Annotated in this window: 85 protein-coding genes and 1 tRNA gene; 26 read left to right on the top strand and 60 right to left on the bottom strand. The window is 60.7% G+C overall.

All coding sequences use genetic code 11. The annotated features are described in order from the left end of the window. Positions 1-142: 142 nt before the first annotated feature. From HX817_RS24360 to HX817_RS24235, 26 genes are all read right to left on the bottom strand, one after another. Positions 143-490, bottom strand: a complete 348-nt coding sequence (locus tag HX817_RS24360; protein WP_003214564.1) for an Hpt domain-containing protein — start codon at positions 488-490, stop codon at positions 143-145. Between the two features lie 30 nt (positions 491-520). After that, complete coding sequence (locus HX817_RS24355; RefSeq protein WP_177041428.1) at positions 521-2,239, bottom strand: fused response regulator/phosphatase; 1,719 nt, start codon at positions 2,237-2,239, stop codon at positions 521-523. After that, the gene (locus tag HX817_RS24350) at positions 2,236-2,541 is read right to left on the bottom strand and encodes an STAS domain-containing protein (RefSeq protein ID WP_003214569.1); all 306 of its coding nucleotides are present in this window, start codon (positions 2,539-2,541) and stop codon (positions 2,236-2,238) included. The genes HX817_RS24355 and HX817_RS24350 overlap by 4 nt, the downstream gene beginning before the upstream one ends. 88 nt (positions 2,542-2,629) lie before the next feature. Continuing rightward, positions 2,630-3,079, bottom strand: coding sequence for a flagellar export protein FliJ (gene fliJ, locus HX817_RS24345; protein ID WP_008434833.1), 450 nt, complete (start codon positions 3,077-3,079; stop codon positions 2,630-2,632). A gap of 3 nt (positions 3,080-3,082) precedes the next feature. Then, entirely contained in the window at positions 3,083-4,441 is a 1,359-nt protein-coding gene (fliI, locus tag HX817_RS24340; RefSeq protein WP_087694334.1) for a flagellar protein export ATPase FliI, read from the bottom strand. Next, positions 4,431-5,195: a flagellar assembly protein FliH gene (gene fliH / locus HX817_RS24335; RefSeq protein ID WP_008434837.1), complete on the bottom strand. Its 765-nt coding sequence runs from the start codon at positions 5,193-5,195 to the stop codon at positions 4,431-4,433. The genes fliI and fliH overlap by 11 nt, the downstream gene beginning before the upstream one ends. Positions 5,196-5,205: 10 nt before the next feature. Continuing rightward, positions 5,206-6,225 carry a flagellar motor switch protein FliG gene (fliG, locus tag HX817_RS24330; RefSeq protein ID WP_003214577.1) on the bottom strand — a complete coding sequence of 340 codons (1,020 nt, stop codon included), beginning with the start codon at positions 6,223-6,225 and terminating at the stop codon, positions 5,206-5,208. Further along, a complete protein-coding gene (gene fliF, locus HX817_RS24325; RefSeq protein WP_008434839.1) occupies positions 6,218-7,993 on the bottom strand; it encodes a flagellar basal-body MS-ring/collar protein FliF in 1,776 nt (591 codons plus the stop codon). Before fliF ends, fliG begins: the two co-directional genes overlap by 8 nt. A 14-nt stretch (positions 7,994-8,007) precedes the next feature. Next, entirely contained in the window at positions 8,008-8,340 is a 333-nt protein-coding gene (fliE, locus tag HX817_RS24320) for a flagellar hook-basal body complex protein FliE (RefSeq protein WP_003214581.1), read from the bottom strand. 129 nt (positions 8,341-8,469) lie between these two features. Then, a complete protein-coding gene (locus HX817_RS24315) occupies positions 8,470-9,852 on the bottom strand; it encodes a sigma-54 dependent transcriptional regulator (RefSeq protein WP_087694335.1) in 1,383 nt (460 codons plus the stop codon). A gap of 6 nt (positions 9,853-9,858) precedes the next feature. Beyond that, positions 9,859-11,070 (bottom strand): PAS domain-containing sensor histidine kinase, encoded by a 1,212-nt coding sequence (locus tag HX817_RS24310; protein ID WP_102604700.1) that lies wholly within the window; start codon positions 11,068-11,070, stop codon positions 9,859-9,861. A 110-nt stretch (positions 11,071-11,180) separates the two neighbouring features. Beyond that, positions 11,181-12,656: a sigma-54 dependent transcriptional regulator gene (locus HX817_RS24305; protein ID WP_003214588.1), complete on the bottom strand. Its 1,476-nt coding sequence runs from the start codon at positions 12,654-12,656 to the stop codon at positions 11,181-11,183. 171 nt (positions 12,657-12,827) lie between these two features. Continuing rightward, positions 12,828-13,124, bottom strand: a complete 297-nt coding sequence (locus HX817_RS24300) for a hypothetical protein (RefSeq protein ID WP_003214590.1) — start codon at positions 13,122-13,124, stop codon at positions 12,828-12,830. Positions 13,125-13,148: 24 nt separating this feature from the next. Then, positions 13,149-13,544 carry a flagellar export chaperone FliS gene (gene fliS, locus HX817_RS24295; protein WP_003214591.1) on the bottom strand — a complete coding sequence of 132 codons (396 nt, stop codon included), beginning with the start codon at positions 13,542-13,544 and terminating at the stop codon, positions 13,149-13,151. A gap of 129 nt (positions 13,545-13,673) precedes the next feature. Next, the gene (fliD, locus tag HX817_RS24290; RefSeq protein ID WP_087694336.1) at positions 13,674-15,065 is read right to left on the bottom strand and encodes a flagellar filament capping protein FliD; all 1,392 of its coding nucleotides are present in this window, start codon (positions 15,063-15,065) and stop codon (positions 13,674-13,676) included. Between the two features lie 80 nt (positions 15,066-15,145). Beyond that, the gene (locus HX817_RS24285) at positions 15,146-15,502 is read right to left on the bottom strand and encodes a flagellar protein FlaG (RefSeq protein ID WP_177035126.1); all 357 of its coding nucleotides are present in this window, start codon (positions 15,500-15,502) and stop codon (positions 15,146-15,148) included. Between the two features lie 74 nt (positions 15,503-15,576). Continuing rightward, the gene (locus HX817_RS24280; RefSeq protein WP_087694338.1) at positions 15,577-17,010 is read right to left on the bottom strand and encodes a flagellin; all 1,434 of its coding nucleotides are present in this window, start codon (positions 17,008-17,010) and stop codon (positions 15,577-15,579) included. A 266-nt stretch (positions 17,011-17,276) separates the two neighbouring features. After that, complete coding sequence (locus HX817_RS24275; RefSeq protein ID WP_003214601.1) at positions 17,277-18,206, bottom strand: ketoacyl-ACP synthase III; 930 nt, start codon at positions 18,204-18,206, stop codon at positions 17,277-17,279. Between the two features lie 303 nt (positions 18,207-18,509). Next, positions 18,510-20,093: a flagellar hook-associated protein 3 gene (locus tag HX817_RS24270; protein ID WP_003214602.1), complete on the bottom strand. Its 1,584-nt coding sequence runs from the start codon at positions 20,091-20,093 to the stop codon at positions 18,510-18,512. 14 nt (positions 20,094-20,107) lie between these two features. Then, on the bottom strand, positions 20,108-22,144 hold the full coding sequence (gene flgK / locus HX817_RS24265; protein WP_087692740.1) for a flagellar hook-associated protein FlgK: 2,037 nt from the start codon (positions 22,142-22,144) through the stop codon (positions 20,108-20,110). 10 nt (positions 22,145-22,154) lie between these two features. After that, entirely contained in the window at positions 22,155-23,417 is a 1,263-nt protein-coding gene (flgJ, locus tag HX817_RS24260; protein ID WP_087692741.1) for a flagellar assembly peptidoglycan hydrolase FlgJ, read from the bottom strand. Positions 23,418-23,421: 4 nt separating this feature from the next. After that, the gene (locus tag HX817_RS24255; RefSeq protein ID WP_032899355.1) at positions 23,422-24,510 is read right to left on the bottom strand and encodes a flagellar basal body P-ring protein FlgI; all 1,089 of its coding nucleotides are present in this window, start codon (positions 24,508-24,510) and stop codon (positions 23,422-23,424) included. A gap of 27 nt (positions 24,511-24,537) precedes the next feature. Then, positions 24,538-25,233 carry a flagellar basal body L-ring protein FlgH gene (flgH, locus tag HX817_RS24250; protein WP_003214607.1) on the bottom strand — a complete coding sequence of 232 codons (696 nt, stop codon included), beginning with the start codon at positions 25,231-25,233 and terminating at the stop codon, positions 24,538-24,540. A gap of 53 nt (positions 25,234-25,286) precedes the next feature. Continuing rightward, the gene (gene flgG / locus HX817_RS24245) at positions 25,287-26,072 is read right to left on the bottom strand and encodes a flagellar basal-body rod protein FlgG (RefSeq protein WP_003214609.1); all 786 of its coding nucleotides are present in this window, start codon (positions 26,070-26,072) and stop codon (positions 25,287-25,289) included. A gap of 63 nt (positions 26,073-26,135) precedes the next feature. Next, positions 26,136-26,876 (bottom strand): flagellar basal body rod protein FlgF, encoded by a 741-nt coding sequence (locus tag HX817_RS24240; RefSeq protein WP_003214611.1) that lies wholly within the window; start codon positions 26,874-26,876, stop codon positions 26,136-26,138. 306 nt (positions 26,877-27,182) lie between these two features. Beyond that, entirely contained in the window at positions 27,183-28,748 is a 1,566-nt protein-coding gene (locus tag HX817_RS24235) for a sigma-54-dependent transcriptional regulator (RefSeq protein ID WP_177041426.1), read from the bottom strand. Between the two features lie 266 nt (positions 28,749-29,014). Between HX817_RS24235 and phhA the strand changes: the two genes are divergently transcribed. The 3 genes from phhA (at position 29,015) to HX817_RS24220 (ending at position 31,463) form a co-directional block, all read left to right on the top strand. Further along, positions 29,015-29,806, top strand: a complete 792-nt coding sequence (phhA, locus tag HX817_RS24230; protein ID WP_003214615.1) for a phenylalanine 4-monooxygenase — start codon at positions 29,015-29,017, stop codon at positions 29,804-29,806. A 104-nt stretch (positions 29,807-29,910) separates the two neighbouring features. After that, positions 29,911-30,267: a 4a-hydroxytetrahydrobiopterin dehydratase gene (locus tag HX817_RS24225; protein ID WP_003214616.1), complete on the top strand. Its 357-nt coding sequence runs from the start codon at positions 29,911-29,913 to the stop codon at positions 30,265-30,267. Continuing rightward, complete coding sequence (locus HX817_RS24220) at positions 30,267-31,463, top strand: amino acid aminotransferase (protein WP_177041424.1); 1,197 nt, start codon at positions 30,267-30,269, stop codon at positions 31,461-31,463. Before HX817_RS24225 ends, HX817_RS24220 begins: the two co-directional genes overlap by 1 nt. A 141-nt stretch (positions 31,464-31,604) precedes the next feature. Here the strand turns inward: HX817_RS24220 and HX817_RS24215 are convergent, their stop codons facing one another. After that, a complete protein-coding gene (locus tag HX817_RS24215; RefSeq protein WP_003214618.1) occupies positions 31,605-32,414 on the bottom strand; it encodes a UDP-2,3-diacylglucosamine diphosphatase in 810 nt (269 codons plus the stop codon). Positions 32,415-32,547: 133 nt separating this feature from the next. Here HX817_RS24215 and HX817_RS24210 point away from each other — a divergent pair, with 133 nt between their 5' ends. Then, positions 32,548-33,339: an AraC family transcriptional regulator gene (locus tag HX817_RS24210; RefSeq protein ID WP_177041422.1), complete on the top strand. Its 792-nt coding sequence runs from the start codon at positions 32,548-32,550 to the stop codon at positions 33,337-33,339. Positions 33,340-33,493: 154 nt separating this feature from the next. After that, positions 33,494-34,384, top strand: a complete 891-nt coding sequence (locus HX817_RS24205; RefSeq protein WP_177041420.1) for a DMT family transporter — start codon at positions 33,494-33,496, stop codon at positions 34,382-34,384. On the opposite strand, the gene HX817_RS24200 is transcribed toward HX817_RS24205, so the two are convergent. Next, complete coding sequence (locus HX817_RS24200) at positions 34,378-34,665, bottom strand: SelT/SelW/SelH family protein (RefSeq protein ID WP_003214624.1); 288 nt, start codon at positions 34,663-34,665, stop codon at positions 34,378-34,380. The two genes, HX817_RS24205 and HX817_RS24200, sit on opposite strands and share 7 nt — an antisense overlap. 83 nt (positions 34,666-34,748) lie before the next feature. On the opposite strand from HX817_RS24200, the gene HX817_RS24195 reads away from it, so the two are divergent. Then, on the top strand, positions 34,749-36,938 hold the full coding sequence (locus tag HX817_RS24195) for a patatin-like phospholipase family protein (RefSeq protein ID WP_177027712.1): 2,190 nt from the start codon (positions 34,749-34,751) through the stop codon (positions 36,936-36,938). A gap of 132 nt (positions 36,939-37,070) precedes the next feature. Here the strand turns inward: HX817_RS24195 and HX817_RS24190 are convergent, their stop codons facing one another. Together HX817_RS24190 and recQ are read right to left on the bottom strand one after the other, a co-directional pair. After that, positions 37,071-37,505, bottom strand: coding sequence for a MarR family transcriptional regulator (locus HX817_RS24190; protein ID WP_004371158.1), 435 nt, complete (start codon positions 37,503-37,505; stop codon positions 37,071-37,073). Between the two features lie 121 nt (positions 37,506-37,626). After that, on the bottom strand, positions 37,627-39,753 hold the full coding sequence (gene recQ, locus HX817_RS24185; RefSeq protein WP_004371161.1) for a DNA helicase RecQ: 2,127 nt from the start codon (positions 39,751-39,753) through the stop codon (positions 37,627-37,629). A 276-nt stretch (positions 39,754-40,029) separates the two neighbouring features. On the opposite strand from recQ, the gene HX817_RS24180 reads away from it, so the two are divergent. Both HX817_RS24180 and HX817_RS24175 read left to right on the top strand, forming a co-directional pair. Then, positions 40,030-40,617 carry a YecA family protein gene (locus HX817_RS24180; protein ID WP_004371163.1) on the top strand — a complete coding sequence of 196 codons (588 nt, stop codon included), beginning with the start codon at positions 40,030-40,032 and terminating at the stop codon, positions 40,615-40,617. 20 nt (positions 40,618-40,637) lie between these two features. Beyond that, complete coding sequence (locus HX817_RS24175) at positions 40,638-41,030, top strand: YbaN family protein (RefSeq protein WP_177041418.1); 393 nt, start codon at positions 40,638-40,640, stop codon at positions 41,028-41,030. 117 nt (positions 41,031-41,147) lie between these two features. On the opposite strand, the gene HX817_RS24170 is transcribed toward HX817_RS24175, so the two are convergent. Continuing rightward, a complete protein-coding gene (locus tag HX817_RS24170; RefSeq protein WP_004371166.1) occupies positions 41,148-41,834 on the bottom strand; it encodes an HAD-IA family hydrolase in 687 nt (228 codons plus the stop codon). A 104-nt stretch (positions 41,835-41,938) separates the two neighbouring features. Continuing rightward, positions 41,939-42,787: an oxidoreductase gene (locus HX817_RS24165; RefSeq protein ID WP_087692746.1), complete on the bottom strand. Its 849-nt coding sequence runs from the start codon at positions 42,785-42,787 to the stop codon at positions 41,939-41,941. A gap of 97 nt (positions 42,788-42,884) precedes the next feature. Here HX817_RS24165 and HX817_RS24160 point away from each other — a divergent pair, with 97 nt between their 5' ends. Both HX817_RS24160 and HX817_RS24155 read left to right on the top strand, forming a co-directional pair. Beyond that, positions 42,885-43,781, top strand: a complete 897-nt coding sequence (locus tag HX817_RS24160) for a LysR family transcriptional regulator (protein ID WP_004371170.1) — start codon at positions 42,885-42,887, stop codon at positions 43,779-43,781. Between the two features lie 24 nt (positions 43,782-43,805). Next, on the top strand, positions 43,806-44,162 hold the full coding sequence (locus tag HX817_RS24155) for a DUF2784 domain-containing protein (RefSeq protein WP_177008389.1): 357 nt from the start codon (positions 43,806-43,808) through the stop codon (positions 44,160-44,162). Here HX817_RS24155 and HX817_RS24150 read toward each other — a convergent pair. Then, a complete protein-coding gene (locus HX817_RS24150; RefSeq protein WP_177041416.1) occupies positions 44,149-45,117 on the bottom strand; it encodes an SDR family oxidoreductase in 969 nt (322 codons plus the stop codon). The genes HX817_RS24155 and HX817_RS24150 overlap by 14 nt on opposite strands. Before the next feature lie 96 nt (positions 45,118-45,213). Here HX817_RS24150 and HX817_RS24145 point away from each other — a divergent pair, with 96 nt between their 5' ends. From HX817_RS24145 to HX817_RS24125, 5 genes are all read left to right on the top strand, one after another. Further along, positions 45,214-46,098, top strand: a complete 885-nt coding sequence (locus tag HX817_RS24145) for a LysR family transcriptional regulator (RefSeq protein ID WP_087692749.1) — start codon at positions 45,214-45,216, stop codon at positions 46,096-46,098. A gap of 54 nt (positions 46,099-46,152) precedes the next feature. After that, on the top strand, positions 46,153-46,731 hold the full coding sequence (locus tag HX817_RS24140) for a DUF4337 domain-containing protein (protein ID WP_008434886.1): 579 nt from the start codon (positions 46,153-46,155) through the stop codon (positions 46,729-46,731). Between the two features lie 68 nt (positions 46,732-46,799). Beyond that, positions 46,800-47,462, top strand: a complete 663-nt coding sequence (locus HX817_RS24135) for a M24 family metallopeptidase (protein ID WP_177041414.1) — start codon at positions 46,800-46,802, stop codon at positions 47,460-47,462. Between the two features lie 17 nt (positions 47,463-47,479). Then, the gene (locus HX817_RS24130; protein ID WP_177041412.1) at positions 47,480-47,833 is read left to right on the top strand and encodes a gamma-glutamylcyclotransferase family protein; all 354 of its coding nucleotides are present in this window, start codon (positions 47,480-47,482) and stop codon (positions 47,831-47,833) included. 243 nt (positions 47,834-48,076) lie between these two features. Continuing rightward, the gene (locus HX817_RS24125) at positions 48,077-48,346 is read left to right on the top strand and encodes a short-chain dehydrogenase (RefSeq protein WP_087692753.1); all 270 of its coding nucleotides are present in this window, start codon (positions 48,077-48,079) and stop codon (positions 48,344-48,346) included. 75 nt (positions 48,347-48,421) lie between these two features. On the opposite strand, the gene HX817_RS24120 is transcribed toward HX817_RS24125, so the two are convergent. The 3 genes from HX817_RS24120 to HX817_RS24110 form a co-directional block, all read right to left on the bottom strand. Then, a complete protein-coding gene (locus HX817_RS24120; protein WP_087692754.1) occupies positions 48,422-48,880 on the bottom strand; it encodes a DUF2442 domain-containing protein in 459 nt (152 codons plus the stop codon). A gap of 3 nt (positions 48,881-48,883) precedes the next feature. Continuing rightward, entirely contained in the window at positions 48,884-49,117 is a 234-nt protein-coding gene (locus HX817_RS24115; protein WP_087692755.1) for a DUF4160 domain-containing protein, read from the bottom strand. A gap of 111 nt (positions 49,118-49,228) precedes the next feature. After that, positions 49,229-49,318: transfer RNA gene (locus HX817_RS24110), tRNA-Ser, on the bottom strand. A 333-nt stretch (positions 49,319-49,651) separates the two neighbouring features. Between HX817_RS24110 and HX817_RS24105 the strand changes: the two genes are divergently transcribed. From HX817_RS24105 to HX817_RS24095, 3 genes are all read left to right on the top strand, one after another. Then, on the top strand, positions 49,652-50,341 hold the full coding sequence (locus HX817_RS24105) for a crotonase/enoyl-CoA hydratase family protein (protein ID WP_102604813.1): 690 nt from the start codon (positions 49,652-49,654) through the stop codon (positions 50,339-50,341). Between the two features lie 215 nt (positions 50,342-50,556). Next, entirely contained in the window at positions 50,557-51,312 is a 756-nt protein-coding gene (locus HX817_RS24100) for a 1-acyl-sn-glycerol-3-phosphate acyltransferase (protein ID WP_177041410.1), read from the top strand. Between the two features lie 71 nt (positions 51,313-51,383). Next, positions 51,384-52,355: a magnesium and cobalt transport protein CorA gene (locus tag HX817_RS24095; RefSeq protein WP_004371189.1), complete on the top strand. Its 972-nt coding sequence runs from the start codon at positions 51,384-51,386 to the stop codon at positions 52,353-52,355. A gap of 165 nt (positions 52,356-52,520) precedes the next feature. On the opposite strand, the gene HX817_RS24090 is transcribed toward HX817_RS24095, so the two are convergent. The 3 genes from HX817_RS24090 to HX817_RS24080 form a co-directional block, all read right to left on the bottom strand. After that, positions 52,521-53,249: an amidotransferase gene (locus HX817_RS24090; RefSeq protein ID WP_177041408.1), complete on the bottom strand. Its 729-nt coding sequence runs from the start codon at positions 53,247-53,249 to the stop codon at positions 52,521-52,523. Between the two features lie 95 nt (positions 53,250-53,344). After that, positions 53,345-55,489 carry a 3-hydroxyacyl-CoA dehydrogenase NAD-binding domain-containing protein gene (locus HX817_RS24085; RefSeq protein WP_177041406.1) on the bottom strand — a complete coding sequence of 715 codons (2,145 nt, stop codon included), beginning with the start codon at positions 55,487-55,489 and terminating at the stop codon, positions 53,345-53,347. 16 nt (positions 55,490-55,505) lie between these two features. Continuing rightward, on the bottom strand, positions 55,506-56,711 hold the full coding sequence (locus tag HX817_RS24080; protein WP_008434901.1) for an acetyl-CoA C-acetyltransferase: 1,206 nt from the start codon (positions 56,709-56,711) through the stop codon (positions 55,506-55,508). Positions 56,712-57,392: 681 nt separating this feature from the next. Between HX817_RS24080 and HX817_RS24075 the strand changes: the two genes are divergently transcribed. Then, complete coding sequence (locus tag HX817_RS24075) at positions 57,393-58,196, top strand: cytochrome c (protein WP_177041404.1); 804 nt, start codon at positions 57,393-57,395, stop codon at positions 58,194-58,196. Between the two features lie 206 nt (positions 58,197-58,402). Here the strand turns inward: HX817_RS24075 and HX817_RS24070 are convergent, their stop codons facing one another. From HX817_RS24070 to HX817_RS24005, 14 genes are all read right to left on the bottom strand, one after another. Continuing rightward, entirely contained in the window at positions 58,403-59,206 is an 804-nt protein-coding gene (locus HX817_RS24070) for a transglutaminase family protein (protein WP_004371203.1), read from the bottom strand. Further along, positions 59,203-60,153 carry an alpha-E domain-containing protein gene (locus HX817_RS24065; RefSeq protein WP_004371204.1) on the bottom strand — a complete coding sequence of 317 codons (951 nt, stop codon included), beginning with the start codon at positions 60,151-60,153 and terminating at the stop codon, positions 59,203-59,205. The genes HX817_RS24070 and HX817_RS24065 overlap by 4 nt, the downstream gene beginning before the upstream one ends. A 3-nt stretch (positions 60,154-60,156) precedes the next feature. After that, entirely contained in the window at positions 60,157-61,566 is a 1,410-nt protein-coding gene (locus HX817_RS24060; RefSeq protein WP_004371206.1) for a circularly permuted type 2 ATP-grasp protein, read from the bottom strand. A 425-nt stretch (positions 61,567-61,991) separates the two neighbouring features. After that, on the bottom strand, positions 61,992-62,333 hold the full coding sequence (locus tag HX817_RS24055; protein ID WP_003193463.1) for a ribonuclease E inhibitor RraB: 342 nt from the start codon (positions 62,331-62,333) through the stop codon (positions 61,992-61,994). Positions 62,334-62,546: 213 nt separating this feature from the next. Then, positions 62,547-62,807, bottom strand: a complete 261-nt coding sequence (locus HX817_RS24050; RefSeq protein WP_008434908.1) for a hypothetical protein — start codon at positions 62,805-62,807, stop codon at positions 62,547-62,549. A 79-nt stretch (positions 62,808-62,886) separates the two neighbouring features. Further along, a complete protein-coding gene (locus HX817_RS24045) occupies positions 62,887-63,492 on the bottom strand; it encodes an START domain-containing protein (RefSeq protein WP_004371215.1) in 606 nt (201 codons plus the stop codon). A gap of 44 nt (positions 63,493-63,536) precedes the next feature. After that, entirely contained in the window at positions 63,537-63,791 is a 255-nt protein-coding gene (locus HX817_RS24040) for a YkgJ family cysteine cluster protein (RefSeq protein ID WP_004371217.1), read from the bottom strand. Positions 63,792-63,954: 163 nt separating this feature from the next. Further along, a complete protein-coding gene (locus HX817_RS24035; RefSeq protein WP_102369692.1) occupies positions 63,955-64,455 on the bottom strand; it encodes a translation initiation factor 2 in 501 nt (166 codons plus the stop codon). A gap of 104 nt (positions 64,456-64,559) precedes the next feature. Next, on the bottom strand, positions 64,560-65,999 hold the full coding sequence (locus HX817_RS24030) for a PLP-dependent aminotransferase family protein (RefSeq protein WP_008434911.1): 1,440 nt from the start codon (positions 65,997-65,999) through the stop codon (positions 64,560-64,562). Positions 66,000-66,311: 312 nt separating this feature from the next. Then, positions 66,312-67,124, bottom strand: a complete 813-nt coding sequence (locus tag HX817_RS24025) for an OmpA family protein (protein ID WP_004371220.1) — start codon at positions 67,122-67,124, stop codon at positions 66,312-66,314. Then, entirely contained in the window at positions 67,121-67,483 is a 363-nt protein-coding gene (locus HX817_RS24020) for a DUF4398 domain-containing protein (protein WP_177041402.1), read from the bottom strand. Before HX817_RS24020 ends, HX817_RS24025 begins: the two co-directional genes overlap by 4 nt. A gap of 9 nt (positions 67,484-67,492) precedes the next feature. Further along, positions 67,493-68,308: an ABC transporter substrate-binding protein gene (locus HX817_RS24015; protein ID WP_102369693.1), complete on the bottom strand. Its 816-nt coding sequence runs from the start codon at positions 68,306-68,308 to the stop codon at positions 67,493-67,495. Positions 68,309-68,391: 83 nt separating this feature from the next. Further along, positions 68,392-69,321: an electron transfer flavoprotein subunit alpha/FixB family protein gene (locus HX817_RS24010; protein ID WP_004371223.1), complete on the bottom strand. Its 930-nt coding sequence runs from the start codon at positions 69,319-69,321 to the stop codon at positions 68,392-68,394. 2 nt (positions 69,322-69,323) lie between these two features. Further along, positions 69,324-70,073, bottom strand: a complete 750-nt coding sequence (locus tag HX817_RS24005) for an electron transfer flavoprotein subunit beta/FixA family protein (protein WP_004371224.1) — start codon at positions 70,071-70,073, stop codon at positions 69,324-69,326. A 554-nt stretch (positions 70,074-70,627) separates the two neighbouring features. On the opposite strand from HX817_RS24005, the gene HX817_RS24000 reads away from it, so the two are divergent. Continuing rightward, the gene (locus tag HX817_RS24000) at positions 70,628-72,292 is read left to right on the top strand and encodes an electron transfer flavoprotein-ubiquinone oxidoreductase (RefSeq protein WP_008434918.1); all 1,665 of its coding nucleotides are present in this window, start codon (positions 70,628-70,630) and stop codon (positions 72,290-72,292) included. A gap of 194 nt (positions 72,293-72,486) precedes the next feature. Here HX817_RS24000 and HX817_RS23995 read toward each other — a convergent pair whose 3' ends face one another. Further along, positions 72,487-73,377: an AraC family transcriptional regulator gene (locus HX817_RS23995; protein ID WP_004371227.1), complete on the bottom strand. Its 891-nt coding sequence runs from the start codon at positions 73,375-73,377 to the stop codon at positions 72,487-72,489. A gap of 181 nt (positions 73,378-73,558) precedes the next feature. Here HX817_RS23995 and HX817_RS23990 point away from each other — a divergent pair, with 181 nt between their 5' ends. Continuing rightward, the gene (locus HX817_RS23990; protein WP_177019619.1) at positions 73,559-74,611 is read left to right on the top strand and encodes an NAD(P)-dependent alcohol dehydrogenase; all 1,053 of its coding nucleotides are present in this window, start codon (positions 73,559-73,561) and stop codon (positions 74,609-74,611) included. A 139-nt stretch (positions 74,612-74,750) separates the two neighbouring features. Here the strand turns inward: HX817_RS23990 and HX817_RS23985 are convergent, their stop codons facing one another. From HX817_RS23985 to HX817_RS23960, 6 genes are all read right to left on the bottom strand, one after another. Beyond that, positions 74,751-75,554 carry an IclR family transcriptional regulator gene (locus HX817_RS23985; RefSeq protein WP_004371229.1) on the bottom strand — a complete coding sequence of 268 codons (804 nt, stop codon included), beginning with the start codon at positions 75,552-75,554 and terminating at the stop codon, positions 74,751-74,753. Positions 75,555-75,739: 185 nt separating this feature from the next. Continuing rightward, positions 75,740-76,705, bottom strand: a complete 966-nt coding sequence (araH, locus tag HX817_RS23980; protein WP_004371231.1) for an L-arabinose ABC transporter permease AraH — start codon at positions 76,703-76,705, stop codon at positions 75,740-75,742. A 16-nt stretch (positions 76,706-76,721) separates the two neighbouring features. Continuing rightward, positions 76,722-78,230 (bottom strand): L-arabinose ABC transporter ATP-binding protein AraG, encoded by a 1,509-nt coding sequence (araG, locus tag HX817_RS23975; RefSeq protein WP_177041399.1) that lies wholly within the window; start codon positions 78,228-78,230, stop codon positions 76,722-76,724. Beyond that, the gene (locus HX817_RS23970) at positions 78,227-79,207 is read right to left on the bottom strand and encodes a substrate-binding domain-containing protein (protein WP_177041398.1); all 981 of its coding nucleotides are present in this window, start codon (positions 79,205-79,207) and stop codon (positions 78,227-78,229) included. The genes araG and HX817_RS23970 overlap by 4 nt, the downstream gene beginning before the upstream one ends. Before the next feature lie 31 nt (positions 79,208-79,238). Beyond that, a complete protein-coding gene (locus HX817_RS23965; protein ID WP_177022187.1) occupies positions 79,239-80,060 on the bottom strand; it encodes an SDR family oxidoreductase in 822 nt (273 codons plus the stop codon). Between the two features lie 149 nt (positions 80,061-80,209). Then, positions 80,210-80,689 (bottom strand): GNAT family N-acetyltransferase, encoded by a 480-nt coding sequence (locus tag HX817_RS23960; protein ID WP_004371239.1) that lies wholly within the window; start codon positions 80,687-80,689, stop codon positions 80,210-80,212. 112 nt (positions 80,690-80,801) lie between these two features. Between HX817_RS23960 and HX817_RS23955 the strand changes: the two genes are divergently transcribed. From HX817_RS23955 to HX817_RS23935, 5 genes are all read left to right on the top strand, one after another. Further along, entirely contained in the window at positions 80,802-81,461 is a 660-nt protein-coding gene (locus HX817_RS23955) for an HD domain-containing protein (RefSeq protein ID WP_177041395.1), read from the top strand. Positions 81,462-81,547: 86 nt separating this feature from the next. Next, the gene (locus HX817_RS23950; RefSeq protein WP_177041393.1) at positions 81,548-82,741 is read left to right on the top strand and encodes an MFS transporter; all 1,194 of its coding nucleotides are present in this window, start codon (positions 81,548-81,550) and stop codon (positions 82,739-82,741) included. Between the two features lie 85 nt (positions 82,742-82,826). Then, positions 82,827-83,174 carry a hypothetical protein gene (locus tag HX817_RS23945; protein ID WP_177035139.1) on the top strand — a complete coding sequence of 116 codons (348 nt, stop codon included), beginning with the start codon at positions 82,827-82,829 and terminating at the stop codon, positions 83,172-83,174. Positions 83,175-83,222: 48 nt separating this feature from the next. Beyond that, positions 83,223-83,489 (top strand): hypothetical protein, encoded by a 267-nt coding sequence (locus HX817_RS23940; protein ID WP_087692767.1) that lies wholly within the window; start codon positions 83,223-83,225, stop codon positions 83,487-83,489. A 57-nt stretch (positions 83,490-83,546) separates the two neighbouring features. Next, entirely contained in the window at positions 83,547-83,927 is a 381-nt protein-coding gene (locus HX817_RS23935) for a Rho termination factor N-terminal domain-containing protein (protein WP_177041392.1), read from the top strand. The last annotated feature ends 26 nt before the right edge of the window (positions 83,928-83,953 follow it).

Raw genomic sequence — 83,953 nt, 5'->3', positions numbered from 1 at the left:
ACAGAAAAGCAGCTCTGCTTTCGCTCTGGTTTTTGATGGGGCAGAGCGCTTTGGTTACTGTGCCGCTTTTGCAAAGTGACTCGCTGCAAGAGCGAAACCATAAGCCGCCGTTACCGAAGAAACGGATATACACACAAAAGCGTCAGAGCTGAAACCGCCCCCGCTCATGCTCATACAACGGCCGCACCAGCGCGAATTCATGGTCAATCTCATCCACCAACTGCGCCAAATCCGCAACCACAGGCTTGGCGGACTTATCCTCGAGCAACTGACAAAGCTCAGCCAACCGCACCGCCCCAAGATTACCGCTACTCCCCTTGAAGCTATGCGCAATCCGCCCAAGCGCCTTGGCATCATCCCGAGCCCGGCGCAACGCCTCTACCCGCTTTTGCGAGTCATCGAGAAAAGTGTCGAGCAGCTTCGGATACTCGCCCTCCATGACCTCCTGCAAGCCAGTCAGCACATCGGGGTCCAGATGAATCTCTGCCACTTGTTCGCTCCTTGATCAAGAATCGGCGGATTATGCCAGAGCCTTCCATGAAAACTCCACGCACACACACCGCCCGCCGTCAGACCAGCCTACATCGCTGCTCAACTGGCGCACCAGGCTCAATCCCCTACCAGACAGACGGTCAACATCCAGCGGCCTGGCCAGCACCTTATCCACATCAAACCCGGCCCCACTGTCCTCGATCCGCAGCGTCAGACACCCCCCCTCCCCGGTCGGCACCACATCCAGGTGCACCCGCACATACCCGCTATCCAACCGCGCCAGCCGCTCATTACGCTCGCGGTAATACGCAGCAAACCCCTGTGCATCCCGCTTGAGCCGCGAATCCAGCCCCAGCACACCATGTTCAAGCGCATTGGAATACAACTCTGCCATCACGCTGTACAACGCCCCGCTCTGCTCCCGCAGCCCATGAATCTCCAACAGCAACTGCAACAAATACGGCAAAGGGTTGTAGGACTTGAGCGTCTCGGCACGAAACTCAAAACTTACCGACCAATCCAGCGGCGACGACTGCCCACTGTCGGAATACACCACCGACGACGAACGCAACGGCTCATCCGCCTGCAGGCTGATCTCCACCATGCTGATGTCATCGCGCACCTCACCGCGAAAACCCGCCAGGGCCTGTTCGATCTCCTCGAACAACCGGTCCGGCTCGCGATTGGCCGCAAACACCTGCTGCAACCGCTCGGCGCCAAACAACTGTTCATGGGCATCGGCGGTATCCAGCACACCATCCGACAGCAAAAACACCCGGTCACCCAGCGCCATCGGCCAGACTTCAGTGCGGTCATCAAACGCATCGGCCGCCAGCACGCCCAATGGCAAATGCCGCGACACCAGCGGCGTGCGCTTGCCGGTGGTGACGTCATGCACGTAGCCGTCGGGCATGCCGCCGTTCCACACCTCTACCACCCGTCGCTGGGCGCTGAGGCACAGCAAGGTGGCACAACAGAACATGTCCACCGGCAGGATGCGCTTGAGCTTGGCGTTCATCTCCCGCAGGGTTTGTGCCAATCCGTAGCCCTTGGCAGTCATGCCGTAGAACACTTCCGCCAGGGGCATGGCGCCGACCGCCGCCGGTAAACCGTGGCCGGTAAAGTCCCCCAGCAGCACATGCATATCGCCCGACGGCGTGTAGGCGGCCAACAGCAAATCGCCGTTGAACAGCGCGTAGGGCGACTGCACATAACGAATATTCGGCGCGGCGTTGATGCAGCCCGAGTGGGCCACCTTGTCGAACACCGCCTTGGCCACTCGCTGCTCCTGCAGCAGGTAGTCGTGGTGCCGGGCGATCAGGTCGCGTTGCTGCAACACCGTGGCCTGCAAGCGACGCAGGCGATCCATGGCATTGATCTTTGCCGCCAGGATCACCTGGTTATAGGGTTTGGCCAGGAAGTCGTCGCCGCCGGCATCCAGGCACTGGGCCAGGGCTTCGCTCTCGCGCAGGGAGGTGAGGAAGATGATCGGCACCAGCGCCTCCCCCGCCAGTTGCTTGATCTGGCGGGCCGCCTCGAAGCCGTCCATCACCGGCATCAGGGCGTCCATCAACACCAACTGCGGCCGTTCACGGGTAAACACATCGACCGCTTCCTGGCCGTTGCTGGCGGTCAGCACCTGGTGGCCTTGGCGGCGCACGATGGTCGACAGCAACAACAGGTCGGCGGCGCTGTCTTCGGCGATCAACACCGTCAGCGCCTCGAGGACCGGGGCCAGGACGCTCAAGTGAGGTCGAACAGTTTGTCGAAGTTGGAAATGGCCAGGATCTTGCGCACATCGGAGTTGGCGTTGACCACCTGCACTTCGGCATTGTCGCCTCCGGCATGGTCACGCAACAGCAGGAGCATGCCCAGGGCCGAGCTGTCCATGTAGGTGGTTTCCTTCAAGTCCACCACGTAGATCTCGGGCACCTTGTAGAACCGCTCGTAGGCATCACGAAAGGCCTGGTGGCTACCGAAATCGAATCGCCCCCTGACGGTGATCGTCAACTTCGTCCCGTCCAGGGACACTTCTGATTCGACTGACATACGACTGCTTCCTTGTCATTGGCAATGTGCAACAAGGTGTAGCAGGTGATGGGGAAGTGGGCAAATCCATGTGGCGGCGAGGGCGTGGTTAATAGGGGTTTTGGCGGGGAAGACGCTGGGACAATTCATCCAGCAATTTCTGCTCGCGCTTGTCTTCCAGTGCACGGGCTTCGTCGATGTAGCGCTGCACCAGTTTGCGCAGGCCTTCGACCCGGGCATAGGCCTGTTGCCAGCTGTCGCGGGCCTTGTCGACGTTGGCCTGGTGCCAGGCCAGGCTCTGGCGCTGCTGGCCGACGGCGGTTTCCAACTGGTTGAGAAAGCCCTGGTAGCCCATCAGCCACTGCCCGGAGACGCCCTTGCTGCCACGCTCGATCCACTGCTGCTGATACTCGCCGCGAAAGCGCTCCAGGTCCCCCAGCTTGCTTTCCGCCAGGCGAACCTGGCCCTGGAAGTACCCCAGGCGCTGGACGGCGGTCTTTTCAGCTTTTTCGGCCATGTCCACTACCGGGGCAAGGCGCGCGGCGCGAGTGTTGGCCATGGTTTATCCGCCCGGCGCCGGCGCGAAGATGGTGCCCAGGTGTGCTTCGCTCTCACCCATGCTGATCTTGTCGTTGAGGCCCTGGCGCAGGTACGTCACCAGTTGCGGTTGCAGGGCAATCGCCAGGTCGGTCTCGCGATCGCCGCCGGCCACATAGGCGCCGACGCTGATCAGGTCGCGGCTCTGTTGATAACGCGACCACAGTTGCTTGAACTGCTGCGCGCGCATCATGTGCTCCGGGGTGACCACCGACGGCATCACCCGGCTGATGGAGGCTTCGATGTCGATGGCCGGGTAGTGCCCTTCTTCGGCCAGGCGCCGGGACAGCACGATGTGCCCGTCGAGCACGCCCCGCGCCGAGTCGGCAATCGGGTCCTGCTGGTCATCGCCCTCGGAGAGTACGGTGTAGAACGCAGTGATCGAACCACCACCGGCTTCGGCGTTACCGGCACGCTCCACCAGCTTGGGCAGCTTGGCGAACACTGACGGCGGATAGCCCTTGGTGGCCGGCGGCTCGCCGATGGCCAGGGCGATTTCCCGCTGGGCCTGGGCGAAACGGGTCAGGGAGTCCATCAGCAGCAGGACGTTCTTGCCCTTGTCGCGAAAATATTCGGCGATGCGCGTGCAGTACATCGCGGCGCGCAGGCGCATCAGCGGCGCGTCATCCGCCGGTGAGGCCACCACGACCGAACGCTTGAGGCCTTCTTCGCCGAGGCTGTGCTCGATGAATTCCTTCACCTCCCGGCCCCGCTCGCCGATCAGCCCGACCACGATGATGTCGGCCTCGGTAAAGCGCGTCATCATCCCCAGCAACACCGACTTACCCACGCCGGTACCGGCAAACAGGCCCAGGCGCTGGCCGCGGCCCACCGTCAATAAACCGTTGATGCTGCGAATGCCCACGTCCAGCGGCACGCTGATGGGGTTGCGCTTGAGCGGGTTGATGGTCGGGCCGTCCATCGGCACCCAGTCTTCGGCCTTCATACCGCCCTTGCCGTCGAGGGCGCGCCCGGCGCCATCCAGCACGCGGCCGAGCATGCTCATGCCCATCGGCAGGCGGCCGGTGTCGGCCAGCGGCACCACGCGAGCGCCGGGGGCAATGCCGGCAACGCTGCCGACGGGCATCAGGAATACTTTGCTGCCGGAGAACCCCATCACTTCGGCTTCGACCTGCACCGGGTGGTAGCTGTCGTCGTTGATCACCATGCAGCGGCTGCCCATGGCGGCGCGCAGGCCTTCGGCTTCCAGGGTCAGGCCGACCATGCGCAGCAGGCGGCCCTCCAGGATCGGCTGGCCGGGCAACTCGGTGACTTCGGCATAGCCACCCAGGCGCTTGGCGAAGCTGGTGCGGTCAAGGCGCATCGGGGGTGTCCAGCTCGACGCTCAAGTCCGGCTCTGCCGGGTGCAGCGCCTGCTCGTGCAACTGATCGAACAGCTTGGCCATGATCTGCGTGATGCGCGTCTCCACCGTCGCATCGATGCGGCTGTGCTCGGTCTCGACCCGGCAACCACCGGGCAGCAGCGCGGCGTCTTCGACGATGCGCCAGGTTTCTTCATGGCGCTCGCGCAGGGCTTTGACCTGTTCGAAATCCTGCGGGTTGATGTACAGCCGCACGTTGCCGACGCCCAGGGGCAGCAGCTTGAGGGCTTCGCGCATCACGCTTTCGATTTGCGTGGAGTCCAGGGCCAATTCGCGCTGAATCACCTGGCGGGTGATGTGCTCCACCAGCCCGACCATGGCTTTTTCAATCTGCGAGTCCTGCTCGGCGATGGGCTCGAACAGGCTGCCCATCAGGGTTTCCAGGCTGGCCAGCTTGACGCTCAGCGCGGCCTCGGCTTCCTGGCGGACCTTGAGGGTGGTGCTGCGAAAACCGTCCTTCTCGCCGGTGGAGAAACCTTCGTTGTAGGCTTCCTGGCGAATGCTTTCGAGCTCTTCCAGGGTCAGTGGCTGGACTTCCTCCAGCGGCACTTCTTCCATCTCGGCCGGGGGTTCTTCTACCGGCTCCGGCTCAGGCTCCGGGCGATGCGGGTCGAAACTGGGCAGCGACCAGACGTCGAACCCTCCGACGTCCCGTGCGCGAATCAGATCGCTGGGCGTCTCATCTTTGTTCGACATGCGCGGCGCCTTAAATCATTTCTTCGCCGCCCTTCCCACCGAGAACGATTTCTCCGGCTTCGGCCATACGGCGGGCAATGGTGAGGATTTCCTTCTGTGCAGTTTCCACGTCGCTGACGCGCACCGGGCCCTTGGCCTCGAGGTCGTCGCGCAACAGTTCGGAAGCCCGCTTGGACATGTTCTTGAAGATCTTTTCCTTGACGCCTTCGTCCGAGCCCTTGAGCGCCAGCACCAGCACGTCGGAGGACACTTCCCGCAGCAACGCCTGGATGCCACGGTCGTCGACGTCGGAGAGGTTGTTGAACACGAACATGAGGTCTTCGATCTGCACCGACAGGCTGTCGTCGATCTCGCGGATCGAGTCCATCAGCTGGCCTTCCACCGAGCTGTCGAGGAAGTTCATGATGTCGGCCGCACGCTTGATGCCGCCCAGGGTGGTGCGCGAAGCGTTGGAATTGCCCGAGAACTGCTTCTCGAGAATCGTGTTCAGTTCTTTCAGCGCCGCCGGCTGCACGGTGTTCAACGACGAGACGCGCAGGATGATATCCAGGCGCACCTTATGGTCGAAGTGGCCGAGCACTTCACCGGCCTGGTCGGGGTCGAGATACGCCACCACGATCGCCTGGATCTGCGGGTGTTCGTAGCGGATCACATCGGCCACGGCCCGCGGTTCCATCCACTTCAGGCTGTCGAGGCCGCTGGTGTTGCCACCCAGCAGGATGCGGTCGATCAGGCCGTTGGCCTTGTCTTCGCCCAGGGCCGAGGTGAGCATCTTGCGAATGTAGCTGTCGGAGCCGACGCCCAGGCTGGTCTGGTCGCCGACGATCTCGACGAACTCGCTCATCACCTGCTCGACTTGCTCGCGGTGCACATTGCGCATTTGCGCCATGGCCACGCCGACACGCTGAACCTCTTTGGGCCCCATGTGGCGCAGCACTTGGGCGGCGTCGGTTTCTCCGAGGGACAGCAACAGCACGGCGGCTTTGTCGACCCGGGAGAGTTTGGCTACTGCAGCTCGGCTATCACTCATCTGCGTTAATCCACTCTTTCACGACCTGGGCCACACGACCCGGGTCTTCGGCCACCAGGCTCTTGATTGCGTTCAACTGAGCGTCATAACCCTCGCTCGGGCTCGGCAACAGAATGCTTTGCGGGCCACCGAGGCTCACGCGGTCGTTGGCCAGTTCGCCATCGAGGCCGCCCATGCCACCCAGCTCGACGTCGCCGCCGGCCAGGGCCAGTTGCTTCTTGCCGTGGCCGGTGATGTTGTTGAGCACCGGGCGCAGCACGCCGAACACCAGCAACAGGATGAACAACACCCCCAGCACTTGCTTGACGATGTCCCAGAACCACGGCTGAGTATAGAACGCTGCCTCGGCGATGACTTCGCCACGCTCGGCGGAGAACGGCATGTTGATCACGCTGACGCTGTCGCCACGGCTGGCATCGAAGCCCACCGCGTCCTGCACCAGGCGAGTGAAGCGCGCCAATTCATCGGCGCTCCATGGGGCGCGGGTGATGGCGCCGTCTGCGGCATTGACCTTGACCTGGTCATCCACCACCACCGACACCGACAGGCGATTGATCCGACCCTGTTGCTGCTTGGTGTGGCTGATGGAACGATCAAGCTCGAAGTTCTTGGTGGACTGGTTGCGCTTGTCGGCCGGGTACGGCGCGAGCATGGGCTGGCCGGTGGCCGGGTCCATGATCTGCTGGCCGTTGGCGTCCAGCAGCGGCTGGCCAGGCTGCACCGCGCCTGCGGTAGCGGCAGCGCCACCGGTGGTTTGCGGGGCAGTGGCCGGGGTGGGTGGCTGGTTGCTCAGGGCACCCGGCACGCCTTGCGGGCCATTGCTGGCGGTACGTTGTTCGGTGGTCGATTGCTCGCTGCGCAGGGCCGGCTGGTCCGGATTGAACTGCTCGGAGGTCGATTCGACGGCGCTGAAGTCGACGTCGGCCGACACTTCAGCCTTGTAGCGATCATTGCCCAACACCGGTTGCAGGATGTTGTGCACCCGCTGGGTCAGCATGCTTTCCATGCGACGGCTGTAGTCGAACTGCTTGCCGGCCATGGTCAGCGAAGAGTTTTCCGCGAGGTCCGACAGCAGGTTGCCCTTCTGGTCGACTACGGTGATCTGCGACTTGCTCAATTCAGGAACGCTGGTGGCCACCAGGTTGATGATCGCCAATACCTGGCCAGGCTCAAGGGAGCGGCCGGCAAAGAGTTCGACCAGGACCGAGGCGCTGGGCTTGCGTTCATCGCGCACAAACACCGAGCTTTTCGGAATCGCCAGGTGCACGCGGGCGCCCTTGACGTTGTTCAGGGCAGAGATGGTGCGCGCCAGTTCGCCTTCCAGGCCGCGACGGTAGCGGGTGGCTTCCATGAACTGGCTGGTCCCCAGGCCCTGGTCCTTGTCGAGGATTTCAAAGCCGATATTCGCGTCGGACGGGGTTACGCCGGCAGCCGCCAGTTTCATCCGCGCACGGGCCACATCGTCGGCCTTGACCAACAGGGCGCCGGAATTCGGTTCGACGGTGTAGCTGATGTCTGCCGCCGCCAGGGTTTCCATGATTTGCTTGGAATCCATGCCGGCCAGGCTGCCGTACAACGGACGGTAATCCGGTTGCTGGGACCACAGCACCACGGCAAAACCAATCGCCACGCTGGCAGCCAGGCCGACCATCAGGCCCACTTGACGCAACATGGTCATCTCGGAGAGGTTTTCCAGGAACGACAGGCCAAACAGCGGCGGCTTGCCGTCTGCCTTGGCGGGTGCGTTATCCACGAGTGCTTCTGCCATGACTCAAATCGTCCTTAAACCGGCATCTGCATGATGTCTTGATAGGCTTGAACCAGTTTGTTGCGCACCTGGGTCAAGGCCTGGAATGAAACGCTGGCTTTTTGCGAGGCGACCATCACGTCGGTGAGGTCCACGCCGCTCTTGCCGATCTCGAAGGCGGTCGCCAACTGATTGGATGCCTGCTGGGTGTCGCTGACTTTGTTGATGGCCTGGCCGAGCATGTCGGCAAAGCTGCTCTGGCCCAATTCCGGTACGGCTTGCGCGGCGGATTTCGGTTGAGCCATGGCATCCATTTGCATGGACCGCATATCCAACATCAACCGATTGAACTCAACACCTTGGCTCATGAACTTTCTCTCCGACGACCCGCAATTTTTTGACACTACACAGCGATTACAGGGGTGGTAGCAACAAGGGTGCCAGCTCCGTGGCATTCTGTAAGAAAAGGCGACTGGCCCTGTCGGCTTTGAGAATTTTCAGGTGGCGTAGAGATAGGCTTCCACGTCCATCCCGGCGTCACGCATCTGCGCCAGCTTGTAGCGCAGGGTGCGCGGGCTGATGCCCAGGCGCTCGGCGGCTTCTTTGCGGCGCCCGCGCTCGGAGCGCAGGGTGTCGATGATCATCTGGAATTCCCGGCGACGCAGGTCGTCACCCAGGGCGCCGGCGGATTCGGCAGGCACGGCTTCGACCTGTGGCGCGGCAGCCAGGCTCGGCTGCGGCGCTGCGCCCGCGCCCATGGCCAGGCAGAAATCCTGGGGCTGGATCAGGCCGCCCTGCTGCAAAATCAACGCACGCTGGATCGCATTGTCCAGTTCCCGCACGTTGCCGGGCCAAGGGTAACTGATCAGACAGGCCTGGGCCTCGGCCGACAGGCGCGCCTGGGCATGCTTCATTTTATTGACGTGCTTGCCCAGCAGGCGCTCGGCCAGCGGGATGATGTCGGCCGGGCGCTCGCGCAACGGGCGCCAGGCCAACGGGAACACCGAGAGCCGGTAGAACAGGTCCTCACGGAAGCGCCCCGCCGCCACTTCGCCCGCCAGGTCGCGGTTGGTGGTGGCGACCACACGGATGTCCAGCTGGATCGGCTTGCGTGCGCCCACCCGCTCCACTTCGCGCTCCTGCAACACCCGCAGCAACTTCGCTTGCAGGCCCAGGGGCATTTCGGAGATTTCGTCGAGCAGGATGGTGCCGCCGTCAGCCTGTTCGAACTTGCCGGCCTGCGCCGCGATGGCGCCGGTGAACGAGCCCTTCTCATGGCCGAACAAGGTGGCTTCGAGCATGTTGTCGGGAATGGCCGCGCAGTTGATCGCAATGAACGGCTGGCTGGCACGATGGGATTGCTGGTGGATGTAGCGCGCCAGTACTTCCTTGCCGGTACCGGACTCGCCGGAGATCAATACGGTGGAGTCGCTGCGGGCAACACGGGCCGCCAGTTCCAGCAATTGCGCGCTGGCCGGTTCGAAGGCAATCGGACCTTCACCCTCGGCAGCGCCCAGGGTGCCAAGGGCATGCCGGGCGACCAGTTCGATCAAGGCTTTGGGTTCGAAGGGCTTGACCAGGTAATCCGCAGCGCCCTGACGCATGGCGTCGACGGCACGCTCGACGGCGCCGTGGGCGGTCATCAGCAGCACCGGCAGTTGCGGCTGGCGCGCACGCAACAGGCCGAGCAACTGGTGTCCGTCCATACCCGGCATGTTGACGTCGCTGACCACCAGGCTAAAGGACTCCTGCTCCACCGCGTCCAGGGCTTCTTCGGCAGAACCGACCGCCCGATAGTCATGGCCCGCCAGCAACAGCGTGTCAGCCAATGCTTCACGCAGGGCGCGATCGTCTTCAACCAATAAAACCTTGATAGCCATGACCTTTTACTCCGCGCTGACGGCGCATGAAAACAGCGGCAGCGTGATCAACGCGCACGTGCCACGACCCAACCGGGAATGCAGCTGCAATTCTCCCTGATGCGCACGGGCGACTGCCTTGACCACGGTCAGGCCCAGGCCGGTCCCGTTGGTCTTGGTGGTAAAAAAAGGCTCGCCGAGGCGCTGCAGCACCGCCGGGTCAATCCCGCTGCCGCTGTCGCTGATGCTCAGGCGCAGGGTCTCGCCACGGTTGTACAGGTGCACCTTGAGCCGCGCCCCGGGGCCGCTGGCCTGGGTCGCGTTTTCGATCAGGTTGAGCAGCGCGCCCACCAGGGTGTCGCGGTTGCACAGCAACTCGCCGTAATGGCTGTCGCACTGCCAACGGACTGACGCTTCCTGGATATGAGTGGCGGCCGCCGCTTGCAGGGACTGCATCAAGGCGGCCGGGGTGACGCGATCGGTCAGCGGCAATTCGCCGCGGGCAAACACCAGCATGTCGCGCACCTGATGCTCCAGTTCGTGCAGGCGCTCCTTGAGGCGCCCGGCAAAACGCTGGTGAGTGGCGGCGGGCAATTGCTCATCAGTCAAATGACTGGCGTAAATCAGCGCGGCCGACAATGGCGTACGAATCTGGTGGGCCAGGGAAGCGACCATTCGCCCCAAAGACGACAGGCGCTCATGACGGGCCAACTGGTCTTGCAGGTGCCGGGTTTCAGTCAGGTCGTTGAGCAACACCAACTGGCCGGGCTCGGCATCCAGGGAACGCGTGGCGATGGACAGGCGGCGCCCATCCTTGAGGGAAATTTCGTGGCCGTCGTCTTCCCGCGGGGCAAAGCAGCGGGTGATGACCTCACGCCACAGCTCGCCCTCCAGCGGCAGGCCAAGCATGTTGCAGGCCGCCGGGTTGGCTTCGCGCACACGGCCCTGCTCGTCGATGACGATCACGCCACCGGGCAACAGGTCGAGGAGGTTTTGCAGACGGTTGGCCAGTCGCTCTTTCTCGGCCAGCTCTTCCATGCGCTGGGCACTGACCACGGCCAACTCGCCCTTAAGCTCGGAAACCCGGGCTTCCAGCAGGCTGTAGGAGTCAGTCAACTGGCTCGACATCTGGTTGAACAGGGAAAAAGCCTGTTCAAGCCCGAGGCGGCTGATCTGCTCTACGGAGGGGGCCGGCCCCTGAGTGTCAGGGACCGAAGATAGTTGGGCGGCGTGGGGCATCATGCTCTCTCGCTTGGCTGACCGTCAGTTAAACGGAACGTTGCGAGTGCTGTAGCAATACCCGTGCCTAAAAAAATAGGCTTAGTTTTCAGTCAGTTGAAAAACAGGCGTCAATCATCCGCCTGTTCATCACCTTCCTTGCGGCTCATGCCGTACTTGCGCATCTTCTCCACCAGGGTGGTACGTCGGATGCGCAGGCGCTCGGCGGCACGGGCGACGATACCGTTGGCGTCGTCGAGTGCCTGCTGGATCAGGCCCTGTTCGAGGCTGCCGAGGTAGTCCTTCAAGTCCAGGCCTTCCGGCGGCAGCATGGCGGTGGAGCCGAAGTCCGGCGTGTGGCCGTTGATGGCCACGCGCTCTTCCAGGTCGCTGCGCAGGCTGTCCACCAATTGCTCGTCTTCGTCGTCGACGTAGCGGAATTTCTTCGGCAGCTCGACCACGCCGATCACCCCGTATGGGTGCATGATCGCCATGCGCTCCACCAGGTTGGCCAGCTCGCGGACGTTGCCCGGCCAGCCGTGGCGACACAGGGACATGATCGCCGCCGAGTTGAAGCGAATCGAACCACGCTTTTCGTGTTCCATGCGCGAGATCAGCTCGTTCATCAGCAACGGGATGTCTTCGACGCGCTCGCGCAGGGGCGCCATTTCGATCGGGAATACGTTGAGGCGGTAGTACAGGTCTTCGCGGAAGCTGCCGACCTCGATCATGCTTTCGAGGTTCTTGTGGGTGGCCGCGATGATGCGTACGTCGACGCTCTGGGTCTTGTTGCTGCCCACGCGCTCGAAGGTGCGCTCCTGCAATACCCGCAGCAGCTTGACCTGCATCGGCAGCGGCATGTCGCCGATTTCGTCGAGGAACAGGGTGCCGCCGTTGGCCAGTTCAAAACGCCCGGCACGGCTGGTGATCGCCCCGGTAAAGGCGCCCTTCTCGTGGCCGAACAGTTCGCTTTCCAGCAGTTCTGCCGGGATCGCCCCGCAGTTGACCGGCACGAACGGCCCGTCACGACGCTTGGAATGGTAGTGCAGGTTGCGTGCGACCACTTCCTTGCCGGTGCCCGACTCGCCGAGGATCAGCACACTGGCGTCGGTGTCGGCTACTTGCTGCATCATCTGGCGCACGTGCTGGATCGCACGACTGGTGCCGACGAGGCTGCGGAACAGGTTGGGTTCGCGGTGACGGCCGCGCTCGCGGGCCTGGTCGTACATCTCGCGGTAGACCTGGGCACGGTGCAGGGAGTCGAGCAATTTGCTGTAGCTGGGGGGCATTTCGAGGGTGGAAAGCACGCGGCGGCGCTGGTCTTCCGGAAGGTCCACGGAAGAAATATCGCCCATCAGCAACACCGGAAGGAACTCATCCCAGGTCGACAGTGTCTTTAACAAGCCCAGCACTGCACCAGGAGCGTTTACCGTCCCGATCAGCACACAAATGACTTCGCGGCTCGACGACAAAGAGCTGACCGCCTGCTGCCAGTCGTGGCTGCCGCAGGGTAGATTTTCTTCGCCAAGAAAATTCAGGATCACCGCCAGATCGCGGCGCCGAACGCTATCGTCATCGATCAGCAGAATTTTGGTTTCACGCCACATGCAATAGCAACTTCCCTAGTAAAACTCTAATGCCCTCGAGTTGGGGCAATCTAGATTGCTGTAGGCATTTTCTGCGCTACGGCTTTCTGACGTCTGAAAATAGCACTAGTTAAGTCAAAAAATCGTGCACAGTCAAATTTATGACACGCGGTGTTCGGATTAACTGAGCCTTCAGCCGAACATATGGTAAACCTTTGACGCATGTTTAGCTCGGTTGAACTGCGACATCTCTTCGAAAATAGCCTGTCGCTCCCCTGTCGTCGCCTCAAGCAACTGCTGGTAGACCGAAAGCAAGTCTTCCAGTTTTGCCCGAATGGCTGCCTCATCCGCCGATTCCTCGTTGAGCGCAGCATCGATCAACGCGCGGCAGCCCAAATCCAGTTCGCCGATCGCCCCCCAGTTGCGTTCAGCCAACGCCTCGGACAGCGCCTCACGGGTCTCGTCGATTTTTTGCAATGCTTGGCTCATGACATCGTCCTCAGGCCTTACGGCCTACTGTACCTCTGTGGCAATACCGTCCCAGCCTTCCTTGAGCGTAATCATCAGACCTGCGACCTCATCGATCATCGCAGCGTCATTCTGACGGTTGGCTTCCAGCAGGCGCATGGTCATGAAGGCATACAGGTTATCCAACTGCTGCAGTGCAATCGGGTCCGGGGTCTTCTCGGGGTTCAGGCCGTCACGCAACCCGACGAGGATGTCCACCGCCTTGCCCAGCATCAACCCCTTCTGCGCGATATCACCGCGAGCCATCGCACCCTTGGCCTGCGCCATACGATCCAGTGCGCCTTCCATCAGCAACTGCACCAGGCGGTGCGGGCTGGCTTCGGAGATCTGGGCGTGGGTGTTGACCTTCTGGTATTGGCGAAGGGCTCTCATGGGATTCATGTTTCTACCTCGTGACAGGCGACAGCTAAAAGGGTGGACGCTGATTATTATGTCGACGGCGTTACACAAAACTTTAGCCCGCCTGGCGCTTTGACTCAGCGCCTTCGGCGGGCTTTATCCATCCGCCAATCAGGTGGACTTCGGATTGTTCAGCGAGTTGAGGGTGGTCATGACGCTGTCGCCCTGAGCCTTGAGCTGCGCAACCAGGGAGTCCATGGCGTTGTATTTCAGGGTCAGGGACGCCGTCAGGGCATCAGAACGCGTGTTCAGGGCGGTCTGTTGGTTGGTCAGGTCCTTGAGGTTGTCCTGCAGGGTCGTGGACTTTTGGGCGAACACCCCGGTCTTGCTCAGCGCATAGTTGGCTGTGGCATTCGTCAGGCTCGTCAACAGCCCATTGGGGCCGGTGAAGATGCTGTTGATGTCGGAGCCGTTAGTGAGGGCGGCCTTGTCAAACGCCACATCACTGACGCTCAGCGTGCCCGCTGTCTGGTCCGTGGTCACGCCAAACTGCGCCAGGGATGAAAACGTGCCGCTACCGGTCACCGAGTTCATCACGTTGCGGATCGACGCCATCATGGTACGCACAGAGCTGTCCCCGGTCAGCGCGCCTGGCGTGACGGAACCGTCGGCATTGGTGGTGACCTGAGTCTCGGCATTCACAGCCTTGACCAACGCTGTGTAAGTGTCCGTGAAACCCTTGACTGCCGACTTCAGGGTGGCGGCGTTCGCAGACACCTTGATCGTCGAATCGCCGTTAGGGCCGTCGGCAGCTGCCGAAACCCCCGTCAAGGTGATGCTCACACCACTGATTGCGTCGGGCAGGGTATTACTCGTGGACTCTTGAGGACTGCCGTCCAGGGTATACACGGCGTTCACCGGTGCCGCGCCCACGACAGTCGCGCCCGTATCCAGGCCCGAGGAGCCCTTGAAGGTGATGTCACTACCTTTACCGGTAGTCGAGGACGTGACCACCAACCGGGAACCGTTGGAGTCAGTCAGGATGTTGGCACTCAAGCCCGAATTGCCGTACTGCGTGTTGAGCGAGTCACGCACCTGCTGCAGGGTCCCGCCCGGCGGCACACTGACGCTGTAATCCTTGCCGGACTGGGAGACCGTAAACACCGTCGCCGAAGCCCCGGAATTGACGACGGCCGTCGGCCCGCCAGGAATCACTGCCGTGGAGACTTTGGACGCCGTGGCCAACTTGGTAACGTTCAACGTAAAGTTACCGGCCGCGGCACCCGGGCCCAACGTGACCGTCGCGAGCTTATCGTTCGAAACCGTCGAACTCAGGCCGCTGAAGTTGACGGTCTTGGTCATATTGTCCAGCGCGCCCCGGAACGCGTCCAAGGCCGCCTGGATTTTACCGATCGAGGTCAGTTGCGCAGTGGATATTTTGGTCTGGCTGTCGATCTGCGCTTGCTTGGGTGCGGTTTGCGAACCCACCAATGACTTAACAAGACCTTGAACGTCGATACCCGTACCCGGGCCGTTGACCGTTAGACCTGCTACGACTGTCATCGTCTTTCTCCTAATCCGGGGCTGATGCTTTATTGACGAATCACGCTCTAGGCAGTTTTCGCAACAAAGTTCATGCCAGTTTAGACCTTGGCGTCAAACAGCAAGCTGCTGGCGTCATGAAGGCTCTGGGCGAGTTTCAGGGCCAATTCCGAAGGAATCTGGCGAATGACTTCACCGCTCTCGGTTGCGATGACCTTAACCACAACCTGGTGGGTGGAGTCATCAATGGAAAAATCCAGTTTGCGCTGGGCAGCCTGGATGAATTCGTTTATGTCGTTGACGGCTTTTTTCAAGTCGGTGTGGCTCGGCTGCTGGGCATCTTTCGCGCCAGCAACGGAGTCCACCTTGGGTTTCTGCGGATCGGCACTGACAGGAGCTGGAGCATTCTGTGGCGCTGCCGCAGGGTAAGACAGGTTCAGTTTGACGCTCATGTCCATGACCAATCACCTCATTAGACAAAAGACAAAAGGGCACGTAAACGCGCCCTTCCGTCAGTTACCAAGCGCCGTTATTACTGAAGCAGCTTCAGTACAGCGGATGGCAGTTGGTTCGCCTGGGACAGGATCGCAGTCGAAGCCTGTTGCAGGGTTTGTTGCTTGGTCAGCTGAGCGGTTTCAGCGGCGAAGTCAACGTCCTGGATCACGCCACGGGCAGAAGTGGAGTTGTCCGAGATGCTCTGCAGGTTGGCGATGGTGTTGTCGAAACGGTTTTGTACAGCACCGAGGTCAGCACGCTGGGAGTCGATGGTGGACAGTGCCTGGGTCAGCACGTCAACAGCGCTCTGTGCGTTGGCAGCGGTGGTCACGTCAGTGTTGCTGACAACGACTTTGCCCGAGTTGACAGCAGTAGCACCCGCTGCGCCGAACACGCCGGTAACGCCGTCGCCAGCCAGCGAGTAGCTGGAGCTGGAGTTCAACGAGACTTGGCCAGTAGCAACCAGGTTTGCAGCGGTCAGGGTTGCGGCAGTGCCGAACTGACCGTTGCCGCCCTTGGTTTGCACGCCGATGGTCTGGCCGCCAGCGTCAGCACCGGAGAAGGTGAAGTTCTCACCCGAGTCGGATTTGATCGACAGGGAGTCGGTCGACTGGTCGAAGTTAACGCTGATGCCCAGTTTGGCAGCGTTGGAGTTCAGTTGGTCAGCCAGGTCAGAAGCTTTGGTGATACCGGTGAAGCTAACCGAAGCGCTGCCTACGGCCAGAGTGAAGCTGCCACTTGGGTTAGGAGCCGCGAAGGCTGGAACAGTGAACTTGGCTTCGTTGCTGGCAGAGGCCTGCAGGCCGCCGACCGCGCCGTTCAGTTGAGCAGCGATAGCCTTGGCAGAGGCGCCGGCAGCAATGGTCAGTGCAGCAGAGGTCTGGCCGCCACCGGTAACAGTGATAGTGCCGCCTGCAACGCCGGCGCCTGGAGTCTGAGCACTGGACAGCAGCTGCTGCGAACCAATGTTGTTAGCCGATACGTTGCCCAGGCTCATGTTGATGGTCTGGTTGGCGTTGGCGCCCACTTGGAAAGCGGTAGTACCGAAAGAACCGTCCAGCAGGTTACGACCACCGAAAGTGGTGGTAGAAGCGATACGGGTCAATTCAGAAGTCAGAGCCGCGTACTGAGCCTGGTTCGACTTACGGTCGTCAGCGCTGAGGGAGCCGTTAGCGGACGACAGAGCCAGGGAACGCATGGTCTGCAGGATGTTGGTGGATTGCTGCATCGCGCCTTCAGCAGTTTGCGCGATGGAGTTACCGTCACCGGCGTTCTTGATGGCAACGCCCAGGCCGTTGATCTGGCTGGTCAGACGACCAGCGATTTGCAGGCCGGCCGCATCGTCTTTGGCGCTGTTGATACGCAGGCCGGAGGACAGGCGCTGCATGGAAGTTTGCAGGGCGCTGGAAGCCTTGTTCAGGTTGTTCTGAACGGTCAACGAAGCAAGGTTGGTGTTTACTGTTAATGCCATGACGAAATCCTCGTGGGTGGTGTACTGCGGCTTCCGGCCCTGGCAACCGCCGGGTGTGGCCTAGAGAACCTTCGTAATAGTTATCGTCGTGAAAGCAGGTTGCTTGAGGACTTTTTTGATTTTTTTTACTGGCGCCGTGCCACCCCTTTTAATTCAAGCATTTACGATAGCCCAAACCCCAGCAATTGTTGGCTTTCTGGCGCCAAATAAAAAACGCCCATGATCTTTCGATCATGGGCGTTTTTTTGTGCAGCGCCTTTAAGTCGTCAAGGGCGGTGCAAAATCGCCGAGCCCCAGGACAGCCCCACACCAAAACCACTGATGGCGACGCGCTTCCAGGTGGAGTCGAGCATGTGCTTTTCCAGCAGCAGCGGAATGCTCGAGGACACGGTGTTGCCGGTCTCGACCATGTCCTTGATGAACTTGTCCACCGGCGCGTCTTCGAAACGCCGGGCCACGGCGTCGACAATCGCCGCACTGCCCTGGTGGATGCAGAACGCATCGATCTCGTCAGCCTTGAGGTCCGATTCGTTGAGCAGCTCGTGCAAATGCGCCGGCACCTTGAGCAAGGCGAAGTTGAACACCTGGCGGCCGTTCATGAAGAACACGCCATCGCTGACCTTCAAGTGCGGCGCACCGGAGCCGTCAGTGCCGAACTTGGACTTGCCCAACTGCCACGGCGCGTCTTCACCCATCCAGGTGGCGGTAGCGGCATCGCCGAACAGCATGGTGGTGTTGCGGTCTTCCGGGTCGACGATCTTCGAGTACGGATCGGCGGTCACCAGCAGGCCGTTCTTCAGGCCGGTGGCTTCCATGAAGCCCTTCATCGCATAGATGCCGTAGACGTAGCCCGAGCAGCCCAGGGAAATATCGAAGGCCGCCACGTGCGTCGGCAGGCCCAGCTTGTCCTGGACGATGGCGGCGGTGTGAGGCAAGCCCTCTTCGTCGCCGTTCTGGGTAACGACGATCAGCGCATCGATGGACTCGCGCTTCAAATCGGGGTTGTTGGCAAACAAGGCGTTGACCGCCTCGACGCACAGATCGGAGGTTTCCTGCGCGGCATCCTTGCGCGGCAGGAACGCCGAACCGATCTTGCCAATGATGAATTCTTCATCCTTGGCGAATTTGGCACCCTGGGCGTAGTTATCAATCCCGTCTGCCGGCACGTAACTGGCGATGCTTTTTATGCCAATCATTGTGGCTTCCCAATACTAAATAGCTGGAGAACACCCCGCGAGACACGTCGCCGGGTGCTGACAATAATGGGGATGACCCCGCAAAAAACTCGCCGAAAACCGCCTTTGTACCCTGGCGGCAGGCCCTCGCAGAGACCTGGCGACGACCTATCCTTTTCACACGATACAGTGAAGATGCGCTTTATGACTCACAGGTCACTCAATTTTCTGCGCTTTGTGCGAAACACGGGGACATACAAACGCCAAAAACCACAACGGCCCACCCCGTTTCCAGGGTGAGCCGCCGGTTTGCAGCTGCGGACATCACATTTTGTTGAACAGGCTCAACTGAGAGATTTTCACAAAGGCCAACTGAGAGGCCTGCAGCATGGTTTGCTGAAGCTGCAGGTTGATCGCCGCCTGACCCATGTCAACGTTGCCCAGGGAACTCATGGTGTTGGTATTGGCAGTCCCCAGGCTGGTGTTTTCATCCGTTTGAAGATCCAGGGCATTCTGGCGAGCACCGATGGAGCCGCGCACCTGGTCAATCTGTGAACTGGCGTTGTTCAGGTTGCCGATGGTTTTGGCCACCACATCCTTGAGGTTGTTCTGCGCGACCAGATTGCCGTCAGCCGGCGTTTCCAGGGCTTTGCGCAATTGGCTCAACGTGTCCAGGGCGTTTTCGTTCTTGTTGCTGACGGCGCTGACCGCAAACTGGTCGCCCGCCCCTGGCGCACCACTGATGTCGAACGTCACGCCGGCCGCGTTGATCGAGGTGGCACCGGCAGCCATGGTGCCGGTCGCGATGGTCTTGCTGTTCGGACTGTAGGGCTGCGCATACACCTCATACGTGGTGCCGCTGGTGAATTTGATCACCGCACCGGTATCAGGGAAGGTGCTGGCGTAGGCCGCCTGATCCGTCACCTGGCCACCGGTCACTTGTGCAGTCGACGCGTTGCCTGGCGAACGCGAAGCACTGAAGGTGTCCGGCTTGGATTGCAGGGTGAACGCCTTGCCCGCCACCAGTGCGTCGGAGTCAGCGCCGGGCGCAACGTCCGCGCCGAGCGTCAGGCTGATATCGAACTTGACGCCGCGCAGGTTGACGCTGGATGCGCCCTCTTTGGTCGCATCGAAAGTGCCGTTGCCGGGAATCTCCGAGGTAACGTCGTTACCGTCCTTGTCGGTCACGGAATACTGCGTGCTGCTGCTGAAGGTCAGCTTGTAGGGCTGGCCGTCGGTAAAACTCTTGGTGTAGGTGACACCGGAGGTCACCGTGCCCGCCGATACCGCGACCTTGCCGTCATTGACCGCAGGCGGCAACAACGTAGCCTGGGTGCGACCGGTGTTGGTCGAACTTTCCATCATCGACTTACCGGTGTCGCCCCCCGCCATCGACAGATTGTCCGAGATCTGCAAGCTCAGCGGCGTCTCGTCACCCTGATACGTGTAGGTGCCGTCGTTATTGCGGATGTAAGGCGGCGTGTCGGTTTTCGACCCGGAAAACATGTAGTTGCCGTTGGCATCCTTGGAGTTGAGCAAGCCCAGCACCTGGTCCTCAAGCGCGCCCACTTCGCTGGCGATGGATTTACGATCGTCATCGCTCAGGGACTGGTTGGCCGCACGCAGCGCCAGTTCATTACCGCGCTGCAAGGCGGTGTTGATGCTCTTTAACACCGATTCTTCGTTGGTCAGCGAGTTCTGCAGGGTGTTGATGTTGCCGTTGAACTGGCCAAGCATGTCTTTCTGTTGCTGCAATTGCAGCAAGCGCGCGGCGGCGACGGGGTCATCGGAGGCGGTCTGCACCCGGATACCGCTGCTCGCCTGGTCCTGGGCTTTCACCACACCGGAATAGTTCGTCTGGTACTTGCTGGCGCTGGTGTCGAAATACTGCTGTGTAGAAATACGCATCGTCCCAGACTCCTTTAAAGGGCATTAATCAGTGTGCTGAAAGTTTCTTGCGCAGCCTTGATGATCTGCGACGACGCGGTGTAGTACTGCTGGAACTTGATCATGTCACCCGCCTCTTCATCCAGGTTGACCTGGGACACCGAGTTGCTGGCCGCCTTGTTCGCTGCCAACAGCGCACCCGTCGCGGTGGAGTCGGTAGCGGCCTGGCTGGCTTTGGAGCCCACCTGCGACACGAGTCGAGCGTTGGCGCTGACCAGGCTCACACCCGGGCTGCCGTCGCTGGCGCCCACGGTGGCCTTGGTCTGCAAGTCCAGCAATTGCTGGGCGTTGCGGTTGTCGGAGGTGCCCGAAGCGTTGAACGAGAAAGTCGTGCTGTCACCATTGGCAGGCGAGCCGCCGACCGTGGTGTCGAAGTTGAAGCTTTTGCCCGGGATCAACGCACCGGAGGCATCGCGCATCGGTACGTTGATGCTGATCTTGTTGCCCTGGCCCGGGATGATGGTGCCACTGCCGATCGGATTGCCTTGCGCGTCGCTCACCGTATACGACTGGGTTCCGTCGGCGGCCGGCTTGCCAAAGAGCATTTTTACCGGCATGGAGTTTTCGATGCCGGCGCGCAACTGGGCGGTATCAGCGCCGCCATGAATATCCAGCGGCACAGTCAGCTGAGGCGGTGTGAACGTACCGGTGCCGGTGTTGGTCTTGCTTGCGTTCCCCGCCAAGGGGCCCGCGAAGGCGAGCTTGTTGACGTCCTTCAGATCGACACCGATGCCCGTGGCCCCGTTGGCCGTGGGGCTGACCTTGAAGCTGTCACCGGCAGCCATGGGCCCTTTGCCGTCCAGTGCCAGGGTAAAGCCATCAATCACCGGCGGCGGCGTGGTGGTGGTGTCGAACGAACCCATGGCCTTGCCGTCGGAGCGGACGACGTTGTACTGGTTACCGCTGGTAAACGTGACTTTGTAGTCGTAGGTCGTCAGTTGGCTGCTGTCCTTGATCGTGACATTCAGGTTGCCAGACCCCGCGCTGTTGCCGGCGGCCCCTTGGCTGCGCTGGGAAATCGCCGCCGCGCTGTTGATATCGGTGAACAGCGACGAACCGAATTCGCCGTTGAGGTCCAGGCCCTGGCCCAACTGGTTGTTGATCGTGTCTGCCGTGGCAATCGCGATGCGCCCCAGATCATTGATGGCCGGCATCAGCACGTCACTGCGATAGCGAAGCAAGCCACCGATACTGCCGCCGGTGACTACATTGCCAAGGTCAATGGACGAGTCGCCCATCGAGAGTTGGATGGTGTACTGGCTATTGTCGGTGCTACTCGGTACCGCAGAGATATTATTGGATATCCCGCCTTCCACCAGCGACTGCCCCGTACCGGTCGTAATACTGTACTGTCCGTTTTTTTCCGTGGCCGTAACGCCGATCAGCTCGTTGAGCGAGCGCACCGCTTCGTCACGCGAGTCCAGCAGGTTGGCCGGCGCACTGCTGGAAGTCCCCTGGGCCTGGGCAATCTGCTTGTTGAGCGAGGCGATCGAGGACGTCAGCTTGTTGACCTGGTCCGTCATGGTGCTCAACTGACTGTTGATCGTTTGTTTCTGCTGGTTCAACTGGCCGGAAATGGAGTTGAAGCGGTTGCTCAGGGTCTGGGCGCTGGTCAGCAGCAATTGGCGCGCGGACACGTCGCCCGGGGTGGCTGAAGCCGTCTGCGCCGCCGCGAAGAAGGCACTGAGCACCGAAGACATGCCGGTGTTGGAATCCGACAAGGTCTTGTCGATGGCACTGGCCTGGTCCAGGTAGGCGTTGGCATCGCTGTCGAGTGCCGTGCTGTTCTGGTAAGCCGTGGTGAGAAACTGGTTGTACACCCGACGCACGTCCGCCAGGGTCGTACCGGTGCCGATAAATACGCCGCCGTAGGCGTTCGACGCATTCGCGGTCTGAGCGCTCTGTTGACGCGAGTATCCCGGGGTGTTGACGTTGGCGATGTTGTTACTTAAGACCGACAACGATCCCTGGGCGGCATTGAGCCCCGACATCCCGATATTGAGCAAACTCATGATTCAGACCTTATAAATGAGTGGAAGCGCCCGCGGCAGCGTAGTTCTGGTAGCTGTTCATCGTTTTTGCGATCTGCGAAATCTTGCTGGCGTAATCCGGGTCGGTTGCATAACCGGCTTTTTGCAACTCGCGCACAAACTGTTCCGGGTTGTCGGCTGATTTCACAACTTCTTTATAGCGATCATTGCTTTGCAGCAACGTGACCAGGTCATGGAAGCTGTCCTGGTAGGAATTGTAGGAACGGAACTGCGCCGTCTCCTTGACCATCGCGCCATTGCGAAACTCGCTGGTGATCGCCCGGGCCTGTTCGCCCTGCCAACTCTGGCCGGCCTTGATGCCGAACAGGTTGTGGCTGCTGGTGCCATCCTCGGCACGCATCACCGATTTACCCCAACCGGTTTCCAGGGCGGCCTGGGCCACCAGGTAGCGTGGGTCGACGCCAATCCGCGCGGCGGCCTGCTTGGCCATCGGCAACATGGTGGCGACAAATTCATCCTGCGAGCTGAAGGCTTTCTTCGCCGGTGCCAGCGGTGGCTGGGCGACGGCGCGACCGTAAACCTGCATCTGCCCGCGAGGCGGTATGGCGGCAAGGCTGCGGGCGGTGCTGTTGACCACGCCATCATCGGCAGCGCTGTTGCGCAGCGGCGCGGCCTTGGCGGCAGTGGTAGCCTCGGCACCCGGCACGATGCCGGCCAGCAGGCGATCCGTCAGCTTGCTCGGCAACGAGATGCGTCGCTGGTTCATCAGCGCCATGTCGTTGGCGTGGGAGTTGGTGCCTTCAGGCACCGCCACGCGGTACGCCCACAATGGTCGCTGACCATTGCTGCGGCCCAGCGGGCCATCGGCCTTGGTACCGGCGGCAATTTCAGTCGGCACATCCACCTTCTTCGCGGGCGCAGCCGGGCCTTGCAAGGTGGCCGCCTGGGCGTCCACCGGTTTGTTCTTCTGCATCTGGCGCAGCAGCACGTCCGCCAGGCCGATACCACCGCCCTCGCGAGACAGGGAAACCGCCAACTGCTGGTCGTACATTTCCTGGTACTGCTTGGCCGCCGGGGTATTCAGCGGGTTGTCCTTGCCCAGGGCTTCGGTGGCCGAACGCATGGACTTGAGCATCTCGCCGAGAAACAGCGACTCGAATTCCTGCGCGACCTTGCGCATGTTGCCGTCGCTGTTCTTGTCGCCGACCTTCAACTGGTTAAGCCGGTTGAGGTCGGAATAGGAACCCGAATCCGCCGTGCTGGTCAGGCCGCTCTTGCGCATGTCCATGGCCATGGCGTCAGATCACGATCAGGTCGGCTTGCAAGGCGCCGGCCTGTTTCAATGCTTCGAGGATCGCCATCAAGTCGCCGGGCGCTGCGCCCACCTGGTTCACCGCACGGACAATCTCGTCCAGGGTGGTGCCGGGGCCGAACTTGAACATCGGCTTGGCTTCTTGCTGGGCATTCACCCGCGAACGGGGTACCACGGCAGTCTGGCCGTTGGACAACGGGCCAGGCTGGCTGACGATCGGGTCTTCGGTGATGGTCACGGTCAGGCTGCCGTGGGTCACGGCCGCTGGCGAAACCTTGACGTTCTGGCCGATCACGATGGTGCCGGTCCGCGAGTTGATGATGACTTTCGCCACCGCCTGGCCCGGGTCAACCTCAAGGTTTTCCAGCAGGGACAGGTAGTCCACACGCTGGCTTGGGTCCAGCGGTGCCGTCACACGAACCGAGCCGCCATCGATGGCCTGGGCCACGCCCGGGCCGAGCAGCTCATTGATCTTGTCGACCACGCGCTTGGCGGTGGTGAAGTCAGAGCGGTTGAGGTTCAGGGTCAGGCTGTTGCCCTGGTTGAAGCCGCTGGGCACGGTGCGCTCCACCGAGGCACCACCGGGAATCCGCCCGGCCGACGGCACGTTGACGGTGATCTTCGAACCGTCGCGACCTTCGGCATCAAAGCCACCCACCACCAGGTTGCCCTGGGCAATGGCGTAGACGTTGCCGTCGATACCTTTGAGCGGGGTCATCAGCAAGGTGCCGCCGCGCAGGCTTTTCGAGTTACCCATGGACGAGACGGTGATATCGACCACCTGCCCCGGCTTGGCGAACGGCGGCAAGTCAGCGCTGATGGACACCGCAGCGACGTTCTTCAACTGCACGTTGCCCGAGCCCGGCGGTACCTTGATGCCGAACTGCGAGAGCATGTTGTTGAAGGTCTGCAGGGTGAACGGGGTCTGGGTGGTCTGGTCACCCGTGCCGTTAAGCCCCACCACCAGGCCGTAGCCGATCAGTTGGTTGGACCGCACGCCGGAAATGCTCGCGATGTCTTTCAAGCGCTCGGCCTGGGCGCCTGCGCTCAGGGCCAGCAGCAACATCGCAGCCATCAGCTGTTTGAAGTTCAAAGTGATCACCTAGAAAGGGAACAGCGGGCTAAGGAAGAAACGGTCAAACCAGCCCGGCTGACTGGCGTCAGCAAACGAACCCGTACCCGAGTAGGTGATGCGTGCATCGGCAATCCGTGTCGACGGCACGGTGTTGTCGGTGGAGATATCGTCGGCGCGAACCATGCCCGCAATGCGCACCAGTTCGTCACCGGTGTTGAGGGTCATCCACTTCTCGCCGCGTACCGCAATGATGCCGTTGGGCAGCACGTCGGCCACGGTCACGGTGATCGAGCCGGTCAGGCTGTTGCCCTGCCCTGCCGCACTCTTGCCGTTGGTGGCGCGGTCGCCGCTGTAGCCGGCGTCCAGGCTCAGGTCACCGCTGCCCAGCGGGTTGTTGGTGTTCGGTACACCGCCAAACAATGAAGTCAGGCCGATGCTGGTCTTGCTGGTCTTGCCGATCTGCGAGTTGGCGTTCTTGCTCGCCTGGGTCTTCTCGTTCAGCGTGATGGTGATGATGTCACCGACCCGGAAGGCCTTGCGGTCGCTGTACAGGTTCTGTTCGAACCCGGCCTGGTAGATCGAGCCATTGTTGGCGGCCGCCGGCAACGGCGTGCGCGGCAACACCGGCGCATAGTACGGGTCATTGGGCTTAGGCGTCGGGGCGACACAGCCCGCGAGCACAGCAATCCCACTCAATGCCAGAACAGAAACATAGCGATTCATGACCCATACCTCACGGTGTTGCAGGCGCCTTCAAGGGCGCCCCATAGACTTGATTACAGATTCTGCGTTACGAACGAAAGCATCTGGTCGGCGGTGGAAATCACCTTGGAGTTCATCTCGTAGGCGCGCTGAGTGGTGATCATGTTGACCATCTCTTCAACGGTGCTGACGTTGGACGTTTCCAGGGTGCTTTGCAGGGTGGTACCAAAACCGTTGAGGCCCGGGGTGCCGATTTGCGGCGCGCCGCTGGACGCGGTTTCCAGGAACAGGTTGTTACCGATCGCCTGCAGGCCGGCCGGGTTGATGAAGTCGGCGGTTTGCAGGTTGCCGATCACCTGGGACGCCGGGTTGCCGGCCACGGTGATCGACACGGTGCCGTCGTTGCCGACGGTGAAGGTCTGGGCGTTGTTCGGCACGACAATCGCCGGCTCCAGCGCGAAGCCATTGGCGGTCACGACCTGGCCGTTGGAGTCCAGGTGGAACGTACCGTCACGGGTGTAGGTGGTGGTGCCGTCCGGCTGCAGGATCTGGAAGAAACCCTTGCCGTTGACTGCCAGGTCCAGCGGCTGGCCGGTCTGCTGCAAGTTACCAGCGCTGAAGTTCTTCTGGGTGCCAACGATTGCCACACCGGTACCCAGTTGCAGGCCCGACGGCAATTCGCTGTCCTGGGTCGACTGGGCGCCAGGCTGCTTCTTGATCTGATAGAGCAAGTCCTGGAACTCGGCGCGGTCACGTTTGAAACCCGTGGTCGACACGTTGGCCAGGTTGTTGGAAATGGTGGTCAGGTTGGTGTCCTGGGCGGACAGGCCTGTCTTGGCAACGTATAGAGCCGGAAGCATGTTCTTCTCCTTCGTGCGCCTGTTTTATGGCGCCGCGCTACAAAAATTAGTGTGTGGCTGCTATCAGCTCATCGCCAGGACGCGGGTCATGGCCTGGTCGTCTTCTTTGGCGCTGTTCATCATCTTGATGTGCAATTCGAACTGCTTGGACAGGGCCAGGACTGCCGTCATTTCTTCGACGGCGTTCACGTTGCTCGCCTGCAGGAAGCCCGACGTCAGCTTGACGTTGGCATCGGCCTGGGCCGGCTGGCCATCCTTGGTGTGGATGGTGCCGTCGAGGCCCTTGGTCATGTTCTTGAGGTCGGGCTGCACCAGCTTGATCCGGTCCACTTCAGCCATCACCCGCGGGCCTTCGCCCATGGCGCGGATGCTGATGGTGCCGTCCTGGCCGACTTCGATCTGCTGCTGGGGCGGCACGGCAATCGGGCCGCCGTTGCCCATGATCGGCATACCGTTGCCGGCCCGCAGCACGCCCAGCGCATCGACGTTCATGCTGGCGCTGCGCACGTAGGACTCGCCGCCATCCGGGTTTTGCACGGCCATCCAGCCGTCACCGCTGACGGCCACATCGAGGTCACGGCCGGTTTCAATCATCGCGCCAGGGGAAAAGTCCGTGCCTGGGCGCTCGGTCAAGGCAAAGGCTCGCGCCGGAAAGCTGTCACCGAACACCGGCATCGAGCGCGCCTGTTCCAGGTCACGCTGGAAACCATTGGTGGAAACGTTCGCCAAGTTGTTGGCGTGGGCCTTCTGCGCCAGTGCATTCTGGCTGGCGCCGGTCATTGCCACGTAAAGGTACTTATCCACGCTCTTTCCTCTTTCTGACGGACGCTTGCCGCCCACCGCTGTACTGATGAGGCTTAAGCAATTTGCGAACCAACTTTTTGAAATGAGGGAAAGTCCAGGCGGGGCGGGGGTTTGCCGGCAGGTGGCAGCTGAGGGCAGCAGGAAGAGAGTCGAAAAAACGGCGGACTTATGCCGCTAACGGCAAGTGCAGGTATCAAGACCGACAAAGATCAACTGTAGGAGCTGGCTTGCCTGCGATGGCGGTGTATCAGCTACCACTTGTTTTGCTGACCCGCCGCTATCGCAGGCAAGCCAGCTCCCACAGGTTTAACCGCGTTCGGCTTTGACGACTTCGTAGTCACGCAATTTGTTGGCAATAGTGGTGTGGGACACGCCCAGCCGCTTGCCCAACAGACGGCTGCTGGGATGTTCGGCATACAACTGCGCCAGCACGGCCTTTTCAAAGCGCCCGACGATCTCCTCCAACCCGCCTTCCAGGGAAAAATCCCCCAGCGGCTGGCGCACGCCATAGTCCGGCAGGCGAATGTGCTCGGTCTTGACGGTGCCGCCCTCACACAGCGAAACCGCCTGGAACAGCACGTTCTCCAACTGCCGCACATTCCCCGGCCAGTGGTAATGGCTGAGGCGTTCCATCGCCGCCGGTGCGAGCTTGGGCAGCGGGCAGCCGATCTGCCGGCTGGCCTGATCCAGAAAGTGCTCCACCAGCGGCGGCAAACCGTCGAGGCACTCGCGTAGCGGCGGGATATGCAGCGAGAGCACATTGAGACGATGGTAAAGGTCCTGGCGGAATTCGCCCCGGGCACACAGTTCGGAAAGGTCCACCTGGGTCGCGCAGATAACCCGCACATCCAGGTACACCTCTTCATCACTGCCTACACGGCGAAAGCAGCCGTCCTGCAGAAAGCGCAGCAACTTCACCTGCAACCGCGCGCTCATTTCGCCGACGCCGTCGAGAAACAACGTACCGCCCGCCGTCAGCTCCAGCAGTCCCAACTTGCCCTCCGCCCTCGCCCCTTCAAAGGCGCCGGGACCATAGCCGAACAACTCGGTCTCGGCCATGGACTCGGGCAAACCGGCGCAGTTGAGCGCCATCAACGGCGACTGGCCGCGCGGGCTGGCCAGGTGGCAGGCGCGGGCCAGCAACTCTTTGCCGGTGCCGGTTTCGCCTTCTATTAATAGAGGCGCATCCAACGGCGCCATGCGCCGAGCCTCACGCACCACGGCGGCCATGACCCTGGAGCTTTGGAAAATGCTGTCGAAGCCGCGCAGCTCCTGCTTGCGCACATTGTAGATACGCTCACCCACCCGGTCGGCGCGGTGCAGGGTCAGTACGGCGCCGGCCATGGCTTCGCTGTCGTCATGCTCGGAGGATTGCAGCGGCGCAATATCGGCCAGGAATACATCGCCCTTGACCTTGACCCGCAGGCCGTTGATTCGCGATTTGCTGGCCCGTACCAGTTCCGGCAAATCGAAATCTTCGGCGTAGCGCGACAACGGAATGCCCGGCACCTCATCCACCCGTACTCCGAGCAACTGCGCCGCCGCGCGGTTGGCCGCGACGATGGAGCCGCCCATGTCGATGGACAGCACCGGAAACTCCAGCGCCCCCAGCAGCGCGTTGAGCTCCATATGCCGACGCTCGCTGGGCATCAGCCCTACCCGCTTGACGCCAAATACCCCGGCAATCGCCTCGAACTGCGGGCGCAATGCCTGGAACTGCAGGTTCACCAGGTTCGGGCAATAGAGGTAAATGGCGTTGCCGTGCTCGCCACCGACCTCGCCCTTGGCAACGTTCACGCCGTACTCCACCAGCAGGTTGAGGATGTCCCGCAGGATGCCGATGCGGTTCTGGCAATGCACTTTGATACGCATGAGAAGGCCCGAAGAGGTGGAGTCGCTGCGTCTTTTTGCCGCCGGCCGCAGATAATCGTCAAGATTATGTGACAGCTGCATGGCGATTCACACCCAAAATACGCCACAGGGAGAACGAATTGCCTCAACCGTAACGAAAACTTTACGAATCTCAGTAACTTTTCCTACAAAAGCATGGCGCAGGAGGATGGCTTCCTGGCCCAGGCGGCGTATCAATAGGCTCATCCCAGGACATAACAAGAACGAATGCCTAGCAGGAGAGCAGTATGAAGCAGACGCAGTACGTGGCCCGCGAGCCCGACGCGAACGGTTTTATCGACTACCCGCCCGAAGAACACGCGGTGTGGAACACCCTGATCACGCGCCAACTGAAAGTGATCGAGGGCCGCGCCTGCCAGGAATACCTGGACGGCATCGACAAGCTCGGCCTGCCCCACGACCGCATTCCACAGCTGGCGGAAGTCAACAAAGTGCTGGCCGAGACCACGGGCTGGCAAGTCGCCCGGGTGCCGGCGCTGATCCCCTTCCAGACTTTTTTCGAATTGCTCGCCAACAAGCAGTTTCCGGTGGCGACGTTTATTCGTACCCGTGAAGAGCTGGATTACCTGCAGGAACCGGACATTTTTCACGAGATCTTCGGCCATTGCCCACTGCTGACCAACCCCTGGTTCGCGGAATTCACCCACACCTACGGCAAGCTCGGCCTGGCCGCCACCAAGGAACAGCGCGTGTACCTGGCGCGCCTGTACTGGATGACCATCGAGTTCGGCCTGGTGGACACGCCCGAAGGCCGGCGCATCTACGGTGGCGGCATCCTGTCTTCGCCCAAGGAGACCGTGTACTGCCTCTCGGACGTGCCCGAGCATCAAGCCTTCGACCCGCTCGAAGCGATGCGCACGCCGTATCGCATCGACATTCTGCAACCCGTGTACTTCGCCCTGCCCAACCTCAAGCGCCTGTTCGAAGTGGCGCAGGAAGACATCATGGGTATGGTCGAACGCGGGATGCAGCTGGGGCTGCACGCACCGAAGTTCCCGCCCAAGCCAAAAGCGGCTTGAACTGCGGCTTTTAGGGCCAGGTGAGTCTGTTCCCTGGCCCCGCGTTGCTTTAGGGTGACGCTACTGACGACCGTTTCCAAATACTCGATTTCAGGAATACCCACATGACCACGTTGAACCAAGCCCACTGCGAAGCCTGCCGCGCCGACGCCCCGCAAGTCAGCGACGAAGAGTTGCCGGTGCTGATCAAGCAGATCCCCGACTGGAACATCGAAGTACGCGATGGCGTGATGCAGCTGGAAAAGGTCTTCCTGTTCAAGAATTTCAAATTCGCCCTGGCCTTCACCAACGCCGTGGGCGTGATCTCCGAAGCTGAAGGCCATCACCCGGGCCTGCTCACCGAGTGGGGCAAAGTCACCGTGACCTGGTGGAGCCACTCCATCAAGGGCCTGCACCGCAACGACTTCATCATGGCCGCGCGCACCGACGAAGTGGCCAAGGATGCCGAGGGCCGCAAGTAATGCATTTCGACGCAATTGGCCGGGTGCCCGGAGACCCGATCCTCGGGCTGATGGAGTTGTACGCCCAGGATCCAAACCCGAACAAGTTCGACCTCGGCGTGGGCGTGTACAAGGACGACCAGGGCCTGACGCCGATCCCCCATTCGGTAAAACTGGCCGAGCAGCGCCTGGTGGAACAACAAACCACCAAGACCTACATCGGCGGCCATGGCAATGCCGCGTTCGGCACACTGATCAGTGAGTTGGTGCTGGGCGCTGGTTCGCCGCTGCTGAGTGAACGCCGCGCCGGCGCCACCCAGACGCCTGGCGGCACCGGCGCGCTGCGCCTGAGCGCCGACTTTATCGCCCACAGCCTGCCCGGCCGTGGCGTATGGCTGAGCAACCCGACCTGGCCGATCCACGAAACCATCTTCGCCAAGGCCGGGCTCAAGGTCAGCCATTACCCGTACGTGGGCAGCGACAATCGTCTGGACGTAGCGGCAATGCTGGCCACCCTGTCGACGGTGCCTGAGGGCGATGTGGTGCTGCTGCACGCCTGCTGCCACAACCCGACCGGTTTCGACCTGTCCCACGATGACTGGCGCCAGGTGCTGAAGATCGTCCAGGAACGTCAGTTGCTGCCGCTGATCGACTTTGCGTATCAGGGTTTTGGCGATGGCCTGGAACAGGATGCATGGGCCGTGCGGCTGTTCGCGGCTGAGCTGCCCGAAGTGCTGATCACCAGTTCCTGCTCGAAGAACTTCGGCTTGTACAGCGACCGTGTCGGCGCGTTGATTGTGTGCGCGGCGGACGCCGAGAAACTGACGGATGTGCGCAGCCAGCTGGCGTTTATTGCGCGTAACTTGTGGTCGACGCCGCCGGACCATGGTGCTGCTGTGGTGGCGACGATTCTCGGTGACGCCGGGCTGAAAAAGCAGTGGGCCGAGGAAGTGGAAGCGATGCGGGCGCGGATTGCGCAGCTGCGTTCCGGGCTGGTGGAGGCGTTGGCGCCCCATGGGTTGTCGGAGCGGTTTGCGCACATCGCGGCGCAACGCGGGATGTTTTCCTATACCGGGTTGAGTGCGGACCAGGTGAAGCAACTGCGGGACAAGCACAGCGTGTATATGGTCAATTCCGGGCGTGCGAACGTGGCGGGGATTGATGCGACGCGGTTGACGTTGTTGGCAGAAGCGATCGCAGATGTTTCCCACACCTGACTGAACAAACCGGATCCAAATGTGGGAGCGGGCTTGCTCGCGAATGCGGTGGGTCAGTCGAATTATCTGGTGACTGACCCACCGCATTCGCGAGCAAGCCCGCTCCCACATTTAGACCGAGTGAGTCTGTGGGTTTGAGGCTTAGCCCGCGACCATCTCGGCTTTGAGCTGTGCCTCTTTCGCCTGGGCATCCGCCAATCGATACAGCTCGATATGCCCGTCCCAGTGCTCGATCAGCGCCGTGCACGACTCCACCCAATCCCCGCAATTGAGGTAGTCCACCTCGCCCACCTTGCGAATCTCCGCATGGTGGATGTGCCCGCACACCACGCCGTGCAATTCGCGCTTGGTCACTTCATGGGCAATCGCTTCTTCAAAATCACTGATAAAGCTCACGGCCGTCTTGACCTTGTGCTTGAGGTACGCCGACAACGACCAATAGCCGTAGCCATAGCGCGCCCGCCAGTGGTTCAACCAGCGGTTGAGCGTGAGGGTGAATTCGTAGGCCGAATCGCCGAGGAACGCCAGCCAGCGGTGATACCGGGTGATCACGTCGAACTGGTCGCCATGGATCACCAGCAAATGCCGGCCATCGGCAGTCACGTGCACCGCTTCGTCCACCAACTGGATATTGCCAAGGATCAGCTTCGAATAACGCCGCAGGAATTCATCGTGGTTGCCGGTGACGTAGATCACCTCGGTGCCGCGCTTGCTCATGGTCAGCAGGCGGCGGATCACGTTGGTGTGGGCCTGGGGCCAATACATGCCGCTGCGCAGCTTCCAGCCGTCGATGATATCGCCCACCAGGTAGACCTTGTCGGCGTGGTAGCCCTTGAGGAAATGCGAGAGGTGTTCGGCCTGGCAATCCCGGGTGCCCAAATGCACGTCGGAAATCCACAGGGTACGCACGCGCTGCTTGCGGCTGGGTTTGGCGAGTTCGGCGCTGGTCATGGGCATGCCTCACGGTGTTTTCGCGAGCTTGCGCCCATGGGATTAATAGCCCATGACAGTGTTGCGTCAGTCTGATGACAGCGCCCACAGGCGGCGAAGCGATGTAAACTGCAGGCCTGCCCAGGAGACTGCGATGAGACCCAACCTCACGCTACGCCACTACCCCGATGCGCCTATCGCCCATAGCCACGACCATGCACAGCTGGTGTTTGGCCTGTCCGGGCACCTGGACTTCGAGGTGGATGGCCGGGGCGGCCAGGTGCAGCACAGCAGTGTGATGGTGCTGCCCTACTCCGCCCATCACGCATGCCGCAGTCGCGATGGCAGCCGCTGCCTGGTGCTGGACGTACCCGATGAGCAATGGCTGGCGCAGTCCCTGGGCGAGCATGCCGACGCCAGCCGCCGCTTGCTCGACCGGTGCGCACACCTGACCCTCGACAATCGCCAAAGCCAACTGGTGCAATGGCTGGCGAGCAGCCCGGTGGACGATCCGCTGATCGCCCAGCAAGGCGCCGTATTGCTGCTGGCCAGCCTTAACCTTGCGCAGCCGCCGGTGGGCAAGCGCCTGCCCTATGCCGCATTCGATGCGCATATCCAGCGGCACGCCGCGTACCCATTGCAAGTGGCGGACCTGGCGAAGCTCGCCGACCTGTCCGTCGCCCGCCTGCATGCACGGTTTATCGCGGAAAGCGGGCAGACGCCGATGGACTACATCCGCACCCGGCGCTTGCAGATGGCCCGTGGCCTGTTGCGCGACAGCCAGCTGCCGATCGGCGAGATTGCCGCGCGGGTGGGCTATGGTTCGCAAAGTGCATTTGCTGCGGCGATGCTGCGCGAGTTTGGCCTCTCGCCCCGAGCCTTCAGACGAGCACCGCCCGGTGCAGGAGCTGGCTTGCCTGCGATAGCATCACCGCGCGCTATCTGAACGACCGAGTTGCCTGCATCGCAGGCAAGCCAGCTCCCACAGGGATCTTCACCAAGCAAGAGTCCTGCGACAAAAGCCGCGAGCCCAACGACAGACGCGAACGCCTGCAACCCTCTAGACTGCGATCCTGTAAACCCGTCGTTTAAGGATCGCAATGACTCCCCGCACAGCCCTCGGCGCCCTGCATATCGGCGCATTGATGTTTGGCCTCACTGGTGTGTTCGGCAAACTGGCGGCCGCTGCGCCGGCGATTATCGTGTTCGGCCGCGCCGCGTTCGCGGTCATTGCCCTGGCGATCTTTGCGCGCTTTGCCAGCAACACGCCCTGGCAGAAGCTGCAAGCCCGCGACTGGCGCCGCCTGCTGGTCAGCGGCCTGCTGCTGGCCGGGCATTGGGTGAGTTTCTTTATTGCGGTAAAGGTCGCCGGTGTGGCCATCGCCACCCTGGGCTTCGCCACCTTCCCGGCGTTCACGGTGATTCTCGAAGGCTTGATTTTCCGCGAGCGGATTCGCGCCAACGAGATCCTGCTGGTGGTGCTGGTGAGCATCGGCCTGGTGCTGGTCACGCCGGATTTCAATCTCGCCAGCCAGGCCACCAGCGGCTTGCTGTGGGCGGTCGGCTCCGGGTTGTTGTTCTCGCTGCTGTCGCTGAACAACCGCGCCAGTGGGCGCATCCCGCCGGTGCAGGCCGCCTTGTGCCAGAACGTGGTGGTAGCGCTGTGCCTGTTGCCCGTCGCCGCGCCCGGGCTGGCCGAAGTGCGACCACTGGACTGGCTGTGGATCGGTCTGCTCGGGGTGTTCTGCACCGGCTTGGCCCATAGCCTGTTTGTCGCCAGCCTCGCGGTGCTCAAGGCGCGCACGGCGGCGGTGGTGTTCGCCATGGAGCCGGTGTACGGCATCACCGCGGCCTGGCTACTGTTTGCTGAAACACCAACCCTGCGCATGCTGATGGGCGGCGCGCTGATCATCGTGGCCATCGTGGTGTCCGGGCTGATGGGCGGCGCCAAACCGGCCAAGCAGCCGGCCACCACGGCCGAGGTTCACTGAGTACGGTCGTTATGCCCCAGGTCCCGTTGCGGGTCGATCTGGTCACGTACCCGTTGCTTGAGCACCTTGGCTTCCGGGAAGCCCCCGTCGGCCTTGCGTTCCCAGATCTGCACACCGTCGCAGGTAATCCGAAACGCACCGCCGGTGGCCGGCTCCAGGGCCACTTTGCCGAGGTCATCGGCGAACGTGCTCAGCAGTTCCTGGGCCAGCCAGGCGGCGCGCAGCAGCCACTGACACTGGGTGCAATAGGTGATGACAATCTCGGGCTTGGCCGCTGACATGAATTGACTGGCTCCTGCTTGGCGGGTTGAAAGGATCGAGTGGCTATAATACCGGCCTTTATCGTCCTGCCTTGAGATTGATGATGCGCCGCCTGTTGTCCTGTCTGTTGCTGTGCCTGTTCCCTGTCCTCGTCCAAGCCGTCGAAAATCCGCGCCCGAAGATCGGCCTGGTGCTCTCCGGCGGCGCCGCCCGTGGCCTGGCACACATTGGCGTGCTCAAGGCCCTGGAAGAACAGGGCATCCACATCGATGCGATTGCCGGCACCAGCATGGGTGCGGTGATCGGCGGGCTGTACGCCTCGGGCTACAAGATCGACGAGCTGGAAAAACTCGCGCTGAACATCGACTGGAAGCTCGCCCTGTCTGACGCGCCACCGCGGGAAGACGTGCCATTCCGGCGCAAGCAGGATGACCGGGATTTCCTGGTCAAACAGAAACTCAGCTTCCGCGACGACGGCAGCCTCGGCCTGCCACTGGGGGTGATCCAGGGTCAGAACCTGGCCTTGCTGCTGGAAAGCATGTTCGCTCACACCAGTAACGTGCGGGATTTCGACAAGCTGCCGATCCCCTTCCGCGCCGTGGCCACCGACATCACCAGTGGTGAAAAAGTGGTGTTCCGCAAAGGCCACCTGCCCCAGGTGATCCGCGCCAGCATGTCGATCCCGGCGGTATTTGCCCCGGTGGAACTGGATGGCCGGCTGCTGGTGGACGGCGGCATGACCGATAACATCCCGCTGGATGTGGCGCGGGAAATGGGGGTCGACATCGCCATCGTCGTCGACATCGGCACCCCGCTGCGCTCACGCAAGCAACTCAACACCGTGGTGGACGTGCTCAACCAGTCCATCACCCTGATGACCCGGCGCAATTCCGAAGAACAACTCAAGGCCTTGGCGCCCCGCGACGTGCTGATCCAGCCGCCCCTGGCCGCCTACGGGGTGACGGATTTCGGGCGCGCCAAGGACATGATCGACGCGGGCTACCGCGCCACCCGCGCACTCGACGTGCGCCTGGCGCACCTGCGCCCGGCCGAACCGGTGGACCCGTCGCTGGTGGCTGCGCGAACGGCCGGCGAGCGCAACCCGGTGATCACCGCAATCAAGGTAGAGAACGACTCCAAGGTGGGCGACGAGGTGATCCGCTACTACATCCGCCAGAACCTCGGCGAGCCCCTGGACCTGGCCCGCCTGCAAACCGACATGGGCACTCTGTACGGCCTGGATTACTTCGAACAGGTGCAATACCGCGTGGTGAAAAAGGGCAAGGACAACACCCTGGTCATCAGTGCCCGGGGCAAACGCAGCGGCACCGACTACCTGCGCCTGGGCCTGAACCTGTCGGATGACATGCGCGGCGACAGCGCCTTCAACCTCGGCGCCAGCTACCGCATGAACGGCATCAACCGCCTCGGCGCCGAATGGCTGACGCGGGTGCAGATCGGGGACAAGCAGGAGCTGTACAGCGAGTTCTATCAGCCGATGGACACCGGTTCACGCTACTTCGTCGCGCCCTATATCAGTGCCCAGGCGCAGAACGTCGAACTGATTGAAGACAATAACCCGATCTCGGAATACCGCCTGGAACGCTACGGCTTCGGCCTGAACGTGGGCCGGCAGATCGGCAACAGCGGCGAGATTCGTTTCGGCGTCGGCGAGGCCTGGGGCAAGGCGGATGTGCGCATTGGCGACCGGAATTCACCGAGCATCAACTTCAGCGAGGGTTTCTATGAGCTGAAGTACTCCTTCGACTCGTTCGACAACGTGTACTTCCCCCATACCGGCGAAGACATTGGCCTGGCCTTCCGGGAGTTCGAACCGGGGCTGGGTTCGGACCAGCGCTATCGCCAGTGGGAGTTCAAGCTGGACAAAGCCATGAGCAGCGGGCCGGACACACTGATCCTCGGCGGGCGCTATGGGCGCACCCTGGATAAGTCGGACGTGGTGATTTCCAGCTTCCTGCTGGGGGGCGCGCGGCAGCTGTCGGGCTTCCGGGAGGATGCGATTGCCGGGCAGAACATCAGCCTGATGCGCGCGGTCTACTATCGCCGGCTGACGCCGCGGTCTTATTTGCCGCTGGATTTCCCGTTGTACCTGGGCGCATCACTGGAGCGAGGGCGGGCTTGGAACAACGACAATGAATACGACAGCGGGTACATCAACGCCGCCAGTATTTTCCTGGGGTTTGATACGCCGCTGGGGCCGTTGAATTTCAGTTATGGGTTTAACGATGACAGTCAGCAGGCGGTGTACCTGAACCTGGGGCAAACCTTCTAACTACGCCGCAAAACCCATGTGGGAGCGGGCTTGCTCGCGAAGGCGGTGTGTCAGTCAGCACATGTATTCACTGACACTCCGCCTTCGCGAGCAAGCCCGCTCCCACATTTTTGATCTTCTGTGTACCTGGGGTCAGGACTTCTCGAGATTTCCGAGGATGTGTTCATGCACCCGCATGCACACCCGCAGATCCTCTTCATCGACACCCACAAACAGCTCATGGCGCAAGGCCGTGGCGATGGTCTCGATCTGCTCGATCAGCGGCTTCGCGGTGTCGCACAGCACAATGCGCTTGGCGCGGCGGTCTTCCACCACGGCCTGGCGTTGCACCAGGCCCTGGCTTTCCAAGCTGTCGAGCAAACGGGCCAAGGTGGGCCCCTCTACCCCGACACTCTGCGCCAGCTCACGCTGGGTAGGCGGTTCGGTAAAACGGGCCAGGTGCAGCAGCACCAGCCAGCGTGCCTGGGACAGTCCCAAACCTGCCAAGCGGCGATCCAGCTCGGCACGCCATCCTCGGGACATATGCGCCAACTGCATGCCAAAACGGTGTTGATCGGTTAACGGCATAAAAAACTCATGGATTAGACTGAAAATAAAGTGTGGCTAATTATTAGTCAGCTAAGCATGACCCATGCCAGTAGGCAAGACCCGGTATGTACTGATTCGTTACATTGTCGTAATTGGCACATCAAATCTCGAATTCCGACTGCAAAGCGGCCCTTACGCAGTACAAAACGCCCTCGGGAACGCGGCCGGTAAACAGCGGCGCAATCTCGGAAACGGGTGGCAATTCGCCTTCTCCATCCAGGAATGCATCCTGGATTTCACCGAGCAAATCTTCCGGCAGATCAAGGGCCTGCTCCAACGACAACTGCTGCTTGCCAATGGACTCGGCGAGCAAGGTGTAGACGTTCTTTTCCGAGCACTGCAGCTGCCCGGCAATCTGGATCGGGGTCATGCCGGCACGGGCGAGGCTGATCAACTCGTGGCGGATATCGGCGACCTCTTTCGGCGCCTCGACCTGGCCGCCGAGCACTTCGAGGAAGGCCTGGCCATAACGCTCCAGCTTGCGCGCACCGACGCCGCTGACCCTGGCCATCTCGCCGAGGGTAGTGGGATGGTCGCGGAGCATTTCCAGCAAGGTGGAGTCCGGGAAGATGACGTAAGGCGGCACGCTGTGTTCCTGCGCCAACTTCTTACGCAGCGCGCGCAGGGCTTCCCACTGTTCGCGCTCTTCGAAACGCACCAGTTGGCTGGCCTGGCTGGTGCTGCTCTTGGCGGTGGTTTGCGGCTTGAGGTCGCGGCGCAGCTCCAGGCTGACTTCGCCCTTGAGCAGCGGCCGGCAACTGTCGTTCAGGCGCAGGCCGCCGTAGCCTTCCAGGTCGATGTCCACCAGGCCACGGGCGACCATCTGCCGGAACAGCGAGCGCCACTCGCCTTCGGCGCGGGCCTTGCCCACACCGTAGACCGAGAGTTTTTCGTGGCCGAAGCTGCGAATCTTTTCATTGTCCTTGCCCAGCAACACGTCCACCAGGTGGCCGACGCCATAGCGCTGACCGGTGCGGTAGATCGCCGACAACGCCTGGCGCGCCGGCTCGGTGGCGTCCCAGGTCTGCACGCCGTCCACGCAGTTGTCGCAGTGGCCGCAGGGCTTGGGCATGTCTTCGTCGAAGTAGGCGAGCAAGGTCTGGCGACGGCAGCGGGTTTCTTCACACAGCGACAGCATCGCGTCGAGCTTGTGCTGTTCCAGGCGCTTGTGGCGCTCGTCGCCTTCGGAGTTCTGCAGCATCTGCTTGAGCATCACCACGTCTTGCAGGCCGTAGACCATCCAGGCATCCGCCGGCAGGCCGTCACGGCCGGCACGCCCGGTTTCCTGGTAGTACGCCTCAAGGGATTTGGGCAAATCCATGTGGGCCACGAAGCGCACGTTGGATTTGTCGATGCCCATGCCGAACGCGATGGTGGCGACCATGATCAGGCCTTCCTCGTTGAGGAAGCGCTTCTGGTGGTAGGCCCGCAGTTCGTTGGGCAAACCCGCGTGATATGGCAGTGCCGGGTAGCCTTGTTCACTGAGGAATGCGGCGACCTCATCGACCTTCTTGCGCGACAGGCAATAGACAATGCCGGCGTCGCTGCGCCGATCGGAGAGGAACGCCAGCAACTGCTTGCGCGGCTGTTCCTTGGGCACAATGCGGTAAAAGATATTCGGCCGGTCGAAGCTCGAGAGGAAGCGCTCGGCGTTCTGCAGGTGCAGGCGCTCGACGATTTCTTCGCGGGTCCGCTTGTCGGCGGTGGCGGTCAGGGCGATGCGCGGGACGTTGGGGAACAGTTCCGCCAGTTGGCCCAGTTGCAGGTATTCACGACGGAAATCGTGGCCCCATTGGGACACACAGTGGGCTTCGTCGATAGCGAACAGGGCGATTTCCAGGCTCTGCAGGAACGCCAGCATCCGTGGCTGCACCAGGCGCTCGGGGGCGAGGTAAAGCATCTTCACTTCGCCGCGCTTGATCCGGGCGGCGAGGTCACGCTGCTGTTCGGCGCTGAGGGTGGAGTTCAGCGAAGCGGCCGCCACGCCGAGCTCTTCAAGGGTGGCCACCTGGTCGTCCATCAGGGCGATCAACGGCGACACCACCACCGCAAGCCCTTCCCGCAGGAGTGCCGGTACCTGGAAGCACAGCGACTTGCCGCCGCCGGTAGGCATCAGCACCAGGGCGTCACCGCCGTTGGCCACGCGCTCAATGATCGCACCCTGGCGGCCACGAAAACTGTCGTAGCCGAAGATGTCCTTGAGGACGCGTTGAGCCTGCTCGAGCATGAAAAACTCCAAATATCGCCGAAATCCCTCTGTACAGGCTGGTCGAAAAAGCACGCTTGAGCGGGAAATAATCCGTAAGCGAACTTTTCCCGCGACTGGCGCTTGGCCTGCAGGGGCATCACAAAACGCGGCAGTATACCCGAGCGTTACCCGGCAAAGGGTGCCGTTGGTGAATTGCCGCCGGGCTCAAATACCTCTCAAATCTGTGCTGCGGCTGGCCTGGCAGCTCAAGAAAGCCTAGAATTGCCCATCGTTTATTCCCAAGGTAGTCCGTCAATGTCCTTCGCTGAGCAACTAACCCGCCTGCAAGCCTTCCTCGATGCCGATGAGCTGCACGACGAGGCGCTGGACTACGTGGCCGCCCACGGCTATCTGACCGCGCTGTCGATATGCTCCGATGTCGTTCCCGACCGTGAATGGATCGACGCCCTGTTCTCCGAAGAGCCTCACTACAGTGATGCCGCCCAGCGCGAAGAAATCGAATCGACCCTGCTGGCCCTCAAGGCTCACATTGGCCGCCAACTGGCTTCCGATGAAGAGTTCGAACTGCCTTGCGACCTGGACCTGGGCGAAGACCCGGACGACTCCGAACTGCGCGGCTGGTGCATCGGTTTCATGGAAGGCGTGTTCCTGCGTGAAGAGGCCTGGTTCGAAACGGCTGAAGAAGAAGTCAGCGAAATGCTGCTGCCGATCATGGTCGGTTCCGGCCTGTTCGACGAGCAACCTGAGTTCTCCGACATCGCCGCCGACGCCAACCTGATGGACGACATGATCGTTCAGATCCCGGAAGCGCTGACCGCCCTGTACCTGCTGTGCAACGCACCTGACGAAAAGCCGGCGATCCTCAAGCCTCGCCACCACTAAGACCGTTGCCCGTGGCGCCCATGGGCAACCGTTCCGTGATCCTGCGTTACGTTCTGCTGGCCATCGGCTGGTTGAGCGTGGTGCTCGGGGTAATCGGCATCTTCCTGCCGGTGCTGCCCACTACCCCCTTCCTTCTGCTGGCTGCCGCCTGCTTTGCCCGTAGCTCCCCGCGCTTCTACCGCTGGCTGGTGGAACACCCGCGCCTGGGGCCGTGGATTCGTGACTATCTGGATGGCAATGGGATTCCGCTCAAGGGCAAGGTATATGCCATTGGGTTGATGTGGGTGAGTATCGGGTTTTCCTGCTACCTGGTGCCGCTGATCTGGGCGCGAGGGTTCATGCTGACCAGTGCGGTGTTGGTGACGGTTTATATTTTGCGGCAGAAGACCTTGCCCAAGGCACCGCAGGACTAAATGTGGGAGCGGGCTTGCTCGCGAATACGGTGGATCAGTCAGCACATGTATCGGCTGACACACCGTATTCGCGAGCAAGCCCGCTCCCACATTTTTGATCCAGTGGCTTCAGAGGGATCAACGCATCGGCGGCAAGCCATACGCCGCCAAATCAAAGTCAGCCAACTTGCGAATAATCTGGTCGGCATGGTGATACTTGCTGTCCGCCATCGCCTCATCCGGCACCGCAATCGCGGTCATGTGCGCAGCCTTCGCCGCTGTCACGCCAAACGGCGAATCCTCAAACACCAGGCAATCCTCTGGTGCCACACCCAAGCGGCGCGCCGCCGTCAGGAAGATATCCGGCGCCGGCTTGGCCGCCCCGACCTCCGGATCATCCGCCGTGACGATGGTGTCGAACAACCCAAACCACTCACGGTGCAACGTGGTCTTGTGGCCAAACGAGTTGCGCGACGAACTGGTGCCCACGGCAATCGGAATGTTATGCGCCTTCAAGTGCCGCACCAGCGCCTCAGCACCCGGCATGCCCAAGGCCTTGGGGAAACGCTCGCTCATCAGCGGCTCGCGGATCACCAGGAATTCTGCGGGGGTAATCGGCAGGTCCAGCGCCTTGACCACGTAATCCGCCAGGTCCTGGGCGCCGCGACCAATGATGTGCTGCTTGATCCCCCAGTCATAGGTACGGCCATAGCGTTCGGCGATGATCTGTGTGACTTCGGTGTAGATGCCTTCTGTGTCCAGCAACAACCCGTCCATATCGAAAATGACAGCCTTGATCGGGACAGCGGTACGCGGTGCATTCATCACTACAGATCCGTGGGCAAAAGGACTAAAAGGATTCAGCACAATAACGGCCAGCGTTACCTGCAAGCAACCGTTACGGCCTTGTGCCGAATCCAGTCAGTGCTTCACTCGGGAAAATCCGCCCCCTCAGTTACCTCAGCCCACGCATCAAAATCCGCACTCAGCGCCTTCACCTTGGTCCGCGCAAAGGTCAACGCAGCCTTGCCCAGCAACAGGCGCAATGGCGGTTGCTCAGCCTCCACCGCCTTGACGATGGCAATCGCCGCGCGCACCGGATCACCCGGCTGCTTGCCGCTGTAGTTGCGAACCATATTGGCCCGTGCCACCGCCGTTTCCTTGTAGTCGGCAATCCCGTGAGCCGCCTCGTTGGCCGAACGCCCGGCCCAGTCGGTGCGGAACGGGCCCGGCTCGACCAGCAACACCTTGATCCCCAACGGCGCGACTTCCTGGGACAGCGCCTCGGAAAGGCCCTCCACCGCAAACTTGGTCGCATTGTAGAAACTCAGCGACGGGAACGCCGCCACACCGCCCACCGAGGAAATGTTCACGATGCTGCCCGAGCGCCGGGCGCGCATGCCGGGCAAGGCCGCGCGGGTCATGGCGCTCAAGCCCCACACGTTGATTTCGAACATGTTGCGCACGTCATCCAGGTCGCTTTCTTCGAAGGAGCCGAAGTAGCCGACACCGGCGTTGTTGACCAGTACGTCGATATGGCCGAAACGTTCTTCAGCCGCTTTGACAGCCGCCTCGACCTGGGCCTGGTCGGTAACGTCCAGCGTCAGGACCAGGGCGTTTTCTTCGTGACCGGCAACGATGTCTTGCACCTGCTGCGGATTACGCGCGGTGACCACGGTCGGGTAGCCGAGGCTCAGGGTGTGCAACGCCAGCTGGCGGCCGAAACCGGTGGAGCAGCCAGTGATGAACCAGACGGGTTTTGCGGTGGAAGTCGTCATAAAGGGCCAATCCTCGTGTGTGTAGGAAAAGTATGCGCGCCGCTGTTCTTGCTAAAAAGATGCATAATCCACAAGGCCCTTTCGGAAATACCACACAATGGACACGCCCGATTTTCAGCAGTTGCGACTGTTCCTGCAGGTCGCCCGCTCGAAAAGCTTCACCCAGGCGGCCGACGCCAGCAGCCTGTCGGTGTCGACCGTCAGCCATCGCGTGCGCGCCCTCGAGAAACAGTTGGGTGTGCAACTGCTCAACCGCACCACCCGCAGCGTCAGCGTGACCGAGGCCGGCGAGCAGTTGATCCAGAAGATCACGCCGCTGCTGGAAGAACTGCAAACCAGCCTGCACAGCGTAGCAGCGGCGACGGTCGACGCCGCCGGCACCTTGCGCCTGAACATTCCCTCCACCGCCAGCCGAATGGTCCTGCAACCGTTGCTCCAGCGCTTCCTGCGCAAATACCCGGGCATCAACCTGGAAGTGGCGGTGGATAACAGCCTGGTGGACATCGTCGCCCAGGGTTTTGACGCGGGCATCCGCTACGACCATGTGCTGGCCGAAGACATGGTGGTGGTGCCGGTGGCGACGCAGTTGCGATTCGTCATCGTCGCCACGCCGCAGTATTTGCAGGGGCGCAAACTGCCCACTCATCCCCACGACTTGCTCGAGCATGAGTGCGTCAACTACCGCAGTGCGCAGACCGGCTCGCTGCACCGCTGGGACTTTGAAAAAGCCGGCAAGCAGATGCGGGTTACGGTAAAAGGCCGGCTGGCGACCAACGATGTTGAATTGATGGTGCGCGGTGCGCTGGACGGGTTTGGCTTTGCCTACGTGGCGCGCTCCAGCGTCGAGCAGTACCTGCAACGCGGTGAGTTGGTGGAGGTGCTGGACGACTGGATTGCCCACAGCGCGCTGTATTTGTATTACTTCAACCGTACGAACACGCCGAAGAAATTGCGGGTGTTTATCGAGTTCCTGAAGGAAGAATTCGGGACCTGATCCATTCAAAAAGCGAACCCCATCATGCTCTACCGCTTCGCCGCCGACGGCCTGGTGCTGTTTCATTTGTCGTTCATTCTGTTCGTGCTGTTTGGCGGTTTGCTCGCCCTCAAATGGCGACCGGTCATGTGGCTGCATTTGCCTGCCGCCGCGTGGGGCGTTGCCGTTGAAGTGTTCCATCTGCCCTGCCCGCTGACCCGCTGGGAAAATCTGTTTCGTCATTTGGCCGGGCAGGACGGATATGGCGGCGGCTTTATCGAGCATTACATCCTGACCCTGATCTACCCGGCCGGGCTGACGCCGCAGATTCAATTGGGGCTGGGCGCGCTGGTGCTGTTGATCAATATCGCGGTGTATGTACGGCTGATCAGGCGCGCTTAGGCAAGCAGCCGATACCCACCAATGTCGCCTCAACCGCCTCGTCCAAAGGCGTATGCGGTTCACTGCCCAATATCTGTACGAGGCGGCGGTTGTCCATCCGCACCTCGGTTTGCCACAGGTAACGCATTTCCTGCATCTCGCGGAAGGTGGTGACAAAGGACGCGGCCAGTTTCAGCAGCCACCACGGGAAAGCACGTACAGAAGGCTGTTGGCCGGTCCTGCGTGACACCACCCGCTGAATCGCCTGGCTCATCTGCCGACCATCGGCATCTATGTGCCCCGCCATATGAAAGCGGGCGAAGGCATCAAGGCTGTCGCGGCGTGCAATCAACTCGACCATGGTCCTCGCCACATCAGGCAGGTAAGCCCACTGATGCCCCACGCCTGGTGCTCCCGGATAACTCACGCTGGCCACCGGTTTTGCGGGTTTGACCAGGCCTTGGGAAAACCAGCTGCTGCCGGCCTTGGCGCCGAAAAAATCGCCTGCCCGCACGATCAGCGCTCGTGCGCCCTGCCGGGTCGCCTCAAGCAAACGCTGCTCCAGCTCTACCCGGATCGCGCCCTTGCGGGTAAGGGGATGCTGCGGCGAATCTTCCTCCAACCGCGCGAATGCATCAGGCCCGAAGTTGTACACCGTGCCCGGCAAGACAATCGTCGCCCCTTCCGCGACTGCCGCCGCGATGCTGTTGTCGATCATCGGCAGCACCAGCTCCGCCCAGCGCTGGTAACCGGGCGGATTCACCGCATGCACGATCACCGAACAACCCCGGGCCGCTGCGACGACTTCCCCACGGTTCAGCGCATCACCTTTTATCCAGGTGAAATCGGCATTCTGCTTGTGAGCCTTATCCACATCCCTCGTCAGGGCGCACACCTGCCAGCCCGCAGCGAACAACTGCCTTGCCACCTCACCACCAATCCCGCCAGTCGCACCCAAAACCAGAACCTTGTTCATGCCTTTTCCCCTGAGAGTTGTTTGATGGGGCGATTCTGTTGGTCGGCGAGCTATAGAGGAATTGCCGAAGATCATCCAGACGCTATACATTTATGCATGGCATCAAATATTGGTTGGGAGCTTTACCGGTCATTCCTCGGGGTACTCAAGGAAGGATCGTTGTCGGGGGCCGCACGGCAGCTCGGCATCACTCAACCTACGGTTGGGCGGCACATCGCTGCGCTGGAGAAATCCCTGAACGTGGTGCTGTTTACCCGCTCCGCCAGTGGCCTGCTGCCCACGGCGGTCGCCCTCACGCTGCGCACCCACGCCGAAACCATGGAAACCACCGCCGCCGCACTCGAACGTGCAGCCTCGCCCCAAGGCCCCGAAGTACGCGGCGTGGTACGGGTGTCTGCCAGCGAAGTGATCGGAGTGGAAGTCCTGCCGCCGATCATCACCCGCCTGCGCCAACAGCACCCGCACCTCAAGGTCGAACTGGTGCTGAGCAATCGCCTGCTGGACCTGCTGCAACTGGAGGCAGACATCGCTGTGCGAATGGTCCGACCCAGCCAGGAACAACTTCTGGCGAAAAGGATCGGCGTTATTGAAGTCGGCCTGCATGCGCGCAACGACTACCTGCAACAACATGGCATCCCCCAGAGCCTGAATGATCTCTCAGCTCATTCAGTCATCGGCTACGACCAGGAAAGCGCCTTCATCCGCAGCCTGGCCGTCAAAGGCTTCGAGCGCAGCGCCTTTTCCCTCAGCAGCGACAGCGACCTCGCACAACTGGCCCTGATCCGCGCCGGCGCCGGCATCGGTGGCTGCCAGGTCAAACTGGCCCGGCAAGACGCCCGCCTGAGCCGAGTGCTGCCGGACGCATTTGCCCTGCAACTGGACACCTGGGTCACCATGCACGAAGACCTGCGCAACAGCCCGCGCTGCCGCGTCACCTTTGACGCCCTGGTGGCCGGTTTGCAGCATTACGTACAGGATTGAGACAGCTTCGCTGGTGAAGAATCAGAGTCCCTCAAACCCTTCATAGACGCCCCCATGTCCGAAGCCTTCGAAGTCCCCAGCCCCCACGAAAAACACGTCGAACACGCCACCGAACATGCCCACCGCAGCGGGGACAATTTCGCCAGCCGCATCGCCGTGATGACCGCCATCATGGCCACCGTCGGCGCCATGCTCAGCTACCAGGCCGGCTCCACCGAAAGCGAAGCGGCGATGGACAAAAACAACGCCGCCATCTTCAAGACCGAAGCCGCCAACCAGTGGAACTACTACCAGGCCAAATCCAGCCGGCAGAACCTTGCGGAGCTGGCGACGCATATTCCGGGGGTTGATGCCAAGCACTACACCGACGAGATCGAGCGTTATAAAACCCAGAAGGAAGACGTGCGCAAACAGGCCGAAAAGCTCGAGGCCACCTCGAAGGAATGGGATGAAAAGTCAGAGCAGGCATTGCATCAACATCACCGCTGGGCACAGGCGATGACCGCGATTCAGATCGCGATTTCATTGGCTGCGATCACATTGCTGACAAGGAAGGAATGGTTGAAGCGCATGGCGTATACCGCCGGTGGTGTGAGTGTGGTGTTGGGTGGGATGGCGTGGTTGCATATTTAGGTTCCATCCTGCCATCGCTATATAGTAAAACGCATAACGCCTGACACTATAAAGCCGAGGAAAAGCCGGTGACCGCACAATCATCCAAGGAAGCTGTGGGCGTCGCCTACAGCATCGACTCAATGCGCTACGCCCAGGCCATGACTTGGCGCGCGATCGAAGCACTGTCCAAACTCATCCGCCCCGGCATGCTCGAATCCGAAGCCCGCGAGCTCGGCAAAAAAGTCCTCGCCGACCTCGACATGCAGCGCATCTGGCACCCGCTGCTGGTGCGCTTTGGCGCCAACACCCTCAGGACCTTCAAGGAACGCTCCGACGGCGACCCGGTGCTGGGGGAAAACGACATCTACTTCATCGACATGGGCGCCGTTTGGCAAGGCCATGAAGGTGATGCGGGGGCGACCTTCAGCACTGGCAACAACCCGGAGATGGCCGCGTGTGCGCGCGCAGCGAAAGAGTTGTTTGACCGGGTGGAACAGCGCTGGAGGAACGATAAAGTCGTCGGCCTGGAGCTGTATCGTTTTGCCGAAGAGCAAGCGAAGGAAATGGGTTGGGTGCTGAACCTCGACATCAAAGGGCACCGCGTCAGCGATTTCCCCCATGCGATTTACCGTGGCGGTGATCTTGGGGATTTTGACCAGTATCCGAATGAAGGGCTGTGGATCCTGGAGATCCAGATTGCGCACCCGAGCGCGGCTTATGGTGCGTTTTACGAAGATTTGCTGGCTTAATTTTTCAAGGAATAAAGATGGAACGCTCGACCGATTTTCCCGTGCTGTTGTTTTCCTACGGCACGCTGCAGGACAAGGCTGTGCAACTGTCCAACTTTGGGCGGGAGTTGGTGGGTCAGCAGGATGCGATGCTGGGGTATTCAAAAAGCTGGGTGGAGATTACCGATCCTGAGGTATTGGCGGCCAGCGGCAAGACCCATCATCCGATCGTTGCTCCCAGCGGGCGCAATGAAGACAGTGTTGAGGGGATGGTGTTTCAGATTACCGAGAAGGAGCTGGCGGCGGCGGATACGTATGAGGTGTCGGACTATAAGCGGGTTTCGGTGGGGTTGGCTTCGGGGTTGACGGCTTGGGTGTATGTGCAGGCTTGAGGGGGTGCAGTTGGTCAGTCGGAGTGATTTCCTACAGATCAATCTGAAAGCATGCCCTGCCCGCCTCGTAATGCTAGGTCTATAGTTCCTCGGTCGCCGTCATGGCGACCGAGTTTGGCGACTCGAAGACAAATCTGAAAACTAAAACTCTGCGAACCAGTTTTTCAGGCGGCGGCTGTTTTATGAAGGTCTAACTTGAAAAAAGGTTAGCTATTTTTCTATTTGTCTCAGATGGACTCCCGTATGAATCAATATATGGCACTCACCAGCAACGACTGCACCACACCCGCCCTTTTCGTAGACACAACAGCACCGCTGGATGTCCTGCTTGATGCTGCAAACTATCGGATTCGCGCCGTAACCCAAGTTCTAGAAAACCTGGCGCTGCGTGCAGAAATCAGTAGTGATACGGTCGTGCTGGGCGACTTTTCCTTGCTCTGCGCAATTCCGTTACGCGATGGATGCGATCTGCTGGATGTCATAGGTCGGAGGATGGCAGCGCAGTATTCCTGAACCCATTGGCTTGACCCCGCAAAAACGAAAAAGGGACGACCTCTCAGTCATCCCTTTTTGCGAACATTACCCAACCTAAACGCAACGTGTGCCACGAGCCTTATGCTCGTACTCCCACCCCTTACACGCCAACCCTACATGCTTGGGAATCAGAGCGGCCCCGCTGCTGTAGGAAGTAATGGTCCTACGAGTGAAGCCTAGTTCCACAGCCGCAGCGGAGAGCGACAGATTGTTGCTGAGCATCCACTTTCTGAAGTCCTGCGTCAGCATGACCTCGCCGGACTGTTCCAGCGCCAAACGATGCAAGGTGACGGAGGACAACTCCAGGTCATTGCCCCAAGTCACGTCAAAGCCCCACTCACCGACTTCAACCCGACCAAATAGAGCCAAGTCCTGAAGGGGTTTTAGAATCGGGAAGGTATTTATGTGATCAGTGAGATCAACGGTGTGCCGCTTACCGTTATTCCACTCAATTTCGATGGCATGCTTGCCGGCAACTGGTTGCACAGCAGAGATGCGAAGCTTGCTGGTCATAAGTCAGTTCCTCCGGTTTTGTTCATTCCATACGCGCCAAAGATCAGTGGTATGGACTTTTGCCCAAAGCAGGGCAGCTTTCAAGGCCTTGGTTTCGGCACCTTTGCCGAGAACCACCAGCCCTTCTATCTGAACCAACGACTCTCCGTCCGGCGTTTGCACGTGAAAGTGCGGCGGCGCGTGGTCGTCGGGATAGATTTTTATTTTCCAGTTTCGTTCACTGTGAAGGGTAGCCATGGGGACAGATGCTAGAGAAAATTTTTCTCTAGCACAACCCTGTATTCAAACCCCAGAAACCACAAAACCCCTGGCTTCTCTCGAAACCAGGGGTTTTGTTTACATCGAATTTGGCGGTGAAGGAGAGATTCGAACTCTCGATACAATTTCTTGTATACACACTTTCCAGGCGTGCTCCTTAAGCCACTCGGACACTTCACCGTATCTCGTCAAACTGATTCAGTCTGTCGAGGCGCGCTAATGTAGTCGAAAGCTTTTCCGATGGCAAAGGTTTTTTTCAGAATATTCATGCGCTTAGGCGGTTATGCCGTTCCAGACCTCTGCGGCGCCACGCACACCACGGCGATTCTGCCATTCTCGGGCACTCGCGGCGCTTGTCTATAGTAGCTGCTGCGCCTTGCCGAAGGCCGCCTGCGGGTGGGCATGGGGGAAAAGTCTGACTGGGTAGTCAGTCATGGCGCTTTACCAGGGCGGGCGCGGTGGGTAACGTCTGCCGTCTGTCCTTCTATTACAAGCATTACAAGGAATCGCGTCATGAGTGAGTTGATTGCCTACCACCTCGAAGACGGTATCGCGACCCTGACCCTGAGCAACGGCAAGGTGAATGCCATTTCGCCGGCAGTGGTCAGTGCGTTTAATCAAGCGCTGGATCAGGCCGAGAAGGATCGGGCGGTGGTGATCATCACGGGCACGCCGGGGATTTTGTCCGGTGGCTATGATTTGAAGGTGATGACCGCCGGCCCTAAAGAAGCCGTGAGCCTGGTGACGTCGGGCTCCACCCTCGCCCGCCGCCTGTTGTCGCACCCCTTCCCGGTGATCGTGGCGTGCCCCGGGCACGCGGTGGCCAAGGGGGCATTCCTGTTGTTGTCGGCGGATTACCGGATCGGTGTGGACGGGCCTTTCAGCATTGGCCTGAATGAAGTGATGATCGGCATGACCATGCACCACGCCGGGATCGAGCTGGCGCGGGATCGTCTGCGCAAGTCGGCGTTCCACCGTTCGGTGATCAATGCCGAGATGTTTAACCCGCAGGACGCGTTGAGCGCCGGGTTCCTGGACAAGGTGGTCGCGCCGGAAGCGTTGCAGGCAGCTGCACTGGAAGCGGCTCGCCAGTTGAAGAAGATCAATATGAACGCCCACAAGCACACCAAGCTGAAGGTGCGTAAGGCGCTGCTGGAAGCCCTGGATGACGCGATCATTCAGGATCAGGGGCACTTGGGTTAATCAAACCTACGCCTGCTGAATCGAAGCCCGACCTTGAGTCGGGCTTTTTCTTACAAAGAATTCCGGATTGCCTACAACCGCTCTAAACAGTGTCTGTCACAGCATGTTGAAACATGCGCTTAAACATCGCCTATCTCCTGACTCTATAGGGGCAATTGCCGAATACAGTGCACATCCGTACACTGCGCCACCTTTTGTCCCGATGGGCCGTGTCGATGCTTTTTTTGTTACGCATGTTGTTGATGGGCCTGCATTTTATGATTGCGGGCGTACTGGGCGTGCTGCTGGGGATCTGTCGGCCGTTCAATCCGGACAACAGCCGTTACTGCGCGCGCCTGTATGCGGTACCGGCGATGTGGCTATTGCGCCTGCGAGTGAAGGCCGATGTCGACTCGCTGCGTAACAAGTCCAGCAGTTGCGTGATCATCGCCAACCATCAATCCAACTACGACCTGTTTGTGTTCGGCACCGTGGTGCCGTACCGCACGGTGTGTATCGGCAAGAAGAGCCTGAAGTGGGTGCCGTTGTTCGGACAGTTGTTCTGGCTGGCGGGCAATGTGTTGATCGACCGGGGCAATGCGCACAAGGCGCGGCGTTCGATGCTGACCACCACCCACACCTTGCAGCATGCCGACACCTCGATCTGGGTGTTCCCGGAAGGCACGCGCAACTTCGGTGAAACCCTGCTGCCGTTCAAGAAAGGCGCGTTCCAGATGGCGATCGCCGCAGGCGTGCCGATTGTGCAGGTGTGTGTCAGCACCTATGTGAAGCAGATGAAGCTCAATCGCTGGAACAGTGGCGATATTCTGATTCGCTCGTTGCCGCCGATTCCTACGAAGGGGCTGACGATGGATGACATGCCGCTGTTAATGCAGACCTGTCGCGAGCAAATGCGCGACTGCATCGAGGCGATGGACCGCGAGCTGCAAACCACGCCTGCCATCACGGCTGAACCCCGCCGAATTTGCTGACTCTGATTGGGCAGGGCAGCTAAGCTGCCTGACAGTTGTCATCTGCCATTCAAGAAGAAGCGATCAGCACTATGGGTAGAGTTGTTGCGGCCGCCGTCTATAGCGCCGGAAAGAAAGTCACTGATATCACCCTCGACGAAGGCGCCGCGTGGGCCGCCAAGCCTGACCACTTTGTGTGGATCGGCCTGGAAGAGCCCAGCGCACTGGAACTGGCCAACCTGCAGCGCCAGTTCAACCTGCACGAACTGGCCATCGAAGACGCCCTGGAAAAACACAGCCGCCCCAAGCTTGAAACCTTCGGCGACGCGCTGTTTATCGTGACCTATTCGCCGGTGCGCGATAACGGCAAGCTGGAGTTTATCGAAACCCATATCTTTGCCGGCAACGGCTACATCATCACCGCCCGCAACGGCCACTCGGCATCCTACGGCTATGTGCGCCAGCGCTGTGAGGCGCGACCGCTGTTGCTGGAGCATGGGGAAGATTTCGTACTCTATGCGCTGCTGGATTTTGTTACCGAGAACTACCAGCCGGTGAGCGAGGCGATTCATGCCGAGGTCGATGAACTGGAGCGCAACGTATTGTGCAACTCCCTGAGTGAAGCGGATATCCAGAAGCTCCACGGCCTGCGCCGCGATGTCCTGCGACTGAAGCGCTATGTGGCACCGATGGTGGAGATCAGTCAGGAATTGCAGAAACTGAGCTTCCCGTTTATCGACAAGAACATGCGTCCGTACTTTCGCGATGTGCAGATTCACGTCACCCGGCAGATGGAAGACCTGACCACCTTGCGGGATATCGCCAGCCAGACCATCGAGATTGGGGTGTTGCTGGAAGCCTCGCGCCAAAGCGTGGTGCAACGCAAGTTTGCCGCGTGGGCAGCGATTCTGGCGTTCCCGACGGCGGTGGCCGGGATTTACGGGATGAACTTCCAGAACATGCCGGAGCTGCAGTGGCACTACGGCTATTTTGCGGTGCTGGGGTTTATTGCGGTGGGGTGTACAAGTTTGTGGGCCAGCTTCAAGCGTTCAGGCTGGCTGTAACAAACCCAGCTCAATTTGCTGAAGATCAAAAGTGTGGGAGCTGGCTTGCCTGCGATGCAGGCACCTCGGTTTGTCAGTTACACCAAGGTGATGCTATCGCAGGCAAGCCAGCTCCTACATTAATCTGCTTTGCCTTGAAGACCGTGCTTCTTGCCCTGGACGGTTTCAGGCCGCTCCTGCTTTTGGTTTGTGCGCCACAAACCGCATCATCCATTCCGCCACGGTGACGCCGTGGTGGTCTCGTTCCAGGCTGGCCACACCGTTGGTGTAGACCTTCTCCCCCAGCGTTGTCTGAAGAATCTCCAGCAACTCGCGGGAATAGTCGTGGATAAATTCCGGGTGGCCCTGGAAGCACAGCACCTGGTCTTCAATGTGGTACGCCGCAAACGGGCAGAACTCGCTGGAGGCGATCACGGTGGCGTTTTCCGGCAAGGTGGTGACCTGGTCCTGGTGGCTGATCAACAGCGTCAGTTCTTCCACCACCGGGCTCATCCACGGTGCCTTGGCGTTCAGTTTGTAGTCATGGATGCCCATGCCCCAGCCCTTGGTCGCCCGCTCGGTCTTGCCACCCAACAGCAGCGCCAGCAACTGGTGGCCGAAGCAGATGCCGATCAGCTTGTCGCCGTGGGCATGGCGGTCCAGCAGGTAGGTCTTGAGGGTCTGGATCCACGGATCGGTGCCAAATGAGTCGGCCTTGCTGCCCGTCACCAGGTACGCGTCGAACACTTCTTCATCCGCCGGGTATTCACCCTGCACCACGTTATAGATGACGAACTCGGCGGCAATCGGCTGTTTGGAGAACAGGCGCTTGAACATCTGCCCGTACCCTTGGTACTGATCGATCAGCCCAGGACGCAGGATATCGGTTTCCAGGATGCACACGCGTAACGACATAAAAAATACCTGACACGGCGATGGGAATAATGAACACCCCCAGAGCCTGCCTTGAAATACCCTTTCAAGGCAAGCCCCGCACATGCCCAAAAGCGTCAGAAGGTCGCGTTCTGTGCAGCTTTCTCCAACAGCAGCGCCGGCGGCGTGAAGCGCTCACCATATTGCTCGGCCAGGTAACGGGCGCGGGCGATGAAGTCGTTCAGGCCGTACTGGTTGATGAATTGCAGCGCCCCGCCGCTCCAGGCGGCGAAGCCGATACCGAAGATCGAGCCGACGTTGGCATCCGCCGTCGACATCAGCACGCCCTCCTCCACACAGCGCACGGTTTCAATGGCTTGGATGAACAGCAAGCGGTCACGTACGTCCTGGGCCGAGATCCGTTGCTCAGGCTTTTCAAAGCGGTTTTTCAACTCAGGCCACAGGTGTTTCTGCCCGCCCGCCGGGTACTCGTAGAAACCGCCACCCGCCGCCTTGCCCGGGCGCTTGTATTCAATGAGCAATAGGTCGATCACGGCAAACGCCGGGTGCTGCGGTAACGGCTTGCCCTCGGCCTGTAGGTCCTTGGCCGTCTGTTGACGGATATGGCTCATCAGGCTGAGGGAAACTTCGTCAGAGACCGCCAGCGGCCCCACCGGCATCCCGGCCTTGCGCGTCTCGGTCTCGATCATCGGTGCGGCCACGCCTTCGCCGAGCATGGCGATACCTTCATTGGTGAAGGTGCCGAACACCCTTGAAGTGAAGAAGCCGCGGCTGTCGTTGACCACGATCGGGGTTTTCTTGATTTGCAGTACGAAGTCGAATCCCCGCGCCAGGGTTTCGTCGCTGGTGCGGGCGCCCTTGATGATTTCCACCAGGGGCATTTTGTCCACCGGGCTGAAGAAATGCAGGCCGATAAACTTGCCCTGGTCTGGAACGGCGGTGGCTAACCCGCTGATGGGCAAGGTGGAGGTGTTGGAGGCGATCACCGCTTCGGCACCCACCACGTTTTGCGCGGCCGCCGAGACCTTGGCCTTGAGTTCCCGATCCTCGAAGACGGCTTCGATGATCAGGTCGCAGCCGGCAAGATCGGCGTCGGATTCGGTAGGAACAATCCGCGCGAGGATGGTTTCCCGCTGTTCGGCGGTCAATTGCCCACGCCCGACCTTCTTGTCCAGCAACGTGGCCGAGTGGGCCTTGCCCTTCTCTGCCGCCGCCTGGCTGACGTCCTTGAGCACCACCTCAATGCCCGCCGAGGCGCTGACGTAGGCAATGCCCGCGCCCATCATCCCGGCGCCGAGCACGCCGACCTTGCGTGTTACATAAGGTGCAAAGCCCTTGGGCCGCGAACTGCCGGCATTGATTTCATTGAGCTGGAACCAGAAGGTGCCAATCATGTTTTTCGCCACTTGCCCGGTGACCAGCTCGGTGAAGTAGCGGGTCTCGATCAAGTGCGCGGTGTCGAAATCCACCTGGGCACCTTCCACGGCGGCGCAGAGGATTTTTTCCGGGGCCGGGAAGCAGCCGTTGGTTTTGGCGCGCAGGATCGATGGCGCAATGGCGAGCATTTGCGCGACTTTCGGGTTGGACGGCGTACCACCCGGGATCTGGTAGCCCTTGATGTCCCAACGCTGTTTCGCCTCGGGGTTGGCCAGAATCCACGCCCGGGACTTGGCCAGCAGCTCGTCACGGTCTGCCGCCAGTTCATCAATCAACCCGGCTTGCAGCGCCTGCTGCGGCGTAATCTTTTTGCCTTCCAGCAAGTAGGGCAAGGCTTTTTCCAGGCCCAGCATCCGCACCATGCGCACCACACCGCCGCCACCCGGCAAAAGCCCGAGGGTGACTTCCGGCAGGCCAATCTGTACCGACTTGTGGTCCAGCGCCACACGGTGCTGGCACGCCAGGCAGATCTCCCAGCCACCGCCCAGCGCTGCGCCGTTGATCGCGGCCACTACCGGTTTGCCGAGGGTTTCCAGGGTGCGCAGTTGCGCCTTCAGCACCAGCACGCTGTCGTAGAAATCCTTGGCGTGGGGCTTGTCGACCTTGATCAGTTCATTAAGGTCGCCGCCGGCAAAGAAGGTCTTCTTCGCCGAGGTGATGATCACGCCCGCAATCGAATCCTTCTCGGCGTCCAGGCGGGCTACGGTGGCCGCCATGGCCTCGCGGTACACCCCGTTCATGGTGTTGGCGCTCTGGCCGGGCATGTCGATGGTCAGCACCACAATCTGGTCCTGGCCCTTTTCGTAACGAATGGCATCGGTCATGACTGATTCCTTAGGCTCAGAGGCGTTCGATGATAGTGGCGATACCCATGCCGCCGCCGACACACAGGGTGGCCAGGCCATAACGCTGCTGGCGCACCTCCAGCTCATCGAGCAAGGTGCCGAGAATCGCGCAGCCCGTGGCGCCCAGCGGGTGGCCCATGGCGATGGAGCCACCGTTGACGTTGACCCGGGCGGCGTCGATGCCCATGTCCTTGATGAACTTGAGCACCACCGACGCAAACGCTTCGTTGACCTCGAACAGGTCGATGTCTTCAACCCGCAAACCCGCCTTGGCCAGTGCCTTGCGGGTTGCCGGTGCCGGGCCGGTCAACATGATGGTGGGGTCGGTACTGGTGACAGCGGTGGCGACGATCCGCGCCCGGGGTTGCAGGCCGAGTTCGCGACCTTTGGCTTCAGAACCGATCAGCATAAGCGCCGCGCCATCGACGATCCCGGAACTGTTGCCCGGTGTGTGCACGTGGTTGATGCGCTCGACGTGGCTATAGACTCGCAACGCCGTGGCGTCGAAGCCCATCTGGCCCATCATTTCGAAGCTGGGCTTGAGTTTGCCCAGGCCTTCGAGGGTGGAGTCGGCACGGATGAATTCGTCCTGATCCAGCAGCACAATGCCATTTTGGTCCTGCACGGCGATCAGCGACTTGTTGAAGGAACCGTCTGATCTGGCCCGCGCCGCTTTCTGCTGTGAGTGCAGGGCAAAGGCGTCGACGTCCTGGCGGGTGAAGCCTTCCAGGGTGGCGATCAGGTCGGCACCGATGCCTTGCGGGGTGAAGTGGCTGTGCATATTGGTTTGCGGGTCGAGCACCCAGGCGCCGCCGTCACTGCCCATGGGCACTCGGGACATGGACTCGACGCCGCCCACCACCACGAGGTCTTCAAAGCCGGAGCGCACTTTCATCGCGCCGAGGTTCACGGCTTCCAGGCCCGAGGCGCAAAACCGGTTGATCTGCACACCGGCGACGCTGATATCCCAGTCCGCCACCAACGCGGCGGTCTTGGCGATGTCGGCGCCCTGGTCGCCAATCGGTGTGACACAGCCCAGGACGATGTCATCCACTTGCCGGGTGTCGAGGTCGGTGCGCTGTTGCAGTGCCGTCAGCAAACCGGCCACCAGGTTCACCGGCTTGACGCTGTGCAGGGCGCCATCCGCCTTGCCTTTGCCCCGGGGCGTGCGTATCGCATCAAAGATCAAAGCTTGGGTCATGACGTCCTCGAATCACTATGCAACGAATCGTGCCCTTACCTTAGGCGCCGGGGCGCCGGATTCAATGACCGAACCGCTCATTGACCTTGACGCTCACGCTCAGACGAACGGTAGGAGGCTACGGGAATCGGCTGATTAATCGTTTTAGCTGTCTAGCCGTAGGGCTGGCGTCTGGCTGGCAATTGGCCTCATGCCTTTTTAATAATTTTTCTTCAGGTGATGAGACGAAATGGATCTAAGCCATGTAGAACGAGGGCTCTAAGGTTGAATCTGTAAGAGAAGTTAAAGGTTGCTGCCGGGTTTTGCTGGAGCACCTGTAGGAACTGTAAGAAAAGAGTCATGTAGCACCGTCATAGTTGAATCGACCGGCACGCATTTGACGCTCAGGAATAACAACAAAAGGCAGTCAGCCATGTTCAAGCATTCGAAAGTACGTCAGGCGGGACTTATTCTGTTCGCCACCACCCTGATTCTGATCTTGCCCAACCTCACCAAGGTCATTGGGTGACCTCTCACACCCCACATTCTGCGCAGACACAGCGCCAGGATCGCAGCCTTTGGCAGCGCCTTTCGGGATATTGCGTATAGCGATCCCGTCAGGGGCTGCCGTTTTGCGCGCCGAGATTTTGTGATTTTGCGGTATCGTGAGTTCCACCGCCTTTTCCGATATGTGGCCCTTCCTTGAAACAGATCATCGTCCTCCTGATCCTGCTGCTGGCCTTGCCGGCGCACGCCGCGAAATTGACCGTCGAGCTGGATCACGCCAGCAAAACCTGGGAAACCACCGAACTGCTCAAGCGTCCGGATGTGCAGACGGTGCAGATCGTTGATGACGTTTCCTACAAGCGCAATATGACGTATCGCGCAGTGCCGCTGGCAGCACTGTTGCCGGGCATCACGCCGGAAAATCATCTGCAGGCAGTGGCCCTCGACGGCTTTGCCGCGGAACTGACGGCGGCACCGCTGCTATCAAAAAGCGGCGCGCGGGCCTGGCTGGCGGTGGAAGATCCGGCGCATCCGTGGCCGCCACTGGCAGACGGCAAGCCCAGTGCCGGGCCGTTTTATCTGGTGTGGACCGATCCACAAGCCGGGCATATCAGCCCTGAGCAATGGCCGTTTCAGATTTCCGGGATCAAGCAGTTGAAGACGGTGGCGGAGCGCTTCCCGGCGTTGTTGCCGGATCCGAAACTGGCGGCGAATGACCCGGTGAATCAGGGGTTCGCACTGTTCCAGAAGAACTGCCTGGCATGTCATCGCCTGAACGGGGCCGGCGATGCGCAGGTGGGGCCGGACCTGAATATTCCTTACAACCCCACTGAATATTTTGCCGGGGATTTCCTCAAGCGCTACATCCGCGATCCGCAAAGCATGCGGCACTGGCCACAGGCGAAGATGCCGGCGTTTGCCACCAGCGTGTTGCCGGATGCGGACCTGGATCTGCTGGTGGGGTATTTGAAGCATATGGCGGGCAGAAAGCAGCCTTAAGGCTCGGGTAAACCTGTGGCGAGGGAGCTTGCTCCCGCTGGGCTGCGCAGCAGCCCCAATCAGACAATCGCATTTCTCCAGACAGAACTCGGGGGCATGCCTTGGGGCCGCTTCGCGGCCCAGCGGGAGCAAGCTCCCTCGCCACAAAAAGTTTTCCTGGCACGGAGAGCTTTCCTGCTACACAGAGCTCCCCCTCTCCCTGGATCCTACTGCTGCTGCACCGAAATCACCGGTGTCGGCGCTACAAATACCTTCGCATGCATCTGCTCATGCCCTCCCCCACGACGCATGCCTCGTACCGGGCAGGCGTCCAGGTAATCCAGACCCACCGCCAGCTTCAAATGCCGCTCCGGCCGCGCCAGTTGATTGGTCACGTCAAAACTGTACCAGGCGTCATCCAGCCACGCTTCAGCCCAGGCATGGCTGGCGAGGTGCTCGCAGTCTTCGCTATACAAATACCCCGACACATAACGCGCCGGAATCCCCAGGCTGCGGGCACAGGCGAGGAAGGCGTGGGTGTGGTCCTGGCACACCCCGGCACGCCCGGCAAACGCCTTGGCCGCACAGGTGTCGACTTCGGTAGAACCCGGCGAATAGGTCATGTACTGGTTCAGCGCGTGCATCAGGTCGATCAATGCGCTGCGGTCGCGGCGTTGATGGCAATGCTTTTCGGCAAAGCTGCGCAGGGCCTCGTCCGGCTCGGTCAACCGGGTGCAGCGCAGGAACGGGAAGGCCGACTGGCTTTCATGTTCGGCCTCGCGCAATTCGTCGATATCCACCTGGCCACGGGCGCCAATGATGATGGCTTCGTGGGGCTCGTCCAGGGTCAACACGTGCAGGATGTTGCCGAACGGGTCCAGTTGCGCCCGTACCGGCCGGGGCAAGTCCAACTGCCAACTGAGGACATGCTGGCGCTCGCTGTCGTGGGGCGTGAGCCGCAGGTACTGGATGCTGGCACGCACCTGGTCTTCGTAGTGGTAGGTGGTTTCGTGGCTGATGGAAAGTCTCATGCCGCCTCCAGGTAGGAACTGTAAATAGCATCGCCCAACTCGCGCACGAGCGGGATGAAGTCGGTCAGCCAAGCGTGCAGGCCTTCCTCGAGAATTTCGTCGATGGCGGTATAGCGCAGGCGTGCGTCCATTTCCGCTGCCAGGCGTTGGGCCGGGCGACCGTTGATGCCGGGCAGGCTGCCAAGGATCTGGTCGATCTCTTCACTGCAGGCCCGCAGCGACCGCGGCACGTCGGCGCGCAGCAGCAACAGCTCGGCGACTTGTCGGGCGCCGGGGGCATCACGGTAGATTTCGGTGTAGGCCTCGAACGACGACAACGCCCGCAACAACGCACTCCATTGATAGTAGGCATGGGCGGTACCATCGGTGACCGCTTCGGCCTGGTCGCCGGCCATTTCATAGCGGGCGTCGAGCAAGCGCAGGGTGTTGTCGGCGCGCTCGATAAAGGTGCCCAGGCGAATAAAACGAAAGGCGTCGTTACGCATGATGGTGCCGTAGGTGGCACCACGGAACAGGTGGGACCGCTCCTTGACCCACTCGCAGAACCGGCTCATGCCGTAGCGGCTCAGGCCTTGCTGGGCGATGTCGCGAATCTCCAGCCAGGTGGCGTTGATGTTTTCCCACATGTCGGCGGTGATTCGCCCACGCACGGCATGGGCACTGGCGCGTGCAGCGCCGAGGCAGCTGTAGATGCTGGCCGGGTTGGCAGCATCCAGGGCGAAGAAGTGCAGCAGGCGTTCGGCGTGCAGTTCACCGTGGCGCTCGCGGTAATCGTCGAGGGTGCCGGTGATCAGCAGCGGCATCGCCAGTTCATGCAGGCCATCGCCGCGCCCGTCCTGTGGCATCAGCGACAGCGAATAACTGACATCGAGCATCCGCGCGAGGTTTTCCGCGCGCTCCAGGTAGCGCGACATCCAATACAAATCCGAGGCAGTTCTACTCAACATATTTCAATCCTCGACCACCCAGGTGTCTTTGGTGCCGCCGCCCTGGGACGAGTTGACCACCAGCGAGCCTTCCCGCAGCGCCACACGAGTCAGGCCGCCGGGCACCACACGGGTTTCCTTGCCTTGCAGCACAAACGGGCGCAGGTCGATGTGGCGTGGCGCGATGCCGTTTTCGACGAAGGTCGGGCATGTCGACAGGCACAGGGTCGGTTGCGCGATATAGGCGTGGGGCTTGGCCTTGATACGTGCGCGGAAGGCTTCGATTTCCGCCGCCGAGGCGGCCGGGCCGACCAACATGCCATAGCCACCGGAGCCCTGGGTTTCCTTCACCACCAGTTGCGGAAGGTTGGCCAGTACGTGGGACAGTTCACTGGGATTACGGCACTGGAACGTCGGAACATTCTTCAGGATCGGTTCTTCATCCAGGTAAAAACGGATCATCTCGGTGACGAAGGGGTACACCGACTTGTCATCCGCCACCCCGGTGCCGATGGCATTGGCCAACACCACGTTGCCCGAGCGATACGCCGCCAACAGGCCCGGTACGCCGAGCATGGAGTCCGGGTTGAAGGCCAGCGGGTCGAGGAACGCGTCGTCGAGGCGACGGTAGATCACATCCACCGCCTTGGGACCATCGGTGGTGCGCATGAACACGCGGTCATCACGCACGAACAGGTCGGCGCCTTCCACCAGTTCCACGCCCATTTCCCGGGCCAGGAATGCATGCTCGAAGAACGCACTGTTGAAACGCCCAGGCGTCAGCACCACCACACTGGGATTATCCAGCGGACTGGAGCTTTTCAGGGTGTCGAGCAACAGGTTGGGATAGTGGTCGATGGGCGCGATGCGCTGGGCCGCGAACAGTTCGGGGAACAGGCGCATCATCATCTTGCGGTCTTCGAGCATGTAGCTCACGCCGCTGGGGGTACGCAGATTGTCTTCGAGGACGTAGTAAGTGCCGTCGCCATCGCGTACGAGGTCGACACCTGAGATGTGGGAATAGATATCCCGATGCAGGTCCAGGCCCTGCATCGCCAACTGGTACTGCTCGTTGGCCAGGACTTGCTCGGCGGGGATGATCCCGGCCTTGATAATGCGTTGTTCGTGGTAGAGGTCGGCGAGGAACATGTTCAGCGCCTTGACCCGCTGGATGCAGCCGCGCTCGACGATCCGCCATTCACTGGCCGGGATGCTGCGGGGGATCGTGTCGAAGGGGATCAGGCGCTCGGTACCTTGCTCATCGCCATACAAGGTGAAGGTGATACCGGCCCGGTGAAACAGCAAATCGGCTTCGCGCCGGCGCTGGGCCAGCAGTTCGGCCGGCGTGTCGGCCAACCAGCGGGCGAATTCGCGGTAATGGGGGCGCACCTGCCCTGCCCCGTCGTACATCTCATCATAATAAGTGCGGATCATGCCGTACTCCTTGTCACCCGGACGCCAGAACCATCGCAAGGCCCGTGCCAGCGGCATAAACACTTAAGTATCAATCAGTTGGATATAGACGCAGGTCTCATCGCACCGTCCCGGTGCAGCAAATGCCCGCTGTCATGGGCGGCGCCTCATTGCAATGCAGGCCATGACTATCACCAGCATAGTCAGAGTTGATTTCACTGCCCGGCAAACCCCGCGGATAATCACCTCCATCAGCTGAACAGGACGCGTCCTACAGCCTCATCCATTGCGCATTACCGCTTGTACCGAATCGCTCTCCTCCTTTGCGATCTTCCCTTTGGCCACCCTGCTCGGGTGGCTTTTTTTTGCGCAGGATTTTTCCCGCGCCAGAAACAAAAACGGCCGACCCAAAGGTCAGCCGATACGCTGTGTTATTGCTCATGCCGCTACATGGGTAACCCACGCACCTCCTGTTTCACGCCCCATCCCTCGATGATCCCGCCCAAAGGCTCGACCACCGCCTCAAAGTCCTGCTCGAAGTCTCCTATGCCGTCGTAGGTGGCGAACATGATTTTGCTCAATTCCAGGTACCAGGCGCCGTCATCCCGTGCGCTGACCTGGGCATTCAGGGATTCCCCACGAAACCGACCCGCAGCCCGCCGCGCACGTTCCTCATCCGGGAAAATGGCGTAGAACTCGATGGGGTGGAAACGCGAGAAGTCAAAGCCGCCCTCTTTCATGCGGCGCAACACGTTGGTGCTGATGTCTTCTTGATAGGCTGTGCTCATGAAACGTCCTCCTCAAACCGATGGATAGACTTTCCGTGCTTCCCAAGGCCCGCGCTGCAAGGGCGCGGGTGTTACGGCAGTGACGTCGCCGCTGGGAGACAAGCATGTAGCTGACAAGACCAGACCTTAGCGATTCATTCGCTGATCTCCATTGCAGAGTAGCGCGAAGCTATCACCTCCACCAGAGTCTGTTTAAAGGCGTACAGGGAATATTCAGGCGGCGGGTTCGACGTTGAGGTCTTTGATGCTGTTTTGATCTTTCAGAATCTTGACCGTGGGTTCGGCGATACGCCCCTCCAGATCGTTGAGATCCAGTTCCTCCAGCACCGGTGATACGCGGGCGCGAACCAGGCGCGCAGCTTCTTCAAGCGTGGGTTTTTGCTCGCACTCGAATTGCTCGACTACCGACTCACCATGATCATTGGTGAAGGAAACGTTCCACTTTGGCATCAGAGCCTCCTCGATAAAACCCATGGGTGGGCTTACATCTATCTGGACCTTGAGGGCCTGGAAATCGTTCCACTCAAGGCAGGAGGCACCTGATCAACTGCAGTTATTTTTCAGCGTGTTCTTTCAGGGCTTTCAAGGTGTTGAACGGTGCGTCCACCACGAACTTGTTGGCCAACCAAGACGGCACGCTGCCACCTGGCTCGGTGTGCACCTGGTAGGTCACTTCGGTCAGGTTGTCGCCTTTAGGCACCAGCTTCCAGTAACCATCGACCTGGGCTACGCGCACATAGCCTTTGACTTCTGGCTGGTAGGTCGGCACTTCCAACAGCTTGCGGGTGACGGTGCCGTCGGCAGCCTTGGTGGTGGTGATTTCCAGGATCGAGTCACGATCGGTCACCGGGAACGGTGCCTTGAACTGGGTGTAGGTCCAGCTCTTGTCGCCTTCCTGCTTGAGCAGTTTCTGCGACTTGCATTCGTGGATCCAGGAGCAGGCCCCCGCCACGTCTTCCTGCAGCGCCTGGATCTTGGCCAGCGGCGCCTTGATGGTCGTCACACCGCGATAAGCCTTGTACTTGGAACCGGCAATTTCACTCAAGGACACTTTGATGCCGTCTTCATCCTTGGCCGTCTGCCAGTCTTCAGCATGCGCTGCGGCAGCGAACAACGCGGTAAAACCGCACAACACAGCAATTCGTTTCAGTGAACCCATGGTCTTATTCCTTATTGTTGAAGTTCAGTACTTTGAACAGCCCACTAAGCCGCCGTCATCTGTTCCCACCAGCCGATCAACCTGATCGCTTCTGCCTGGCTACTGCCGCAGACCTCGATATCCGCCTGGAACGAACTACACACTGCGGGCCGCTCAGGCTGGCCAAACAACTGGCACAGTTGTTCGACCGAAAGATGCAGGCAGCGTTCGCCCGCCGGTTTGCCGGCAGGCATTCCCGGCAACGGAGAACTGATGGATGGGGCAATGCAGCAAGCGCCACAGCCTTCACGGCATTTCATGACGAACAGATCCTCGACAACTCAAGTGTTGATGGCCACGTAAGACTACGCCCTTAAACAGACGTTTTAAATTGGCTTAACAGGGGTTTTTCACCGAAAACAAAAGTGACTGACCAGTCTGCGACAGAAGGTCAGGGGTGCGCGTCACGTTTACTCGTCGGGTTTATTGCTTGAACTGGAAATCCAGCGCCGCACCTTCAACTTCGCGGCGTTCTTCGTTGCGCAGTTGCAGCTGCATTTCATTGCTGAGCAGGCGCCCGTTGATCTGGAAGGCACTGTTGTCAGTGGGCTTTTCGGCAAACATCGGCGGCAGCAGCGGCACGTTCTTCGGCTGCGGCATGGTGCCGAGGGGTTGCAGGTGGCGAACCATGTTCGACGGCAGGCTCAAATCCAGCTCTGCGGGCGGCAGCGGCGTCTTGGCGACTTCGTGGGCCGACTTTGACTTGCTGGCGATAGGCGCACGTTTTTTAACCGGCGTTGCTTTCTTTGCGGGGGCTTTCTTCGCGACCGGTGCCTTCTTGGCCGCAGCGGCTTTTTTCGCCGGCACCGTTTGCTGGGAGCTGGCAGCAGGCACCGCTTCACTGGCGGGAGCCGCCAGGACAGCGCCAGCGTTACACAGGCTTAACACGCAGATCAGCAGCGCAGCAGGAAAGGTATAAGTCATATCGCCAGCAGCATTAACGGCAGAAGGCCATATGCTCGCTTGTTGAGGACGGTATGACAAGCATGGTAATTAGCCAGCTACCCGTCGTGTCCCCTTTCCATGCCTCAAAAACCTGCCGCAGTCTCCTGGCATAACTGGCTTGCCAGCATCCCGAGGGTCATCAAGGCGCGCTCCGCCTCGCGGTTCCACGGGGTGCCGCAGTTCAGGCGAATACAGTGGTTGAACTGTTCCGTATTACTGAAGATCAGCCCCGGTGCAATGCTGATGCCCTGCTGCAAGGCGCGCACGTGCAGTTCCTGGGTATTGACCCGTCCAGGCAAACTGACCCACAGGATAAAACCGCCGGTCGGGCGGGTCATCTGGGTGCCTTCGGGAAAATACTGCTGCACGGCCAGCTGGAACGCGCTGAGGTTCTTGCGGTACTCCTGGCGGATATAGCGCAGGTGGCGGTCGTAACCGCCATTCTCCAGGTACGCCGCCGTGCCCATCTGGGTCACGCTGCAGGCCGAATGGGTGCTGAACATTTGCAGGCGCTGGATTTCCTGCTGGTACTTGCCGGCAATCATCCAGCCAATGCGAATGCCCGGTGACAGGGTCTTCGAGAAACTCGAGCAATAGATGACCCGGTCCAGACGGTCGTAGGCTTTCAGGGCCTTGGTGCGGCCCAGTTCGAACATCAGTTCGCCATAGATATCGTCCTCGACCACCTGGATATCGAAATCCGAGGCCAGGCGCAGCAACTGTTTCTGCCGCTCTTCGGGCATGGTGCCGCCCAGGGGATTGCTCAGGCGCGTGGTCAGCACCAGGGCCTTGATCGACCATTGGTTGGCTGCCAGTTGCAGGGCTTCCAGGCTCATGCCGGTGGCCGGGTCGCTGGGGATTTCGATGACCTTCAGGCCCAGCAGATCCGCCAGTTGCAGCAAGCCGTAATAGGTCGGCGATTCGGCGGCGATCAGGTCGCCGGGGCGGGTCAGCACCCGCAGCGACATCTGCAATGCATCGACACACCCATGGGTGATCACCACTTCGGAGGGGTCGACCACCACCCCGGCATCGCGCATACGGATCGCCACCTGGCGCCGCAGCGGCTCGAAACCCGGGCTGAACATGTAACTGAACGCCCGCGGGCTCTGGAAACGCGTGACCTTGGCCAGTTGCTGATGCAGCGCGCGCACAGGCAGGTAGTCGACACTCGGCACGGCGGCGCCCAGCGGGAACACGCCTTCGCGACGGGATTCCACCAACACCTGTTGAATGATGCTGCTGCGGGTGACCAACCCTGGACGCTCGACCCGGGCGATGTCCGGCGTGGGCGCAGTGAGCGCCGGCGTCTGGTGCACGTAATACCCGGACTGCGGCCGCGCGCGAATCAAACCCTGGTCTTCCAGGTTCGCGTAGGCCTGCAACACGGTGGCGTGGCTGACGTTGAGCTGGGAGCTCATTTTGCGTACCGAAGGCACGCGCTCGCCCGGTTGATAGACACCGCGGCGGATATCCTCAGCCAGCTGCTGGGCGATACGTTGGTAGAGCAACAGATTGGTCATGACGCAGCACTCGATTTCACGGGTATTTTATTTTTGTGTGAAACATACCGGCACAGTTTAGAAGTGTACGGGGACAGTTGCCACAATAGTCGAGCACGGGCGGCAGTGATAGAAAAAACTGTAAGGGTTGCGAACTGAATCGCGGGCATAAAAAACCCGATCATTGATCGGGCTTATGTGGGAGCTGTCGAGCTTCAGCGAGGCTGCGATGCAGGCGCTGCGGTCTCGCAGGTGCACCGAGGCGATCCTGTCGCAGCCTCGCTGGGGCTCGACAGCTCCCACAGGAATCAGCTTTCACCTTGAGAATCAGGTTCAGCGAGCAGCGCCCAACTGGCCTTTTTCGTCGGAGAACACAATTTCTACCCGACGGTTCTGCGCCCTGCCCCGCTCAGACGCGTTGGCCTCGACCGGATACTGATCGCCGTAGCCTTCGACCTGAATGCGTTTTTCGTCGATCCCCAGGTCGCTCAGTACATCCGCAACCGCTTGAGCGCGGTCCCGGGACAGTTTGATATTTTCCTGTTCGCCGCCGGTATTGTCGGTGTAACCCTCGATGCGCACCACGCGCTTGGGGTTCAGCTGCAGGAACTGCACCACTTTGAGCACGGTGCGGTTGGCCGAGTTTTGCAGCTCTGCATCACCCGTATCGAACAGCACGTCACCCAGAGTCATCACCAGCCCGCGATCAGGCTGGACGGTGGTCAGGCTGGATATCTGCGCCTCAATCCATTTGCCCTGTTGCTGAACGCTGGAGAGCTTGGCTTCACGCAGGGCCAGTTGCAGGCGCTGGCGTTCCAGCTCCAGCTTGACCCCACGCTCCTGATTGAGTGCCTGCTCGGTGTGTTCCCGGGCAATCGCGCTGTAGCGCTGGCTCAGGTAGGCGTAATGCGCCACATCGGCGCCGCTGCCCCAGAAGCTGGAGAAACGGTCGGCACGGGCCAGGGACTCACCGGCGCGAATCACGTCCTTGGGTGCGATACGCAGCACATTCGAATCTTCCTTGACCTTCTGAAAGTCAGTGCTGGCCTGTTGCAAGGCGAGGTTACTGTCGGGATGGGTCGCACAACCACCCAGCGCACTGCCCAGCAACACCACACAGCTCAACCCACGCATCAACGGGCTCATTGGGCGTCTCTCAACTGCAACTGCTTGCGCAAGCGGGTGATACGGGTGTTGAGCACGTTCAGTTGCTCCTGGCTTTTGCGGGTCAGCACCCGCGCTTCCGCCAGGCGGGCGTCCAGCTCGGCTTCTTCAGCCTGCATGCGGGCGTCCTTGTAGGATTCATCGGCCATGTCGGCACGGGCCTGGGTGAACTTGTCTTCCGCCAGCTTCAGCTCGGGCGAATCGCTGGCGACGGCGCCCACGGCGCTGGCTTGTTCCAGGGCTTGCTGGGTCAGGCGCATTTGTTCATTCGGCGCAGGATCGGCTGCACATCCCGCCAGAGCTACAACGGCGAGGGCCGCGAAAAGAGGTCGAATAGTCACTGAAAATCCCTACTTTGTTGGGGTGCCGACGGGTTGCTGCAACTGCGCTTTCCAGCGCTCAAGATTGCTCTGCAGCGCGGTTTCCGCCAGACCGGACGCGGGCAATTCTGTCATCTTTTTGGCGAGCTGTCCGCGCAACCACGGATCGTTGCAGGCGGAGTTGTGGGAAATGGCCAGGTACAGGCCCGGCTGGTCGATGGGGATTTCCCGCGCCACCAGGTCGTTGCTCATGCCCAACGTCTGGGCCATGGCCATGCCGGAATAACGTCCGGCGAGCACGTAGTCCACTTCTCCCAATAGCAGTTTCTGGAACGCCGGGGTCAGGCTGGGCAGGCGCTGCAGGGTCAGTTGCTCACCGGCGAAGGTTTCAAAGTCGCGGCTCAGGCGCGCCCTTTCCGACACCGCGCCCTTGTGGCCCTGCAGGTCGCTGGCCTGGCTGTAGGCCAGGGAGGAATCCTTGCGGGTCCAGACCAGATAATCGGTTTGCACCAATGCCGGGTGGATGTAGTCGAGGGAGTCCAGGGCGTCGAGGGTCAATGGCGCGTCGGCGAGGATGTCCATGCGCCCGCTGCGCACTTCTTCCAGCGCCAGGGAACGTTTGCCGCCGTAAAGCAGGTCGATTTTCACCCCGAGGTCCTTGGCCACTTGCTGCAGCATGTCGGCGGTGGCGCCGATCAAGTGCGTGGGGTCCTGGGGATCACGCCACAGATAAGGCGGGGCGTCCGGGCTGCCGGTGATCACCAGGCGATCACATTTGCCCGCCGCCAGCGACACCGTCGGCAGCAGTGACAGGGCCAGCAGTACAGTCCAGGGACGCAATTCCATGGCAGGGTTCTCCAGTTGAAAAATTACCGGGCAAAAAAAAGCCCGGTCAAAAGACCGGGCTCTTTATAAGTGAAGCGGCTGGATTAGACCAGCTTCTCCAACTCGGGTACGGCTTCGAACAAGTCCGCCACCAGGCCGTAATCAGCCACCTGGAAGATCGGTGCTTCTTCGTCCTTGTTGATCGCAACGATCACCTTGGAGTCTTTCATACCGGCCAAATGCTGGATCGCGCCGGAGATACCGACAGCGATGTACAGCTGTGGCGCAACGATCTTGCCGGTCTGGCCGACCTGCATGTCGTTGGGTACAAAACCTGCGTCGACAGCAGCGCGGGAAGCGCCGACCGCAGCGCCCAGCTTGTCGGCCAGGGCGTACAGGTGCTTGAAGTTGTCGCCGTTCTGCATGCCGCGGCCGCCGGAAACGACGATCTTGGCAGCGGTCAGTTCCGGACGATCGGACTTGGCCAGCTCTTCGCCAACGAAGCTGGAAGTGCCAGCGTCGTGGGCAGCAGCCACAGCTTCAACCGCAGCCGAACCACCTTCAGCAGCAACCGGGTCGAAACCGGTGGCACGCACGGTGATGACTTTTACCGACGCAGTGGACTGCACGGTAGCGATGGCGTTACCGGCATAGATCGGACGCTTGAAGGTGTCGGCGCTTTCTACCGAAACGATCTCGGAGATCTGGTCAACGTCCAGTTGCGCAGCAACGCGCGGCAAGATGTTTTTGCCGTTGGAGGTGGCGGCAGCCAGGATATGGCTGTAGCCAGCGCCCAGCTCTGCTACCAGCGGCGCAACGTTTTCCGGCAATTGGTGAGCGTAGGCTGCGTTATCGGCAACCAGTACTTTGCTCACGCCAGCGATTTTGGCAGCGGCCTCAGCCACGGCACCAACGTTTTGGCCAGCGACCAGGACGTGGATATCACCACCGATTTTGGCGGCGGCGGCGACAGTGTTCAGGGTGGCCGGAGCCACGACCTTGTTGTCGTGTTCTGCGATTACCAAGATAGTCATGGTTAGATTACCTTCGCTTCGTTTTTCAGTTTCTCGACCAGTTCAGCCACCGACTTGACCTTGATGCCCGCGCTGCGTGCAGCCGGCGCTTCGACTTTTACGGTCTTGTTGGTGGAGGCGGTGGAAACGCCCAAAGCATCCGGAGTCAGCACTTCGAGAGGCTTCTTCTTGGCTTTCATGATGTTTGGCAGGGACGCGTAGCGCGGCTCGTTCAAACGCAGGTCGGTGGTGACGATGGCCGGCAGTTTCAGGGAAACTGTCTGCGCGCCGCCGTCGATTTCGCGGGTCACGGCAACCTTGTCGCCGCTCACTTCGACTTTCGAGGCGAAGGTGCCCTGGCCGTAACCGGTCAGTGCAGCCAGCATCTGGCCAGTCTGGTTGTTATCGCTGTCGATGGCTTGTTTGCCGAGGATCACCAGCGATGGCTGTTCCTTGTCGACAACGGCTTTCAACAACTTGGCAACGGCCAGGGAAGTCAGCTCTTCAGCGGATTCGACGAGGATGGCGCGATCGGCACCCAGCGCCAGGGCGGTACGCAGCTGCTCTTGAGCAGTGGTCGGACCGATGGAAACGACGACGATTTCAGTCGCAACGCCTTTCTCTTTCAGGCGTACGGCTTCTTCCACGGCGATTTCGCAGAAAGGGTTCATCGACATCTTGACGTTAGCGAGGTCGACGCCGGAATTGTCCGCCTTGACGCGAACTTTCACGTTGTAATCGACAACGCGTTTGACAGCTACAAGAACCTTCATGGATTCCTCGTTACTCTCCGGTGAAAAGAAAGTCGCCTAGGCGAACCTGGCGGTTTGATGCTCATCGGCACACAAGGGCACCTCCAAAAACACCGGCAATCGTCGGCGGGGGACCTTGCTCACGGGAGTGATGACCGTTCGTCAGCGGTGACTGAGAGGTCATTCATTATCGTGGCGTGTAAACTGCGCGCCATCGTGGCTCGCGCGTCACCCTTATTTGCCTTCAGCCTGTCTTTCGAGGTGGCCTTGAAACCCACAGTCTGCCTACGGGATGCGCAAAACCGACCGTATATTGACCGGAACGCCTATTCCGGTCAATACGCCAAAATGGTCAGTTATAAGCCGCGTTGCTTTGATTTACCTAGCTTGCGGGCAATTCAAACAAACGTTTGTATTGGACGCTGAGAGTGGTGTAGATATAATGCGCCACCTAGAGAGAAAGGTGGGTCGTCCCCTGCCCTTTGCATGAGATTGATGCAGGCATTGTGGGACGGATCACCGAACCTCCACCCATTAGAAAAAAAAGCCGTTGAGCCTTGAGTAGGAGATAGCCTGTGGAACGCGAATACATGGAATTCGACGTGGTCATCGTCGGCGCTGGCCCGGCAGGCCTGTCTGCCGCCTGCCGATTGAAGCAGAAGGCCGCCGAAGCCGGTAAGGAAATCAGCGTCTGCGTGGTCGAAAAAGGCTCCGAAGTCGGCGCTCATATCCTGTCCGGTGCCGTGTTTGAACCCCGTGCCCTGAACGAACTGTTCCCGGACTGGAAAGAACTCGGTGCACCGCTCAACACCCCTGTTGTGCGTGATGACATCTATGTACTGCGCTCCAGCGAAGCTTCCACCAAAGTGCCTGACTTCTTTGTGCCCAAGACCATGCACAACGAAGGCAACTACATTATTTCCCTGGGCAACCTGTGCCGCTGGCTCGCCCAGCAGGCCGAAAACCTGGGTGTGGAAGTCTACCCAGGCTTCGCCGCCCAGGAAGCGCTGTTCGACGAAAACGGCGTGGTGCGCGGGATCATCACCGGTGACCTGGGCGTCGACCGTGAAGGCAACCCGAAAGAAGGCGTCTACACCCCGGGCATGGAACTGCGTGGCAAGTACACGCTGTTCGCCGAAGGTTGCCGTGGCCACATCGGCAAGCAACTGATCCAGCGCTTCAACCTGGACAGCGACGCCGACGCCCAGCATTACGGCATCGGCCTGAAGGAAATCTGGGAAATCGACCCGGCCAAACACCAGCCAGGCCTGGTGGTGCACACCGCCGGCTGGCCGCTGGACATCATGAGCGCCGAGAACACCGGCGGTTCGTTCCTCTATCACCTGGAAAACAACCAGGTGGTCGTCGGCCTGATCGTCGACCTGTCCTACAGCAACACCTTCCTGTCGCCGTTCGACGAGTTCCAGCGCCTCAAGCATCACCCGGTGCTGGCCCAGTACCTGGAAGGCGGCAAGCGCATCAGCTACGGCGCCCGCGCCATCTGCAAAGGCGGACTGAACTCGCTGCCGAAAATGGTGTTCAAGGGCGGCGCGCTGATCGGCTGCGACCTGGGCACCCTGAACTTCGCCAAGATCAAGGGCAGCCACACCGCGATGAAGTCCGGCATGCTCGCCGCTGACGCCGTGGCTGACCGCCTGTTCGCCGAATCCGAAGGCGGTGACGAACTGACCGCTTACGTCGACAGCTTCAAGAACAGCTGGCTCTACGAAGAACTGTTCGCCAGCCGTAACTTCGGCCCGGCGATGCACAAGTTCGGCCCGATCATTGGTGCCGGCTTCAACTGGTTCGACCAGAACATCCTCGGCGGCAAAATGCCGTTTACCCTGCACGATACCAAGCCGGACTACGCCTGCCTCAAGCTGGCCAAGGACAGCAAGAAGATCGACTACCCGAAACCCGACGGCAAGCTGAGCTTCGACAAGCTGAGTTCGGTGTTCATCTCCGGTACCAACCACGAAGAAGAACAACCGTGCCACCTGAAGCTGAAAGACCCGAGCATCCCGATCGGCACCAACCTGCCGCTCTACGATGAACCGGCGCAGCGCTACTGCCCGGCCGGCGTGTATGAAGTGATCACCAAGGAAGACGGCGAGAAGCGCTTCCAGATCAACGCCCAGAACTGCGTGCACTGCAAGACCTGTGACATCAAGGACCCTTCGCAGAACATTACGTGGGTGACGCCGGAAGGTGCGGGTGGGCCGACTTACCCGAATATGTAAATCCGCTGCTTGAACAGAAGGCTCCCAAATGGGGGCCTTTTTTTGTAGCCCGGAAAAAGACCCATCGACTCGGTCAAATGTGGGAGCGGGCTTGCTCGCGAAAGCGGTGGTTCAGCCAAAACATCTGTGACTGATACACCGCTTTCGCGAGCAAGCCCGCTCCCACATTTTTGACCGAATTGTGCCCGGGAGAGTTATGCCGCCCGCTCATCCCCGGGGCTGCGCTCGAAGTAGCGCTTGTACTCCCGGCTGAACTGCGACGTGCTCTGATACCCCACACTGTGGGCCGCCTGCGCCACGCCCATGCCTTCCACCAGCAGCAACTGCTGCGCCTTGAGCAGCCGCAGACGCTTGAGGTACTGCACCGGCGACAACAGCGTGCAGCGCTTGAAGTGTTCGTGGAAGGTCGACGCGCTCATGTGCGCATAACCTGCCAATGTCTCGATATTCAGTGGCTCGGCGTAATGGGCATGCAGGTGATTCAACGAAGTCGCCACCCGCGAAAACTGCCCCTGCTGCTCCACCAACGCCCGCAACACATCCGCCTGTGGCCCGCGCAATGCGGTGAACAATAATTCCCGCACCCGCGCCGGACCCATGATCCGGCTCTCCAGCGGATCGTGCAGGCACTGCAACAGGCGTTCGACACAGCCGCGCATGGCGTCGTCCAGCACCACCGAACTCATCGACTCCAACGTTTGCGCCGCTGGCGGTGGCCCGCTCTGGATCCCCATCGCCATCACCAACTCACCCAGCACCACCCGATCAATGCCCACCGTCACCCCCAACAGCGGTGCATTCGGCATGGCAAAAGTCTCGCATTCGAACGGCACCGGCATCGCCTGGATCAGGTAATGCCCCGCGCCGTACTCCAGGGTACGCGGGCCCAGGTACGCGACCTTGCTGCCCTGGGCGACGATCATCAGGCTCGGTTCATAAATCTGCGGGCCCCGCGCCACATCGCAACTGGCACGCAATACCTGCACGCCCGGCAGGTTCGTGGGCGAGAACCCATCACGGGGTGTCAGGGGTTCGATCAAGGCAACCAACGCGGCATTGGCATCGACATGACGGGTCAACAACATGGCAAAAACTTCGCGAAAAAGGGGATGAGACCATCATCGCAGGTCTGGCGCCACAACGATCCAATCCAGGTGCACTCCCGGACGAATAGGCATGAGACTCGGAGCAATCGCCATGGCCGCACCCAGGCACGGCGCGGAGAATGCGCCACCTCACCTGTTACTGCACCTGCGAGGTTTCTCCATGTACACCGCCATCGGTTATGCCGCTCAATCGGCCACCACTCCCCTCGCCCCCATGTCCTTCGAACGCCGTAGCCCGCGCGTCGATGACGTGGCGATCGAAATTCTCTACTGCGGCGTCTGCCACTCCGACATCCACCAGGCACGCAACGAATGGGGCATCGCCGTGTACCCGCTGATGCCGGGCCACGAGATCGTCGGTAAAGTCACCGCCGTCGGCGCCAGCGTCACCGCGCACAAAGTCGGTGACCTGGTGGGTGTTGGCTGCATGGTCGACTCCTGCCGTCACTGCGACGCCTGCCACGCGGACCTCGAGCAATACTGCCTCGAAGGCCCGACCATGACCTACGCCACCCCGGACCGGGTCGACGGCAGCAACACCATGGGCGGCTACTCCGACAGCATCGTGGTCAGCGAGCACTTCGTGGTGAAGATCCCGGCCAAGCTCGACCTGGCCAGCGCCGCGCCGATCCTCTGCGCCGGCATCACCACCTACTCGCCGCTCAAGCACTACGGCGTGAAGGCTGGCGACAAGGTTGGCGTTCTGGGCATGGGTGGTTTGGGCCATATGGGCATCAAGTTCGCCAAGGCCATGGGCGCGGAAGTGACGCTGTTCACCCGCTCCGCGAGCAAGGCTGAAGAAGGCCGTCGCCAGGGCGCCGACCACGTGATCGTGTCCACCGACGAAGCCCAGATGAAAGCCGCTGCCGGGCATTTCGACTTCCTGCTGGACACCATCCCGGTGCAGCACGACTTGAATCCCTACCTCGACGTACTGCGCTTTGACGGCGTGCACATCCTGGTAGGTTTGATCGAGCCGGTCGACCCGCCCGTCAACGCTGCCAAGCTGGTGCTGGGCCGCAAGGTGCTGGCCGGTTCGTTGATCGGTGGGATTGCCGAAACCCAGGAAGTCCTGGATTTCTGCGCCGAGCACGGCATCACCTGCGACATCGAGATGCTCGACATCCGCCAGATCAACGAAGCCTACACCCGCATGATTGCCGGTGATGTGAAGTACCGCTTCGTGATCGACATGGCGACCCTGAAGGCCTGATCATGATCGTTCCCACGCTCTGCGTGGGAACGCATGCTGTGACGCTCTGCGTCACCGTTGCGCAGGGCTCAAGTCCTTCTGGACGCGGAGCGTCCGAAGCAACATTCCCACGCGGAGCATGGGAACGATCACGGCCTGATCAGGCCTTCGCGCCCAACTCCGCTGACAGCCGTGCTGCGACCTGTTTGATCACAGGGATCAGCTCGGCCATTTTCTCCAGCGGCATGTAGGGCACGGTACTGGCGATGCTGATGCCGGCGACGATTCGCCGGCTGGCATCGCGCACCGGTGCCGCGACACAACGGATCGACGGTTCGTTGTCTTCCAGATCGAATGCATAACCGCCCGCCACGTATTCCTGCATGCGCTGTTCAAACTGCGCCCAGGATTGTTCGGGGTGCTGCGGCCACTGCAGATTCTTCCCGCCCGTTGGCAGGCTGACCTGATACAGGCGCTGCCACTCTTCCACGCTGTCATCCAGCAGCAACGCCTTGCCGATCCCGGTGCGCGCCAGCGGCATGCGATGGCCGACGCGCGAGCGCATTTCCGGGCCGTTGCGGCCAGGGTTCTTGTGCAGGTACAGCACGTCATCGTATTCGCGAATAGCCAGGTGGATGGTATCGCCGGTCAACGCCGACAACTCGTCCAGATACGGCACTGCCAGGCTGACCAAAGGCAGTTCTTCACGGGCCTGGAAACCCAGCTCGATCAATTTGGGGCCCAGCAGATAACCGACTTGCGGCACTACGCGCAGGTAGCGTTCTTCCACCAGGCAACTGGCCAGGCGGTGAGTGGTGCTGCGGGTGGTGCCGATGCGCTTGGCGATTTCCTTCAGATCCCGCGCACCGGCCGCCACTGCCTGCACCACGCCCAGGCCACGAAGCAGGGTTTGAGTGCCGGTGGGCGCGGCTTCTTTGACGGGAGTTTGGGCGTTTTCCTGCATATCGGGCCTATTGGGAAGTACGAAAACGGCGAGCATTATGGCAAATGCGGACCAGCAAAACAGAGGAGATCAAAATGTGGGAGCGGGCTTGCTCGCGAATGCGGTTTTCCAGTTAATGCATACGCTGACTGACACACCGTTTTCGCGAGCAAGCCCGCTCCCACATTGGTCGTGTGGCGCCCTTTTTATCGTTGTTTCATCCTGTCGATAATCACCGCCAGCAACAGGATCGAGCCGCGAATCACGTATTGGTAGAAGGTGTCGATGTTCTTCAGGTTCATCGCGTTTTCGATGATCGCCAGAATCAGCACCCCGGCAATCACATGCCGGATCATCCCGATCCCGCCGCTCAGCGACACCCCGCCCAGCACGCACGCCGAGATCACCGTCAACTCGAACCCCTGGCCAATCATCGGTTGCCCCGAGGTCATCCGCGACGCCAGGATCACCCCGGCCAACGCGCCGATCACGCCGTGCACGGCAAAGATGATGATCTTGGTGCGATCGACATTCACCCCGGCCAACAGCGCCGCTTCCTGGTTGCCGCCGATGGCCATGGTGTTGCGCCCGTAGGTGGTGTAGTTCAGCAACCAGCCAAAAAATACAAAGCACAGCACGGTGATGACGATTGGCACCGGCACGCCAAACAGCTGGCCGTTACCAAAGACGAAGAAGTTTTCGTCCATCACGCCGACCGCCTTGCCGTTGGAAAAGATATACGCCAGCCCACGCACGATCTGCATCGTCGCCAGCGTCGTGATCAACGCGTTGATCCGCAGCTTGGCGATCACGATGCCGTTGATCAGTCCCACCACCAGGCCCATGGCCAACGCCGCCGACACGCCGAAGAACACGCTGTCGGTGTCGCGAATCACGATCCCCGCCACCACGCCCGAACAGGCGATCACCGAACCCACCGACAAGTCGAAGTGCCCCGACGCCAGGCAAAACAGCATGGTGCAGGCCGCAATCCCCACAGTGGAAATCGCCAGACCCAGGCCACGCATGTTCAGCGGCGAGAGGAAGTTGTCGATGAAGATGGCGCTGAGCACAAAGATGCTCAAGGCCGCCAGCAGCATGACCCAATCATCGAGAAACTTGCGCTGGTTGAACCCCGGCCAGAAGCTTCTTGCAGTTTTTACCTGTGACATACCCACCTCGTATTCTTCAGTCCCGCGTACGCGGAAGAGCCAGTTGCAGCAGCCGTGCTTCGTCCGCTTGATCGCGGGTCAATTCGCCGGTCAGGGCGCCTTCGCTCATCACCAGGATGCGGTCGGAGATGCCCATCACTTCCATCAGGTCGCTGGCCACCACGATCACCGCGATGCCACTGGCCGCCAGGTTATGAATGATCTGGTAGATCTCCGATTTCGCACCGATATCAATGCCGCGGGTCGGCTCGTCCAGCAGCAACACTTTCATCGGCATCGACAACCAGCGGCCGAGAATCGCCTTCTGCTGATTGCCGCCCGACAGGAACAGAATCGGCTGGTCCGCCGACGGCGTGCGCACGTTCAGCGCGCTGATCTGCCGCTGGGCGTTGGTGCGTTCCCAGCCGCCCTGGATCAGCCAGCCGAAGCGCGCATGGTCACGCCGCGCACTGATATTGATGTTCTCCGCAACACTCGCGCGGGGCACGATGCCTTCCTTCTTGCGGTCCTCGGGGCAGAGCAACACCCCCGCCGCAATCGCATCCCGTGGTGTCTTGAACGTCTGCGCCTGGCCATGCAGCACCAGAGTCCCCTGGGTGCTGCGGGACAGCCCGGCGAGCAGGCGCAACAACTCTGTGCGCCCGGCCCCCACCAGGCCGAACAGCCCGAGAATCTCGCCCTTGTTCACCTGCAGGCTCACCGGTTCCTGCAACCCCGGCCCGAGCAAACCTTCGACTCGCAGCGCTTCACCGCAGTGCTCGCGCGGCCTGTAGTCGTAGATATCCTGGATATCGCGCCCGACCATGCAGTTGACCAGTTGGTCGACGTTCAACTGCGTCATGTCCTCGAACGTGCGCACGAAGCGCCCGTCCTTGAACACCGTCACCGCATCGCAGATACGGAACACTTCTTCCATGCGGTGCGACACGTAGAGGATCACCCGGCCTTCATCCCGCAGTCGGGCGATGATCACCATCAGCCGCTCGATCTCACGGGCCGAGAGGCTGCTGGTGGGTTCGTCGAACGCAATCACATGGGCGTTGCGCGACATGGCCTTGGCGATTTCCACCAGTTGCCGCTGGCCGAGGGACAGGCTGCCCAGGCGCATGTTCGGATCGATTTCATCCGCCAGGCCCTTGAGCAGTTCCCGTGCCTTGCGCACCATCGCCCCGCGATTGACCACGCCAAAGCGCGACGGCATATGCCCCAACAGCAGGTTCTCGGCGACGGTCATTTCCGGCACCAGTTGCAGCTCCTGGTGAATCACTGCGATGCCGCTGGCGATGCTGTCGGCCGCCGACTTGAAACTCACGCTGCGTTCGCCCAACTGCAAGCTGCCGCTGTTGGGCGGATAAAAACCGCCGAGGATTTTCAGCAAGGTCGACTTGCCCGCGCCGTTCTCGCCCATCAGCGCATGCACCGAATGGGGCCGCGCTTCAAAGCTGATCTGCGCCAGGGCCTTCACCCCGGGAAACTCCTTGCCGATGCCGTTGAAGCGCAGGCTCTCTGCAGCGGCGCTGTTCATTTCCACAGACCGATCTTGCTCAACTCTTCCTTGAAGTTGGCGCGGGTGATCAGGGTCACGTTATCCAGTGCGGTGAACTTGGCAGGCTCAGTGCCTTTGGTCACCCACTCGAACATCGCGGTTGCAGTTTTATAGCCGGACGCATCGGGGCTGAGCAGCATCGAGCCGTAGAAACCGGTGTCGGATTTCTTCAGTTCTTCGATGGCGTCGGTGCCGTTGATGCCCACGCCAATCACGTTTGTGGCCTTGAAGCCGGCGCTTTCGGTGGCGCGTACGCCGCCCAGTACGGTGCTGTCGTTCATGCCGCCAATCAGCAGGTTTTTCGCGCCGCTGGGCAGTTTCACCAGGGCCGAGTTGGTGGAGTCCATGGCGCCCGGCACGTCGAGGGTTTTCTGCGCGGTGAACAGGATATGGTCAACCGGCAGGCCGGCGGCCTTGAGGCCTTCTACCGACCCGTCGGTGCGTTTCTTGCCGGTTTCCAGCTCGTCGAAGGTATTGATGACGGCGTAGGTGTCCTTCCAGTCCCAGTTGCGATGCTTGGCTTCGGTGGCCATGGCCTCGCCTTGTTTCTGGCCGATCTTGTAGGCGTCCAGGCCGACGTAAGGCACGTCTTCCATGGGCTTGCCCTTGGCGTCGACGAAGCGGTCGTCTACCGCCAGCACTTTAAGGTTATTCAGCTTGGCCTTGGCCATGATCGCAGGGCCCAGGGACACGTCCGGCGGGCAGATCACGAAACCCTTGGCGCCGTTGGCGGCCAGGGTATCGATGGCGGACAGGGTTTTCTCGCCGTCGGGCACGGCGATCTTGATCACGGTGAAACCATGGTCCTTGCCGGCTTTTTCAGCGAAGGCCCATTCGGTCTGGAACCAGGGCTCTTCCGCCTGCTTGACCAGGAAGCCGATCTTTACTTCTTCGGCAGAGGCCAGGCCGCTGAGCGCCATCGTGAGGGCAAGGGTGCCTAGTGTTTTCTTGAGCATGAACCACCTCTTCTTGTTATTTGGAAAAGTTTTAATCGTGGTACATCACCGACCGCCCACCATCGATCATCAGGCAGGTGGCATTGATAAAGGGCGCCTCATCGGTCGCAAGAAACAGTGCCGTCATCGCCACTTCAATCGGCTGGCCGATGCGCTTGGGCGGGTGCAGGTCGAAGGCACGCTGGCGCTCGGCGTGCGGGTCGGCAAAGCCGTTCCAGTAATCGACGTTGAGTTGGGTTTCGATATAGCCCGGCGCGATGGCATTTACGCGGATGCCCTTGGGCGCGTATTCGATGCCCAGGGCGCGGGTCAGCCCGAGCAGGCCGTGCTTGGCCACCGGGTACGGGAAGCAGCCGGGAATGATGTGGCTGGAGTGGGTGGAGGCGATATTGATGATGTTGCCGATGCCTTGCTCGATCATGTGCGGCAACACGGTACGGCAGCCGTACCAGGCGCCGTCGAGGTCGATGGCGAAGCAGCGGCGCCAGTCTTCGTCGGTCATTTCCAGCGGGTCGCGGAACACGTTGACGCCGGCGCAATTGACCAGCACATCGACGCGGCCAAAGCGTTCGATAGCTACGTCCACCAGGGCGCGCCATTGATCCTTGGAAGTGATGTCGACAGGTTGTGCGTAGATCTCGGCGCCGCGTTCGCGCCAGTGGGCGGCAACTTGCTCGACCTTCTCGCCCTGGATATCACCGATCACCAGGCGCGCCTGCTGAGCCTGGAAGCAGGCGACGATAGCCTCGCCAATGCCTTGGGCGGCACCGGTGATGACCACGACTTTGTTCTTCAGTCGCTCGCCGTAAGTCGGCTCGGGCACCGGAGGTAACGACAACGGTTGTGCCTGCATCGCTTCACCTGTTTTGTTTTTGGTAGTGAGTGCTGATGCGCAAGACTATAAACCCAGAAACCGGAACATCTCAATATATAAATTATCATCCCATATAGTGAGCAAATATATAAAAAAACCGGCTTTAAAAGCCGGTCCTTTATGCACACTTAACCCTGTGCGAAATCCCTGAGGGCGTCGCCTTCCATGCGGTAGCGTACCCACTCTTCCTGGGGCTGGGCGCCGATGGATTTGTAGAACGCGATGGCCGGCTCGTTCCAGTCCAGCACGCTCCACTCGAAACGCCCGCAGCCGTTGTCACAGGCGATTTTCGCCAGGTGGCGCAGCAACTTCTTGCCCGCCCCGCCACCGCGTTGCTCGGGGTTGATGTACAGGTCTTCGAGGTACAGGCAGTTGCTGCCCAGCCACGTGGAATAGCTGAAAAAGAACACCGCAAAGCCGATCGGCAAACCGTCGCGCAGGCAGATCAGGCCGTGGGCGGTGGCACCTTCACTGAACAGGCTGCGCTCGATGTCCACCACGCTGGCGATCACTTCGTGCCGGGCTTTTTCATAGTCGGCAAGCTCGGTGATGAAGGTCAGGATCTGCGCAGCATCGCTGGGCACGGCGGGGCGAATCTCGATGGTCATGGGCAGGCCTTGTCAGGGAAATAAAGCACACATACTAAGGCGCTTTAATGACCGATTGCAGTGCAATTTGATTCACGGCTAACCTGCAGGCCATCGACCTTTGAGAACCCCCATGCCCTTCACGCCCTTGACCGACCTCGCCGCGACGTTATTGCCTCACGCCCTTGAGCCTTCGGAAGACGGCGCCCACGACCTGTCGCACTTGCAACGGGTGTGGCACAACGTGCGGTCGATCCAGGCAGAGGAAGGTGGCGATCTGGAGGTGCTGCTGGCGGCGGTGCTGCTCCATGACTGCGTCGCGGTGGAGAAGAATTCGCCGTTGCGTTCCAAGGCCTCAACATTGGCGGCGGACAAGGCCGGGCAGATTTTGCAGGGGTTGGCGTGGCAGCCCGAGACGATTGCAGCGGTGACCCACGCCATCGAGACCCACAGCTTTTCGGCGGGCCTGACGCCGGTGACGCTTGAAGCAAAGATTATGCAGGATGCCGACCGTTTGGACTCCCTGGGCATGATCGGCGTGGCCCGCACATTTTACATCGCCGGGCGCATGGGCAGCGGGCTGTATGACCCAGCTGACCCAACAGCGCAGCATCGCGAGTACGACGACAAGCGCTTTTGCCTCGACCATTTCCAGACCAAGCTGCTGCATCTGGCGGGCGGATTTCAGACGCCGACGGGGCAACGCATGGCCCTGGCGCGCCATGAGCGGTTGAAGGGTTTCATGAACATGTTCATCGAAGAAATAGGCACGCCATACTCCGCTGCGGGCTAACGCAAGCGCCGCGAACCACAGAACAATCCCACGTGCCGTGCATGGTAAAAAGTTGGGCATAAATCCAACAGACGCAAGGCTCCCCCATGCACGCCTCACCTGCGGTCGGCGGAAAACTGTTCGCCCTTTTCTGCCTCGCCAGCTACCTGCTTTCCCTGTCCTATGGCTCGACATTCTTGCTGTCGCTGCTGATCCATTCGCGCGGCGGCAACGAACACGACGCCGGCAGCGTGATCTCCATGGCGATGCTCAGCACCTTTGTGGCGGTGCTGGTTTCCGGGCATCTGGCCGACCTGCTGGGGGCTGCCAGGTCGATCGCCCTGCTCGGCGTATTGCTGGTGGTGGCGTGCCTGGGCTTTGCGCTGGCGCCGGGGTTCGGCGAGGGCTTGATGTTCTTTGGCTTGTCGTTGGGATTGGGCTGGGGCGTGTTCTACACGTTGGGGCCGATCATCGTCGCGATGCTGGTGGAACCGGCGCAACGGGCCAAGTATTTTGCCCTGCTGTCGGGCAGCATGATGACCGGAATCGGCTCCGGGCCACTGCTGGGGCGGGCGGCAAGTGCCCTGGATTTTTCGCTGACGGCGGCCTTTCATATAGCAGCGCTGGCGAGCCTGGTGGGTGTGCTGATTTTCTGGCGACTGGGTCGCGCGCTGAGTCAACACACCGCGCCGGTGGCGAAGATTTCCTGGTCAGCGACACGCAAGGTGCTGTCGTCCCGGGCGGTGTTCGCGATCATCATGGTGGGCCTCGGCGGTTGCGTGTTTGGCGGGCTGTCGAGTTTCCAGACCAGCTACGCGGCGTTGCACGGGCTGGACTATTCGCTGTTCTTCCTGGGCTTCATGAGTGCGGCGATTACCAGCCGCCTGCTGATCGCCGGCATCGTGGTCAAGCGTGATCCGTATTGGGCGGCGTGTGTGTTGTCCGGGTTGATGCTGGTGTCGATTTTCCTGTTCGGGTTCAGGGTCAGCGGCAACTACAGCTACCTGCTGGCGGCCGTCACCCTGGGCGTGGGTTACGGCCTGACGTATTCGGTGATCAATGGTTTGGCTGCGAACGAGGCACCTGCGGGCACCACGTCCCAGGCGTTGCTGCTGTTCAGCCTGGCGTACTTTATCGGGGTGTTCGGTTTCCCGCTGCTGGCGGGCAAGGTCATCGTCGAATACGGCATGCCGACCCTGTTGATGAGCGTACTGGCGGTGGCGCTGCTCAATTGGCTGATCACGGTGGCGCGGTTGATCTGGCGCCGAATCTCGTCACACAAAATCTTACAAGCGACCTAAGACCGTTCGTCGGTATCGAGGCACGAATCACAAACGGGGGTGGACCAATATCAGGTAAGGACATTAATCATATGGAGACACCATCATGACGACTTCCAAATTTGCCGCCCTCGCCCTCACCGGTTTGCTGTCTGCTGTTTCGCTGAGCAGCTTTGCCGCCACAACAGGTTCCAGCACCGGCCCGACCGACCCTGTCGGCAGCCCGCCAAGCCCGGCCACCCGGGAGTCGAATGACTCAATGGGCACTGGCCTGGACACCAACGGCGGCGCCATCATCGACAACAGCAGGGACCCACGCACCCAGGGCGACGACACCAATCGCAACAGCGGTGCGGTGCCTAACGGCAAAATGGGCCCAGGTGCCACTTCGCCCTCGATCAACAAGGGTGACGACTCCAACATCCCCGGCGCGCCAAAACAGCCCGCGCCTTAATGCGCAAGAAAGACGAACACCCAACCATTTCCCAGTGAAGAGGTATGCATGAACGTCGATCACAACCTTGAAAAAGAAGTCCTCACCCGTCTGCTCCACGCTCATCCCAGTGGGTTGGGCAAAGAAGTGCTGGACAACTACCGAGGTGAAAAAGTGGTGGCCAGCGCCTTGGCCACCTTGCAGGACCGCGGGTGGATCAAGGAAGGCCATGTGACCTGCAACGATGCCGGTGAACATTCGCTGAACCTGCCGATCAAGCTCACCGCGTCCGGCGTGGAAGCGGCTCGCAAGCTTGAAAGCGAAGCGAGCCAATAACACACCTTGCCTGGTCTGGCCCTTGTATCTTGTATGAGGGCCAGAAGGAGTATCGCAATGCCTCGTGGAAGCAAAGCCAAATACACCACCGAACAGAAGCGCAAGGCCGCCCATATCGAAGCGAGTTATGAGCACCAGGGCTTGTCGAAAGAAGAAGCCGAGGCGCGGGCCTGGGCCACCGTCAACAAGCAGTCTGGCGGCGGCGAAAAGGCCGGCGGTTCAGGCCAGCGCAAGGCGCCGGCGAAGAAGTCCCAGGACCGGCATGAGTCGGCCAAGCGGGCTGCTGCCAGCCGTGAGGGGCATCCGCGTAACAGCCGGGTTTCGCTGGGTACACAGACCAAGGAAAGCTTGCTGAGAGAAGCGCGTGCCAAGGACATTCCCGGGCGCTCGACCATGCGCAAGGATGAGTTGATTGAGGCGCTGAAAAAGGCCGGTTAACGCGGAACAAAATGTGGGAGCGGGCT

Origin of the sequence: Pseudomonas sp. C6002 (genome assembly GCF_013385805.1) — a bacterium.
In the GTDB taxonomy this organism is placed as follows: domain Bacteria; phylum Pseudomonadota; class Gammaproteobacteria; order Pseudomonadales; family Pseudomonadaceae; genus Aquipseudomonas.
This window is presented reverse-complemented; position numbering and strand designations above follow the sequence as displayed.

Excerpts from the sequence above, each read along its gene's own strand:
- HX817_RS24350 (WP_003214569.1), bottom strand. The coding sequence starts at position 2,541 with ATGTCAGTCGAATCAGAAGTGTCCCTGGACGGGACGAAGTTGACGATC.
- fliJ (WP_008434833.1), bottom strand. The coding sequence starts at position 3,079 with ATGGCCAACACTCGCGCCGCGCGCCTTGCCCCGGTAGTGGACATGGCC.
- fliI (WP_087694334.1), bottom strand. The coding sequence starts at position 4,441 with ATGCGCCTTGACCGCACCAGCTTCGCCAAGCGCCTGGGTGGCTATGCC.
- fliH (WP_008434837.1), bottom strand. The coding sequence starts at position 5,195 with ATGTCGAACAAAGATGAGACGCCCAGCGATCTGATTCGCGCACGGGAC.
- fliG (WP_003214577.1), bottom strand. The coding sequence starts at position 6,225 with ATGAGTGATAGCCGAGCTGCAGTAGCCAAACTCTCCCGGGTCGACAAA.
- fliF (WP_008434839.1), bottom strand. The coding sequence starts at position 7,993 with ATGGCAGAAGCACTCGTGGATAACGCACCCGCCAAGGCAGACGGCAAG.
- fliE (WP_003214581.1), bottom strand. The coding sequence starts at position 8,340 with ATGAGCCAAGGTGTTGAGTTCAATCGGTTGATGTTGGATATGCGGTCC.
- HX817_RS24315 (WP_087694335.1), bottom strand. The coding sequence starts at position 9,852 with ATGGCTATCAAGGTTTTATTGGTTGAAGACGATCGCGCCCTGCGTGAA.
- HX817_RS24310 (WP_102604700.1), bottom strand. The coding sequence starts at position 11,070 with ATGCCCCACGCCGCCCAACTATCTTCGGTCCCTGACACTCAGGGGCCG.
- HX817_RS24305 (WP_003214588.1), bottom strand. The coding sequence starts at position 12,656 with ATGTGGCGTGAAACCAAAATTCTGCTGATCGATGACGATAGCGTTCGG.
- HX817_RS24300 (WP_003214590.1), bottom strand. The coding sequence starts at position 13,124 with ATGAGCCAAGCATTGCAAAAAATCGACGAGACCCGTGAGGCGCTGTCC.
- fliS (WP_003214591.1), bottom strand. The coding sequence starts at position 13,544 with ATGAATCCCATGAGAGCCCTTCGCCAATACCAGAAGGTCAACACCCAC.
- fliD (WP_087694336.1), bottom strand. The coding sequence starts at position 15,065 with ATGACAGTCGTAGCAGGTCTAACGGTCAACGGCCCGGGTACGGGTATC.
- HX817_RS24285 (WP_177035126.1), bottom strand. The coding sequence starts at position 15,502 with ATGGACATGAGCGTCAAACTGAACCTGTCTTACCCTGCGGCAGCGCCA.
- HX817_RS24280 (WP_087694338.1), bottom strand. The coding sequence starts at position 17,010 with ATGGCATTAACAGTAAACACCAACCTTGCTTCGTTGACCGTTCAGAAC.
- HX817_RS24275 (WP_003214601.1), bottom strand. The coding sequence starts at position 18,206 with ATGATTGGCATAAAAAGCATCGCCAGTTACGTGCCGGCAGACGGGATT.
- HX817_RS24270 (WP_003214602.1), bottom strand. The coding sequence starts at position 20,093 with ATGCGTATTTCTACACAGCAGTATTTCGACACCAGCGCCAGCAAGTAC.
- flgK (WP_087692740.1), bottom strand. The coding sequence starts at position 22,144 with ATGAGTTTGCTCAATATCGGGATGTCGGGGCTCAATGCCGCCCAGGGA.
- flgJ (WP_087692741.1), bottom strand. The coding sequence starts at position 23,417 with ATGGCCATGGACATGCGCAAGAGCGGCCTGACCAGCACGGCGGATTCG.
- HX817_RS24255 (WP_032899355.1), bottom strand. The coding sequence starts at position 24,510 with ATGGCTGCGATGTTGCTGCTGGCCCTGAGCGCAGGCGCCCAGGCCGAG.
- flgH (WP_003214607.1), bottom strand. The coding sequence starts at position 25,233 with ATGAATCGCTATGTTTCTGTTCTGGCATTGAGTGGGATTGCTGTGCTC.
- flgG (WP_003214609.1), bottom strand. The coding sequence starts at position 26,072 with ATGCTTCCGGCTCTATACGTTGCCAAGACAGGCCTGTCCGCCCAGGAC.
- HX817_RS24235 (WP_177041426.1), bottom strand. The coding sequence starts at position 28,748 with ATGCGTATCAAAGTGCATTGCCAGAACCGCATCGGCATCCTGCGGGAC.
- phhA (WP_003214615.1), top strand. The coding sequence starts at position 29,015 with ATGAAGCAGACGCAGTACGTGGCCCGCGAGCCCGACGCGAACGGTTTT.
- HX817_RS24225 (WP_003214616.1), top strand. The coding sequence starts at position 29,911 with ATGACCACGTTGAACCAAGCCCACTGCGAAGCCTGCCGCGCCGACGCC.
- HX817_RS24220 (WP_177041424.1), top strand. The coding sequence starts at position 30,267 with ATGCATTTCGACGCAATTGGCCGGGTGCCCGGAGACCCGATCCTCGGG.
- HX817_RS24215 (WP_003214618.1), bottom strand. The coding sequence starts at position 32,414 with ATGACCAGCGCCGAACTCGCCAAACCCAGCCGCAAGCAGCGCGTGCGT.
- HX817_RS24210 (WP_177041422.1), top strand. The coding sequence starts at position 32,548 with ATGAGACCCAACCTCACGCTACGCCACTACCCCGATGCGCCTATCGCC.
- HX817_RS24205 (WP_177041420.1), top strand. The coding sequence starts at position 33,494 with ATGACTCCCCGCACAGCCCTCGGCGCCCTGCATATCGGCGCATTGATG.
- HX817_RS24200 (WP_003214624.1), bottom strand. The coding sequence starts at position 34,665 with ATGTCAGCGGCCAAGCCCGAGATTGTCATCACCTATTGCACCCAGTGT.
- HX817_RS24195 (WP_177027712.1), top strand. The coding sequence starts at position 34,749 with ATGCGCCGCCTGTTGTCCTGTCTGTTGCTGTGCCTGTTCCCTGTCCTC.
- HX817_RS24190 (WP_004371158.1), bottom strand. The coding sequence starts at position 37,505 with ATGCCGTTAACCGATCAACACCGTTTTGGCATGCAGTTGGCGCATATG.
- recQ (WP_004371161.1), bottom strand. The coding sequence starts at position 39,753 with ATGCTCGAGCAGGCTCAACGCGTCCTCAAGGACATCTTCGGCTACGAC.
- HX817_RS24180 (WP_004371163.1), top strand. The coding sequence starts at position 40,030 with ATGTCCTTCGCTGAGCAACTAACCCGCCTGCAAGCCTTCCTCGATGCC.
- HX817_RS24175 (WP_177041418.1), top strand. The coding sequence starts at position 40,638 with ATGGGCAACCGTTCCGTGATCCTGCGTTACGTTCTGCTGGCCATCGGC.
- HX817_RS24170 (WP_004371166.1), bottom strand. The coding sequence starts at position 41,834 with ATGAATGCACCGCGTACCGCTGTCCCGATCAAGGCTGTCATTTTCGAT.
- HX817_RS24165 (WP_087692746.1), bottom strand. The coding sequence starts at position 42,787 with ATGACGACTTCCACCGCAAAACCCGTCTGGTTCATCACTGGCTGCTCC.
- HX817_RS24160 (WP_004371170.1), top strand. The coding sequence starts at position 42,885 with ATGGACACGCCCGATTTTCAGCAGTTGCGACTGTTCCTGCAGGTCGCC.
- HX817_RS24155 (WP_177008389.1), top strand. The coding sequence starts at position 43,806 with ATGCTCTACCGCTTCGCCGCCGACGGCCTGGTGCTGTTTCATTTGTCG.
- HX817_RS24150 (WP_177041416.1), bottom strand. The coding sequence starts at position 45,117 with ATGAACAAGGTTCTGGTTTTGGGTGCGACTGGCGGGATTGGTGGTGAG.
- HX817_RS24145 (WP_087692749.1), top strand. The coding sequence starts at position 45,214 with ATGGCATCAAATATTGGTTGGGAGCTTTACCGGTCATTCCTCGGGGTA.
- HX817_RS24140 (WP_008434886.1), top strand. The coding sequence starts at position 46,153 with ATGTCCGAAGCCTTCGAAGTCCCCAGCCCCCACGAAAAACACGTCGAA.
- HX817_RS24130 (WP_177041412.1), top strand. The coding sequence starts at position 47,480 with ATGGAACGCTCGACCGATTTTCCCGTGCTGTTGTTTTCCTACGGCACG.
- HX817_RS24125 (WP_087692753.1), top strand. The coding sequence starts at position 48,077 with ATGAATCAATATATGGCACTCACCAGCAACGACTGCACCACACCCGCC.
- HX817_RS24120 (WP_087692754.1), bottom strand. The coding sequence starts at position 48,880 with ATGACCAGCAAGCTTCGCATCTCTGCTGTGCAACCAGTTGCCGGCAAG.
- HX817_RS24115 (WP_087692755.1), bottom strand. The coding sequence starts at position 49,117 with ATGGCTACCCTTCACAGTGAACGAAACTGGAAAATAAAAATCTATCCC.
- HX817_RS24105 (WP_102604813.1), top strand. The coding sequence starts at position 49,652 with ATGAGTGAGTTGATTGCCTACCACCTCGAAGACGGTATCGCGACCCTG.
- HX817_RS24100 (WP_177041410.1), top strand. The coding sequence starts at position 50,557 with ATGCTTTTTTTGTTACGCATGTTGTTGATGGGCCTGCATTTTATGATT.
- HX817_RS24095 (WP_004371189.1), top strand. The coding sequence starts at position 51,384 with ATGGGTAGAGTTGTTGCGGCCGCCGTCTATAGCGCCGGAAAGAAAGTC.
- HX817_RS24090 (WP_177041408.1), bottom strand. The coding sequence starts at position 53,249 with ATGTCGTTACGCGTGTGCATCCTGGAAACCGATATCCTGCGTCCTGGG.
- HX817_RS24085 (WP_177041406.1), bottom strand. The coding sequence starts at position 55,489 with ATGACCGATGCCATTCGTTACGAAAAGGGCCAGGACCAGATTGTGGTG.
- HX817_RS24080 (WP_008434901.1), bottom strand. The coding sequence starts at position 56,711 with ATGACCCAAGCTTTGATCTTTGATGCGATACGCACGCCCCGGGGCAAA.
- HX817_RS24070 (WP_004371203.1), bottom strand. The coding sequence starts at position 59,206 with ATGAGACTTTCCATCAGCCACGAAACCACCTACCACTACGAAGACCAG.
- HX817_RS24065 (WP_004371204.1), bottom strand. The coding sequence starts at position 60,153 with ATGTTGAGTAGAACTGCCTCGGATTTGTATTGGATGTCGCGCTACCTG.
- HX817_RS24060 (WP_004371206.1), bottom strand. The coding sequence starts at position 61,566 with ATGATCCGCACTTATTATGATGAGATGTACGACGGGGCAGGGCAGGTG.
- HX817_RS24055 (WP_003193463.1), bottom strand. The coding sequence starts at position 62,333 with ATGAGCACAGCCTATCAAGAAGACATCAGCACCAACGTGTTGCGCCGC.
- HX817_RS24050 (WP_008434908.1), bottom strand. The coding sequence starts at position 62,807 with ATGGGTTTTATCGAGGAGGCTCTGATGCCAAAGTGGAACGTTTCCTTC.
- HX817_RS24045 (WP_004371215.1), bottom strand. The coding sequence starts at position 63,492 with ATGGGTTCACTGAAACGAATTGCTGTGTTGTGCGGTTTTACCGCGTTG.
- HX817_RS24040 (WP_004371217.1), bottom strand. The coding sequence starts at position 63,791 with ATGAAATGCCGTGAAGGCTGTGGCGCTTGCTGCATTGCCCCATCCATC.
- HX817_RS24035 (WP_102369692.1), bottom strand. The coding sequence starts at position 64,455 with ATGACTTATACCTTTCCTGCTGCGCTGCTGATCTGCGTGTTAAGCCTG.
- HX817_RS24030 (WP_008434911.1), bottom strand. The coding sequence starts at position 65,999 with ATGACCAATCTGTTGCTCTACCAACGTATCGCCCAGCAGCTGGCTGAG.
- HX817_RS24025 (WP_004371220.1), bottom strand. The coding sequence starts at position 67,124 with ATGAGCCCGTTGATGCGTGGGTTGAGCTGTGTGGTGTTGCTGGGCAGT.
- HX817_RS24015 (WP_102369693.1), bottom strand. The coding sequence starts at position 68,308 with ATGGAATTGCGTCCCTGGACTGTACTGCTGGCCCTGTCACTGCTGCCG.
- HX817_RS24010 (WP_004371223.1), bottom strand. The coding sequence starts at position 69,321 with ATGACTATCTTGGTAATCGCAGAACACGACAACAAGGTCGTGGCTCCG.
- HX817_RS24005 (WP_004371224.1), bottom strand. The coding sequence starts at position 70,073 with ATGAAGGTTCTTGTAGCTGTCAAACGCGTTGTCGATTACAACGTGAAA.
- HX817_RS23995 (WP_004371227.1), bottom strand. The coding sequence starts at position 73,377 with ATGTTGTTGACCCGTCATGTCGATGCCAATGCCGCGTTGGTTGCCTTG.
- HX817_RS23990 (WP_177019619.1), top strand. The coding sequence starts at position 73,559 with ATGTACACCGCCATCGGTTATGCCGCTCAATCGGCCACCACTCCCCTC.
- HX817_RS23985 (WP_004371229.1), bottom strand. The coding sequence starts at position 75,554 with ATGCAGGAAAACGCCCAAACTCCCGTCAAAGAAGCCGCGCCCACCGGC.
- araH (WP_004371231.1), bottom strand. The coding sequence starts at position 76,705 with ATGTCACAGGTAAAAACTGCAAGAAGCTTCTGGCCGGGGTTCAACCAG.
- araG (WP_177041399.1), bottom strand. The coding sequence starts at position 78,230 with ATGAACAGCGCCGCTGCAGAGAGCCTGCGCTTCAACGGCATCGGCAAG.
- HX817_RS23970 (WP_177041398.1), bottom strand. The coding sequence starts at position 79,207 with ATGCTCAAGAAAACACTAGGCACCCTTGCCCTCACGATGGCGCTCAGC.
- HX817_RS23965 (WP_177022187.1), bottom strand. The coding sequence starts at position 80,060 with ATGCAGGCACAACCGTTGTCGTTACCTCCGGTGCCCGAGCCGACTTAC.
- HX817_RS23960 (WP_004371239.1), bottom strand. The coding sequence starts at position 80,689 with ATGACCATCGAGATTCGCCCCGCCGTGCCCAGCGATGCTGCGCAGATC.
- HX817_RS23955 (WP_177041395.1), top strand. The coding sequence starts at position 80,802 with ATGCCCTTCACGCCCTTGACCGACCTCGCCGCGACGTTATTGCCTCAC.
- HX817_RS23950 (WP_177041393.1), top strand. The coding sequence starts at position 81,548 with ATGCACGCCTCACCTGCGGTCGGCGGAAAACTGTTCGCCCTTTTCTGC.
- HX817_RS23945 (WP_177035139.1), top strand. The coding sequence starts at position 82,827 with ATGACGACTTCCAAATTTGCCGCCCTCGCCCTCACCGGTTTGCTGTCT.
- HX817_RS23940 (WP_087692767.1), top strand. The coding sequence starts at position 83,223 with ATGAACGTCGATCACAACCTTGAAAAAGAAGTCCTCACCCGTCTGCTC.
- HX817_RS23935 (WP_177041392.1), top strand. The coding sequence starts at position 83,547 with ATGCCTCGTGGAAGCAAAGCCAAATACACCACCGAACAGAAGCGCAAG.